At 43.8% G+C, this 115,343-nt stretch carries 109 protein-coding genes, 11 tRNA genes, 1 other RNA gene, 2 pseudogenes and 1 riboswitch (1 of these 124 running past the window's edge); of the genes and pseudogenes, 64 read left to right on the plus strand and 59 right to left on the minus strand.

Features of this window, described 5'->3' with window-relative positions:
* Window positions 1-39: 39 nt before the first annotated feature.
* The 6 genes from BK820_RS04060 to BK820_RS04085 all read left to right on the plus strand — a co-directional run bounded on the left by BK820_RS04060 (window position 40) and on the right by BK820_RS04085 (window position 1,125).
* Window positions 40-115 (plus strand) — tRNA-Val (locus BK820_RS04060).
* 13 nt (window positions 116-128) lie between these two features.
* A tRNA-Asp gene (locus BK820_RS04065) sits at window positions 129-205 on the plus strand.
* A 31-nt stretch (window positions 206-236) separates the two neighbouring features.
* Window positions 237-312: transfer RNA gene (locus tag BK820_RS04070), tRNA-Val, on the plus strand.
* Between the two features lie 23 nt (window positions 313-335).
* Window positions 336-412 (plus strand) — tRNA-Asp (locus BK820_RS04075).
* 102 nt (window positions 413-514) lie between these two features.
* Window positions 515-590: transfer RNA gene (locus BK820_RS04080), tRNA-Val, on the plus strand.
* Window positions 591-663: 73 nt separating this feature from the next.
* Window positions 664-1,125 (plus strand): DUF2750 domain-containing protein, encoded by a 462-nt coding sequence (locus BK820_RS04085; protein WP_071320186.1) that lies wholly within the window; start codon window positions 664-666, stop codon window positions 1,123-1,125.
* Between the two features lie 25 nt (window positions 1,126-1,150).
* On the opposite strand, the gene BK820_RS04090 is transcribed toward BK820_RS04085, so the two are convergent.
* The 4 genes from BK820_RS04090 to yccS form a co-directional block, all read right to left on the minus strand.
* A complete protein-coding gene (locus BK820_RS04090) occupies window positions 1,151-1,933 on the minus strand; it encodes a YdcF family protein (RefSeq protein WP_071320187.1) in 783 nt (260 codons plus the stop codon).
* Between the two features lie 98 nt (window positions 1,934-2,031).
* Complete coding sequence (locus tag BK820_RS04095) at window positions 2,032-4,668, minus strand: PepSY domain-containing protein (protein WP_071320188.1); 2,637 nt, start codon at window positions 4,666-4,668, stop codon at window positions 2,032-2,034.
* 167 nt (window positions 4,669-4,835) lie between these two features.
* Complete coding sequence (locus BK820_RS04100; RefSeq protein ID WP_004814787.1) at window positions 4,836-5,396, minus strand: YcxB family protein; 561 nt, start codon at window positions 5,394-5,396, stop codon at window positions 4,836-4,838.
* An 85-nt stretch (window positions 5,397-5,481) separates the two neighbouring features.
* Window positions 5,482-7,656, minus strand: coding sequence for a YccS family putative transporter (gene yccS / locus BK820_RS04105; protein WP_004891814.1), 2,175 nt, complete (start codon window positions 7,654-7,656; stop codon window positions 5,482-5,484).
* A 150-nt stretch (window positions 7,657-7,806) separates the two neighbouring features.
* On the opposite strand from yccS, the gene BK820_RS04110 reads away from it, so the two are divergent.
* The gene (locus BK820_RS04110; protein WP_071320189.1) at window positions 7,807-9,015 is read left to right on the plus strand and encodes a multidrug effflux MFS transporter; all 1,209 of its coding nucleotides are present in this window, start codon (window positions 7,807-7,809) and stop codon (window positions 9,013-9,015) included.
* A 48-nt stretch (window positions 9,016-9,063) separates the two neighbouring features.
* Here the strand turns inward: BK820_RS04110 and BK820_RS04115 are convergent, their stop codons facing one another.
* Entirely contained in the window at window positions 9,064-9,771 is a 708-nt protein-coding gene (locus tag BK820_RS04115; RefSeq protein WP_071320190.1) for a nitroreductase, read from the minus strand.
* A gap of 889 nt (window positions 9,772-10,660) precedes the next feature.
* Between BK820_RS04115 and gltS the strand changes: the two genes are divergently transcribed.
* Both gltS and BK820_RS04125 read left to right on the plus strand, forming a co-directional pair.
* The gene (gltS, locus tag BK820_RS04120; protein WP_071320191.1) at window positions 10,661-11,899 is read left to right on the plus strand and encodes a sodium/glutamate symporter; all 1,239 of its coding nucleotides are present in this window, start codon (window positions 10,661-10,663) and stop codon (window positions 11,897-11,899) included.
* Between the two features lie 55 nt (window positions 11,900-11,954).
* Window positions 11,955-13,430, plus strand: coding sequence for an alanine/glycine:cation symporter family protein (locus BK820_RS04125; RefSeq protein WP_071320192.1), 1,476 nt, complete (start codon window positions 11,955-11,957; stop codon window positions 13,428-13,430).
* Window positions 13,431-13,482: 52 nt separating this feature from the next.
* Here BK820_RS04125 and chrA read toward each other — a convergent pair whose 3' ends face one another.
* Window positions 13,483-14,691 (minus strand): chromate efflux transporter, encoded by a 1,209-nt coding sequence (gene chrA / locus BK820_RS04130; RefSeq protein WP_071320193.1) that lies wholly within the window; start codon window positions 14,689-14,691, stop codon window positions 13,483-13,485.
* 122 nt (window positions 14,692-14,813) lie between these two features.
* Here chrA and BK820_RS04135 point away from each other — a divergent pair, with 122 nt between their 5' ends.
* The 7 genes and pseudogenes from BK820_RS04135 (at window position 14,814) to BK820_RS04160 (ending at window position 20,705) form a co-directional block, all read left to right on the plus strand.
* Window positions 14,814-15,812, plus strand: coding sequence for a patatin-like phospholipase family protein (locus BK820_RS04135; protein ID WP_071320194.1), 999 nt, complete (start codon window positions 14,814-14,816; stop codon window positions 15,810-15,812).
* A 344-nt stretch (window positions 15,813-16,156) separates the two neighbouring features.
* Window positions 16,157-16,333 carry a hypothetical protein gene (locus BK820_RS15455; protein WP_004814805.1) on the plus strand — a complete coding sequence of 59 codons (177 nt, stop codon included), beginning with the start codon at window positions 16,157-16,159 and terminating at the stop codon, window positions 16,331-16,333.
* Between the two features lie 296 nt (window positions 16,334-16,629).
* Window positions 16,630-17,151, plus strand: a complete 522-nt coding sequence (locus BK820_RS04140) for an acyl-CoA thioesterase (protein WP_004814807.1) — start codon at window positions 16,630-16,632, stop codon at window positions 17,149-17,151.
* Between the two features lie 132 nt (window positions 17,152-17,283).
* Window positions 17,284-17,847, plus strand: coding sequence for a TetR/AcrR family transcriptional regulator (locus BK820_RS04145; RefSeq protein ID WP_171260588.1), 564 nt, complete (start codon window positions 17,284-17,286; stop codon window positions 17,845-17,847).
* A gap of 31 nt (window positions 17,848-17,878) precedes the next feature.
* Window positions 17,879-19,066 carry an MFS transporter gene (locus tag BK820_RS04150; protein WP_071320196.1) on the plus strand — a complete coding sequence of 396 codons (1,188 nt, stop codon included), beginning with the start codon at window positions 17,879-17,881 and terminating at the stop codon, window positions 19,064-19,066.
* A 13-nt stretch (window positions 19,067-19,079) separates the two neighbouring features.
* A pseudogene (locus tag BK820_RS04155) lies at window positions 19,080-19,973 on the plus strand (LysR substrate-binding domain-containing protein).
* Window positions 19,974-20,102: 129 nt separating this feature from the next.
* Window positions 20,103-20,705 (plus strand): glutathione S-transferase family protein, encoded by a 603-nt coding sequence (locus BK820_RS04160; protein WP_081409036.1) that lies wholly within the window; start codon window positions 20,103-20,105, stop codon window positions 20,703-20,705.
* An 89-nt stretch (window positions 20,706-20,794) separates the two neighbouring features.
* Here BK820_RS04160 and BK820_RS04165 read toward each other — a convergent pair.
* Together BK820_RS04165 and BK820_RS04170 are read right to left on the minus strand one after the other, a co-directional pair.
* Window positions 20,795-22,399 (minus strand): annotated as a pseudogene (locus BK820_RS04165) (bifunctional 3-(3-hydroxy-phenyl)propionate/3-hydroxycinnamic acid hydroxylase).
* 366 nt (window positions 22,400-22,765) lie between these two features.
* Window positions 22,766-23,002, minus strand: coding sequence for a hypothetical protein (locus BK820_RS04170; protein ID WP_071320197.1), 237 nt, complete (start codon window positions 23,000-23,002; stop codon window positions 22,766-22,768).
* 398 nt (window positions 23,003-23,400) lie between these two features.
* On the opposite strand from BK820_RS04170, the gene BK820_RS04175 reads away from it, so the two are divergent.
* The 5 genes from BK820_RS04175 (at window position 23,401) to BK820_RS04195 (ending at window position 28,185) form a co-directional block, all read left to right on the plus strand.
* Window positions 23,401-24,423: a CobW family GTP-binding protein gene (locus BK820_RS04175; protein ID WP_071320198.1), complete on the plus strand. Its 1,023-nt coding sequence runs from the start codon at window positions 23,401-23,403 to the stop codon at window positions 24,421-24,423.
* An 81-nt stretch (window positions 24,424-24,504) separates the two neighbouring features.
* Window positions 24,505-25,035, plus strand: a complete 531-nt coding sequence (locus tag BK820_RS04180) for a YaeQ family protein (protein ID WP_071320199.1) — start codon at window positions 24,505-24,507, stop codon at window positions 25,033-25,035.
* Window positions 25,036-25,122: 87 nt separating this feature from the next.
* Window positions 25,123-25,746 (plus strand): MgtC/SapB family protein, encoded by a 624-nt coding sequence (locus BK820_RS04185; protein WP_004814826.1) that lies wholly within the window; start codon window positions 25,123-25,125, stop codon window positions 25,744-25,746.
* Window positions 25,747-25,825: 79 nt separating this feature from the next.
* Entirely contained in the window at window positions 25,826-26,164 is a 339-nt protein-coding gene (locus BK820_RS04190) for an FKBP-type peptidyl-prolyl cis-trans isomerase (protein WP_004814829.1), read from the plus strand.
* A 173-nt stretch (window positions 26,165-26,337) separates the two neighbouring features.
* The gene (locus BK820_RS04195) at window positions 26,338-28,185 is read left to right on the plus strand and encodes a sensor domain-containing diguanylate cyclase (protein ID WP_071320200.1); all 1,848 of its coding nucleotides are present in this window, start codon (window positions 26,338-26,340) and stop codon (window positions 28,183-28,185) included.
* Here the strand turns inward: BK820_RS04195 and BK820_RS04200 are convergent, their stop codons facing one another.
* On the minus strand, window positions 28,186-28,653 hold the full coding sequence (locus BK820_RS04200; protein ID WP_005222973.1) for a GNAT family N-acetyltransferase: 468 nt from the start codon (window positions 28,651-28,653) through the stop codon (window positions 28,186-28,188). It lies immediately after the preceding gene.
* Window positions 28,654-29,062: 409 nt separating this feature from the next.
* On the opposite strand from BK820_RS04200, the gene BK820_RS04205 reads away from it, so the two are divergent.
* The 3 genes from BK820_RS04205 to BK820_RS04215 all read left to right on the plus strand — a co-directional run bounded on the left by BK820_RS04205 (window position 29,063) and on the right by BK820_RS04215 (window position 30,719).
* Complete coding sequence (locus BK820_RS04205) at window positions 29,063-29,554, plus strand: hypothetical protein (RefSeq protein WP_071320201.1); 492 nt, start codon at window positions 29,063-29,065, stop codon at window positions 29,552-29,554.
* Between the two features lie 228 nt (window positions 29,555-29,782).
* Window positions 29,783-30,055, plus strand: coding sequence for a hypothetical protein (locus tag BK820_RS04210; protein ID WP_071320202.1), 273 nt, complete (start codon window positions 29,783-29,785; stop codon window positions 30,053-30,055).
* 166 nt (window positions 30,056-30,221) lie between these two features.
* Window positions 30,222-30,719 (plus strand): DUF2505 family protein, encoded by a 498-nt coding sequence (locus BK820_RS04215; protein ID WP_004814839.1) that lies wholly within the window; start codon window positions 30,222-30,224, stop codon window positions 30,717-30,719.
* A 63-nt stretch (window positions 30,720-30,782) separates the two neighbouring features.
* Here the strand turns inward: BK820_RS04215 and BK820_RS04220 are convergent, their stop codons facing one another.
* On the minus strand, window positions 30,783-32,063 hold the full coding sequence (locus tag BK820_RS04220; protein ID WP_071320203.1) for an MFS transporter: 1,281 nt from the start codon (window positions 32,061-32,063) through the stop codon (window positions 30,783-30,785).
* Window positions 32,064-32,398: 335 nt separating this feature from the next.
* On the opposite strand from BK820_RS04220, the gene def reads away from it, so the two are divergent.
* Window positions 32,399-32,875, plus strand: a complete 477-nt coding sequence (gene def, locus BK820_RS04225) for a peptide deformylase (protein ID WP_048882384.1) — start codon at window positions 32,399-32,401, stop codon at window positions 32,873-32,875.
* 9 nt (window positions 32,876-32,884) lie between these two features.
* On the opposite strand, the gene BK820_RS04230 is transcribed toward def, so the two are convergent.
* The 7 genes from BK820_RS04230 to sdsA form a co-directional block, all read right to left on the minus strand.
* The gene (locus BK820_RS04230) at window positions 32,885-33,322 is read right to left on the minus strand and encodes a YbjQ family protein (RefSeq protein ID WP_005222964.1); all 438 of its coding nucleotides are present in this window, start codon (window positions 33,320-33,322) and stop codon (window positions 32,885-32,887) included.
* Between the two features lie 3 nt (window positions 33,323-33,325).
* Window positions 33,326-33,682: a YbjQ family protein gene (locus BK820_RS04235; protein ID WP_048882385.1), complete on the minus strand. Its 357-nt coding sequence runs from the start codon at window positions 33,680-33,682 to the stop codon at window positions 33,326-33,328.
* Between the two features lie 110 nt (window positions 33,683-33,792).
* Window positions 33,793-35,256, minus strand: coding sequence for a multidrug efflux RND transporter AdeIJK outer membrane channel subunit AdeK (gene adeK / locus BK820_RS04240; RefSeq protein ID WP_071320204.1), 1,464 nt, complete (start codon window positions 35,254-35,256; stop codon window positions 33,793-33,795).
* A complete protein-coding gene (locus BK820_RS04245; RefSeq protein ID WP_071320205.1) occupies window positions 35,256-38,432 on the minus strand; it encodes an efflux RND transporter permease subunit in 3,177 nt (1,058 codons plus the stop codon). The genes adeK and BK820_RS04245 overlap by 1 nt, the downstream gene beginning before the upstream one ends.
* A 12-nt stretch (window positions 38,433-38,444) precedes the next feature.
* Window positions 38,445-39,713 carry an efflux RND transporter periplasmic adaptor subunit gene (locus BK820_RS04250; protein WP_071320206.1) on the minus strand — a complete coding sequence of 423 codons (1,269 nt, stop codon included), beginning with the start codon at window positions 39,711-39,713 and terminating at the stop codon, window positions 38,445-38,447.
* A gap of 744 nt (window positions 39,714-40,457) precedes the next feature.
* A complete protein-coding gene (locus tag BK820_RS04255; RefSeq protein ID WP_071320207.1) occupies window positions 40,458-42,500 on the minus strand; it encodes a site-specific recombinase in 2,043 nt (680 codons plus the stop codon).
* A gap of 15 nt (window positions 42,501-42,515) precedes the next feature.
* On the minus strand, window positions 42,516-43,493 hold the full coding sequence (gene sdsA, locus BK820_RS04260) for an All-trans-nonaprenyl-diphosphate synthase (protein ID WP_004814857.1): 978 nt from the start codon (window positions 43,491-43,493) through the stop codon (window positions 42,516-42,518).
* A 456-nt stretch (window positions 43,494-43,949) separates the two neighbouring features.
* On the opposite strand from sdsA, the gene rplU reads away from it, so the two are divergent.
* From rplU to BK820_RS04300, 8 genes are all read left to right on the plus strand, one after another.
* Window positions 43,950-44,261 (plus strand): 50S ribosomal protein L21, encoded by a 312-nt coding sequence (rplU, locus tag BK820_RS04265; protein ID WP_004814860.1) that lies wholly within the window; start codon window positions 43,950-43,952, stop codon window positions 44,259-44,261.
* A 19-nt stretch (window positions 44,262-44,280) separates the two neighbouring features.
* Entirely contained in the window at window positions 44,281-44,535 is a 255-nt protein-coding gene (rpmA, locus tag BK820_RS04270) for a 50S ribosomal protein L27 (RefSeq protein WP_004814861.1), read from the plus strand.
* 240 nt (window positions 44,536-44,775) lie between these two features.
* Complete coding sequence (gene lolA, locus BK820_RS04275) at window positions 44,776-45,468, plus strand: outer membrane lipoprotein periplasmic chaperone LolA (RefSeq protein WP_005222953.1); 693 nt, start codon at window positions 44,776-44,778, stop codon at window positions 45,466-45,468.
* 168 nt (window positions 45,469-45,636) lie between these two features.
* Window positions 45,637-46,398 (plus strand): DUF3298 domain-containing protein, encoded by a 762-nt coding sequence (locus BK820_RS04280; RefSeq protein ID WP_071320208.1) that lies wholly within the window; start codon window positions 45,637-45,639, stop codon window positions 46,396-46,398.
* A gap of 100 nt (window positions 46,399-46,498) precedes the next feature.
* Window positions 46,499-47,770: a serine--tRNA ligase gene (serS, locus tag BK820_RS04285; protein WP_004891904.1), complete on the plus strand. Its 1,272-nt coding sequence runs from the start codon at window positions 46,499-46,501 to the stop codon at window positions 47,768-47,770.
* A gap of 73 nt (window positions 47,771-47,843) precedes the next feature.
* Window positions 47,844-49,217, plus strand: a complete 1,374-nt coding sequence (gene cysG / locus BK820_RS04290) for a siroheme synthase CysG (RefSeq protein WP_071320209.1) — start codon at window positions 47,844-47,846, stop codon at window positions 49,215-49,217.
* A 35-nt stretch (window positions 49,218-49,252) separates the two neighbouring features.
* Entirely contained in the window at window positions 49,253-49,729 is a 477-nt protein-coding gene (locus tag BK820_RS04295) for a tRNA (cytidine(34)-2'-O)-methyltransferase (protein WP_004814872.1), read from the plus strand.
* Between the two features lie 175 nt (window positions 49,730-49,904).
* Window positions 49,905-50,294 carry a hypothetical protein gene (locus tag BK820_RS04300; RefSeq protein WP_071320210.1) on the plus strand — a complete coding sequence of 130 codons (390 nt, stop codon included), beginning with the start codon at window positions 49,905-49,907 and terminating at the stop codon, window positions 50,292-50,294.
* An 81-nt stretch (window positions 50,295-50,375) separates the two neighbouring features.
* Here the strand turns inward: BK820_RS04300 and BK820_RS04305 are convergent, their stop codons facing one another.
* The 6 genes from BK820_RS04305 to rpoD form a co-directional block, all read right to left on the minus strand.
* Entirely contained in the window at window positions 50,376-51,767 is a 1,392-nt protein-coding gene (locus BK820_RS04305; protein WP_005222946.1) for an APC family permease, read from the minus strand.
* A 268-nt stretch (window positions 51,768-52,035) separates the two neighbouring features.
* A complete protein-coding gene (locus BK820_RS04310; RefSeq protein WP_071320211.1) occupies window positions 52,036-53,220 on the minus strand; it encodes an iron-containing alcohol dehydrogenase in 1,185 nt (394 codons plus the stop codon).
* Between the two features lies 1 nt (window position 53,221).
* The gene (locus BK820_RS04315) at window positions 53,222-53,755 is read right to left on the minus strand and encodes a hypothetical protein (protein WP_004891919.1); all 534 of its coding nucleotides are present in this window, start codon (window positions 53,753-53,755) and stop codon (window positions 53,222-53,224) included.
* Window positions 53,756-53,830: 75 nt separating this feature from the next.
* Entirely contained in the window at window positions 53,831-54,490 is a 660-nt protein-coding gene (lipB, locus tag BK820_RS04320) for a lipoyl(octanoyl) transferase LipB (RefSeq protein WP_071320212.1), read from the minus strand.
* Between the two features lie 155 nt (window positions 54,491-54,645).
* The gene (locus BK820_RS04325) at window positions 54,646-54,933 is read right to left on the minus strand and encodes a YbeD family protein (RefSeq protein ID WP_004814884.1); all 288 of its coding nucleotides are present in this window, start codon (window positions 54,931-54,933) and stop codon (window positions 54,646-54,648) included.
* A gap of 113 nt (window positions 54,934-55,046) precedes the next feature.
* The gene (gene rpoD, locus BK820_RS04330) at window positions 55,047-56,933 is read right to left on the minus strand and encodes an RNA polymerase sigma factor RpoD (protein WP_004891926.1); all 1,887 of its coding nucleotides are present in this window, start codon (window positions 56,931-56,933) and stop codon (window positions 55,047-55,049) included.
* A gap of 397 nt (window positions 56,934-57,330) precedes the next feature.
* On the opposite strand from rpoD, the gene BK820_RS04335 reads away from it, so the two are divergent.
* Together BK820_RS04335 and BK820_RS04340 are read left to right on the plus strand one after the other, a co-directional pair.
* Complete coding sequence (locus tag BK820_RS04335) at window positions 57,331-57,537, plus strand: PA3496 family putative envelope integrity protein (RefSeq protein WP_004814888.1); 207 nt, start codon at window positions 57,331-57,333, stop codon at window positions 57,535-57,537.
* A gap of 72 nt (window positions 57,538-57,609) precedes the next feature.
* Window positions 57,610-58,134 (plus strand): YecA/YgfB family protein, encoded by a 525-nt coding sequence (locus BK820_RS04340; protein ID WP_004814890.1) that lies wholly within the window; start codon window positions 57,610-57,612, stop codon window positions 58,132-58,134.
* Window positions 58,135-58,211: 77 nt separating this feature from the next.
* Here the strand turns inward: BK820_RS04340 and BK820_RS04345 are convergent, their stop codons facing one another.
* From BK820_RS04345 to trhO, 5 genes are all read right to left on the minus strand, one after another.
* A complete protein-coding gene (locus BK820_RS04345; RefSeq protein ID WP_071320213.1) occupies window positions 58,212-58,652 on the minus strand; it encodes an ABZJ_00895 family protein in 441 nt (146 codons plus the stop codon).
* A gap of 188 nt (window positions 58,653-58,840) precedes the next feature.
* Window positions 58,841-59,263 (minus strand): ABZJ_00895 family protein, encoded by a 423-nt coding sequence (locus BK820_RS04350; protein ID WP_071320214.1) that lies wholly within the window; start codon window positions 59,261-59,263, stop codon window positions 58,841-58,843.
* A 30-nt stretch (window positions 59,264-59,293) separates the two neighbouring features.
* The gene (locus BK820_RS04355) at window positions 59,294-59,911 is read right to left on the minus strand and encodes a DedA family protein (protein ID WP_071320215.1); all 618 of its coding nucleotides are present in this window, start codon (window positions 59,909-59,911) and stop codon (window positions 59,294-59,296) included.
* Window positions 59,912-59,995: 84 nt separating this feature from the next.
* The gene (locus BK820_RS04360; RefSeq protein WP_071320216.1) at window positions 59,996-60,274 is read right to left on the minus strand and encodes an FUSC family protein; all 279 of its coding nucleotides are present in this window, start codon (window positions 60,272-60,274) and stop codon (window positions 59,996-59,998) included.
* Between the two features lie 205 nt (window positions 60,275-60,479).
* On the minus strand, window positions 60,480-61,412 hold the full coding sequence (gene trhO / locus BK820_RS04365) for an oxygen-dependent tRNA uridine(34) hydroxylase TrhO (protein WP_071320217.1): 933 nt from the start codon (window positions 61,410-61,412) through the stop codon (window positions 60,480-60,482).
* Window positions 61,413-61,600: 188 nt separating this feature from the next.
* Between trhO and BK820_RS04370 the strand changes: the two genes are divergently transcribed.
* Window positions 61,601-62,089 (plus strand): DUF1289 domain-containing protein, encoded by a 489-nt coding sequence (locus tag BK820_RS04370; protein WP_071320218.1) that lies wholly within the window; start codon window positions 61,601-61,603, stop codon window positions 62,087-62,089.
* A gap of 45 nt (window positions 62,090-62,134) precedes the next feature.
* A complete protein-coding gene (locus tag BK820_RS04375; RefSeq protein ID WP_004814902.1) occupies window positions 62,135-62,746 on the plus strand; it encodes a LysE family translocator in 612 nt (203 codons plus the stop codon).
* Window positions 62,747-62,811: 65 nt separating this feature from the next.
* Here the strand turns inward: BK820_RS04375 and ribB are convergent, their stop codons facing one another.
* Window positions 62,812-63,471, minus strand: a complete 660-nt coding sequence (gene ribB, locus BK820_RS04380) for a 3,4-dihydroxy-2-butanone-4-phosphate synthase (RefSeq protein ID WP_071320219.1) — start codon at window positions 63,469-63,471, stop codon at window positions 62,812-62,814.
* A 106-nt stretch (window positions 63,472-63,577) separates the two neighbouring features.
* Window positions 63,578-63,732: riboswitch (FMN riboswitch) on the minus strand.
* 170 nt (window positions 63,733-63,902) lie between these two features.
* Between ribB and BK820_RS04385 the strand changes: the two genes are divergently transcribed.
* Window positions 63,903-65,708 carry a DUF2157 domain-containing protein gene (locus BK820_RS04385; RefSeq protein ID WP_071320220.1) on the plus strand — a complete coding sequence of 602 codons (1,806 nt, stop codon included), beginning with the start codon at window positions 63,903-63,905 and terminating at the stop codon, window positions 65,706-65,708.
* Window positions 65,705-66,289, plus strand: a complete 585-nt coding sequence (locus BK820_RS04390) for a GDYXXLXY domain-containing protein (RefSeq protein ID WP_071320221.1) — start codon at window positions 65,705-65,707, stop codon at window positions 66,287-66,289. Before BK820_RS04385 ends, BK820_RS04390 begins: the two co-directional genes overlap by 4 nt.
* 72 nt (window positions 66,290-66,361) lie before the next feature.
* Here the strand turns inward: BK820_RS04390 and panD are convergent, their stop codons facing one another.
* The 11 genes from panD to BK820_RS04445 all read right to left on the minus strand — a co-directional run bounded on the left by panD (window position 66,362) and on the right by BK820_RS04445 (window position 72,462).
* Window positions 66,362-66,742 (minus strand): aspartate 1-decarboxylase, encoded by a 381-nt coding sequence (gene panD / locus BK820_RS04395; RefSeq protein ID WP_008307603.1) that lies wholly within the window; start codon window positions 66,740-66,742, stop codon window positions 66,362-66,364.
* A 145-nt stretch (window positions 66,743-66,887) separates the two neighbouring features.
* Entirely contained in the window at window positions 66,888-67,469 is a 582-nt protein-coding gene (gene pth / locus BK820_RS04400; protein WP_071320222.1) for an aminoacyl-tRNA hydrolase, read from the minus strand.
* A gap of 19 nt (window positions 67,470-67,488) precedes the next feature.
* Entirely contained in the window at window positions 67,489-67,785 is a 297-nt protein-coding gene (gene rplY, locus BK820_RS04405) for a 50S ribosomal protein L25 (RefSeq protein ID WP_004814908.1), read from the minus strand.
* Window positions 67,786-67,884: 99 nt separating this feature from the next.
* Window positions 67,885-68,838: a ribose-phosphate pyrophosphokinase gene (locus tag BK820_RS04410; protein ID WP_048882398.1), complete on the minus strand. Its 954-nt coding sequence runs from the start codon at window positions 68,836-68,838 to the stop codon at window positions 67,885-67,887.
* 36 nt (window positions 68,839-68,874) lie between these two features.
* Window positions 68,875-68,949: transfer RNA gene (locus BK820_RS04415), tRNA-Gln, on the minus strand.
* Between the two features lie 91 nt (window positions 68,950-69,040).
* Window positions 69,041-69,115 (minus strand) — tRNA-Gln (locus tag BK820_RS04420).
* Window positions 69,116-69,133: 18 nt separating this feature from the next.
* Window positions 69,134-69,208: transfer RNA gene (locus tag BK820_RS04425), tRNA-Gln, on the minus strand.
* A gap of 26 nt (window positions 69,209-69,234) precedes the next feature.
* Window positions 69,235-69,309, minus strand: a tRNA-Gln gene (locus BK820_RS04430).
* Complete coding sequence (ispE, locus tag BK820_RS04435; protein ID WP_008307607.1) at window positions 69,308-70,138, minus strand: 4-(cytidine 5'-diphospho)-2-C-methyl-D-erythritol kinase; 831 nt, start codon at window positions 70,136-70,138, stop codon at window positions 69,308-69,310. Before ispE ends, BK820_RS04430 begins: the two co-directional genes overlap by 2 nt.
* Window positions 70,139-70,160: 22 nt before the next feature.
* On the minus strand, window positions 70,161-70,742 hold the full coding sequence (gene lolB, locus BK820_RS04440) for a lipoprotein insertase outer membrane protein LolB (protein WP_004891964.1): 582 nt from the start codon (window positions 70,740-70,742) through the stop codon (window positions 70,161-70,163).
* Between the two features lie 7 nt (window positions 70,743-70,749).
* Window positions 70,750-72,462 (minus strand): tetratricopeptide repeat protein, encoded by a 1,713-nt coding sequence (locus BK820_RS04445; protein ID WP_071320223.1) that lies wholly within the window; start codon window positions 72,460-72,462, stop codon window positions 70,750-70,752.
* A 79-nt stretch (window positions 72,463-72,541) separates the two neighbouring features.
* Between BK820_RS04445 and hemA the strand changes: the two genes are divergently transcribed.
* A complete protein-coding gene (hemA, locus tag BK820_RS04450) occupies window positions 72,542-73,825 on the plus strand; it encodes a glutamyl-tRNA reductase (protein ID WP_071320224.1) in 1,284 nt (427 codons plus the stop codon).
* A 66-nt stretch (window positions 73,826-73,891) separates the two neighbouring features.
* Here hemA and BK820_RS04455 read toward each other — a convergent pair whose 3' ends face one another.
* Together BK820_RS04455 and BK820_RS04460 are read right to left on the minus strand one after the other, a co-directional pair.
* Window positions 73,892-75,826 (minus strand): DNA primase, encoded by a 1,935-nt coding sequence (locus tag BK820_RS04455; RefSeq protein WP_071320225.1) that lies wholly within the window; start codon window positions 75,824-75,826, stop codon window positions 73,892-73,894.
* A gap of 190 nt (window positions 75,827-76,016) precedes the next feature.
* A complete protein-coding gene (locus tag BK820_RS04460; protein ID WP_004814916.1) occupies window positions 76,017-77,006 on the minus strand; it encodes an outer membrane protein assembly factor BamD in 990 nt (329 codons plus the stop codon).
* A gap of 71 nt (window positions 77,007-77,077) precedes the next feature.
* On the opposite strand from BK820_RS04460, the gene rluD reads away from it, so the two are divergent.
* Genes rluD through BK820_RS04475 form a run of 3 tightly spaced genes read left to right on the plus strand, consistent with a single transcriptional unit; the run spans window position 77,078 to window position 79,512 of the window.
* Window positions 77,078-78,130, plus strand: a complete 1,053-nt coding sequence (gene rluD, locus BK820_RS04465) for a 23S rRNA pseudouridine(1911/1915/1917) synthase RluD (RefSeq protein ID WP_071320226.1) — start codon at window positions 77,078-77,080, stop codon at window positions 78,128-78,130.
* Window positions 78,131-78,170: 40 nt separating this feature from the next.
* Window positions 78,171-78,911: a peptidoglycan editing factor PgeF gene (pgeF, locus tag BK820_RS04470; protein WP_071320227.1), complete on the plus strand. Its 741-nt coding sequence runs from the start codon at window positions 78,171-78,173 to the stop codon at window positions 78,909-78,911.
* A 40-nt stretch (window positions 78,912-78,951) separates the two neighbouring features.
* Window positions 78,952-79,512, plus strand: coding sequence for a flavodoxin family protein (locus BK820_RS04475; protein WP_004814919.1), 561 nt, complete (start codon window positions 78,952-78,954; stop codon window positions 79,510-79,512).
* Between the two features lie 59 nt (window positions 79,513-79,571).
* Here the strand turns inward: BK820_RS04475 and smpB are convergent, their stop codons facing one another.
* Complete coding sequence (gene smpB, locus BK820_RS04480; protein ID WP_004891982.1) at window positions 79,572-80,051, minus strand: SsrA-binding protein SmpB; 480 nt, start codon at window positions 80,049-80,051, stop codon at window positions 79,572-79,574.
* Between the two features lie 139 nt (window positions 80,052-80,190).
* Between smpB and coaD the strand changes: the two genes are divergently transcribed.
* The 5 genes from coaD to BK820_RS15645 all read left to right on the plus strand — a co-directional run bounded on the left by coaD (window position 80,191) and on the right by BK820_RS15645 (window position 82,407).
* Window positions 80,191-80,682, plus strand: coding sequence for a pantetheine-phosphate adenylyltransferase (gene coaD / locus BK820_RS04485; RefSeq protein WP_004814921.1), 492 nt, complete (start codon window positions 80,191-80,193; stop codon window positions 80,680-80,682).
* A 1-nt stretch (window position 80,683) separates the two neighbouring features.
* On the plus strand, window positions 80,684-80,947 hold the full coding sequence (locus tag BK820_RS04490) for a YfhL family 4Fe-4S dicluster ferredoxin (RefSeq protein ID WP_034424938.1): 264 nt from the start codon (window positions 80,684-80,686) through the stop codon (window positions 80,945-80,947).
* A 26-nt stretch (window positions 80,948-80,973) separates the two neighbouring features.
* Window positions 80,974-81,351, plus strand: an RNA gene (rnpB, locus tag BK820_RS04495) — RNase P RNA component class A.
* Window positions 81,352-81,423: 72 nt separating this feature from the next.
* A tRNA-Met gene (locus BK820_RS04500) sits at window positions 81,424-81,500 on the plus strand.
* Between the two features lie 100 nt (window positions 81,501-81,600).
* On the plus strand, window positions 81,601-82,407 hold the full coding sequence (locus tag BK820_RS15645; RefSeq protein WP_228715850.1) for a hypothetical protein: 807 nt from the start codon (window positions 81,601-81,603) through the stop codon (window positions 82,405-82,407).
* On the opposite strand, the gene BK820_RS04510 is transcribed toward BK820_RS15645, so the two are convergent.
* Together BK820_RS04510 and BK820_RS04515 are read right to left on the minus strand one after the other, a co-directional pair.
* Window positions 82,404-83,018 carry a CatB-related O-acetyltransferase gene (locus BK820_RS04510; RefSeq protein WP_071320228.1) on the minus strand — a complete coding sequence of 205 codons (615 nt, stop codon included), beginning with the start codon at window positions 83,016-83,018 and terminating at the stop codon, window positions 82,404-82,406. The two genes, BK820_RS15645 and BK820_RS04510, sit on opposite strands and share 4 nt — an antisense overlap.
* 105 nt (window positions 83,019-83,123) lie before the next feature.
* Window positions 83,124-83,519, minus strand: a complete 396-nt coding sequence (locus BK820_RS04515) for a RidA family protein (RefSeq protein WP_071320229.1) — start codon at window positions 83,517-83,519, stop codon at window positions 83,124-83,126.
* Between the two features lie 141 nt (window positions 83,520-83,660).
* Here BK820_RS04515 and BK820_RS04520 point away from each other — a divergent pair, with 141 nt between their 5' ends.
* On the plus strand, window positions 83,661-84,242 hold the full coding sequence (locus BK820_RS04520; RefSeq protein ID WP_004814928.1) for a TetR/AcrR family transcriptional regulator: 582 nt from the start codon (window positions 83,661-83,663) through the stop codon (window positions 84,240-84,242).
* Between the two features lie 79 nt (window positions 84,243-84,321).
* On the opposite strand, the gene greA is transcribed toward BK820_RS04520, so the two are convergent.
* The 3 genes from greA to carA form a co-directional block, all read right to left on the minus strand.
* Window positions 84,322-84,798 (minus strand): transcription elongation factor GreA, encoded by a 477-nt coding sequence (gene greA, locus BK820_RS04525; RefSeq protein ID WP_005222895.1) that lies wholly within the window; start codon window positions 84,796-84,798, stop codon window positions 84,322-84,324.
* Window positions 84,799-84,895: 97 nt separating this feature from the next.
* Window positions 84,896-88,126, minus strand: a complete 3,231-nt coding sequence (gene carB / locus BK820_RS04530; RefSeq protein WP_071320230.1) for a carbamoyl-phosphate synthase large subunit — start codon at window positions 88,124-88,126, stop codon at window positions 84,896-84,898.
* Between the two features lie 13 nt (window positions 88,127-88,139).
* Complete coding sequence (carA, locus tag BK820_RS04535) at window positions 88,140-89,282, minus strand: glutamine-hydrolyzing carbamoyl-phosphate synthase small subunit (RefSeq protein WP_004814933.1); 1,143 nt, start codon at window positions 89,280-89,282, stop codon at window positions 88,140-88,142.
* A 308-nt stretch (window positions 89,283-89,590) separates the two neighbouring features.
* On the opposite strand from carA, the gene BK820_RS04540 reads away from it, so the two are divergent.
* Both BK820_RS04540 and BK820_RS04545 read left to right on the plus strand, forming a co-directional pair.
* Window positions 89,591-90,082 (plus strand): hypothetical protein, encoded by a 492-nt coding sequence (locus BK820_RS04540; protein ID WP_004814935.1) that lies wholly within the window; start codon window positions 89,591-89,593, stop codon window positions 90,080-90,082.
* A gap of 100 nt (window positions 90,083-90,182) precedes the next feature.
* A complete protein-coding gene (locus BK820_RS04545) occupies window positions 90,183-90,404 on the plus strand; it encodes a hypothetical protein (protein WP_004892004.1) in 222 nt (73 codons plus the stop codon).
* A 102-nt stretch (window positions 90,405-90,506) separates the two neighbouring features.
* On the opposite strand, the gene BK820_RS04550 is transcribed toward BK820_RS04545, so the two are convergent.
* A complete protein-coding gene (locus BK820_RS04550; protein WP_071320231.1) occupies window positions 90,507-91,046 on the minus strand; it encodes a DOMON-like domain-containing protein in 540 nt (179 codons plus the stop codon).
* 11 nt (window positions 91,047-91,057) lie between these two features.
* Window positions 91,058-91,381 carry a ribosome assembly RNA-binding protein YhbY gene (gene yhbY / locus BK820_RS04555; RefSeq protein ID WP_004814942.1) on the minus strand — a complete coding sequence of 108 codons (324 nt, stop codon included), beginning with the start codon at window positions 91,379-91,381 and terminating at the stop codon, window positions 91,058-91,060.
* Window positions 91,382-91,577: 196 nt separating this feature from the next.
* Here yhbY and rlmE point away from each other — a divergent pair, with 196 nt between their 5' ends.
* From rlmE to BK820_RS04580, 5 genes are all read left to right on the plus strand, one after another.
* A complete protein-coding gene (gene rlmE / locus BK820_RS04560; RefSeq protein ID WP_071320232.1) occupies window positions 91,578-92,228 on the plus strand; it encodes a 23S rRNA (uridine(2552)-2'-O)-methyltransferase RlmE in 651 nt (216 codons plus the stop codon).
* A gap of 129 nt (window positions 92,229-92,357) precedes the next feature.
* Window positions 92,358-94,247 (plus strand): ATP-dependent zinc metalloprotease FtsH, encoded by a 1,890-nt coding sequence (gene ftsH, locus BK820_RS04565; RefSeq protein ID WP_004814946.1) that lies wholly within the window; start codon window positions 92,358-92,360, stop codon window positions 94,245-94,247.
* A 108-nt stretch (window positions 94,248-94,355) separates the two neighbouring features.
* Window positions 94,356-94,970 (plus strand): GNAT family N-acetyltransferase, encoded by a 615-nt coding sequence (locus BK820_RS04570; RefSeq protein ID WP_071320233.1) that lies wholly within the window; start codon window positions 94,356-94,358, stop codon window positions 94,968-94,970.
* A gap of 76 nt (window positions 94,971-95,046) precedes the next feature.
* Complete coding sequence (folP, locus tag BK820_RS04575; RefSeq protein WP_071320234.1) at window positions 95,047-95,901, plus strand: dihydropteroate synthase; 855 nt, start codon at window positions 95,047-95,049, stop codon at window positions 95,899-95,901.
* Between the two features lie 105 nt (window positions 95,902-96,006).
* A complete protein-coding gene (locus BK820_RS04580) occupies window positions 96,007-96,321 on the plus strand; it encodes a DUF5713 family protein (protein ID WP_004892021.1) in 315 nt (104 codons plus the stop codon).
* A 28-nt stretch (window positions 96,322-96,349) separates the two neighbouring features.
* Here BK820_RS04580 and BK820_RS04585 read toward each other — a convergent pair whose 3' ends face one another.
* The 3 genes from BK820_RS04585 to BK820_RS04595 all read right to left on the minus strand — a co-directional run bounded on the left by BK820_RS04585 (window position 96,350) and on the right by BK820_RS04595 (window position 98,092).
* Window positions 96,350-97,039, minus strand: a complete 690-nt coding sequence (locus BK820_RS04585; protein WP_071320252.1) for a hypothetical protein — start codon at window positions 97,037-97,039, stop codon at window positions 96,350-96,352.
* A 92-nt stretch (window positions 97,040-97,131) separates the two neighbouring features.
* Window positions 97,132-97,217 (minus strand) — tRNA-Leu (locus tag BK820_RS04590).
* A gap of 146 nt (window positions 97,218-97,363) precedes the next feature.
* A complete protein-coding gene (locus BK820_RS04595; RefSeq protein WP_071320235.1) occupies window positions 97,364-98,092 on the minus strand; it encodes a hypothetical protein in 729 nt (242 codons plus the stop codon).
* A gap of 174 nt (window positions 98,093-98,266) precedes the next feature.
* Here BK820_RS04595 and BK820_RS04600 point away from each other — a divergent pair, with 174 nt between their 5' ends.
* Complete coding sequence (locus tag BK820_RS04600) at window positions 98,267-98,773, plus strand: hypothetical protein (RefSeq protein ID WP_071320236.1); 507 nt, start codon at window positions 98,267-98,269, stop codon at window positions 98,771-98,773.
* 31 nt (window positions 98,774-98,804) lie between these two features.
* Here the strand turns inward: BK820_RS04600 and BK820_RS04605 are convergent, their stop codons facing one another.
* The 3 genes from BK820_RS04605 to BK820_RS04615 all read right to left on the minus strand — a co-directional run bounded on the left by BK820_RS04605 (window position 98,805) and on the right by BK820_RS04615 (window position 101,569).
* Window positions 98,805-99,083 (minus strand): hypothetical protein, encoded by a 279-nt coding sequence (locus tag BK820_RS04605; RefSeq protein ID WP_005222873.1) that lies wholly within the window; start codon window positions 99,081-99,083, stop codon window positions 98,805-98,807.
* A gap of 43 nt (window positions 99,084-99,126) precedes the next feature.
* On the minus strand, window positions 99,127-100,452 hold the full coding sequence (paeA, locus tag BK820_RS04610; protein WP_071320253.1) for a polyamine export protein PaeA: 1,326 nt from the start codon (window positions 100,450-100,452) through the stop codon (window positions 99,127-99,129).
* A 127-nt stretch (window positions 100,453-100,579) separates the two neighbouring features.
* Window positions 100,580-101,569 carry a LysR family transcriptional regulator gene (locus BK820_RS04615; RefSeq protein ID WP_004814962.1) on the minus strand — a complete coding sequence of 330 codons (990 nt, stop codon included), beginning with the start codon at window positions 101,567-101,569 and terminating at the stop codon, window positions 100,580-100,582.
* Window positions 101,570-102,244: 675 nt separating this feature from the next.
* On the opposite strand from BK820_RS04615, the gene BK820_RS04620 reads away from it, so the two are divergent.
* The 4 genes from BK820_RS04620 (at window position 102,245) to BK820_RS04635 (ending at window position 109,322) form a co-directional block, all read left to right on the plus strand.
* The gene (locus BK820_RS04620; RefSeq protein WP_071320237.1) at window positions 102,245-103,846 is read left to right on the plus strand and encodes an isocitrate lyase; all 1,602 of its coding nucleotides are present in this window, start codon (window positions 102,245-102,247) and stop codon (window positions 103,844-103,846) included.
* 253 nt (window positions 103,847-104,099) lie between these two features.
* Window positions 104,100-107,201 (plus strand): multidrug efflux RND transporter permease subunit, encoded by a 3,102-nt coding sequence (locus BK820_RS04625; protein ID WP_071320238.1) that lies wholly within the window; start codon window positions 104,100-104,102, stop codon window positions 107,199-107,201.
* A 119-nt stretch (window positions 107,202-107,320) separates the two neighbouring features.
* Window positions 107,321-108,649 (plus strand): magnesium transporter, encoded by a 1,329-nt coding sequence (gene mgtE / locus BK820_RS04630; protein WP_071320239.1) that lies wholly within the window; start codon window positions 107,321-107,323, stop codon window positions 108,647-108,649.
* Window positions 108,650-108,728: 79 nt separating this feature from the next.
* Complete coding sequence (locus BK820_RS04635; RefSeq protein ID WP_071320240.1) at window positions 108,729-109,322, plus strand: DUF4112 domain-containing protein; 594 nt, start codon at window positions 108,729-108,731, stop codon at window positions 109,320-109,322.
* Window positions 109,323-109,391: 69 nt separating this feature from the next.
* Here the strand turns inward: BK820_RS04635 and htpX are convergent, their stop codons facing one another.
* Window positions 109,392-110,297: a protease HtpX gene (gene htpX, locus BK820_RS04640; protein WP_004814968.1), complete on the minus strand. Its 906-nt coding sequence runs from the start codon at window positions 110,295-110,297 to the stop codon at window positions 109,392-109,394.
* Between the two features lie 170 nt (window positions 110,298-110,467).
* A complete protein-coding gene (locus BK820_RS04645; RefSeq protein WP_008305700.1) occupies window positions 110,468-111,274 on the minus strand; it encodes a lytic transglycosylase domain-containing protein in 807 nt (268 codons plus the stop codon).
* Window positions 111,275-111,833: 559 nt separating this feature from the next.
* Here BK820_RS04645 and ttcA point away from each other — a divergent pair.
* Together ttcA and BK820_RS04655 are read left to right on the plus strand one after the other, a co-directional pair.
* The gene (gene ttcA, locus BK820_RS04650; RefSeq protein WP_004814970.1) at window positions 111,834-112,760 is read left to right on the plus strand and encodes a tRNA 2-thiocytidine(32) synthetase TtcA; all 927 of its coding nucleotides are present in this window, start codon (window positions 111,834-111,836) and stop codon (window positions 112,758-112,760) included.
* A gap of 226 nt (window positions 112,761-112,986) precedes the next feature.
* Window positions 112,987-113,370, plus strand: coding sequence for an SCP2 sterol-binding domain-containing protein (locus BK820_RS04655; protein WP_004814972.1), 384 nt, complete (start codon window positions 112,987-112,989; stop codon window positions 113,368-113,370).
* A gap of 62 nt (window positions 113,371-113,432) precedes the next feature.
* Here the strand turns inward: BK820_RS04655 and BK820_RS04660 are convergent, their stop codons facing one another.
* Complete coding sequence (locus tag BK820_RS04660; RefSeq protein WP_071320241.1) at window positions 113,433-114,548, minus strand: MltF family protein; 1,116 nt, start codon at window positions 114,546-114,548, stop codon at window positions 113,433-113,435.
* 368 nt (window positions 114,549-114,916) lie between these two features.
* On the opposite strand from BK820_RS04660, the gene greB reads away from it, so the two are divergent.
* Window positions 114,917-115,343 carry the 5' portion of a transcription elongation factor GreB gene (gene greB, locus BK820_RS04665; protein WP_071320242.1) on the plus strand. Its footprint extends 68 nt past the window's final position, so only the first 427 of its 495 coding nucleotides appear in the window; it begins with the start codon at window positions 114,917-114,919; its stop codon lies off the right edge, out of view.

A 115,343-nucleotide genomic window follows, 5' to 3' on the forward strand; every position in this document is an offset into this window, starting at 1 on the left:
GTCCCGTCCGCTGCGCCATTTACATGATAGACCTTTTGAGGGCGCTTAGCTCAGTTGGTAGAGCGTCTGCCTTACAAGCAGAATGTCGGCGGTTCGATCCCGTCAGCGCCCACCAGATTTTTTGTGATGCAGCGGTAGTTCAGTTGGTTAGAATACCGGCCTGTCACGCCGGGGGTCGCGGGTTCGAGTCCCGTCCGCTGCGCCATCCTTAGAATCGAAACAGTTTGACCCTTTAAGGGCGCTTAGCTCAGTTGGTAGAGCGTCTGCCTTACAAGCAGAATGTCGGCGGTTCGATCCCGTCAGCGCCCACCATATCTTTTATAGATATACGACACGCAGCGGTAGTTCAGTTGGTTAGAATACCGGCCTGTCACGCCGGGGGTCGCGGGTTCGAGTCCCGTCCGCTGCGCCATTTTTCATTTCCTGATGTGAAAAATGTGTTATCAAAGTCCAAGACTACGCGCTTCGCTTGTCTTGCATCATAAAAAATAACGATGTTATTTTTTATTCTTCAGGGCGCTTAGCTCAGTTGGTAGAGCGTCTGCCTTACAAGCAGAATGTCGGCGGTTCGATCCCGTCAGCGCCCACCATATTCTCTCTTGCTTAAAATCTCAATTTTTCTTAGAATCCTAAGTCTATAATAATTTATAAGATTTCATGGCTATGAGAAATCCATATCAGCGCAAGGCCGCGGCTAAAACTCAAAATACTCCTTACGATCCTCTACAAGTTTATAAACAGTTCATTGAAACAATTGTGGCACAAGGCTGCATTTACGCCTTATACCAAGATGGCTGGGCGCTCTGTGCAACGCCAACAGGGCAAAAGGCTTTTGCAACCTGGCAGAGTAAAGGCTTGGCAAAACTGCTCATCAAAGATAACTGGGAAAAATACGAAATTCAGGAAATCAGCTTCAAAGACTTTATTGAAAAAGTGATTCCTTTCCTGCGTGAAGAGCATACCGCTTTATCTCTAGATCTGACGCCTGAAGGGCAAAATATTCTGGTTGCACCAGAAAAAATGCTGTTGGATATCAAGAATTATCTGTATCAGATTTATGTGCAGAAGCCGGAGATCTTTAAAAGCGGTCATATTCCATTGCCACGCCAAATCCGATTGCATTGATTTTCATCTTTTAAATAACTCTTTTTTAATATTCATTCAGCAACCAGCCGCTAAGAAAAGCAAAATACTCGCGTAGCCACGAGTTATAGCGAATATATAGTGGTGTTTCTGCGCTAATACTGATGACCTGTGTATAGCCCTGATGTCTGGCTATGGCACGAGCACGAATGCTATGAAAGTCACTGGTGACAATGGTAATTGGATCATTCAAAGTAATCTGATGACGGTTTAAAATCTTTTTGGAGTTGATCAGATTGAGTTCGGTGCTGGTACTTTGATCTTCCATTACAACTGGATTACGAACAGCAGGATATGACTGTTTAAGGTAAGCCTGCATCACTTCAGCTTCAGTATATTTCTCCTGAAAACTCAAGCCACCCGTCATAATGATCAATGCTTCTGGATGCAATTGTGCATAGTCAGCTGCAGTGTCGAGACGTTTTTGCAAGGTTGGCGAGGGTCGGTTGTTTTCTATACCACTACCTAAAACCAGGATTGCCTTGGTTGGCAATTGGGTATTATCACTATTGATATTGCTTTGAATATAGCCAAAGAAGATCAGAACACTGGCGACCCAGGTAAAAAATCCAATCCACATCCATTTCCATACACTGGAACGAAACCTGGAGTGCTGGTGCCATTGCTGGAAATAGGAAAAGAACAGGACGTAAATAATCAGTAACACGCCAATCAATAGTGGTAGCAAGATTCCCAGATGAATCTTGTTCTGTAAGAGTAACCAGAGACTGTCTGCACTCAGTAAAATCCCTGCAATACTACTGATCAGGCGTTTATAAAAATCTGACATGAATAATCCTGTAATTTTCATATTTTATTGTAGGTATTTCAGTTCTATAGGCAAGAAAAAACCGGGCAACATGGCCCGGTTTTTCTATCATTCACTGATTAATACACATCACGGCGATAACGACCGTCCTGACGTAATTGATCAACAGTTGATTCACCTAGAATATCAATCAGTGCCTGATCGACATCACTGGCCATGCCATCAATGCTACCGCAGACATAAATCACAGCACCATTGTTCACCCAGGTTTTCAGCTCATCCGCCTGTTCACGGAGCTTGTGATGTACATAAACTTTTTCAGCCTGATCACGTGAGAATGCCAGATCCAGACGTTTTAGTGTACCTACAGTCAGCCAGGCTTCCAGGGTTTCCTGATAGAAGAAATCGTGTGCACGCTGACGTTCACCGAAGATCAGCCAGTTTTCATTATAGTCCTGACGGTTACGAGTATGCAGTAAACTCATCAGGCCAGCGATCCCGGTACCATTACCAATACAGATAATTGGGCGGTTATCATCCACCAGATGGAAGGAATCATTGCTGCGAATACGCAAGGCAATAGGTGCATTGAGTGCAGCATATTGTGTTAACCAGCCTGAACCTAGACCAAGTTCACCAGAGGTATCCTTTTGCTGACGAACCACCAGACGTAAGATCTGTTGGCTTGGAATACTGGCAATAGAATATTCACGTGTTGGTAACACGGGTAACTGATTCAGTAATTCTTCTGAAGAAATATATGGGAAAATTGGCTGAGTCAGATCACGGTTCCAGAGGATGTCTTCTATACGTTGCTGCATAGAGGCAACTACAGTACCTGCGGGAATTTGGTGTGCTGCCAGGAATTGCGCAATGCGTTCAGCGCTGTTCCCTGGCTGGATTTCTGCAATATCACCCGCTTGCCATTGTGCTTCATGTTCAGGTTTAAATTCCAGGTTAAAGGCTGGAGCTTCCAGACTGCCTGGATTCAACACCTCACGTTTTACAAGGGTCCAATGGTCAAAGGTTTTATCAATATCCATGGCCTGAAGTTCTAGCTGAGTTGACTGAGCGAGTGCGGCATTCCATTGCTGGATATTCTCGTTACTGGCATTGTCGACTTCAATAGTGGCAAATAATTGCTGAGCACCATTATTTTTCAGCCATTGATCAATACGGTGACCAAAACTACAGAAAGTATCCGGATATTCTTTAGAACCCAGCGCCAGTACAGCATAATGAAGATGACTCAGGTCAGCCTGACCGGACATAATTTTCTTCTCAAATGACGAAGCCAGGTCTGGTGCTTCACCGGTACCATAAGTACTTGCAATAAAGAGCACCTGTTCAGCCTGTTGCAGATCAGCCAGCGTCAGCTGTTGTACGGCTTTTACCGTTGCTGGTTGATGTGCTTGTTGCAAGGCAGTTGCGGTACGCCATGCCAGCTGTTCAGAAACACCGGTTTGTGTGGCATAAGCAATCAGCCAAGGCTTGGCATTTGGATCAATATCGACGGCTGTAGCGCCTTGACGTGCGGCAAGGGTTAATTTCTTCTGTTTACGACGCTTCAGATACAGCATCCAGCCGGTCACAAAGAAAAGTGGCATCAGCAGTGAGGCGACCATGGCAAAGAACTGATAAATCGGACCAAAGAAGCTGCCACGGTGCACCGGTAGCATACTGCTCATGATCTTTTCATTCAGCTTTTTGTCTTCATACATTTCTACCGATGTAAATGCTGCATCCTGATAGTTATAAGTAGCATTATTACGGGCACGCTCATGCTGAACTTCAACATCGGTAAAGCTGAGTTTCAGTTCACCATCGGCTTTTTTAGGGATATTAAAAGTAACTGTTGAATATTTGCCATTGAATTCATTCTGGAAACCTGCCCAGCTCTTGTTCAATGCAGTAAGTAGAAGGGTATCATCAACACCTCTCTCGCGACCTTCACCGCGATTTTCGCGCTGACCTTCGCTTCGTGGACCACGTTCGCCTGCACCTTCACCACGTGATTCGCCAGCATTACGACCTTGTTCTGCACCACCACGGCCGCCTTGACCTTGCTGCATTTCAGGTTGTGGACGTTCTACACCCAGAACCTTGAACATACCGTTGCGCCACCAGTCATAAGACCAGTACAGTCCGGTACACGCCAGGATCAGGTAAAAAATCACGACCCAGGTTCCAACAACCGCGTGCAGATCCCAGATAAAGTTACGACCTTTCAGTTGCGGCTTCACAGCTAGCCACTGCTTCACTGAATGGCGTTTTGGCCAGCGTAGGTAAAGACCCGACAAGACAAAGAAAATCAGCATCAGGGCACAGGCACCTGTGATCTGCTTGCCGACAGGCCCCATGGTTAAATAGCGGTGTAGCTGCTGTATGAACTGGAAGAACTCACGGCCTTTGATTTCAGGTAGTACTTCAGCCGTATACGGGTTGACCATCATGTTGTAGCCACGACGAGCACCTTCTTTGGCAATATTAACCGTACTGGATCCTGTTGGACTGGCATCCAGGCTCACGCTGTTGATCTGCATTTCAGGATTTTGCTGCTTAAAGTGCTGATACAGCTCAGCCGGGCTGAGTTTCGGCCCGGATTGTGCCTGTACGGTATAACTGTCCGTATTGATCCATTTCAGGATCTGTTGTTCATAGGAATATATCGCCCCGGTAACGCCCATAATTGACAGGACCAGACCGGCAGTAATTCCAAGAAACCAGTGGATCTGGAAAAAGGTTTTTTTAAACATGGTCGTTGGATGAAAATACGAATATTAGAAAATGGTCTGATTATAAAGGAATATCGCAATAGAATGATGGATTTTGCGGATAATATTTATTCTCATTATCGTTTACAGTTATAAATACAAAAAAACCTCCGTACCCAGGTAGGAGGTTTTTTTAATGAAAGTTCGTATCAGATTTCTTTCGGTTCGCCTACTTCTTCACGTAAATGCTTGCGAATGGTTTCGAATGAGAAATTTTTGCTATCCAGGCGTTTTGGCAGGATATAAGCACCTTGCTGACCTTTAACTTTGAAATTAACCAGCATGAATTCAGGTGTATTGTACCATTCATAGATGTCTTTCCAGCCAATCGCACCTACACCTTCTTGTAGACCCATTTTCTGACGCATCACGATCCCGTGAGGTTGTACACCCAGACGAATACCTTTAATTTCCTGAACTGGAAATTCGTTCATCTTACGCTTTACATACCATTCCAGACCAAAAGTACGGATCAGGTAGTACAGCACCACACACACCAGTGCCACCCAGCAAAAAATCGTAGAATAGTTCTTGAGCATGATAATGCCCAGAATAGAAAGTGCCACAACTGCACCCATGATCAGCCAGGCTTTCATGCCAATTTTATTGGTACTGCGCCAGATCATTAGCTGAGCATGACGTTGTTCCTGTTCTGTCACTTCATAGTTCACAGGCTGTAGGGTATAGGCGTATAAATTTTTCGCGGTCATAGTGAAATTTACAAATTTAAAACTGCAAAAAGTTTAGCATTATTTGTACCAATTCAGTGAGTATATTGTTCCAAAATCAGTCAAATTATAATGAGGCTAATTCGGTTGCCTGCTCATCACGTTCATGGCTTAAACCTTGCTTTAACTGACTGAGTTGATTCAAGATACTGAACATTAAGGACAGTTGCTGCAAAATGATCAGGGATTTCTGGTCTTCATCCTGCTGGTGTGACAGGCGTTGACGAATATTATGGATCATATTCTGTGCACTGAGGTCGGGCACTTCATCGGCCAGCAATGCACCACGAATGTCTTCAAGTGCTTGATCTAGCAGGCTCAAAATTTCCTGATCTTCGATTTTCTCACGATGTGCACCCAGCGCAGCAATATAGCTGATCAGAGTATGATTCAAACACAGGAATTCGAAAGCCTGGCTCTTTTGCAAAGGATCAAAATCGGGCTCAGTCGCCAAGGTCGAAATCAGGGAAGCAACTTCAGCATCGGTATTATGTGCAGCGCGACGCACGATCCGGTAACGCAGACCATTGTTACGCCCAGTTTTATACTGTTCAATCACTTCGCTAAGATAATCGACCTCAGCATTTAAAGAACGTTTGATTGAACGCGGTAGACGGCGGAATTTCCAGTCCGGGAAGATAAAGCTCACCCCGAACCAGGCAATCGCACAGCCAATGAGGGTATCAATCATCCGTGGCAATGCTGCGGAAAAGCCCACACCATCCAGGTTAAAGTTGATCAAAGCCAGAATGGTGATGAAGGCTGTAGCTTGCGCATACTGCTTACTGCGTAATTCAAAGAACAGCACGCCACTCAGAATCAGAAGCAGTAATTGACCTTCGATTGAAGGGACAAAATACAGAACGGCAAAGCCCAGGCTAATCCCAATCAGTGTGCCGACTATCCGCAGGCGTAAACGGCGCTTAGTGGCATTAAAGTTGGGCTGACTCACGAACAGGGCAGTCAGCAGAATCCAGTATCCATATTCGATATTGGTCAGCTGTACAAAGATATAAGAAATCAGCAGTACAATTGACAAACGCACCGCATGACGGAACAGCACGGATTCCGGGGTCAGATGCTGTTTGATCCGGATCCGGATATCTTCCCAGCCTTTTAAGTCGTCATCTTTGAGCTGGTTTTCAATATGTTTGGCACGCTCGAACTTAATATTGCGTTCAGTTTCCAGATTACGTAACTGAGCATCAATCGACTTTAAGTTTTGATACAGGGAAAACAGTGCATTGATCCAGACTTCATCATACTGCTGTTCCTGACGTAACTTATCCAGCGAATAGCGCAGGTTCTTAAAGGCATGTTTAAAACGCGAATTATGCTGGTAGGTTTTGCGCTGAAGGATACTTTCGCTCAGGTCCTTACAGGCTTTGCCCTGAATCGACAAAATGCGCTGAAAGCGGAACAGAATATCACTATGCTCAAAAATCTTTGCCAGTTTCTGATAATCAATATGCGCTGAGTCCGCCCGCTCATGAATGTCTTGGGCAATAAAATAATATTGCAGGCTGCGACGGGTGTCTTTCTGTCCTCGATCTCCCTTGAGTCGGGTCAGTAAAGCAGCTTTCATATCATTAAAAATCGCAATTAATTTGCCATTTTCAAGTGAAAGTTCAATCATGCTTTGCTGATAACTACTCGATGTCATATCAACATCAAATAGATTCGATTTGGCATAAAGAAAGTTACCGAGCGACGAATAGCACTTGGCCAGATTGTCTTGTGCCAGACGGGCAGGGAACAGCAGGAAACTGATTGTAGATAACAGGCCATACCACATGGCACCGATAACCAGCAGACCTGCCTGGGTGTACCAGTTATCAAACAGTTCCACCCCGAGCATGGAATAGACTGAGATCACTAGACAGCCATATGAAATCGTAGCATAACGCCGTCCCAGCGAGCCGAGCAGAATTAAGCCAATACAGGACACGATGAGTGCCAAGGCAAACAGGATCGGGTACGGAAATAACAGATAAACGGCAGAGGCTGTAATAAAGAAGCCAATATAGGTATAGAGGAGATTCAGAATCCGGACCGAGAAGCGGTCGTCAATATCGCTTAAACCTGCTGCCACCACGCCCAAGGTCAGTGGAATGGTCATTAACTGCTGACCCATCAGATAAGGCACAAAGGCAGTTCCTGCAAAGGCAATGATCATCCGGAGATTATACATAAAGGTCGTATTGCCGGTGGTTTGCTTGAAACGAGTGAGCCAGGATTTCAAGGTTTGTCCTTCTATACCACTGTCTTTAGATAAAGACTTAATAAGTGTGTGAAAATTTAGCAATAAAAATAAGTAAATTTGCTTCACAAATCATACTATGCCCTGTGTAAACTTGTCTGCACAGCGCACATTTAAATTCTAAATATTATTATGTCGACAACAACAACCAATAAAAACTATGCCATGTCCTGGATCATATTACTGGCATCCCTCACTGCACTTGGGCCGCTTTCTATTGATATGTATCTGTCGGCATTGCCACAAATGGCTGATGATTTTGGTGTCACTACCCAGCAGGTGGCAAACAGTTTGCCCGCCTATTTTCTGGGGCTAGCGATCGGGCAGCTGGTCTATGGTCCGGTTAGTGATCGTATCGGACGTAAACCGCCATTGTACTTTGGTTTAGCCTTATATGTAGTGGCAAGTCTGCTCTGTGTATTTGCCCAAAATGAATGGAGTCTAATTGCCGCACGGGTGCTGCAAGCCTTAGGCGGATGTGTCGGTGTGGTAATTGCCCGCGCTGCGATCCGTGATCGCCTGGATATGCATTCAGCAGCTCAGGCTTTTGCCAGCATGATGATTGTCAGTACGATTGCTCCAATTCTAGCGCCGAGTATGGGTGCCTGGGTATTGCTGGTATTTGAATGGAATATGATTTTTGTATTGCTGATGCTGTTTGGTCTGGTGATTCTGGCATGCGTACATTTTTTCTTTAAAGAAACCCTAGAGCCAGAACGCCGTTTACAACTGAATTTTACCCAGGTCATGAGCCTATATCAGGCAATTTTTCAGGATGAAAGTTTCAGAAAGCCAATGTTTGCTGGTTGTTTTTCCAGTGCAGTCCTGTTCTGTTATATCACCTCATCTTCAGCGATTCTGATGGATCATTTTCATTTAAGTGAGCAGCAGTTTGCTTATGTCTTTGGTGGTAATGCGGTCGGGATTATGCTGTTTTCCACCTTGAATAAAAAGCTGGCACATCGGTTTGGGATTTTAAGTCGTTTAAGAATTGGAACGACCTTACAACTTGGTGGCGTAATTGCTTTGTTGGTGTTGGGAATAATTGAGACTGAATCTCTAATTCTGGTCATTATGGCCATGTTTATGGTGGTGGCATCCATTGGTTTTACCGGGCCAAATGCTATGGCGATTGCGATGTCTGAGCAGGGTGCACGTGCCGGAACTGCCAGTGCCATTATGGGCAGCATGCAGTTTGCCTGTGGTCTACTTGGCGGGATTCTGCTGAACTTTATGTGGTGGAATGCTTTATTCAATATGGCGCTGGTAATGGCGATCTTTGTTGGGATTGCGGCAGCGACCATTTACCGTCTGCGGCTGCCGTCACCTAAAGGGGATTAAACGTAGGGACGGCATAACTGCTCAAGATAAGCTTACAAGTTCAGACAATTAGTCATTTAAAAAGACAGCGAAGTCCTCAACTAGCACACGTGGCGTAATAAAAGTATTTACAATATCCTCTGGATCCGCATAGCCGAGAGCCATACCGCAAACCAGTTCTTCATCTTCGGGGGCGCCCACCACGTCTAGCACAATAGAATGAAAATGGTTCCAGGCTGCCTGCGGGCAAGTATCTAATCCACGTGCTTTAGCTGCCAGCATCACATTCTGGATCATCATGGAAATATCCATTTTCGAGCCAATGCCTAATGATTTTTGTACAGTAAAAAATAAACCCACTGGAGCATCAAACAGCTGGAAATTACGCAACTGCTGGCGTGCCATTTTCTCTTTTTCGCCTTTCTGAATATTCAGCAAGCCATACAGTCCCCAGCCATTTTCACGGCGACGGTCAATAAAAGGTGAAAGCCATTGTTCAGGATAATAAGAGAAAGTTTCTTTGTATTGCTCAGCCAGTTTTGGATTCTGATAAATTTCCATTTGTGCCTGACATACTTTCTCGACCAGTTCATCGCGTTTTTTACCTGTAAGTACATAGACTTTCCAGGGCTGGGTATTGGTACCGGAAGGTGCGCGGCTGGCAACCGTTAAAATATCTTTCAAGGTATTTTGATCTACAGGCGTATTCAGAAAAGCACGAACTGAATGACGGGATGTGATGGTTTGATCCACAGCATTGACGATTGTTTGATCCATATGAATTGTTATTTCCTTGATGATAAGTTCTGACTATAAACTAAACAAATGATAGTAGCTGATGCGATGAAGTAAGTTCATCCATAAGCAAAGGTTAAACTAAAAATATTGGTTTTTAGGAATTGATCAATACTTCATATCTCTAAAACATGCAGCTGCACCTCTTATTCTCGGCTAAATCCAATATTAGCTATCTATAAATTAATTTTTTCTTAAATATCCTATGATTAAGATAAATAAAACTTTCATAAAAATGCTGTATAAGCAATATAGACTACAATAATCCTAATAAAATAGATCGAAGCTTCAATGAATCTCCATTAAATATGCGGTATTTATAATGAATTGTTAAAACTTTAAAATAAGGAAAGATAGATCAAAAAATTATCTATTTATGAATTATTTTTATGAAAAGTCAAAATATTGTTAATAAAAAACAATAATACAGTGCATTAAGACACCGCATAATGTCCGACTTTTCATCTGAAGGTTCATTCTAAACATTCTGAATAGATCGTAAATATAAAAACTGTGGTTATCGCGGTATTTCTGTAGCGTATCTGTGGGTTTGGAATGAATTTAAAAATATTGTGCTTCGAGATCCTGCAGGATGATGAAGCTTTTATCTCATCTTCCGATGCAGAACCGACTGTTTAACAGCCTCAAGATTTCGCACATTGTATTTTTAAGATGGTCTTAGGGTTATATGTAATCTGCCAGATTGCATTAACGAATTTGAATCAGGTGCTGAATTGTTTTGTTTTTCTAAAAGAGATTACTGTCCGTGTTGACTGATATAGGGTAGGGGGGTGGACATCATCCACTAAACTTAGGTCAAAAGATTACTTTTAGAACAACAAAAATTCAGAATCATCTTGGGCAAATAATTATGGATTTTACTTTTAACGCATTTTATACCTTGATTGCTGCAGTGATTGTCTTATTGCTCGGTCGTTTCCTGGTTAATAAAATCGATTTTTTAAAGCGCTATAACATTCCAGAACCTGTTGCAGGTGGTCTGGTTGCAGCGATTATCTCCCTGATCATCCATAGCTTGTGGGGCTACAGTATTACCACAAGTGCAGAATTGCAGACCAGTTTTATGCTGATCTTCTTCGCATCGATTGGTTTGAGTGCAAACTTTGCCAAGCTGCGTGAAGGTGGTATTGGTCTGGTGATCTTCCTGATCGCAGTTTCAGTGTTTATCATGGTACAGAACACTGTCGGTATGACATTGGCTAGCCTGTTGGGTATTGATCCACTGATCGGTCTGATTGCAGGCTCAATTACACTCACTGGCGGCCACGGTACGGCAGGTGCATGGGGCGAGATTCTGGAAACGCAACATGGTATCCAGGGTGCCTTGGTGATTGGTATGGCCAGTGCAACTTTTGGTCTGATCATTGGCGGTATCATCGGTGGTCCTTTAGCGAAAATGCTGATTAGCCGCCATGAATTAGCCACGTCTCGTACTGCGGCTCAGGTTGAAAAACGTGATAATACTCCACTGGATGTGAATTCAACTGAATACATTCCATTTGAATATCCACACCGCGTACGCCTGATTACCGCAGATAATGCGATTACTACACTAGGTCTGTTTGCAGGCTGTCTGGCATTTGCAGAATTTATGACCGGTTTCAGTAAAGGCACTGCATTTGAACTGCCAACCTTCGTTTGGGCGCTGGCTGGTGGTGTGATCCTGCGTAACGTGCTTGAAGGTGTGTTTAAGGTTAAGGTCTTTGACCGCGCGATTGATGTATTTGGTAATGCCTCATTGTCACTTTATCTGGCAATGGCATTGTTATCTCTGAAATTATGGCAATTAGCCGACCTTGCTGGCCCACTGATGGTGATCCTCGGTGCACAGACTATTACCATGGCACTGTACGCAGCATTCATAACCTTCCGTGTGATGGGCAAAAACTATGATGCGGCTGTCCTGGCAGCAGGTCACTGTGGTTTCGGTATGGGGGCAACACCGACGGCAGTTGCAAACATGCAGGCCATTACCAATATGTACGGTGCATCACATAAGGCCTTCCTGATTGTACCGCTCTGTGGTGCGTTCTTCGTAGACTTGATCAATGCCACTGTGATTCAGGTAATTCTGAAATTCTTTGTATAAGGATAGATATGCAGAGTCATAACAATAAATCTAAGACGGATAGAAAGGATTGAATATGAATGAACAGCTCAATGAAACCCTGCTGGGTTGGGTCAATGCCCTAAATGGTCCACTTTGGGATTTTCTGGTCGTCTTCCTAGTGGCAGTGGGTATTCTGTATACCATCATGACTGGGGCCGTACAGATTCGTCTGTTCTGGCACAGTATGAAAGTCATGAAACGCAGCCGGAATGAAACCAAGGATGAGCATGGGATCACACCATTCCAGGCCTTTGTAACGGGTTTGGCTAGCCGTGTAGGTGTGGGTAACGTTGCTGGTGTTGCGATTGCCATTGCCATTGGTGGTCCAGGTGCCGTGTTCTGGATGTGGTTTACCGCTTTTCTGGGGATGAGTTCGGCATTTGTTGAATCTTCATTGGCACAGCTGTTCAAGATTCGTGATACCCAGAACAAGCAGTTTCGTGGTGGACCAGCGTACTACATTACGCAAGGTTTGAAACAGAAATGGCTGGGTATCCTCTTTGCTATCGCGCTGATTTTGACGTACGGCTTTGTCTTTAATGCGGTGCAGGCCAATGCGATTATTGGTGCAACTTCACATGCCTGGGGCTGGGATCAAGCGAATCTGAACTTGCCATTGGGTGGTTTTGACCTTGAAGTTTCATGGTTAGGTCTATTTCTGGTCTTGATCACTGCGGTGATCATTTTCGGTGGCATCAAGCGGATTGCAAAAGTTGCTGAAAGTTTTGTGCCATTTATGGCACTTCTGTATCTGATTGTGGCGCTTTATATTGCTGTGATCAATTACGATATGCTGCCATCTATCTTCCAGCTGATCTTCACTAAAGCGTTTGAATTTGAAGCTGCTGCAGGTGGTTTCTTCGGGGCCATGATTTCTATGGCGATGATGATGGGTATCAAGCGTGGCCTGTTTTCCAATGAAGCAGGGATGGGTTCTGCACCGAATGCTGCTGCTGCGTCGGATGTAAAACATCCGGTGAATCAGGGCCTGGTACAGATGCTCGGTGTATTTGTAGATACCTTTGTGGTGTGTTCATGTACCGCGATCATTATTCTGGTGTCTGGACTGTATGAAAATGCCGGATTTGAAGGCGTAACCCTGACCCAGATGGCACTAGAAAGCCAGATCGGTGCCTGGGGGGATGACTTCCTGGCATTGATTCTATTCCTGTTTGCATACTCTTCCATTATCGGGAACTATGCCTATGCAGAAGGGAATGTGCAGTTCATCAATAACAATCCAGGTGTGATGATGATCTTCCGTATTCTGGTGCTGTTCATGGTGTATTTCGGTTCGATTGCCAGCGTACCACTGATCTGGAACATGGCAGATCTGTTCATGGGCGTGATGGCAAGTATTAACCTGATTGCGATTCTGTTATTGATGCCATTTATCCTGATGCTTCTGAAAGACTATACCGGTCAGTTAAAGCGTGGGGTGAAAGAGCCAGTGTTTAAACTGGATCAACATCCAGAGTTTAAAGACAAGGTCAAATCCGATATCTGGTAAAACCCTGTTGAAAAAGCCCCGAATTATTCGGGGCTTTTTTATGGCTCCAGTTTTATAAAAAACTGAGATAGCTATAATAGACTGCGAAGCCTGCAATCAGGCTGAACCAGAGTGGAAATTTTGACCGTAGCAGGTAAATCATCACGATTACAAATACCACATCTTCCCAGTCTTTCAGATAACTTTGTCCAAGTTGTAGGACCAGATAAAGTAACAGTCCGACCACTGCTGCATTGATCCCAGCCACTGCATGACGGATCACAGCTTGCTGCATCAGCCAGGACCAGTAAGGTAAGCTTGCAAAAATCAGCAAGAATGAGGGCAGGAAGATAGCAATAGTCGCCAGTAGGGCATTGAGCCAGAGCTGATCCGTCCAGTCCAATAAAGCACCAAGATAACTAGCAAAACTGAACAGCGGACCAGGCATCAACTGGGCAAAAGCATAGCCTAGGTCAAAAGCCTGTGCACTGACCAGCTGGGTGCTGACAAAGTCCTGATGAAGCAGGGGCAAAATGACATGTCCACCACCAAAGACCAGAGAACCTGTTCGATAGAAATCGGCAAAGAAACCGAGTTCAGACCAGTGCAGGTACTGAACCAGAAGGGGGATACTTATGAAGGGCAGCAAAAAGGCGATAAACCAGTAAATTGCATGCTTTTTCTGAATATAAGGGGTGTCTAGAGTGGCATTTTTCACTGGTGTCGATTGTAACAGTGCTTGACTTTGAAACTTGCTCATCGCAATACTGATCAAGCCAGCCAGTAGAATCACCAGGATCTGGTTAAAGCTGAGTGGGACGACAGCCAGAAAGATTGTGGCAGCGATCATTAGACTATATTGCCACCAGGATTTACAGAAGCTACGCAACATTTGCCAGAATGCCCAGCTGACCACTGCAAACACAATAAGCTGGATCACATGAAAGCTATGTGAGTTTAAAATATGAAAGTAGCGCTGTCCGAGCACGGCAACCAAAGTCATTAATAGTGCAGATGGCAAAGTAAAACCTAGCCAGGCCATTAAGGCACCGCTATAACCTCGTTGCATATAGCCGATGCCGATGCCGACCTGACTGCTACTGGGTCCTGGCAGGAGTTGGGCCAATGCCACCAGTTGTTGATATTGGGTATCATTCAACCAGTTCAATTGACCGACCATCTTATGGTGAAAAAATACCAGATGTGCAGCAGGTCCGCCAAATGCGGTACATCCAAGCTTGAAGAAAGTCAGAAAAATCTGATAAAGGGTAGGTGACTGCATGGTAATACAGGTTTAAATAGCTACAAGTTATTCAAACTGTATGACAAATTTACGAAATTCAACAGTTAATTTAACATGGTGTTTATACACTATGCAGCTATTAAAATGAGGATAAGTGCTGTATGCGGAACTATGGGTTGAGCTTCATCATGCTGGGACTGTTTTTAAACGGCTGTCAGAGCATGCCTGATCAGCGAGTGATGGCAGTGAATGCAGGTATTCAATCCAAGCAAATGCAGCACAGCACAGCACAAGCACGTCCGAATCAAATCGATTTTCTGAAGATTAAAACGACCGAGCAGCGTCCTGTGGTTGCGCTGGTTTTAGGCAGTGGTGGTGCTCGTGGTTATGCGCATATTGGCGCGATTGAGGTACTGGAGCAGGCAGGCATTCAGCCGGACATGATTGTGGGAACCAGTGCTGGCAGTATTGTGGGTTCTATTTATGCCAGTGGCAAACCTGCGATTGAGCTGCGCAATATTGCGCTGAGCATGAAAGCCAATGATGTCCGGGATTTCAGAATCGATCTAAAAGGCTTCTTTGATGGCAAAAAAGTCGAAGACTATGTCAACTTGCAGGTAGATAATGTTCCTTTACAGAACCTGAAGATCCCCATGTTTGTGGTGGCGACAGACCTGAAAGAAGGCAAGAAAGTCGTATTTAATTATGGTAATACCGGTCAGGCGGTACGTGCATCGGTCGCGATTCCAAGTATGTTCATTCCCACCATGATTGAAGAAAAGGAATATGTGGATGGTGGTCTGGTTAGTCCGGTACCTGTAGATGTTGCTCGTGAACTGGGTGCAGATATTGTCATCGCCATCGATATTCTGGCGCAGCCGATTCATACCGAAACGACCAATGTCTGGGGCTTGTTTAATCAGAACATCAACATCATGCAGAAGCGGCTTGCCTTTGAAGAATTAAAACATGCGGATGTAGTGATCCAGCCAGACTTGCGTGAGAAAGGACATATTTTTGATGTGCGTGGCAGAACCATGACTATGGAAGCGGGTATTGAAGCGGCACGGAGGAAATTGCTTGAAATTGAACAGGTATATCAGAAATATGATTATGCAAAGGGACATCAGATTCCACAATTACTGGCCCGTGAAAAATAATCTCTAAAGCAGCTATTCAATTAAAACCCTTATTTGTAATAAATGAGGGTTTTTTAATTCATATATTCAAAAAAATAATAAGAATTACTTATAAGAAAATATCAATCTATAGAAAATATGAGCTAAGTGTTATTAAGTATATATTAATAAAAAACAATCAGCCTTAAAAATATAAGTTGCTGAAATTTAAATAAATTACTAGAATTAATATATTATTAAAGTATATATTTTTAGAATTTTATATGGTTATTTATATACTTAAGTTTATCAATTGTTTGAAAATTCAATCAGTCATGTCAGAATGCAATTGATGAAAACAGATAAGATCAAATCTAGGATGACATATGAATAATCTTGAAGTCGGGCAGCAGGTCAAACTGGCTCAGTTTGAGCAATACATCTTTAAAGTAACTGCTACACATCAGGATGGCACTTATACCGTAGAAACACAGCTCGACGGTCAGCAAGTATTGAGTTATCAAAATGTCGCTCAGGAAATGTTAAGACTCAGTGCTGACTAAAGGATGAGTAGAAGAATTTATCTATGAGAGGTAATGAAAACAGTCTGTATAAATTCTTAATTCCATCTATATACAGATTATTCATCATGAAAATAATAAGTGAATAATGATTTTCTGAAATACAGGTTCGATGGAATATCATTCAAGCGGTTTCTATTATATTTATTTCTGTATGAAATCATTTTTCATATAAATAATAATGATGGATTTTTTGCCGAATAGAACATTTAATTAGCAGTAAAAACGATATAATAATGTGCTTATATCATTGTCATTCAAAGAGTTCAAAGAAAGCGATGGCCCCATTAGATCAAATTGCACCAGCTTCAGACGATCAGTCAGAATTAACAATGACTGTTCTTATGACGCCAGACATGGCGAATTTTTCAGGAAATGTCCACGGTGGTACCATTCTGAAATTGCTGGATCAGGTTGCTTATGCCTGTGCGAGCCGCTATTCAGGCAGTTATGTGGTTACGCTGTCCGTGGATAAAGTAAATTTTAAAGAACCTATTCACGTGGGTGAACTGGTGACTTTCCTGGCGAGTGTGAACCATGTGGGCCGTACTTCGATGGAAATCGGGATCCGTGTAGAGGCGCAGAATATCCAAAAACGTACTGTGCGTCATACCAACAGCTGCTACTTTACTATGGTGGCAGTCGATGAAAATGGTAAACCGCAACATATTCCGCCACTGAATCTTGATAATGACTGGAAACGTTGTCGTTTTGAAGCAGCTGAACAGCGTAAGATTGCTCGACTGCAAGAAAATCATCATCCTTCTTGCAGTATTTATAAGAAAACAGCCCACAGCTAATTTCTATAAAGTGAAAAAAGACCTCAAATTTGAGGTCTTTTTTTGGCCTGTACTTTTCATATGGACTGGTCATAACCCTATAAATCATCTAATATGAAACGATACGTATCGTTTCGTTTTTTGATGGATTATATGACACTAGAAGAAAAAGGCTCACGTCGTCAGAAATGTATTTTGCAGGCGGTGGCGGAAGCATTGACTGAATATGAATATCATCAGCTCACCATTGAAGATGTCGCTGCACGGGCGGGGGTGGGTAAGTCCACCATTTATCGCTGGTGGAAACATAAGTCTGAACTGGTTCTGGATACCTTCAGAGCACATACCGCGTCTATTTTTGATCTGGATTTTTCCAGGTCCTTGGAAGATAACCTGGTACAGCAATTAATACGGTTATCTCAGGCACTGGATCATCCGGTAGGACGGGCATTACTGGTGGTGATGGCTAATCATCGTGAACTTGCAGGGGAATTTTTCACCCAGTATCTGCTACCGCGTCGAGAACAAATGCGCGGCTTGATCCAGCAAGCGATTGAGCGTGGAGAAATCTATGGGGACTATAATTTTGAATTGATGCTGGACTGTTTGTACGGGCCGATTCACTACCAGATTATCTTTTTTAACAAAATGCCGGATGAGAATTATATTCGCGCGCTGGTTGCACTGAACCTACAGCCTGCAAGACCTCAGGCCTGATTTTAGAATTTTCTGTATATAGTTGGTTTTTATGTCTAGCACGACAGCTCCCTTATGGAATCGCTCATTTATTTTGTGCGTACTGAATAATTTATTTCTGTTTACCTATTATTTTGCCCTGATCGCGATTTTGCCAATCTACATCACCACGGATCTGGGTGGAACGGTGAAAGAAGCGGGCTTGGCGCTGACCTTATTTTTGGTGTCTTCTATTGCCATTCGTCCTTTTTCAGGTTTGATTATTGAGAAATTGGGTAAGAAACTGGCGATGCGTGGGGCAGGACTCCTATTTGCGCTGTTTGCCTTTAGTTATCTGCTGATTGATAGCATGAGTTCACTACTAATCGTGCGTTTTCTGCATGGCATCTGGTTCAGTATTTTGACTACGGTGACCGTACCGGTAGCCAATGACTTTATTCCGGATCAGCGTAAAGGGGAAGGTATGGGCTATTTCGTCATGTCGACCAATCTGGGCGTAGTATTTGGTCCGCTGATTGCCTTAACTACGATTCAGTTCACCAGCTTTCAGATGCTGTTTGGCATTCTCGCCGTCCTGATCAGTCTGGGATTAATCTTCAGTTTAATCTTGAATATTCGAGAGCTGCCTCAAGCGAAACTAAAAACTGCAGAAAAATCGCGATTAAGCTTGCAGGATATTATTGAAACAAAAGTCCTGGCTGTGAGCTTTGTAGCACTACTTACTGCATTTGCTTATTCCAGTATTACCAGCTTTATTACGGTCTTTGCAGAAACCAAGCAGCTGTTGGCCTATGTCAGCCTGTTCTTTATTGTCTTCGCGTTGTCCATGTTGCTGGTACGTCCTTGGGTCGGTAAGTTTTATGACAATAAAGGTCCGGACGCCGTGATCTATCCATCATTAATCTTTTTTGCCTTAGGTCTGTTGCTGGTGACTTTAGTCAATAATCAATGGATGTTGTGGCTCTCTGCTGTTTTTATTGGGATTGGCTATGGTTCACTTTTCCCATGCCTGCAAACTCTGGCGATTCAGGCGGTGGAGAAACAACGTATGGGGCATGCCATCTCAACCTTCTTTACCTTGTTCGATCTCGGTTTGGCAGTCGGGTCTGTAATGATGGGTATTTTTATAGCGCATTGGGGGTATGAAACCACATATATGTTATGTGCGATGATCGTGATATTGACTCTGCTGGTCTATCGATACACCATATCCAAAAAACGAACAAAAGTAGCGATATAACAGGAATAAGAACATGGAACTTAGACATTTACGTTATTTTTGTATGGTTGCACGCGAACTCAACTTTACTCGTGCTGCGGAAAAGCTAAATACAGTGCAGCCTTCTCTTAGCCAGTAGATCAAAGATCTGGAACAGGAAGTTGGGGTCAAGCTATTAGAACGTTCTAACCGTAAAGTTGAGCTGATCGAAGCAGGAGAGGTATTTCTCAAAGAAGCTTTGCAGAGTCTGGAACATGCTGAACGGGCGATCCAATTGGCTCGCCAAGTCGCAGAAGTGGAAAAAGAGCATCTGGATATTGGCTTTGTACCTGTGGCAGAAATGAAAATTTTCCCTTACATCATGCCGAATATCCGTGCGCATTTTCCGGATTTAAAAGCCCAGTTTCATAGCCTGACCGATGCTGAACAGTTTTCATGGCTTCGCCAGGGGACAATTGATATCGCTTTTACCCGCTATCCAGATCCTTCAGCAGAATTTGAATCGATCAAGATTTTTGATGAGCCATTAACCTTGATCGTACCGCGCGACTCCGATGTAAGAGATATACCTGCCTTAAGTATCAAGAATTTTGCAGGACGTAACTTCGTGATCAGTGATGAACAGGCTTCACCTCAGCTGTTTAATATCATCCATGAATTTTTGAACAAGTCCGGTATTAAGGTCAATGTGGTACAGCATTCCACCAATATTTTGCTGAATGTGAATCTGGTCGGTATGGGAGTAGGCTGGAGTTTAGTACCGGCTTATGTCATTCCGTTATTAGGTGAAAATATTATGGTGAAAAAGACCATCGAGCCGCTCCCGATGATTGGTTTGTATGCGACTTATCGCAAGGATCAGAAACATGAAGTGATTAACCTGATCCTGAAAGTGTTAAAAGAAAAATTCTGCCTGGATTTATTTTAATTTAAGGAGAGGGATCGGCTAGGGAAACCGACACAGATGAGGATGAAATGATTGGTAGCATATCCTCACTCATTACGCTCTAAAATAACGCTATAGTCAGGGAATAAAATAAACCATAGGTCCACGATTATGATGACCTTATATAATAATCCGCAGTCTCGCGGCCTGACTTTGTTGCCCTTGCTGAAAGAGCTGGAAATTGAAAATCAGCTTGAGCAGATTGAAATTGCTTATACTGAGATGCACCAGCCAGCTTATGAGCAGATTAATCCCATGGGCAAGGTTCCATGTCTGGTGGATAACGATATTGTCATTTCAGAAATGGCAGCAATTTATGTCTATCTGGCAGATAAATATCGGGAGAAAGGTCTGGCACCTGCACTAGATGACCCTAAACGCGGGGCTTATCTGAAATGGATGTTCTTCTGCCATGGTCCTTTGACTGAATATATTGATATCAAAAACCTCAAGGTACTTCAGACAGAGATCGAAAAGAATCGTGGAAGCCTGAGCTTTGGTCACGAAGATTCTGTGTTTAGTTTCCTTAAGCAGGGAATACAGAAAGCAAATCCGTATTTACTTGGTGAAAAATGTTCGGCTGCAGATTTATATGTGGCTTATTGTTTAATCTTTGCTATTTCCTCCGAAATATTACCACCTTTTGATGAGTTCAAGCCTTTTCTACAGCAGATGGCGTACCGTGATTCACTCAAAGATATTCCATGGTTTTAGCGATACCGTACTTAGCTGAAACCTTATTTATTGTCATCCATACATAAAAAAACCACGCCGTAGCGTGGTTTTTTAAGTCAGGTCAATTATTATTTAACATGAAGCTTGTTGAACAGCGCCTTGCTTGTGCTTTCCATAGATTGAGGAATGGCAAGAGCTGCTACGAAGCGGTCTGGACGCAGGATGACGATAGAATCTTTGGTCTTGCCAAACCATGTATGGATATCAGTGCCGATATCACCAATGGTAATAACATCTTCATATTGCTTGCGCTGTTGATTAGACAGCTGGACCGCAGGAATGACCTGAATGAACTTCACACCAAGTTTTTTTCATTGCTGCATTGATTCCTTGCTTAAGCCCCATTTCGGATCTACACCCCAGGCAATGATAGCAAAATCATTACCAATGACTTCATCCAGTAATACTGTTTCACCAGATTCCAGTTTGACCTGTGGCTGAATGAACATTTTGCCAACTGGAGAATCTTTCTGAGCATTCGCCAGTAACGCACCATCATGATATTTCGGCATTGGTTTAAAGCGCATTTCCAGCAGGTACTGTTTGATTGGCTTAATATAGTTCAATGCATAGGCAATACCGTCACGCACAAAACCTTGCCATTTTTTCGGTGGCGCAAGCACGTGCCCTGCCATGACTGAAAGATCGATCATCGCTTTGGCATGGTCCTTACGTTCTACCTGATAAGAGTCCAGCAAGTCTGGACCTGCTTTGCCTTGTACCACTAGTGCTACTTTCCAAGCCAGGTTAAAGGCATCACGCATACCGCTGTTATAGCCTTGACCTTGCCATACAGGCATGATGTGCGCAGCATCACCGGCAAGCAGAATACGGTCGGCACGGAATTTGTCCGCAATACGCGCATTATGGGTATAAACACGCTGACGGATCACTTCAATACCATCAGTATTTGGCAGGACTTTAGACAAGAGTTGGGCAATATTTTCTGGCTTGCTCAATTCTTCCTGCGTTTCACCTGGCATGACCATGAATTCGAAACGACGGATACCCTGAGGCAGGGCAGCAGATACATAAGGGCGCACCGGGTCACAGCACAGGTAAATATGCGGGGTTGCCAATGGGTCATTGTCGATATCGATCACAATCCACTGGTTTGGTGCAGTTTCACCCTCAAATGGAATATTTAAAGTACGACGCACATAAGAGTTACCGCCATCACATGCGATCAGGTATTGCGCGCGTACAACTTCCGAACCACCATCTTTGCTCTGAACATTTAGTGTTACGCCGTCAGCATCCTGGCTGAAATGAGTCAGGTGACGAGAGAACAGTACTTCAGTTTTCTTATACTTTTTTAGATCTTGCAGCAGAACATTGTCTACCTGTGGCTGAATAAATGCATTACGGCGAGAGAAGCCAAACTCACGTGTCAGTGGTTGAATATCCGCAAAACAGCGACCTTTTGGAGTCAGGAAACGCATCGCATGGTTGGGTGTAGTATGTGGAAGGACCTGATCCACCAGACCTAATGATTGAATCGTACGCAATGATTCATCATCAATGCCAATTGCACGAGGGTAATCAATCAGGCTGTCCAGCTGTTCAATTACAGTGACCTGTACCCCCTGTTTACTCAGGTAGTTGGCAATCGTCAGACCTATCGGACCTGCACCCAAAATGGCTACTTCAGTTGTGTAATTTGCATTGCTTATCGCAAGGTTCCTTAAATCCGTCCAGAATGAAGTTGATTAAGGGCTAAATCCAAAGTCTAAACAAGCTATGCCATAGTCGGTGCTACATAGTTATAATGCATGGTGAAAAAGCAATTTTAATATTTATATTATTGATAAATATTAAAATTCATTAATATATCTCATAGTCGGGAGTGATTTAATAATCATCATTTATTATGGTGGAAAGCAAAAAGAGCTTAGAAAAACGGCTGAATGCAGAGGTCTGCAATCAGCCATTTAAAGTTCCTGTAGAGTATGGACCATAAATCCACTGGAGAGTTACCCAACAGGAGCTATGAGTACCCGAATGAACGGCTACTCATTATCGGTAAAAGCAAAATTGCCTTATTGAGCAGAGGATGCTTTTGGTGTTTTAGTTGCAGGTTCTACAGCTGCTTCAGACGCTGGTTGTTCTGCAGTCGCCGGAGCAGTTGCAGCTTGAGTTTCAGGAAGCTCCTGAGTGCTCACGACAACTTTTTCTTCTTCAGTTGTTGCTTTGCTATCTGTGGTTTTAGTTGCTGCGAAGCTAGTTGCCGCTGCTGCACTTAGTGTGGTTGCAAGTAGAATTTGAGCATAGTTCATGTTTGGCATCCTTATAGGTTTTATTCACAAGTCATTTATTGTGTTGACCATCACATCAACACAACAGGGACTTATGCTAGGGACTGAAAATTCGTACCGCAATTGATTTAACAGAAGGTACAGAACAATATATACGTCCGATATACAAAACTCAGGGTTATGTTTTATTTTGGTTAAATTTAACCCCAAAAAATCAATTAAAATGTTTTAAAACATTTCATAATTGGTTAAATTTTAAGCTTATGTCAGTGGTTGCCTACGCTGAAAATTGGTAAAAACTGACAGAATTGAAGTTTTGAGGAACTTACTAGTTACATCAGTAAATTAACTCCCTGCAAGCCAAATGGCATTGTTATAATGTATCAATCTCCTCATTTTCATTGCTATGTGAGCTCGCCTTGAAACTCCTTTCTCCTTCATCTGCAGTGCCCGTGCATATTATTTCCGGTTTTTTAGGGGCAGGAAAAACCACACTACTGAAGCATTTGCTCAGTCAAAAGCCGGAAAATGAAGTCTGGGCAGTATTGATGAATGAGTTTGGTCAGATTGGCGTCGACCAGCAATTATTACCTCAGGATCAGGGCTATGCAGTAAAAGAACTGTTGGGTGGCTGTTTATGTTGTAGCAGTCAGTTGCCGATGCAGATTGCTTTATCCCGGCTATTGTCAGAAACCAAACCGGACCGGCTATTTATTGAACCCACAGGACTCGGGCATCCCGGGCAATTGCTGGAGCAGCTCACCGAACCGCATTGGCAGAGTCATTTGAAAATGCAGGCTTTGGTCACGGTAGTCGATGGTTCACGTTTACATGATCAGGATTGGACGCATCAGAACCTGTATGCGGATCAGCTCAAGGCTGCACATATTGTCATTGTGTCGCATACCGATTTAATGACTGCAGAAGATCAGGAAAGTTTGAAACAGCTACAGCAGGAGTACCAGGCTTATAGCCAGGTCTGGTTATTTAGTGCAAATGGCCAGATTGATATTGAACAGCTCAAGCAGGACTATATCGGTTCTGTTCGTCAGATTCAGCCCTTGTTAAAACAGCAGCGTTCCCTTGGCGCAGATGTGGTTGCAGTGAAAATCCAGCAGCTACCTTATCATTATGTGGAATTCGCACAAGGTTATGCAGTGGCTGGCTGGAAGTTGCCAAAACGCTGGCAGTTTGATTTTTATGATCTGCTTGATTTGCTCTGTGAACAGCAGGACTGGCTACGTATCAAAGGGATTTTTAATACCAATCAGGGCTGGAAAAGCTTTAACTTTAATCCGGAGCAGTTTAACTATCAGTCAGCAGAAGAGGGTATTGATAACCGGGTCGAGATTATTTACCAGACTGAACGTGACTGGCTGAATTTTGAAACTGCGCTGATGCAATGTCGGATTGATGCGGAAGCAGGACATTCTGCTGGCTAAATTTTCTGGCATGGCGATAAATCTGTTCAGCAAAATCGATATAAATCTTATATGCTAGGCGCCAAATTTGAGGATTGTGTTATGGCGATTAAAGCAACGATTTACAAGGCTGACCTGAATATTGCCGATATGGATAACCATCGTTATCAAGACTATCAGTTAACGATGGCATTGCATCCTTCGGAAACCATTGAACGTCTAATGGTGCGTGTTTTGGCTTATGCACGTTTTGCTGGTGAAGCGCTTGAATTTACTAAAGACCTGTTTGAAACTGATGAACCTGCTCTCTGGGAGAAAGACCTGACCAGTCAACTGATACAGTGGATCGAAGTCGGCTTGCCCGATGAAGATAAGGTCAAAAAGGCAAGTGCCCGTTGCAAGAAAGTTGCAGTCGTGGCTTATGGTACTTCTGTCGATGAATGGTACAAGCGCAGTTCTAAACTGAAGACCCTATCCAATGTGGAAGTGTGGAAGCTGTCTCCGGCCAGTACCGAAGCGGTACAACAACTGTGTGAACGCACTATGCAGTTGCAGCTAAACATCATGGATAGTGAATGGACTTTGATTGGCGATCAGGCACAGGCTGTAATTGAGTGGGAACAGTTACAATAACAACTCACAAGGATGCAAGTTTCGACTTGTATCCTCGCCCCAATATTTCGTATATCTGGAGAGAATAATAAGTTCCAGGGACGAAGCATGTATCATGAACTTTATGATTTGCTGTTAGCAGTCGTGATTGGTGCGGTTATTGGAGCAGAACGGGAATATCATAGTAAATCTGCCGGACTGCGTACAATGATCATGGTCAGTCTGAGTTCCTGTCTATTTACTATTATTTCCTTAAAAATCGGCGTCGCCAACCCCGACCGTCTGGCAGCCAATGTCTTAACTGGCCTGGGTTTTCTGGGAGCCGGAGTGATTTTAAAAGATGATAACCGGATTTCTGGTATTACCACTGCAACTACGATCTGGATGACAGCTGCACTGGGCATGGCAGTCGGTGCCGGCTATGAACTGTTAAGTGTCTGGGCAACGGTGATCGTGCTGATCGTACTGGTTCTACTGGTCTATGTGCAACGTGGGATTGAGCATCTGAATCAAGAACGTAACTACGAAATTGTCTGTCCTTTTGAGCAGCATGAGCCGGATCATTATGAAAAACTGTTTAAACAATACAAATTAAAAGTCATTCATTCCAGCCAGCAAAAAATTGACCGGCGGATCACAGGCCGCTGGATCCTGATGGGTTCGGCTAAAAATCACCAGAAATTAACCCAGTATTTATTACAGGATAAGAAGATTCAGGAACTCAGCTTTTGATCCATTGCAGTTAAAGTCTGAGGAATTTGGCTCAATCGTGTTTATACTAGGGCTATTTGCAAAATGAAGGATATTGGCGATGACCAAAGAACTAGAAATTATTGACCTGGTGGTGGGTGAAGGTAAAGAAGCGGTAAAAGGTGCACTGATTACCACGCATTACACTGGCTGGCTGGAAGATGGAACCAAGTTTGATTCATCGCTGGATCGTGGTAATTATTTTGAGACGGTCATCGGCACTGGTCGTGTGATTAAAGGCTGGGATCAAGGCATCATCGGCATGAAAGTGGGGGGCAAACGTAAGCTGATCGTACCTGCTCATCTGGCTTATGGTGAACGTAAAATGGGGAACATTATCCCGGCAAATTCCAACCTGATTTTTGAAATCGAACTGTATGACGTTAAAACACGTGACTGATATTATATGACTTTCTGAACAGTACAATATGTCAGGAATTCAGCAGCAGGATAGCTCGTCGGTTATCCTGCTTTTTTATATGAAAAATCATTGGCAATATCCAACATTCCACGTACATTAGAATTAATAACAGTAGCTACAGGATGGCCTTTTTGCTCAGGTTTAGGGGGATTATGCTGATATTGGCATCGTGGTTGATGCTGATATTTTTGATGGGGACTACACGGATCGTGTGGGCTCAATATGACGCTGCTCCAGAATCTTATTTCCTAGCTCATCAGAATGAGGTCACCGAACTAAAATTTGATGAAGATAGTACCACCTTGTTGCAAGGCAAATGGCAGTTCTATCCACGTCAGTTCATTGAGCAACCAGATCCTGAACTCGAATCACAAGTAGTTGAACTTCCAGCTTCATTCAAGAGTCTCACCGGAACCAATGCCACTTATGGCACTTTTATTAGCCATTTTAAAATTCCCAAAAAATTTATCGGACAACGTTTAGCGATTCAGATTCCGAGTCAGTATGGTGCTTATAGCATTTATTTAAATGGGGATATCTTGCTGCGTCTTGGCAAAATCAGTAAAACCCCGACAGGGCAGGTGACTGAAAAGGCTCCTAAGATCGCATCTATTGTGCCACAGAATGAATATTTTACCTTAAGTATTCAGGTTTCCAACTATACTAATTTACATGGCGGACTAGAAAAGCCTCTGAAAATTGGCCCTTCTGCGACCATTAACCGACAGTTTATGTTGCAAATGCTGAGTATTGCTTTGGTCTGTGGCACAGTGCTGGGTGTAGGACTATTTACCATTTTATTTTCCCTGTTTCGCGGATCTGTGGAGCGAAATAGCCGCAGTGTATTTATTTTTGGCTTATTTATTATTTTTTTGGCACTGCATAATCTGTTTTCTGCGCCACATCCATACGCCATTGTAAGTAAAATCAGTTGGTTATGGGGCGCTCGTCTAGAATATCTGTTCACTTTTCTGGCAATCTTATTCTTCCTGAGCTACATGTACCTGTTTAAGCCGCGTTATATCCGACGTTCAATTTATTACGTAGGTGCGGGATTACTAATTTTTAATATCGCAGTAACCTTGTTTAGCACACCAGAAGTTTTTGAGCGTCTGGCTTTGTATAGCGTTATCTATGGTCTGGTGATACTGGGTAATTTTATTTACGGGTTTTATGTGACACTTTCTCAAGGAGATGAATATTCGTTCACTAACCTGTTTGCCATCATCTTTTTGTGTGTGACCTTTCTTAATGATTATCTGGTATTACTGAATGTAATTGAGAGCGTGCATCTGTCATTTATTTCGACCAGCCTGTATGTCTTGATCATTATGTTTCAACAATCTCGTAATTATGCCCATCAAACCTACTATACCGAGCGACTGAATAATAAATTAATGATCTTGAACAGTTCACTGGATCAGAAAGTCAAAGCACGTACCGAGCAACTGCGTGAACTGAATGCCAAACTCGAACATCAGGTGAATATTGATGCTTTGACGGGTGCCTATAACCGGCGTGCCTTAAATGAAGAAATCCAGCGCCTGTTTAATCAGACCATTCAACATCCTGAACAGACCTTGTCCTTTGCAATGATCGATGTGGATTACTTTAAAAAATATAATGATTATTATGGTCACTTAAAAGGTGATGAAGTATTACAACGGCTGGTTCAGGTGATTCAGCAGGTTCTGCCTAAACAGGGATATTTAGCGCGTTACGGAGGGGAAGAATTCGCAATTCTATTACATGATATGCCGATTGCGGAAGCCCGTGAAATTCTTGAAATCGTCCTGCTTGCAGTACGTGCAGAACAGTTAGAGCATGATAACCGCGGGGATGATAAAGATTATGTTACTGTAAGTATAGGGGTTGCCTATATGGATGCTCATCATCCTTATGCGGATATTCATACACTAATGAAAACAGCAGACCAGCATCTGTATGAAGCCAAACTTGCAGGTAGAGACCAAATCAAAAGCAAGGCTGTGGCAGCCTGATCAGAACTGAGGATAGGTGCTGGAAGATAAAGCTTTGAACAGGTGCAACGCAGGTTCATCCTGCATGTGGGGAGAAATATTCTGAAAACCAAGTTTAGTATAGTAGGGCAATGCAGTTCGTGTAGTTTCAATTTCAAGACGGTCAATTTTTTTAGGCGTCATAAAATCCAGCATGTAATAAAATAACTGTGTTCCATATCCCATGCGCTGCATACCGCTACTTACATAATGCATGCGGATTTCTCCCTGATCACTCACCATCAGAAAACCGACCACTCTGTCATGTACGGTATACACCCAGCAATCATTATATAGCATTTCCACAATCAGGGTGGAATGGGTAAATGCTTCAAGCCAGGTTTGTATACGGGTTTCCTCACGTTGATGATCCATGACACAGGAGCGAATACTGTCATGAACAACGTGTACAATTTGAGGAATATCCTGAACCTTTCCTTCACGAATCATAAGGCAAATTTAACTAAACTAAATAATAACGAGTGTTTCATTTAGCAGCATCTAAAGTATGAATGAAAGTCTAGGATTGTTATATTTTTAGGGAATTTTCCGGCAAAAAAACTCTTTATACAGCGTTTCTGTGGCGCATTTGTGTGGCTTGTTTAAATTGTTAGACAGCGTGTATTGATTTTTATTCGCATTTCCATTAGAGCTAAATTCTTTAGTCAGGATAAAAAATATTTTAGAAGTATTTAAAGAAATTATCCTATAGTGGGAAATATAAATTTTTCGAAATATTTTGAAATGACTAAAGTTGGGTATTTTTCAATCAATATGTTATGGTTTGTAAATGAACTGTAATTGAGTAGATCTGTGGTTACAGATTGAAGATAAGAAAAATGAATAAGAGGCTTATCCTATGGTCAAAGTAATGCTTATTATCTGTAGTGTTTTGGTGATGTATGTTGCCTGGATAATCGCCTTCAAAATCTATAAAGCCCGCTATCATGGTCAGCGCTTAAAGCCTGAAGCAGTGCCGCCATCTTCCCAAGATCAAACGTCTATTTCTACTGCACAAAAGCCACATGAACTGGCTATGACGGTAGATGCTTATGAGCTAGAACTGTTCGATGATATCGCTAAAATGTTATTCAAGCAGCCCGCGATTATTACCGAGCGTACTCAGGCTGAAGGGTTACAGCAGAAATGGTTGAATCGAATGCCGCTGCAGACCAATAGTGTGATCCGAAAAATGGACTTGGGAGAGTGGTCTATTTACTGGAATTTTTACGGTCAATCCATCGAGTATTATGTGGGACGTTATGGAGTTTTCTATACGCATGTGGACCGGCATGGAGAAGAACATCGATATGAACATCGTTTCGAGTCAGACCATGCACATTGTGCCTAATAAAGTTTTGAATGAATACGGATAACTGTTCAGGTTGATGCAATCTGTTTGGTCTATAAATTTCTTAACTATTAGTAGCCCTCATTCTTGTTTTTTGTCTATTGATGAAGCCAGTGCATATATTCTATAGGATCGAGGTCCTCAGCCATATGTCACTGTGCAAATATCCCTGTCTGTTATTCGCAAGCAGTCAGCATGCTAAAATCTGCTTTTGTCAGGAGCACGACAATGCTGATTGACTTCCGGCAGGCCCAACTGGGTCTTTTTATCGAATTGGCATGGAAAATTCAGGCACAGCCGCAGCAGTATCTCCAGTTTGATTCGGTATCAGATTTTTATAAGGCTACCTGGCTGAATAATTTTCCGAAAGGTACGACCTGGTATACCTCTGGGCTGGATGATGGTGCAGATGAGTTTGAAGCTGTCATTTGCTATCCCGGAGCCAAGCTGATCATCAGTAGTGGCGTGAAAACTCAAGTGTGGTTAAAGGTGGATGATTGACTGATGTGCCTTAATTTACCTAAACACTGCATAATGACTCTGGATCAGAAATTCAGTTTAATACTTTCGATATACAGCAAAGTTATCTGATTCTGAATTTGGCTTTATAATAAGCTTCCCCAATACAAGCGACATCCACAATTTAAAAAATAAAAAGGAAAACCACATGGCACATCAATTTACTGTAAAGGCAAACATCAATGGTGTTTCTATTGATGAATTTAAACGTCTGGTCAGTGATATCAGCATGCACGAAGCGGTCTGTCGTCGTATTCCGGCGCAGAACATGGAGATTCTGGTTTCTGAGAAACAGGGTGAAATCTATACCTTGAAACGTGCATATAATTTGGACGTGAATATTCCAGATATCGCAAAAAAACTGTTACGTGATGCTTTTCGTCTGCAACGTACCGACATCAGTAATCTGGAACATTTAACTTCTACAGTGGAGCTTGGTGCTAACCTGCCAATCGAAGCGACTTGCCAACGCGCAGTAAAAGGTGATGAACGTCAGATTGAGTTTCAACTGGACTGGACCGTAAAAGTAAAGGTGCCATTGGTCGGCGGCATGCTGGAAAAACATGCGGAAGGCGAAATCCGCAAATTTAGCCAGATTGAAATCAGTATCATTGAAGATGAAATCCGTAAAAGCCTGACTGCCTAAATGGCAAGAAGGTCAAAGAAAGAGCCCATATTTGGGCTCTTTTTTATCACAATATTTTATTGATCAGACTACCGATTTTTCAAATTTACTTCTGTAAATCAGGGCAGTGAACAGGGTCACCAGACATACAGTCCAGACATAGTACATTGCACCAATATTGCTATACAGGCTAAGCCATTGTACGAGTGGCAAGGTAATTCCGCCGGCAATGGCATAGGCCAGATTGTAAGAGAAAGAGATACCGGTAAAGCGGATCTGTGCCGGAAACATTTTCACCATGCTGTAAGACACCATCCCGACTGTACCGGAGCTTAAACCTAACAACATATACAGCATGAACACGGTTGACGGTGCAACATGGCCTAGGCTGTTATAGAAAATGCCCGCCATAGTTGCAACTAGAAGAGAACCAAACAGAATGACACGCCCAGCACCAAAACGATCGGCCAATATACCTGCCAGTACACAGCCCACCATTTGCATCACAATCGCCGCACTTTGCATTTTGAAAGCATCGGCACGTTCAAAACCAAAAGCACCAACCAGCAGGTTTGGCATCGCCAGAATCAGCACCACTACACAGCCCGTCAAGAACCAGGTAAAAAGCATTCCAATCACGACACCGGTTTTATGCTTTGCCAGAACCTGTTTCACCGGCAATTCTTTTGCCAGTTCTTTTTTGGCCTGCATGGCTTTAAATACCGGTGTTTCTTTCAGGTAACTCCGCAGGTACAACGCTACAAAACCAAAAATACCACCGAGGATAAAGGGAATACGCCATGCCCAGTCTTTAATTTCTGCTTCAGAGAACTGTAAGGAAATAAAGAGTGACATCAAGGCTCCCAGCAGAATCCCGAGTGACAAGCCTGCGGTAAGCACACCATTGGCAATCCCGATACGGCGTTCAGGGACATGTTCAGAAACAAAGGTCCAGGCAGCAGGAATTTCACCACCAATGGCAATTCCTTGTAGCACACGCATTAACAGCAACAGAATTGGCGCTGCATAACCAATGCTTTCAAAGGTCGGCATGACCCCGATCATCAGAGTAGGGAGTGCCATTAACAGAATTGACAGGCTAAACAGTCGTTTACGTCCAATTAGATCACCAAAATGTGCCATCACTACACCGCCCAATGGACGGAAGAAATAACCCGTAGCAAAAATGCCGTAAGTATTCAACATGGCCCAGAAAGGACTGAGTGTGCTGGGGAAGAACAGCTCTGAAATGAGCTTGGCATAAAACACATAGATGACAAAATCATAAAACTCGAGCGCGCCGCCCAGTGATGAAAGTCCAAGAGTGCGTTTATCTGCTTGTGACAGGCGCGGAGGTGCATCCATGCTGAAATCCTTAATCCATTACTGAGTATTTGTTTGATTTTAAAAGAAACATTTTTTATTGAATAATCAATCTTTCTTTGCTCAAAATAAACTAAAAGTTATAAAAAAAGATATTTATAAAATGCTTTGGAATAATAAAAGTTGAAATTGAGCAAAGAACTGAACTAAAAAATAGAGATGATTGATTTTTTAGTTCATATTGATGTTCTTTCCTGATCAGGCTATTCGTTTAAACAGTTTTCAGTGATACAGATTACAAAAAAATCTGCTTTGGAACGCGCTAAAACTGGCTTATAAAGAGTAGAGGCATTGCCTTAAATGAAGAGAGATTTGACATGACTGTGTTAACCGTGGCCAGGCAAGGTGAGGCAATTTTAGGACTCGTTGCAACTGCTGTGGCAGATTCGGAATTCGGCAGTGAGTGGCTGTATCAGCTCAATAAAGCCATGATGGATACCATGCTTGACCGTCAGGGGGTAGGTATTGCTGCCCCACAAGTGTATATTTCCAAGCGGATCATTATTGTTGCTTCACGTCCAAACCTGCGTTATCCCGATGCACCGTATATGGAAGCAGTGACAATGCTCAATCCGGAAATTGTACATGTTTCTGAAGCACAAGTTCTGGGTGAAGAAGGCTGTTTGAGTGTGCCGGATCAAAGAGGCAAAGTTGCCCGGGCACAAGATATTCGGGTGCGTTATTACACCATGGAAGGTGTGCAGGTTGATGCTGAATTTAGTGGCTTTGCTGCACGGATTGTGCAGCATGAAATCGATCATCTGAATGGAATATTATTCACTGAGAGACTTTGAATCTTAGACTTAAGGCTTTTTAATGGCAGTGCCATAAGCAAAGACTTCCACCATTCCACCTTGCATGCCCAGTTCTGTAGTACTCAAGCGTAATCCCATAATCTGAGTAGCACCGATTTTCTCAGCTTCACGCTTCAGGCGAACAACAGCTTCCCGGCGTGCACGTTCCACAATACTTTCATAGCTGACCAGACGTCCACCCAAAATGTTCTGAATATTGGCAATCACATATTTAAAATAATCATGGGAAATCACTACATTGGAGCTAATCAGCTGACCTTCAAATTCTGAAGTTGTAAAACGGTGAGTATCCAGCACAATATGAGCAAGCCGTACTTCCTGTTCCGCCAGCTCTTTTAGATGTTTTCGTTCATAATAACGACCAAAGCCAAAACCTACCGAAAACAGCAGGGCAAAAACGACAAACTGAAAAATCAGGTTATCCATAGCTTAACCTGCTGACGGGAAGGGATCTGGAAGCTTTGGAACATTCGGCTCCACTACCACCGCTGTACCATATACAAACAGTTCAGATGCACCTTGGGCGATGTTAGACGTTGAGAAACGAATGCCGACAATTGCATTGGCACCCATCTGACGAGCTTTTTCAATCATCCGGTTCATCGCTTCTTGGCGCGATTCTTCCAGAAGTTCGGTATAGGCAGTCAGCTCACCGCCAACAATATTTTTCAAACCTGCGAGCAAATCACGGCCAACGTGTTTACTACGTACCGTACTGCCATAGACCACATCGATTTGACGGCTAATAACATGTCCCGGGACGGATTCCAGATTACTGAGTAGCATAAGGGATAGAGAACCTGATTCTGTTCCTTTGAAGATAAGAAACTCCAAGATAAAAAGCAATAAAAAAGCCCACCGAAGTGAGCTTTTTCAATAAGATCGAAAACCGAGACTTACTGCTGATTTGCCTGTTTACGTTCAGCTGTAGATGGCGGGTATTGAATCGTATCTGAGGTATTGGTTTTTAAACCACCACCCAGAGATTTGTACAATTCTACCTGGTTGTTCAGGTTCGCCTGTTCCAGCAATAACAAGCCTTGTTCGGCTGCATATGAAGTACGCTGTGCATCTAAGACAGTTAAATAGCTGTCAATCCCAGCACGGAAGCGGGCATTGGACAGACGATATGTCGTATTGGTTGCATCCACCAGACGACGTTGTGCAGCTAAACGGTCGCCAATGTTCTGACGCACTGCTAGTGCATCGTTGACTTCACGGAATGCAGTCTGAATGGATTTTTCATAATCTGACAGCGCAATTTGCTGATCTGTTTCAGAAATACGAATATTGGCCTGACGTGTACCCCAATCGAAAATTGGAATATCCAGACTTGGGCCTATAGACCACGCAAAACTGCCAGATTTGAACAGATCACCCAGATCCGCAGATGCAAAACCTGCAGAACCCGTCAGACTGATCGTTGGGTACAGACGTGCACGGGCAGCCCCAATATTGGCACCTGCCGCAGACAGACGGTATTCAGCTGCACGTACATCCGGACGGTTAATCAGTAGGTCACTTGGTAAGCCAGCACCTAGTGCTGCATTAGAGGTAATGCGGGTAACACGTTGTGCCGGTAACAGGTTAGCCGGTACAGGTTGACCCACAAGCAGGTTTAGCAGGTTTTGTGCCTGAGCCACCTGGGTGCGATAGTTGGCAACATCATTACGCGCAGTTTCAACAGAAATTTGCGCCTGACGTACTGGAAGTTCGCTATCGATCCCAACATCAAAACGTTTCTTGTTCAGGTTGTAAGATTCAAGCTGGGCTTTCAGCGTTTGCTCAGCCAGCGCCAGATTGGCATTGGCAAATGAGTAACTCAGCCATGCTTGGGCCACCTGACCGATCAGAGAAATCTGAGTCGCATCACGCGCACTTTGAGTCGCCAGATAAGTATCCAGTGCATTGTCACGCAAGCTGCGCACACGACCCCAGAAATCCAGCTCAAATGCAGTTACGCCTAGACCGACATTATAAGTCGTTACAGCGCCACGGCTTTGCGGGTTGTTACTGCCAGTATCCTGACGTAACACGCTGCCGCTCGCACCAATGGTTGGCAGGCGGTCATTTTCAGAAATCTGATAAGCCTGTTGGGCACGCTGAATGTTTAATGCGGCAGTACGCAAATCACGGTTATTGGTCAATGCCAAGTCCAGTACCTGTAACAGGCGCTGGTCAGCAAAGAATTCTTTATAACCCTGTTCTGCTACAGAAGTACCTGAAGCATTGGTATAACTGCTTGGGATATTTGCCTCTGCAACGGGCTCTGGGCCACGCATGCTTTGACATGCAGTCAAAGCAAGCGCGAGGGCAGATACCGCAATGCTACGACCTGTAATAGACCATATATTTTGCATTACGACTTGTACTCCTGATTTTGTTGTTTTGGTTTGTATTTAAAGATACTTCGAATCCACACGTAGAATACAGGAATAAAGAAGATACCTAAAAGAGTCGAACTGATTACACCACCAAGGACACCATAACCGACGGAGTGCTGGCTACCCGCACCGGCACCTGAAGCAAGTGCTAGTGGAAGTATACCAAAACCGAAGGCAAGAGTGGTCATGATAATTGGACGTAAACGCATTTTTGCCGCATGCAGGGTCGCATCAAACAACTCTTCGCCCTGTTCCTGCAGCTCTTTGGCGAACTCCACAATCAAGATTGCGTTTTTCGCAGAAAGACCAATTACGGCAATAATCGCTACCTGGAAGTAGATGTTATTCGACAGGTTCGGGTCTTTAAACAGAATCATACCGCCAAAGGTCAATAGTAATGCACCCACGATACCTAGTGGTACAACCAGAAGAACCGAGAATGGAATTGACCAGCTTTCATACAATGCAGCCAGACACAGGAACACGATCAACAGTGAAAGCGCGTACAAGAATGGTGCCTGTGCGCCAGACTCACGTTCTTCCAGAGACAGACCAGTCCATTCATAGTCGAAACCTTGCATGCCCATTTCAGGAAGCTTGGCAATGATTTCTTCCATCGCACGCATTGCATCACCTGAGCTCACGCCCGGTGCCGGTGTACCCTGAATGTTCATCGCAGATACACCATTATAGCGTTCCAGACGAGGCGAACCATAAGTCCATTCACCCGTTGCGAATGCCGAGAACGGAACCATTTCGCCACGGTTGTTACGAACATACCACTGGTTCAGGTCTTCCGGCATCATACGAGAGCTGGCTTCACCCTGAACGTACACTTTTTTCACACGACCACGGTCAAGGAAGTCGTTGATGTACGAACCACCCCACGCCATGCTCATGGTGCTGTTAATTTCAGCAACACTGACACCGAGTGCACCGGCTTGTGCATGATCGACAATGACACGGTACTGTGGAGTATCTTCCTGACCATTTGGACGCACACCAGCGAGACGCGAGTCTTGTGCTGCCAGCCCCAGAATCGTATTACGTGCTGCCAGAAGTTGCTCATGACTTTGACCACTTGCAGCTTTGAGCTGTAAGTTAAAGCCAGCCGATACACCAAGTTCAGGCATCGCAGGAAGCTGCAATGGCATGATATAAGATGCATCTTTGACAATCATGTTCAACGCCATACCACGTTGAATAATGGCACCGACTTGAGCTTCCGGACTGTTACGCTCTGACCAGTCTTTCAGTTTAATAAACGCTAGGCCTGCGTTTTGACCCACACCGGTAAAGGAGAAACCTGCCACACTAAACACGGACTCGACATGCTCTTTCTCGTTTTCCAAGAAATAATTCGTCATGGTGTTAACCACGTTGTCAGTACGTTCCAGTGTTGCATTTGGTGGTAACTGAACCAGCGTCATAACGACACCTTGGTCTTCATCCGGTAAGAACGAAGAAGGCAGTTTCTGGAATAACAGCACAATAATACCCAGTACCACGGCATACACCACGCCTGAGAAAATCTTGCTGTGAGTCATACGGTTGACGCCGCCCTGATATTTCACAGAAACCTTGTCAAAACTGCTATTAAACCAGCGGAAGAAACGCGCAAATATACCATTACTTTGCGGCTTGTTCGGATCATGCTGTTTCAGCAGGGTCGCACATAGGGCAGGGGTAAAGGTTAATGCCACTATCAGCGACAAGACCATTGCTGTGACCAGCGTAATCGAGAACTGACGATAAATAACCCCGGTGGTTCCACCGAAGAAAGCCATTGGAACGAATACTGCCGATAGCACCGAGGTAATACCAATCAGTGCACCAGAAATCTGTTTCATCGACTTTTCAGTTGCAGAAACCGGATCCAGATGCTCTTCCACCATGACCCGTTCGACGTTCTCGACCACAACAATCGCGTCATCGACCAGAAGACCAATCGCCAGTACCATGGCAAACATGGTTAGGGTATTAATCGAGAAGCCAAAAACGTTAATCACCGCAAAGGTACCCAATACCACGACTGGAACTGCCATGGTTGGAATAATGGTAGCACGCCAGTTCTGCAGGAACAGGAACATGACCAGGAACACTAGAATAATTGCTTCGATCAGCGTTTTAACTACACTCTTGATCGACAGTTCAATAAATGGCGTGGTGTCAAAAGCCAGTTGGTCGACCATGCCTTGCGGATAGTTCGGACGTAACTGCTCTAAGCGTTCTTCTACTGCTTGGGCTGTATCAAGTGCGTTAGCACCAGTGGCAAGTTTAATTGCCACACCACCAGCCGGTTTACCGTTAAACTTCGAATCAAACTGGTAGTTGTCTGCACCTAGTTCTACACGTGCGACATCGCCCAGACGGACTTGAGCACCTGAAGTGGTGTTTTTCAGGAAGATATTGCTGAACTGTTCTGGAGTTTGCAGCAGGCTTTGTGCGGTGACAGTCGCATTCAGAACTTGTCCTTCAACAGCTGGTGCACCACCGAGCTGACCCACAGCGACCTGAGCATTCTGGGTACGAATGGCAGTCGCAATATCACTTGGCGTGACTTGCAGGCTCGCCATTTTGGCTGGATCAAGCCAGATTCGCATAGCATAAGAACCACCAAAGACCTGAACTTCACCCACCCCAGCCACACGGCTTAAAGGTTCAGAAATGTTCGAATTTACATAGTCTTTGATATCATCGGCGTTCATGCTGCCATCAGGTGAATAGAAAGCCAATACCTGCAGGAAGCTGGCGCCTGATTTGGTAACACGCACACCCTGACGCTGTACATCTTCAGGAAGAAGTGCAGTCGCAGACTGTAGTTTGTTCTGAACCTGAACCTGTGCGATATCAGGATCGACACCTTGTTCAAAGTTCAAGGAAATAGACGAAGAACCGTTACCCGCACTGTTAGATGAGATATAACGCAGACCATCCAGACCATTCATTTGCTGCTCGATGATCTGAGTTACAGTATTTTCGACCGTTTCAGCAGATGCACCTGGATAAGTCGCAGAAATCGTAACTGTAGGCGGTGCAATGGTTGGATACTGGGCAATCGGCATTTTGGTCAGGGTCAAAATACCTGCCAGCATGATGACCAGTGCAATCACCCAGGCAAAGATAGGACGATGAATAAAAAATTGAGCCATAAACCTTACTCCTTATGCTTTGGCAGCAGGTTTTTGTTCAGATTGTTCTTTTGCATCATCCGCTTTTTGCGCTGCACCAGGTTGTTGGGCAGTGGGTTGTGCAGCACCCTGTGGTGCAGCAGCTTGAGGCTGGTAAGGTTTAGCCACGACCTGTTGTTCCGGTTTTACTTTCGCAATACCATCTACAATCACTTTATCACCCGGCTTCAAACCTTCAGTCACGATCCAGTTGCTGCCTTGAGTACCGACTGTCGTTACTGGACGTGGAGTCACTTTATTATCAGCACCCACCAGCATCGCCATAGCTTGACCGGTAGGCGTACGTGTTAATGCTGCCTGAGGAATCAGGTAAGCATTTGGTACTTCACCCTGAACGATTTGCGCAGTAGCAAACATACCTGGTAGCAACAGGTGATTCTTGTTCGGGAATACTGCACGCAGTGTCACTGTACCAGTTTCTGGATTCACGCTGGCATCAGAGAATGCTAAACGGCCTTCAACCGGATAGATGCTGCCATCTTCCAGTTTTAACTTCACACGTGTGTTATTAGAGCTGTTCAGGTCACCTTTACTCAACTGCTGACGCAGACGCAGCAATTCCGCGCTTGACTGATTAATATCTACATAGATTGGATCCAGACGCTGAATGGTTACCAGCGGCTCTGGCTGGTTTGCAGTTACCAGCGCACCTGCAGTGATTGAAGAACGGTTAGTCTGACCAGAAATTGGCGCACGTACAGTTGAATAGCCTAAGTTAATTTGAGCATTACGCAATGTTGCACGGTTCGCATTCAAATCAGCTTCAGCCAGTTTAACCTGCGCTACAATGTCATCATATTCCTGCTTGGAAATCGCGTTAGTACCAACCAGTTGACGGTAACGACCTTCTTTAACACGTAACACGCCCAGATTTGCCTCAGCACGTGCAATTGCTGCACGAGCATTGTCCACTGTGGCACGGTTAGTACTAGAGTCGATTTCATACAGCGCCTGACCTTCACGGACATAGCTGCCTTCGCTGAATAAGCGTTTTAGCACGACACCAGTCGCCTGTGGACGTACTTCTGAAATCTCAAATGCTGTTGTGCGACCTGAGAGTTCAACAGACTGCTCAACGCTTTGTGGCTGTGCAACCAGCACACCAACTTCAGTCGGTGGCATTTGCTGTTGAGCACCAGCTTGCTGGCCCTCTTTAGGATCTTTGCTACAGCCAACAAGCGCGATACTTGTTGCTAATGCGCAAGCAGTCAGGGCAGGTGCCCAAAGCTTTGCAGACATCATTGTTCCACCTCGATTAGATTTTTATCTAAATTTTTTATTTGTAACTTATTGTATTTAAAAAATTAAATACAATGACAAGATCCAAATAAAACTTATACTCCGGTCGGCGATTACTTCTGGAGGAAACTATATTCACCAAAGGTTTTTTAAAATTCTTATGCCCATCACACCATCAGTTTATGAGGAAGATATTGCTGGCTGATGTAAATCACCAAGCGACATAACTGGAATGGGCAATCTGTATTGTTCAATTTATGAAATATCCAGAAGGCCATACTGAGGCAATGAGAATTTTAAGTCGCCATTTGAGAATAAATCCTCCAAGAATTCCGATACATATAAAATTAAGTTTGCATACTTTTTATACCAAACTGGGGCAATACACCAGCAGATGGTTAAAAGTAATACAAATGGCATGCCATACAGACACCTTATGGCTGCGGTTATTTAATACAGACAGATCTCTGTGTAGTACTTTATTTATTCAGCAATCAGCAAATCAAACTTGCTATAAACTGAATCAAGAAGAACGAACACACTGAAAATTAAATAAAAAAACCGACAAAAAGCAACAAGTAGGGCATGCCAGATATCCTTGTTCTTTCTAACCGACATGATAGCGGTTAACCGTCTGTCCTGAAGTGTACTTGTCAGTACACTTTTTTTCAAGTGTGCGTAATTTATACAAAATCCATATTTTTATTAGGTAATTCTGTTGATAAATCAACAAGAATTGTCTCAGTTTCAACCTTTGCTGATTGTATGATTTTCGTCAATATCAACATCTTGCTTTGGTGGCCAGAAGAAATCGCTCGGTCGAGTCAGGAAGTGGGTCATGACCAGTTTCGCCAGTGGTTTCCATTGTTCGAAACGCACCCGACGTGCACGTAATGCCACAATAATGGTCAGACTAAAACTGACAAACAGGTTAGTCAGACCAATCAGTAGAACACCTAGAAACGACACCACCACCAGGCCAATATCAGGCCCATTAATATTTATCAGTCCTTGAATAAAGTTGGCCGAAGCAAAGGCAATATGACGAATATCCAGCGGCATACCGAGAATAAAACCAATAGTGCCCATACTGCCGAGCATGATCCCGAAAATAAAGTTACCCCCCAAGGCTCCCAAATTACGTTCCATATATTCGGAAAATTTGTTTAAACGCTCTTGTCCCATCAGGTTAGCCAGACGGGCATGGGCTTTCAGACGTGGTCCGACCTTACGATATACCGCCATATTGTCAAAATAACCTGCGAGCAGGCCAGACAGGAAAAGACAAACCCCGGCAATCGCAGCATGTGGAATCGCAAGTGAAGTAAACGGGTTCAGGTCATGTAAGGTCTTGGCCGCTTTGGCATGATTCATTAAAGGTTCATGAAGGGCTGCATCCCACATAAAGGTCAGCAAGGCAGCAACGGGTATGGCAATCGAAATATTCCCGAGGATTGCTACAAACTGGGTCCGGATAATATTTACGATCAACGCGGCCAGTTCAGCAATTTGCGCGGTTTTAGAGCCTTTACGCTGTTGTACGGTAGAAGCCAGTGCAGCTGCGGTCATCGCGGGCTGTTTGGTTGCTACAGTAAAATGCAGCACATGGATGAGCATAAAGCCCAGTGAGTAATTCATGCTGTAGCTAAAAGCTTGCATGAGCGGTGCCATGGTGACACGTGCCATAAGTATCTTCAGGGTAGCCATAGTGGCAATAATGACCCCGGCACCCGCTGCGGCCTTATACATGGCCAGGAAGCCCTGCTTGTCGGTACTTACATAATGTTCACCGGTTTTACTGGCATTTTCAGTCACCTGTAAAGCCAGGAGTTCACTATTGGTAGTCAGTAAGGCACGCACACTGCGTTCACTATAAATTGCTTCGGTAATATCGGCGATAAACAGGCCAATGGATTGATAACGCAGGTTATCATCATCCAGCACCATATTCAGCAGGATTTCAATCCGTTCCAGACACTGTTCCAGTAAGGCCAGCATATAGGTCAGGCTGACACTGACCCCAATCCGTTTGGTAGAGCGGCGAATTTTGGCGACAACATCGTGACACTGCTCCAGCATGACCAGAGCTTGGGAAGCATCTGGCGGCGTAATCGCATCCACCAGTTCTACCGTGTTATAGCGTTTTTTATATTCCTGGATAAATTCAATGATCTCACGGTTTTGCACCAGAAAAGGTGATTCATATTCCATGAGCTCAGGCTGAGCATTAATAAATTCAGGATGCAGGGCAATACCACTGACGCGATATGACAGGATAGTCAGTGCCTTGATCAGTTCATCTTTAATCCGGGTTTTTTCAGGCTGATTAGAATGACCCTGATTCATCACGCTAAACAGTCGCAGCCAGTCTTCATCGGCCAGATAGTCGAGCCAGTAGCGGTCACTGCGTTCATGAAATACCCGACGCATCAGTTCCTGCAGGCTTTTATCATCCGGAATCATGGGCAGAATATGTGCACCAATACGCTGATTGAGCTGATTCCAGAAACCGTCCAGGGATAAAATACCTGTATCAGAAAACAGGCTGGTCTGTTTGTAGCGGTTAATCACGCGCAGCACAAAGGTCTGCAAGGTAGAAACCGCATTGGGAGTGATCAGTAAGGACTGTAAAAATGCCTGAAATTTTTCTTCGATTTCTTCGGTATTCTTGCTGTCTATTGGCCGTATACGATTCACGAGTTCAATTAACAGGTTTTCATCCAGCTTCGCTTGAGGCTGCTCAAGCTGTTGCTGCATGCTTTGGAAAATATCGAGAAACTTAATATGCATAGGCGAGGTGGGTATCTATTGAATGCGATGAAGCGCAAGTTTGGCCAGGTTAATCAGCGCCTGACGGTATTCAGAATCCGGCAGTAGATCCAGTGCAGCGATCGCAGCTTCGGTTTCTTCAGTCGCACGCTGACGGCAGTAATCCAGAGCACCGGATGCATTGACAATATGAATCACCTGTTCAAGGTGGTCAGTACCGCCCGTTGCAATGCTCTTACGCACAATCTCGAAGTCATCCCCAGAGGTATTCTTCAGTGCCGCAATCAATGGCAAGGTCGGTTTACCTTCCATCAGGTCATCCCCGATATTCTTGCCCAGTGTTTCTGCATCTGAGGTGTAATCCAGAATATCGTCAATGATCTGGAATGCATTTCCAAAGTGACCGGCAAAAGTTCGTAGCGGGGCACGGAACTCTTCTTTACCAGTCAGGATGGCAGCACCTTCAGTCGCCAGTTCAAATAGGCGAGAAGTTTTACCATGAATAATATTTAAATACGTTTCTTCAGTTGTTTCAGGCTGATGTTGCGACTGCAACTGCAATACTTCACCCTCGGCAATTTCACAGGTACCAGTTGAGAAGTCCTTGAGTAAGACCATATTGTTCAGATCAACCAGCAGGTCAAAGGCACGTGAGATCAGGAAGTCACCGACCAATACGGCAGTCTGGTTATTCCAGGTCGCATTCGCAGTTGGACGGCCACGGCGCAGGCCAGACTCATCCACGACGTCATCATGTACCAGCGTTGCAGTATGTAGCATTTCAATGATCGCCGCGAGTTTACGATGCTGATCCAGATCATCTGCGCCACAGGCTTTGGCTGCCAGTAAACACATAATCGGGCGCATACGCTTGCCACCGGCTTCAACCACATGTTTGCTCACTGCCATGACTAAGGCAACTTTTGAAGTAATCCCCTCATTAATGAATGTGTCCATCGCAGCAAAGTCATGTGCCACAGGAGCGAGAATATCTTGCTTAAAGTCGATGGTCATGTGAAAGGAAACCTCTAGTTTGGTGAATCTCAAGTCGGTAGTTTAACAATTTATAACATCCATGAAACATAAGAAACGTACAAACTCCACTAAAAATCAGTTTTTTATGATTAATATAATCCATCCAGCCCGATTCTGGTGGCTGACTGTACTCTATCGATTTATCTTTACGGATCATGTGATCCGAAATTTGTGGCTCAGTATACTACTCAAAAATAACCGTCCGGCTCTGTTGATTTTTGTAGCAAAAAATTGCATGAGTGTCTGATTTTACTAAAATTAGTATAATCTCAAAGAGATGGATAAATGCGTTCATCAATATTTCTATAAAATGGCTTGTTGTTTATACGAATATCCCTTAAAATCTTTGCCCTTGTATAACCCCCAGTGGCGTACGTTTTAAGACCGGTATATCCCTTTATCGGCACGACGACACGGGCATATTTGGAGTACATTATGTACGCAGTAATCCAAAGCGGTGGTAAACAGCACCGTGTAGTTGAGGGTGAAACCCTTAAAGTTGAATTATTGAAAGCTGAAACTGGCGCAACTGTTACTTTTGATGACGTGTTGATGCTTGTAAACGGTGAAAGCATTCAAATCGGTGCTCCAGTGGTAGCTGGCGCTAAAGTAACTGCAGAAGTAGTTAGCCATGGTCGTCACGACAAAATCCGCATCATCAAAATGCGTCGTCGTAAGCACTACCGTAAACAACAAGGTCACCGTCAATGGTTTACCGAGTTGAAAATTACTAGCATTTCAGGCTAATTACTAGGAGTAATGAGACATGGCAACTAAAAAAGCCGGTGGTTCGACTAAGAACGGTCGTGATTCGAATCCTAAGATGTTAGGTGTTAAAGTTTACGGTGGTCAAACTGTAACTGCAGGTAACATCATCGTTCGTCAACGTGGTACTGAATTCCACGCTGGTGTTAACGTAGGTATGGGCCGTGACCATACTTTATTTGCTACTGCTGATGGCGTAGTAAAATTCGAAGTGAAAGGCCAGTTCGGTCGTCGCTACGTATCTGTTGAAGCATAATCTGCGACAATAGAGAAAACCCACAGATTCTGTGGGTTTTTTTATGCTTGAAGATTGACGAGTTAGTCTGAAACATATGGCTGAAGAATAAACGTTCATCTTCATCATGATGAACAAAAGCAGGGATTTTGCATTAATAACAATACAAAACTTCTTATTTTCTATCATCTTAGTTTTTGAAATTCGTTTAAGATGAGCCATTAGATACATAGCGATATGCAAATACAAAAAGGTGAGATTATGAATATGCTTCGTAAAACTGTATGTGCCATAACAATCGGTGCGGCAACACTGGCTCCTGTCATGAGCACGACTGTATTTGCCGCAACTGCAGCGACGGAGCAGCAAGCCACTGCCAATCTGGTGAAGCAGCTCAGTAATATCCGTAGCTTAACGGCAAACTTTGAGCAAACCACCAAGATTACCAATCCGAAAGCAACTCAGAAAAAGGGTTTGAGCGCCCAGCACATGAACCAGACCTTTCGTGGTGTGATGAAAGTGCAGCGTCCGGGTAAATTCTATTGGGAAACTACGGCACCTTCGAAACAGACAATTGCTACCACAGGAAAAACTGTCTGGATCTATGACCCAGACTTGCAGCAAGCCGTTCGTCAGAGCCTGGATGAACAAGTCTCCAATACACCAGCATTATTGCTCTCTGGAAATACCAACCAGATCATGCAGTCTTATCGTGTGACACAGCCAAATAAAGGCAAGACTTATTACAAGCTGTATCCAAAGGCAAGTGATGGTGTATTTGAAAGCCTGACGATTAGCTTTGGCGCTAACAAGGCACCGAGTCTGATGATTCTGGAAGATTCATTGGGTCAAACCACTTATATCAACTTTAGCAATGTGAAAGTGAATGCCAGCATTCCGGCATCTACCTTTAATTTCACACCGCCTAAAGGAACGGACATTATTGATCAATAAGCATCAATGTCAGCAAAATAAAAAAAGCAACCTTCGGGTTGCTTTTTATTTGCCAATAATAGAAATGGATTTGGAGATATTACAAGGTTTGTCTATATCTAGAGATTCAGGCGTTTTAGAATAATCAAAATTCAAGTCAATTAAATTATGAAATTTCAGGTGCTTAGGATGAAAATGACTTCATTTAAAACCGGCTGGATCAGCTGTATTTTATGTTTAAATGTGGGGTTGTTTGCCTGTCAGCCTCAAACGTCTTCAGTCAATGCATCTGCGCAAACAGAAGAAGCAGGGCAAATACAATCCAAAACCATTCCAGTGAAAGGTGTTAATCAGGTCGTGTGCGAAGTAGAGAGTTGTGTGCGCTTTGATCTGCAAACTGTAGATACCAATATGGCTTGGATTGACCAGTATTTTCTAGAGCGTATGCAGCGTACCGAACCAGTTGCCTTTAGGAAAGTAAGCAGTGATAAAATCAAAGCAAAGGATCAGCCGAAATTTATTGAGCAGCGTTCCATTCAGGCCAGTTACCTGAATCAGCATGGTCACCTGGCGACTTTTATATTCAAAACTGCTCATCAGCCTAGACGTGCAGCACAGCCACAATCTCATACTGAATACGTCAATCTGGACCTAAAGCAAAAGAAGCGTCTGGCTCTTTATCAAATTATGCTGGGCAATACTGAAGAAAAGTTAAAACAAAGCTTGTATCAAGAAAACAAAGACTGGTTGGATCGTGCCCAAGTAACATCAAAGCAATTGGAATTAAGTGATAATTATTATTTTGACAGTCAAGGCTTGGTACTGATTTATCCAGCAGGTGAGTTGAGCAAGTCCACAAGTGTGATGGTAGAATTAAAAGTACCTTATACGGCATTAAACGGGATCATCCGACCTGAATATTTATCCATTTTGCCAAAAACAACCCCTTAAATATTGTGCTAATAAGGCGCAGCCATTCACCAGGTCACTGTATTTTTTGCCGTTAAGAGCTTACACTATAGCCAGTTTTTTTCTTATCTAAAGATTGGCTATGATCGACCCGAAATTACTCAGAAATAATATTGAGGCTGTAAATTTAGCCTTGGCAAAACGTGGTGTTCAACTGAATGTCGAGGAGTGGGCATCACTTGAAGCTCGCCGTAAAGAAATTCAGTCCAAAACTGAATCGCTACAAGCTGAGCGTAATGCGGGTGCGAAACAAGTTGGCCAAATCAAAAAAGCCGGTGGCGATGCGTCTGAAATCATGGCACGCATGTCTGCAATTGGCGATGAAATTAAAGCAGCAGAAGCAGCACTGGCTGAATTGCAAGCTGAACTGGAAGAAAAATCCCTGTCTATTCCAAACTTGCCAGATGAATCTGTTCCTGAAGGTAAAGATGAGTCTGACAACGTGGAAATCCTGAAATGGGGTACACCACGCGAATTTGATTTTGAAATCAAAGACCATACTGACCTGGGTGAAATGATGGGCGGTCTGGAATTTGAAACAGCAACTAAATTGACTGGTTCACGCTTCAGCGTTCTTAAAGGTCCTTTAGCGCGTCTACAACGCGCGTTGACTCAATTCATGCTGGATACGCACACCACCCAAAATGGTTATACCGAAGCCTATGTACCGTATTTAGTAAATGCTGATTCGCTACGTGGCACAGGTCAGTTACCCAAATTCGAAGAAGACCTGTTTAAGCTGCAAGGCGAAAAAGAATTTTATCTGATTCCAACAGCTGAAGTGCCAGTAACCAACTTCGTACGCGATGAAATTATTGATGCCGACCGTCTGCCACTGAAATATGCTGCACATACACCATGTTTCCGTAGTGAAGCAGGTTCTTATGGTCGTGATACCCGTGGCCTGATCCGTCAGCACCAGTTTGATAAAGTTGAAATGGTTCAGATCGTAAAACCTGAAGATTCTATGCAGGCACTGGAAGACTTAACTGGTCATGCGGAAGGTATCCTACAAGCTTTAGGTCTTCCATATCGTAAGATCATTCTGTGTGGCGGTGACATGGGCTTTGGTTCAACCAAGACTTATGATCTGGAAGTTTGGGTACCAAGCCAAAATACCTATCGTGAAATCTCTTCATGTTCAAATATGGGTGATTTCCAGGCACGTCGTATGAAAGCGCGTTACCGTGCCGACCAGAAGAAAACTGAATTTGTGCATACTTTAAATGGTTCAGGTCTGGCAGTGGGTCGTACCTTACTTGCTGTGATGGAAAACTACCAACGTGCAGATGGTTCAATTGAGATCCCTGAAGTATTGCGTCCGTACATGGGTGGTGCAACTTACATCGACTAAATATCGGTGTATGAACCAAAATGTGCATGAAAATTGCTTAGACAGTCAGATTTAAAACTTTTTGAGGCATTTTGTGGATATCTTTCCAATCTCGTTAAAGTTGCAACAGCAACCTTGTCTGATTGTCGGTGGTGGACATATTGCATACCGTAAAGCGGTATTGCTACAGAAAGCAGGCGCAGTTATCTCGGTAATTGCACCTGAAATTGAAGCAGCTCTGCTTGAGATTATTCAAGCAACTGCTGGCCAATATGTTCAGGCACCTTTCAATCCTGAAATTCCATTACGCTCTTATCGTCTGGTGATTGCAGCGACTGATGATGCTGAAGTCAACCGTCAAGTCTTTAATGCCTGTGAAGCTGAAAATGTTCTGGTGAACAGTGTAGATGATCCACCGCATTGCCGCTTTATGGTTCCGGCGATTATTGACCGTTCACCGCTGGTGATTTCGGTGGCATCAAATGGCACGTCACCAGTGTTATCCCGTCAGATTCGTACCCAGCTAGAAACCACCATTCCACATGGTATGGGTAAACTGGCTGAATTCTCAGGTAAGTGGCGTAGCGCGGTAAAAGCCAAGATTGCTAATCCAGATGAACGCCGTATTTTCTGGGAAGAGCTTTATGCTAGTCCTTTGAAAGAACAGGTGTTTAATGACAATCTGGCTGAAGCTGATCATCTGATTGAACAGGCACTACTGGAATGGCAAAAGCCAAAAGGTGAGGTTTACCTCGTTGGCGCAGGTCCTGGTGATCCAGAACTCTTGACCTTAAAAGCATTGCGTTTAATGCAACAAGCCGATGTGGTGATTTATGATCGTCTGGTCTCTGCATCAATCATGGACTTGTGCCGCCGTGATGCAGAGAAGATCTACGTTGGTAAAGCACGATCTAATCATGCAGTGCCACAAGAAGGGATCAATGCCTTACTGGTAAAATATGCCAGTGAAGGTAAGCGTGTCTGTCGTCTGAAAGGTGGTGATCCGTTTATCTTTGGCCGTGGTGGTGAAGAGATTGAAGAACTGTTCGCTGCGGGTGTGGCTTTCCAGGTGGTGCCAGGTATTACCGCGGCTTCTGGCTGTTCAGCCTATGCCGGTATTCCACTGACTCATCGTGATTATGCGCAAAGTGTACGTTTCCTGACAGGTCACTTAAAAGAAGGTTCACCCGAGCTGCCTTGGAGTGAACTGGTCTATGAAAACCAGACTTTAGTGCTGTATATGGGTTTGGTTGGTCTGGAAAAGATCTGTACGCAACTGATCGCGCATGGCCAGCGCCCGGATATGCCGGTGGCCTTAGTGTCTAAAGGCACTACACCTGAGCAAAAAGTAGTAATTGGAACGCTCCAAGATATTGCATCTAAAGTCTCTGAGCACCATATTCAAGCACCAACTTTGACCATTATCGGTGAAGTGGTGCGTTTACGTGAAAAACTTAAGTGGTCGTAAACGACCACTTAACTCCCCAAAAGTAGAGAAAAGCTGTGATCCATGTTGTTTTATATGAGCCTGAAATTCCTGCCAATACAGGTAATATTATTCGCCTATGCGCAAATACGGGAGCACAGTTGCATTTAGTCAAGCCGCTGGGCTTTGAACTGGATGACAAAAAGCTAAAACGTGCTGGTCTGGATTATCACGAATATGCCAATATGCAAATCTGGGAAAATATTGAAGAATGTTTGGCAGACTTAGCTTCTCAAGGCATTGGTGCAGATGCGGTCTATCCATTGACGACTAAAGGTTCTGAAACCCCACATACTTCAGACTTAAATCGTCCTGTGGCTTTGTTGATGGGGCCGGAAACACGTGGTCTGCCAGAAAATGTGCGTATGATGTTCCCGAAAGAACACTGGATCCGTCTGCCAATGGCTGAAAATTCGCGTAGTCTGAACCTGTCTAATGCGACAGCAGTGATTGTGTACGAAGCCTGGCGTCAGCAGGGGTTTAAAACGCTTTAATTAGTATTCTTTCTTTTAAGAAGCTGCCAATTGGCGGCTTTTTTTGATTTGTGTAACAAGGCTTGTGCAGTGGTTGGTCATTGGGCTTATCTTCGGTATAAATAATTTGAGAACACAAAAAAAGGAAAAAAACTTGAATAAGGGGTGGATCACAGCGAGTTGTGCGGTTTTATTAATGTTTAGTGGAGCAAGCCAGGCACAGCCAGAACCACAACAGCCAGTAGAAGAGGTAAAACCGCTTACTCAGGAGGAAATCAGGCAGGGTATGGCAGAGATGCAGCAGCAACTGAATGAGCGTATTGAAGCTTGGGGTAAAACCCTTAGCAAAGATGATTTTGAATGGAGTTGGCGCGGACGGATTCTGAATCAACCAAAACGTCAGGAAGTGTGTAATATCTTCCAGGGTGTGGTGAATGAAACCTATCATCTGGCTGTACAAAACAAGGCGCGTTTGAGTCCTGAAAGTCAGGAGGTTTTAAAAAATCGTAATCTATTTATCGAACGGCTTGGTTATAAGGATAATATTGTTGATACCTGCATGGGCTTTAACTGTCGTCTAAAATGATTTTGAACTGAACTAAAAAATAAACAAATCAGAACTAAAAAAGGCGCACTAAGCGCCTTTTTTATTTGAATAAGAAGGATATTATTTATCATCAAATTCATTGTGCTGAGGAGCAGGGTGCTTGAAGCCTTTGGTCTTATAACCCAGGTACAAGATACCGCCAAATGCCCAGATCAGACCGTATTTAAGCGAAGCTTCGTCGACTTCTAGCCATAATGCAAACACTGAAATGAAGCCAAGTAAGGGAACGACGACAAAATTCATGATCTCTTTGGCACTCTTCGTGCGGCCATCACGCAGTGCATAACGTGAAATCACCGACAAGTTGACGAAACTGAATGCAGTTAACGCACCAAAGCTGATCAGTGACACGACAAAGTCAAGATCCATGAAACCAGCAGTTAAAGCAACTGCACCAGCGATCAGGATGTTGTATGACGGTGTGTAGTTTTTCGGACTGATGTGACCAAAGATTTTTTTGTTAATTACGCCATCACGACCCATTACGTACATCAGACGAGACACACCCGCATGCGCTGAAATACCAGAAGCCATAACTGTCACAATCGCAAAGTAAAGTACCACTGTCTTAAATGCCACACCACCTACTGCTTGTAAAATATCAGGCTGTGTTGCAGCGATATCTTCAAAGTAGGTTTTTGGATCATTCGGGAAGAAGATCTGCATGAAGTAAGTACTGATGATGAAAATGATACCCGCTATTAATGCAGTCAAGAAAATCGCTTTAGGCAAAGTTTTTTCAGTATCTTTGGTTTCTTCAGCCAGTGAACTTAAAGAGTCAAAACCTGTAAAAGAGAAGCATAGTAAGGTTGCACCGGTAATCAGGGCAGCAACAGAGGTAAACTCATTCCAAAATGGCTCTAAACTCCATAATTGATACTTTGCATCGACTAATGTGCCGTCTGCATTTACACCACCTTCCAGAAGTTGGTAAACCATCCAGGTGAAGTATGCAATGACGCCCAACTGTACAAATACAATCATACTGTTGAAGTTGGCAACAAATTTTGCACCGCGGAGGTTAATCGCAGTCATGAACGCTGTTAAACCAATGACCCAGACCCAATGATTCATATCTGGGAAAAGTGCTTCCAGATAAATCACAGCCAAGATGATATTGACCATCGGTGATAACAGGTAATCTAGTAATGATGACCAACCCACCATGAAACCAACATTCGGGTGGATGGATTTTTGGGCATAGGTATAGGCCGAACCCGAAGATGGGTAGCGACGAATCATATGACCATAGCTCAAAGAGGTTAACAAAATTGCAATCAGTGCAAAAATGTAAGAGGTAGGAACGTGAAAGTTACTTTCTTCAGATACCAGACCAAAAGTATCAAACAAGGTCATGGGTTGAATATAAGCTAAACCGATAATAATGATGTGCCAGAGTCCCAGCGTTTTTTGCAGTTTAGCTGCCGATTGAGTCCCAGAGAAATTTGTCAACGGCGTTATCCTCTTAATCGTTGATCAAGGATCAGTCATATTGAATAAGGATCGTTTGAGACGAACGATCCCCCCTACAGTTTTCTATAAAAGTCCGCCAATCTACTTGAAAAGAACGGCTTTTGCTAGCTATTTTTTTGACTTTTGTCCTGCATAAAATGTGCCATTCAAAAAAAGAAATCGAATTTTTTCTTATGCAAGATAAAAGCCTGATGCTTAAAAAAACATCAGGCTAGAATTTCGGCTATATTGGCTTATTTTTCAGTAATTACCAAGCCTTTTTTAAGATGGTTTTCAAATCTTCCAGGGTGGCTTCTTTCGGGTTATAAATGATGGAACCATCATTTAATGCTTTCTCGGCAACTTCATCCAGTTGTGCCTCAGAAACCTTGCCTGTTTCACTTAATGTACGTGGTAATTTAGTCAGGGCATAAATACGGTCACGCATCGCTTGAATGGTTGCAATCGCTTTATCGGCACGCAAATGCCCAGGGGTCTGTGCATAGATATCCGGGCCAGCCAGTGGCAGAAGCAGCTCTGCAATCTTGCCACCATTCACTTCCTTGTTGTATTCCAGGACATAAGGCAGGAACAGGTTCATACATAGTCCATGCGGCAAGTGAGCCACCGCACCGAGCGCATGACCGAGTGAATGCACCAGACCAACCATCGAGTTCGAGAAAGCGATCCCAGCCATGGTAGAAGCTTGTGCCAGTTCCAGACGACCTTGAGCATCAGAGGGATTATCCAGCACCTTAAACAGATTCTCACTGACTTTCTTCACTGCTGCTGTGGCATAAGCATCTGAAATCGGATTGGCTGCCATACAGGTATAGGCTTCAACCGCATGGGTCATCGCGTCCATTGCAGTCATTGCAGTTAAATGCGGTGGCAAAGTCTGGGTCATACGTGGATCAAGAATCGCAGCATGCGGCATCAGATAATAAGATGCGAACGGCATTTTCAGATTCTTTTCAGTATCCGACACCACTGCAACCATGGTCACTTCAGAGCCTGTTCCAGACGTGGTAGGAATTACGAAAAATGGTTTTAAGGGCTTTGGCAGGTTATGTGCGCCAGAATATTTAAGCAAGTCATCGCCACCTTCAGAAACCAGAATGTTGGTCGCTTTTGAGGTATCGATAACTGAACCGCCACCGATGGCAATAATCGCATCGCAGTTATTGTCACGATATAGTTGTGCAGCACGACGTACTGTACCTAAGCTCGAATCAGGTGGGATATCATCAAAAATCGCTGCAATCTCTGCATCCGTCGATTCAAAAGCAGCTTCAATCGGTGCAAGCAGATTATTGGCACGTACGCCTTTATCGGTAATGATGAGTGGACGTTTGGCACCTAAAGTCGAGAGTTCAAACGGAATATGTTCGAGCGCAGCATGACCGGCAATCACCTTGACTGGACAAAAAAATTCATAATAAGGCTTGGTCATGTTAGGCACTCCGTTTCAAATACGATTGAGCAATTTTTAAATAGATGCTGCTTGCTTCAGTTAATTTTTCTTTCAGGCTGAGATTACTTGGATATTCTTTGACAGCCAGTTGTGCCACCATTTTCGGCAAAATCAAGGCTTCCATTTTATTCAGACAACGCACCAGACGAATAGCATAAGAGATATCACCATCGGCAATCATGCGGTCATGGGCAAAGGCCTGTGAGGTACTTTCCTGGAATGAAAAGACCAAAAAGGCATGATGCAAATGCTTAAAGGTGATCGTAAGGTCAGGCACAGTGTCCATAGATTTCACGAGTTCAAGTTGCTTCTCTTCAGTAACCCGGGCAATAAATGCCGGGCCGTGGGGGAAGACTTTCATGGAAAGACTGAAATTCGCCGGAAACTGGGCAACTTCCTTTTTGATTTCTTCATCGACCTGGCTTGCCATGACTAAGCCTCTGCCAATCACATCCATCATGAGTTTGACATAGGCCTGTTGCAAAGCAGGTTTAACGGATTTAGTTGCAATCACGTGATGATCCCTACCTGGAATATTATTAGTTTAGAGTAATTACTCTAATTTATTTATTATTGAAATGCAAAGGCTTTATCTTTGCTCGACGCTAACGTCCTTAAAGTAACCGCTGCTGGTTAAAGTTTCAATAATTTCGACACACAAGTCAGCAAATTTTGGCGGGTTATTGACCAAGTCGTTAATGCAGACCATTTCCAGTCCTGCATAGCCACATGGATTGATGGTATGGAAACCTGTCAGGTCACAGTCAATATTCAAGGAAAGACCATGATAGCTACGACCTTTACGGATTTTAAAGCCGAGGGAACCAATCTTGCGTTCATTGACATAGACACCGGGTGCATCCGGTTTGGCATAGGCTTCAATATTATGCTTCTTGAGTAGCTCAATCATCAGGTTTTCGGCATAGGACACCAGCGTACGGACATTCCAGCCAAGACGGTTCAGGTCAAACATAAAATACGCCACCAGCTGGCCCGGACCATGCCAAGTAACTTGACCACCACGGTCGGTTTGAATCACGGGAATATCGGTTGGAATCAGAATATGTTCGGGTTTACCTGCCTGACCTTGGGTCAGTACATCATGGTGCTGCAAAATCCACAACTCATCCGGGGTGTTTTCATCACGGTTTTCAGTCAGGGCTTTCATTTCCAGAAAGCGGTCTTCGTAGGGAGTCAGGTCATTATATTGACGAATAATCAGGCAGGGTTTTTGAACCGCATCAGTCACAGTGTGCGTCCTTGGAAAGATTAAAAAATACTGCCAATAATTATAATGATTTCAAGCCGTGATAGGGGAGTGATTCACAGTAATTCTCAATTACCAATTCACAGATATAAAAAAACACGCCCTGAAGCGTGTTTCTTATTACGGCCTGAGCTGTCTTAAAGCGCAGTTTTGATCAAAGGACAAGCAGCCAGATCTGCATAAACAGCATGTACCTGTTCCAGTTCAAGGAAACGGAGCTGTGCAGTGATCGAATGATATTTACCTGTACGTGAAGGCGTAACGGTCATTTTACTGCCATCAAATTCAGGAAAATGCTTTACAAAGATCTCATTTACGGCCTGATGCAACTCAATACCAGCAAGGCCAATCAGTTTGATCGGATAGTCCATCGGGAACACCCAGAGATGTTCCTGTAATTCGCGAGAAGGTGTACGGTCTAACATGGTAGTCCCCTTATTTGAAACGCCTGCAATCATGCAGGCGTTTGGGTCTGTCTTGGCTAGTTAAAATGGAGACCCTGAAACAAATTTCAAGTCTCCAGAACAAGCATCAAATCTTAATCATTCTCAAGGAATGAACGCAGGTGTTCAGAACGGGAAGGATGACGCAGCTTACGTAAGGCTTTCGCTTCAATCTGACGGATACGTTCACGGGTTACGTCGAACTGCTTACCTACTTCTTCCAAGGTATGGTCAGTTGGCATGTCGATACCAAAACGCATTTTCAGGACTTTCGCTTCACGTTCAGTCAGGTTTTCCAGTACTTCACGCGTCGCTTCTTTCAGGCCTTCTGACGTTGCCGCATCCACAGGAGAGGTGATGTTGCTGTCTTCAATGAAGTCACCCAAATGCGAATCTTCATCATCACCGATCGGTGTTTCCATCGAAATCGGTTCTTTGGCGATTTTAAGTACTTTACGAACCTTCACTTCATCCATTTCCAGACGTTCGCCCAGTTCTTCCGGAGTCGGTTCACGGCCCATTTCCTGAAGCAATTGACGAGATACACGGTTGATCTTGTTAATGGTTTCGATCATGTGTACTGGAATACGGATAGTACGTGCCTGATCCGCGATTGAACGGGTAATCGCCTGACGAATCCACCAGGTTGCATAAGTCGAGAACTTGTAACCACGACGGTATTCAAACTTGTCTACGGCTTTCATCAGACCAATGTTACCTTCCTGAATCAGATCCAGGAACTGCAAGCCACGGTTGGTATATTTCTTCGCAATCGAAATGACCAGACGTAAGTTCGCTTCAACCATTTCTTTCTTGGCACGGCGCGCTTTCGCTTCACCCACCGCCATACGTTTGGCGATGTCTTTGATGTCACGAACTTTCAGATCAAGTTCTTTTTCAATGTCTGCAATCTTTTGCTGGAATGCCAGCACGTCAGGGCGTACTTTTTCCAGATAAGCTTTTTGATCGGCAGGTGCTTTCGCAATTTGCTCATCTAACCAGGCTGGATTAGATTCCTGACCCGGGAAAGAAGTACGGAACTGGGTGCGGTCCATGCGGCCACGACGGACTGCATAACGCATTACTTCACGTTCTGCACTACGGATCTGGTCGTGGGTACCACGAATCATTTCAGAAATGATATCGAACAGGCGCGGTGTGAACTTGAACATCATGAACACAGTAGCTAAAGCTTGTAGTGCCTCTTCTGCTTCTTTGCTGTTGCGGCCATGTTTTTCAATGACAGCCTTGGTATTTTTCCATGCATCTGAAAGTTCAGCAAAACGAACTTTAGCGATTTCTGGATCTGGACCTGAGTCACCTTCAGAATCGTCATCACTGTCAGACTCTTCTTCATCTTCCTCATCATCCAGTTTTACATCTTTGGTTGACTTGGTAGTTGCTTCTTCATCTTCTTCGATGTCAGCGACTTCTTCCAGCACTTCTGGAATATCATCATCAGTTTCAGGGTCTAAATAACCTGAAAGAAGGTCGGCTAGGCGACGTTCGCCAGCTTCATAATCTTTGTATTCTTGTAGTACAACTTCTACGGCATTTGGCCAGTAAGCAATGGAGTGAAGAACGTCACGGATCCCTTCTTCAATACGTTTTGCAATGCTGATTTCGCCTTCACGCGTTAAAAGTTCAACGGTACCCATTTCACGCATATACATACGTACTGGGTCAGTTGTACGACCTGGCTCATTTTCTACAGATGCAAGTACTGCTGCAGCTTCTTCTTCTGCAACTTCATCGGCAGCTTCTGCAGTATCCTCAAACATCGCATCATCAGATTCAGGCGCGCGATCATGTACCGGAATGCCGACGTCATTCAACATCTGAATGATATCTTCAATCTGTTCACTTTCTGTGATTGAGTCCGGGAGATGATCGTTAACCTCAGCGAAGGTTAAATAACCTTGTTCTTTGCCTCGGCTAATCAGAGCCGCTACTTGCGAAGTAGGGGAAGTCATATCGCTCATCTTTGCTTACTCTTCGTTGAATCTGTGACAGTAAAAAATCGTACAACTCTGCACGACTTAAGCTCATTAAATTTAGTGAATAGCCTACATATTTCATCAGAGTATTCAGCATTAAGGCTGTCTGACAAAATATTTAAAATGAAATTCAGTAATTTAAGATGGGGATGAATTTGTTATTTTCAAGTCCAGCCCCGGCGTATCTGTATCCGACCAAAAATATATAGTCAAAAAATATAAGGACGCAGGGTGGATTATATCATGCCATACAATTTACTTGGAAAAAAAGCCCTATTTACAAATTTAAGATACTAAAATTTAAATAAAACTTGACAAGTATTTTTAGGCAAGATAAATAGCGCCTAGGACCCTTTACATTTTTCACAATGAGGTAGTTTTAGTGTCTTCTACAGATTTTGAACTAGATGATAACTACGGTGATGATGATGTTAGCTTCGATGAGGCTTCCAGCAAGCTCAGCGCAAAAGAGTCGTTGGAAAAACGTCGTCTGATTGATGACCTGTTGACTCAACGCCGCCTCGAGCGCGAACTCAAAGATTTTGACTACGACTTCGACGATGACGATGACTTCGACGACGAAGATTAAGCAATTCGGATTTAGCATGGCCTGAATAAATGCTATGCTAGGCCTTTCGGAATTTCTAAGTTTGGATATTAGATGAGTGCTTTAGATTTAGACCTGTTGAGTGACTATCTGGATGGCGACCAAAATGAGTATGGTCTGGATTTCGCGGCAACTCACGGTTTCCTGTGTGCAATTGCAGTAGGTCCGCAGTTTGACAGATGGCTGGATGAGCTTTTTGATAACAATCAGAAAAAAGTTCCAGCAGCAATCATCGAACAGGTTAAAGTATGGCTGGAGTCTATCCGTCAAAGCTTGGCCAATGAAGAAGGCATCACTTTCCCGTTTGAAATCGAGGAAGCAGATACCGAATCAAGTCTTGGTGACTGGAGTGTGGGCTTTGTTGATGCCATGTTCCTGAACGAAGAAGCATGGTTTGCAGAAGAATTTGAAGAACAGCTGGTGGATTTAACCCTGCCAATCATGGTCTTCAGTGGGATTGATGAAGAAGACCCACAAATGGAAACTTTCCGTCGTAACGGCCAGTTAATGGACGAGCTTGCGGAAGAAATTCCAGAAAACCTGAATGAATTGTACCTGATGTATCACACACCAGACTAATTTTCCCAAATCAAAAAAGCACCTTCGGGTGCTTTTTTCATATCTGCTTTTCATATCTGTAATTTTAAGCTAAGCAACTATTCTTTAGCCTGTTTTTTGGCTTCCAAACCTTTAAGTGCGTTTTTACTCATCCAGCCGAAACATAAGGCAAGGACAACATATTGAATCGCCAAGCCTAGCAGCAATACGCTTATCCAGATGCCAAAAGATAAAGATTCCAGCATACCGAGGATAATTTCCCGTTGTTCTGCAATACCCAATATTGATAAGGATAAGATCAAGCCAATTAGCACGCTAATGCCTAGACACCCCCAAATTAACTGTTTTTTCTCTATAACACTTGGTAGACGCTGTTGATCCTGAACAAATTTGATCGCTGCCGCTGCCCCTGCACCGAATAATGCTGGGATGGCAGTGCTGCTGCCAGGCAAATCGATAAACATATTTAAACCAGCGATAAGCAGAATCGCGACCAGATAAACTATAGTGAAATAGCCAAAATATTTTTTAATCATCATTTTTATCTCAAATATTGTGTTTTTATTGTTGTTGCTTGTGTGGTTAAAAATGGGAAATACTCTACCAACAAGTTTGTTTATTTTAATAATAAGGTGCTCGAATATTCAGCAAGATAAATTAAAAGAATACGACGAATGTCACGTGAAGCATAAAAGGATCACGTGACATGATTTGAATTACATTGAAATTAAGCGTGTTTCTTTGGCTGTTTAGCCAAGCTATAGCGGCTATAGCCATGATAGGCGACATGAAACAGGGCAGCATGCAAGGCAATCAAGGCAGCGACAATAAATGAATTTGGGCCTCGGCCTGTATAGTTCATTCGGTGTAGAATTTCCTCGGTATAAGGGTGCAGCCAGATCATCACCAAGATAAAAATAAAGCCGAGGCTCATGGCAATAATGGTAGAGCCCCAGACCAAGGTATTTTTTTCCTTGGCGTCAGGTACACGCAGTTCCTTATACACAAAATGCCGGGCACTCAAGAATGCTGCTGCAATTAATGGAGGAATGAAGATAATGGCACCCAAGTTTAACCAATACACAATCATGCCGAACAAAACCAGCAAGGCAAGATAAACGGCTGCAAAATATTTAAGATAATGCGACATCGTTCTGGCCTCCTTAACAGGACTTACTGTTCAGGATGGACGATTTTTGCGTTGATGTCTACGGTACAGAACCCAGCCGATAATAATCGCTACAATTGCAATAATGATGTAACTGACCTTGCTAAAAATCTGATGCATCAAGTTCTGATTTTCGCCGAAATAAAATCCAACACAGGCCAGGAAAGTCGTCCAGATGATGGTTCCCAAGCTGCTATAAAACATGAATTTCCAGAAGGGCATACGACTCATTCCAGCAGGAATACTGATTAGAGAGCGTACTGCGGGAATCATACGTCCAGCAAAAACAATGCGATGACCATACTGCTCGAACCATACTAAAGATTTTTTTACATCATCAGACTTAATAAACAGATATTTACCATAGCGGTCGACAAATCTGAAAATCGATTCATGACTGAATTTATAACCAATCCAGTAAAGTAAGGCAGCAGCCAGCAGGGAGCCGATGCAACCCGCAATGATCACGCCGGCCAGTACTAATTGACCTTGGGACGCGGAATAGCCTGCAGATGGCATAATGATTTCAGAGGGAATAGGCGGGAAGACATTGTCGAGGAACATGAGCAGGGCAATACCCCAATAGCCCAGCTGTTCCATAATAGAAATAATCCAGTCAGTCAGATTCATAAGCAGCAGTTGATTGAAAATACTGCTTTTATCCTACGGAGTATTCCAGAATGGGTAAAGTAGATAAATTGTAGATCGCACAAATTAGCTATGCGTGAGGGTATAGATATAAACTCGACGCAGCAGATAGGCACTGAATATTGGCAATATACTTAAAAGCAAAAATTGCACGATGCCAGTGTTGATGTGATAGCCAATAAATAGCGCTAAGATCGCACCAATAACAGTTCCTAGCACAACAATAAAAAGATGTGATTCATGTTCCAGCTGGTCCATGACTTCAACAGTCCGCTGTACTTTTACCTGATCCTTGCGTTGAAACTGAACAATATTATCTTCATATTTTGCGTAGGATTTTGCCATTTTGTGTTCCTTTTCATATAAAAAATATATTTAGTAATTAAACACTTAGGTGGAAAATGATTACTGCATATAGATTATCAAGACTTTTTCCTTTTAAAGGGGAATCTTGGTAAAAGCGTGTTGAGATTTTTATTTCGATTGTGAAGTTTGTGTAAAAAAAAGCCCTCAAATGAGGGCTTTTATACATCTAGTTACATTCTACACATTATAAACGTTTACGTTTTGCAGCAAGGATTTGTGACTGGCGCATACGGAAGCCTTCTTTTTGCTTCTCAGTTGTTTTGTCAATACAGTACACACAAGATACGCCGTGTTCATAGCTTGGTAATGCTGCCTCCTCAGGAGTGAGTGGCCAGCCACATGCGTGACATTTAGTATTTTGGCCTTCTTCCATACCGTGAGTCACGGCAGTACGGCCATCAAATACGAAACATTCACCTTCCCACAGGCTCTCTTCTGGTGGGGTTTCTTCCAGGTATTTCAAAATACCACCTTTCAGGTGATAAACCTCAGTAAAGCCTTCTTGAAGAAGTAAAGAAGTTGATTTTTCACAGCGGATCCCGCCTGTACAGAACATGGCAATTTTCTTGTCTTTATGCTGTTCCAGATTCTGTTTCACGTATTCTGGGAATTCGCGGAAAGTTTCAGTTTTCGGGTCAATCGCACCCTTAAATGTACCGGCCTTGTATTCGTAGTCATTACGGGTATCGACCAGAATCACGTCATCACGCGCAATCAGCTCATTCCATTCTTTAGGATTAAGATAATGACCGACAAGATCACGTGGCTTAACAGGTACACCTAAAGTCACGATTTCTTTCTTCAGTTTGATCTTCATCTTACGGAATGGCTTGTCAGAGCTATGAGACTCCTTGTATTCCATTTCGTTGAAGCCTTCGTCCAGAAGGAACTGATGTACTTTGTCGATGGCTTCACGGTTACCTGCGACGGTACCGTTGATGCCTTCGCCTGCCACAATTAGAGTACCGCAAAGGTCGATGGTTTTTACCAGGTCAAGGAGGCGTTGTTGAAGACCTGCGGGGTCTTGAACTTCCTTAAATTGATAAAGTGCGGCAACAACCCAACCAGTCGTCGCTTGCTGTTCTACAGGTGCAAGCTGTTCTACAGTAGCGTTCATGGAATACTCCAACGTAGCATGATATTTGAAAGGCGCACATTTTAACGTGATTTGCATGATTATGCGAGTAAAACCCATAGCATTTATAGGGACTTCAATTCATGCAGGAGAGCGTGTATAGTCTTGCCCGACCCGGTATTATTGCAGACCTGCCTGTGCTGAAATGATCAGCAATGTTGGAGTAAGTTTTGAGTTCAGATCGTCGTATTGCATCTTTAACCCCATGTGCAGGGCGTTGCTCGACCGTATTTGGTGATGCGGTATGTCGCGGTTGTCGCCGTTTTAATCATGAAGTGATTCAGTGGAATACCTATACGGCTGAACAGCATAACGCAGTATGGCAACGTCTGGATGCTCAACTTGATCAGATTCTAGTCCCCATGCTACCTCTGGCAGATATGACCCATGTCGAGAAATTTGTATTGTCCAAGCGGGTGCGGTTGCGTGATGATGCCAGTAAAGGGCGTAAGCTCTATCATGCATTAAAATTGTGTGAAAAAAACCGGCATTTGACTGATGAGAGTGGCCTAGGCATTCATTACAAACAGGTACGTCCGATTTGGGATGAATTTGAACGTCGAGTATTGGCATTGGCAAAAGCCAGTTATGATCTGGCATTCTTGCGTGCTGATGGGATGAGTCAGCATTTGATCAAGATGGAAGAAGAGGACGAGTAGGTCCTCTTTTTTTTATACTGACTATATTAGACAAGGAGGAATGGGGTGAATATTACCGAATATCTGCTGTATTGTCTGGCCGTAGTAATCATGATCGCGACACCCGGGCCAGTAATGTTACTGGTCGCTAGTGCCGGGCTCAAAGGCGGCTATAAGCATGCCTTGCAGACTATTTTCGGGACTAACTTTGCCTCACTGGTTCTGATTGGTTTATCCATTCTCAGTCTAAAAGGTCTTCTGGTTGTTAACGAAAATTGGCTGAATGGCATTAAGCTACTTGGCTGTTTTTATATTGCCTGGCTGGGAGTTCAGATTTTCAGGGAAATCTGGCAAGGGCAGGGATCAACTGGACCACAAAGCCTGCAGCCTGTACAGGGCGGCTTTCGTACCGGTTTTCTGGTAGGTATTTCTAATCCCAAGGATATTATTTTCTTTGCCGCCTTTTTTCCGCAATTTATAGGCATTAGCCCAAACCTCGATTTAAGCTTGGTGATTCTGACAATCAGCTGGATTGTTCTGGATTTCCTCACCCTGTCACTGGTGTATCTGGGGTTTCAGCGATTATCTCGGTCTCAGCTTTATCCGCATTTACTGGGGCTATGCGGCTTGATCTTGTTAATGGTTGCACTGTATGGAATTTATTCCATCTTCAGTTAATTCAATCAATATACATGACACAAAAAATCCCGAACCAAATGCCGGGATTTTCTTTTTAAATAGACTTATATATTGTGTTGCTGGCGATACTTTACCAGTTCGTCAATAGTAATTACGATTAGTTGATGCGTCTGTGCATATGACAGAACCTGAATACCAGAAGCCATGCTGCCATCCGGATTAGTCAGTTCACACAACACGCCGGCAGGTTTTAAACCAGCCAGACGCGCAAGGTCAATAGTACCTTCAGTATGACCACGCCGGGTTAAGACACCACCTTCACGGGCGCGTAATGGGAATACATGACCAGGACGATTCAGATCACTGGCAACTGCGCCGTCTTTAATCGCTGTTTTAATTGTAGTCGTGCGGTCTTTGGCAGAAACACCGGTTGTTACACCCTCTGCTGCTTCGATACTTACAGTAAAGGCAGTTTTAAACTGACTAGAGTTATCTTGTACCATTGGTGGCAACTCTAAATGATTTGCCAGCTCATCAGTCAGACATAAGCAAACGATGCCTGAACCATCACGAATCATACGCGCCATGGTTTCTACAGTTAAAGTTTCAGCTGCCACAATCAGATCGGCTTCATTTTCACGGTCAAAATCATTCATGACCAGGACAGGTTTGCCTTGGCGGAGATCTTCGAGTGCCTGAAGGATACGTTGTTCAGCAGGGGCTAAAGCAGAAAAGAAAATTTCGGGTTGAATCAAACTTGACATTGAAATGCTCACCTAAACTAAAAATATGATTGAACATTTCAGGACTGAGTGAAAATAGGCTTATAGCAAAAACAGGTGTATGCACGGCATACAGCCTTGGTGCTGCTTTCGTCTTCTTTCATCCGGACTATACCGTCGGCTCTGGATTTGCACCAGATCTGCAGATCAATCGAAATTGACCGCTCGTGGGCTGATTCAAGCCTGATTATAAAAAGCTGAAATTACCACCGGTGGGGAATCACACCCCGCCCTGAAGCGATGTAAGAGCATTATAGTCCTGATTTTAAAAAAATGGGATGGTTGAAATGGAAAGTAATTTGCAGAATTTTAGATAAACAAAACAGATAATCTGAATTACCCAGGTTTTTAGCAAAATAGCGGAAACATGCTATGGTGTGAGGAAGATTAGAAATCCTTCAATCATTCTAACAATGCATAAAACTGAACTGATTCGAAATAATCTATTTTCGCCCTTGCTGTTCTGCAATGTAGAAGTACTACGTTATTTAAAAATCTTGGGCTTGGCACTCATCACGGTCAGTTTGCTGTATTTAATGGCAGCGAACTGGTGGATGCTACCGGATCCGGTTCAGCTGGCAATCCCGATGCTGATTTTATTCTGTAGTGCAGTAGCAAGTATTTACTTCGACCAGCAGGAATGGGTGAGACAGAGTCTGGATACAGTATCTGGTCTCATGCTGGGTTTAAGTCTGGCAGTGATTGGGCAGATTTATCAAACTGGCGCAGATGGTTATCTGTTATTTCTGCTCTGGTCAGCCTTGCTCTTACCATGGCTCTATCGCTCCAATATTGGCATTTTTGTCATGCTTTGCGTAATGAGCCAGCTGACATTGTATCTGTATTTTAAACAGAGCTTCTGGATGGGAAGAGCAGAAGGGCTGTATTTGCTCGGTCTAAATTTGCTGACCGTACTTAGCTTTGCGTATGCCATGCGCTATTACGCGCTGCTACGTTTTCTGTTTATCGCATGTGTGATCGTGATTTCGATCAGCAGCATGATGCAGTTTATCCATCACTCTAAGCTGATCTATTTAGCTTCTTCAGTTGTTTTGCCGACAGGTGCCGCATTTTATTTTTATAGGAAACATCAGGCGCTAGAAGCCATTCTTCTCATTGCAGGTTTGGCTGCCAGTGTGAGCTTATGGGTATTTGAACTGGTTGAAAATCAACTGACTAATTCAGCTACTGGACTATTTGTGCTAGCTGTGCTGATTTTTGGCTGGTTTGCCTTAATCAGTTTTGCTTTAAATAGAATTTTTCCACAAACCAAATTCTCCGTGATTCCTCTGGCACTCGGTGCCTGGATTTCGGGGATTATTCTTGCAGTCCTGTTACTGACTTACTGGGAAGCCTTTTCGATCTTAATGGGGATCATCTTTATAGGCATCGCCTGGCAACTGCTGGGTCAGCAGGCTTCAGTTTTTATGCGTCAGTTTGCCTATTGCTTGTGGATCTGTGGTCAGGCAGCAGTTTTAATTCATACAGAACTGCTCACCGACAGTAGGGTTGTAGTCTGGCTGTTACAATTACTAATGCTGGGGCTTGCTGTAATCAAACGGATGCACTGGTCTATTCTGACCCTGCAGCTGCTGATTACGCATGCATTAGCAATCGTGGTTCTGATCTTAGAAAATTCTTTTAAACATGATGACACGGTGATCAGTATCATACTCAGCTTGAACTATGTCATTTTCAGCGGGCTATTCCTAGCAGCGCGTTATTGGCAATCTTCACATTATCAGAAAAGTATCTTTCTCTGGATGATCGCCATGCTGACAGGTTCAGCGGTGGTTCAGGCGCTAACTGGATTGGAGCATTGGCAGAGCATCGGACAGATCAGCTTTGAGCAAGTCTTGCTATTTTATATTCTTCCGAGCTTATTGTTGTTCAGTTTTATTTGGCAAAACTGGCAACAATTTTCTGAAAAATGGCTGTGGTTAATTCCGGTTCTGGGTTTATTACTGATCCTGCTGGGCTATTTTGAAATTTTTATCATTATGCTGCTCATGGCTTGGGCTGTAGTCTATCAGCAACGGCTGATGCAAGCCCTGTCGATTTTATTGCTGATCTTTTGGTTATGGATGCTGTATTACAATCTGGGGCTGAGTTTCCTGGTAAAGAGCCTCACGATTTTCATCTCAGGTCTCATGGTTTGGTGCATGGTCTATGGCTTAAAGCAGGTAAGGATTAGATCTGGTCAGGAGGAAACTGCATGAAAAAGTTTCTTCCTCTGATTCTGGCCGGATTCAGTATTCTGCTCTTTGTGGGGCTGACCCTGAAACATGAACATCATTTAGCGAACAGCCAGTCCATCTTTGTTGAGCTTGCTCCGGTCGATCCGCGCTCAATCTTGCAAGGCGATTATATGGCACTGAATTATGAGCTGCATTTCGAGGGTGATGCTGAAGCTGACCGTGGAGAAGAGGGTGGTTTAGCGGATAAGAAAATTGCAGCCTTAGAAAAGCGTATTCAGGATCAGACACATCTTTTAAGCTATGTGCAGCTAGATGATCAGCATCGTGTGATTCAAACCAGCTTGGATGAAAATCTTTTAAAAACTCATCTGGGAACTTCCGCGCGTTTGCTTCTAAAAAATCCTTCCAACCGATTGGCCAATTTATATCCGGCAGCGAATAGCTTTCTGTTTGCAGAAGGATTGGAGCCATGCTATCACAACGCAAAATATGCCGAGATTAAAGTTAAAGATAATGGACAGGCTTTATTGGCGAATCTGGTGGATCAGAATCTACGAGCTTTAAATTGCGAAAGCCAAAAAGACTGGGTACAGGGAAGTTAATTAAGGTCTATTTTTAGAAGTATTTTTCAATAAAAAAGCCCGCATCATTGCGGGCTTTTTAAAATCTTGGACTTAAGCTACTTGCACAGGAATACAGTTCGCTGTGTGGTTCACCGTGTTGTCTGGATTTGCATAGACAAGGCGTGGTTTGTGGGCATTTGCTTCAGCTTCAGTGAAATCACCGAATGTAGCAATAATTACGATATCACCAACATCAGCCTGATGCGCAGCACCACCATTCACTGAAATGATGCCTGAATTGTCTTCGCCACGAATTGCATAAGTTGCAAAACGTTTACCATTGGTCACGTTCCACACATGAATTTCTTCGTATTCACGAATGCCAGCCAAATCCATCAAAACGCCATCAATTGCACATGAACCTTCATAGTGTAGTTCTGCATGTGTAACGTGAGCACGGTGAATTTTGCATTTTAATAAACGAGATAGCATGGCTAGCGTCCCCTGAGTTGACCTAAGAGTTTGATCATTTGGTTAAATCAATCTTGCTTGCTGTATGGTGAACAATCGAGCAAACGCATTTTGCTCTGAAATGCGTAAGATGGCAAGAAAGATTATTCAACAATTTATAGAATGATCAGTTTGGTTTATAGGCATTGATTTGGTTCATGGCCTGTTGTACTTCACCATTGACCAGCATCTTGATGCGATTCATGGCATGTGCAATCGCGTCATCCATTAAAGTCTGCTCACTGCTCGGTGCCTTACTCAGTACATGACTGGACACGCGTTCCTTAGAACCTGGGTGACCAATACCGATACGTAAGCGATGGAAGTTCGGACCGATGTGCGGCACGATATCGCGCAAACCATTGTGACCACCATGACCACCGCCAGTTTTCAGGCGAATGATTCCTGGATTCATATCCAGCTCATCATGTGCGATCAGGATTGACTCAGGAGCGATATTATAGAATTTGGCAAAGGGAACAACACTTTTACCGACAAGATTCATGAATGTTGTTGGAAGAAGTAGACGAACGTCTTGGCCTTCGATATTACCACGACCGCTAAATCCATTGAATTTTGGGTCTTTTTTGAGGGAAATGCCATATTGTTCGGCAAGGCGTTCTACGAACCAGAAGCCTGCATTATGGCGGGTCTGGGCATACTCAGAACCTGGGTTGCCCAAACCTACAATCAGTGAAATATTTGACACTAATTTACACCATCAACACTTATGCGCGTTTGAAGTCAGCGTGCATAGGTGTGTTTTTAGCTGGGTGACGTTGAAGCGCTTGGATTTTAACGCTTTCAGTTTTGCCGTCGATGTTGATTTCAACAACTTCTTCAAAGAAAGCATTGCTTTCTAAAGCTTTAACAAGCTCACGAAGTTCAAGAGTAACAGCTACAGGAGCAGCTTCGCCACCGTAGATGATCGCTGGAACTTTAGCAGCATGACGAAGGCGGCGGCTCGAACCTTTCCCTTGTTGTGCTACTTCACGTGCTTCTGCGTTTAATACGAAGTTTGCCATGATAGACATCCTATTTAAGTTTAAATGAACCGGACCTGCGACCGATCCGGTGATAGAAAGCCCCGCCAAATGGCAGGGCTTTGGAAATTCAGCACACTATTATAGATAAGAATCGAACATTGCGCTAATAGATTCTTCGTTGTTAATACGACGAATTGTTTCAGCAACCATGCTTGCTACTGAAACCTGGCGAATCTTACCAAGAGATAAAGCTTCTTCTGAAAGCGGAATGGTATCAGTTACAACCAATTCGTCGATGACAGAATTTTTAAGATTTTCAATCGCTTTACCAGACAGTACCGGGTGAGTTGCATAAGCCACCACTTTACGAGCACCAAAAGTTTTCAATGCATCAGCTGCTTTGCAAAGCGTACCCGCTGTATCCACCATGTCATCAACAATGACACAGTCACGATCTTTTACATCACCAATCAAATGCATCACTTGTGATTCATTCGCTTTTTGACGACGTTTATCGATGATTGCCAGGTCGATATCACCCATCTGTTTCGCAACAGCACGAGCACGTACTACACCCCCCACGTCAGGAGAAACAACCATCAGGTTATGATGCTGTTGTTGACGTAAGTCAGCAAGCAATGCTGGAGTACCGTAGATGTTGTCTACAGGGATATCGAAGAAGCCTTGGATTTGGTCAGCATGAAGGTCGATCATCACTACACGGTCAATACCCACAGTCGTCAGCATATCTGCAACAACTTTTGCGGTAATTGGTACACGGCTAGAACGAGGACGACGGTCTTGACGGGCATAACCGAAGTAAGGAATAACGGCGGTAATACGACCAGCACTTGCACGACGCAGCGCGTCAGCCATCACGAGGACTTCCATTAGGTTGTCGTTCGTTGGGGCACAAGTAGGTTGTACGATAAATACGTCTTTACCACGTACATTCTCAGTGATTTCTACAGCAATTTCACCATCAGAAAAGGTAGAAACAGATGCAGCACCTAGAGGAATATGTAAGTGACTTACGACTTTTTGAGCGAATTGTGGATGCGCGGTTCCACTAAAAACGACAAGATTGGGCATGAAGCACCCTTGGCGGTTGGTATGTATGGAAGTAGATGGCAGGGGTAGCTGGATTCGAACCAACGAATGCCGGGATCAAAACCCGGTGCCTTACCACTTGGCGATACCCCTAATGCGGCAGAACTTTAATATTTTTGCGGTATTGTGTCAAGGTAAATTAACACTCTTACTGCAAAACCATGTCCTGTCTTTTTTGAGAAAATGGCAGGGGCGGCTGGATTCGAACCAACGGATGGCGAGATCAAAACCCGCTGCCTTACCACTTGGCGACGCCCCTAATTTGATGACTGTAAGATGGCAGGGGCGGCTGGATTCGAACCAACGGATGGCGAGATCAAAACCCGCTGCCTTACCACTTGGCGACGCCCCTACTACAGTACATCTACAGGTGAAAAATGGCAGGGGTAGCTGGATTCGAACCAACGGATGGCGAGATCAAAACCCGCTGCCTTACCACTTGGCGATACCCCTAACAAACCTTAAAATGACGTAATGGTGATTCTTGTAAACTATTCACCAGGTAAGCTTTACATGGTGCATTTTCAAGAATGTTGGTTACATTCATCTTTTCAGTTACTTCGATAAACACGCAGGCACCTGTACCTGTAAGCTTTGCAACACCGAACTGGTCGAGATACTGCATTGCTTCATCGACTTCAGGATATAAGCTTCTTGCCAGTGGCTCAAAGTTATTTCCGAAATCAGATGGCGTTATCTGATAGGCGCAAAATTTAGAGCTCTTCGTGTCTCTTGTCAACGTTTTTTGTGAAAAAAGCAGTTGAGTGCTGATAAAACAGTCAGGTTTGAGCACAATGAACTGTTTTTGATCTAAGTCAATGAATGTTAAGTGTTCACCGATGCCTTCTGCCCATGCATTTCGGCCATAAACAAAGATCGGCACGTCGGCACCAAGCTTGACACCCAGTTCAGCTAACTGCTCAATTGTTAGCCCACAATCCCAAAGCTGGTTCACGACAATTAAAGTGGTGGCAGCATTCGATGAACCACCACCCAGTCCAGCACCCATCGGAATATTTTTTTCCAGACGGATTTTTAGACCCGAATAAGCTTTTGCATAAGGTTTAAGCACCTGAATCGCACGATAGATCAGGTTTTGTTCCAGATCGACAGATGCCAGCCCTTCAATCTGAATCTGTTTATCTGCAGTTTGCTCAAACTCCAGCCAGTCGCACAAATCAATCAGCTGAAAAATACTTTGCAGCTCATGATAACCATCTGGTCGGCAACCCGTAATGTGGAGAAACAAATTCAGTTTAGAAGGCGAGGGAACACGAATCATGGTTAAGTTTCAATCAAATGCATTAACGATTTTGAATCACCATTGTAATACGGTTTTCACCGCCATTCCCAAGTGTCTGTTTTAAAATCAGGCGGTTTGGCAGACGTGCCTGTGCTGCATAACTGAGATCCACGGTCCAGCCATCTTCAATAATCTGGCTGATGCGTTGAGTATCATCTTTTTGCAATTGGGCATTGCTGGTCGCAGGACGAGCCTGTACCCAATCGACCAGATGGGTAATCGGTGCCTGCCAGCCAGTTGCACGTTGCAGTAGCTCTTCTGGTGTAGCAGCTTTAATCAGACCTGTTTTGGCGCTATTTAGCGAAACTTGACCAGGTTGGCCAGTGATCTGGGTTTTGCCTACGCCCAGAATACCCGTTAGTTCAATATCAAATTGTTCCTGCTGCTGTGCCCAGGTGAAGAAGGCACTGCCACTTTGTTGTGGGGTACGCACACCAATCTTGCCTTGGAGCTGGAATTCATTTTCAGCAGTTGGAATTGCCGATGTGGCAGGTTGTTTGGGTTGCGCGATCTGCTGACAACCGGTCAGAATCAAAGTGCCTGATGCAAGGAAGCAACAGGCCAGCTGGCTAAGCTTAGGCATAATAGAATTAACTCGTTTTCATCGGTGGTGATAACAATAACGAATGAAGCTGCTTTAATTCAGGATCATCCGGATAATTTTGTTGTAATTGTTTAAAGACTTGTTGGAATTGTTCAATATCACCGTTCATGTACAGTGAGCGAGCCAGTCGTACGCCAATTTTTGCGCTCGGATTCAGGTTGTAGGCTTTTTCCCAAGCTAGAGCAGCAGTAGCAAAGTCATTTTGCTGATAGCAGATAAAGCCGAAGGTATCTAAAATCGAGGCTTGCTCAGGAGCATATTCCAGTGCTTGCTCGACATAACGACGGGCTTCTTCCAGACGACGGTTCTGCATTGCCAGTGTATAGGCATAGGCATTCAAATAAGCTGGATTATTCGGTTCAATGTTCAATAAGCGTTTCAGCAACTGATCGAGCAGAAGACGATCCTGATGTGGATCTAACAATAGTACTTGAGCATAGACCAGTTCCGGATCATCTGGCAGATTGTTGCTGGCTTCCTCCAGTAGACGCAGGGCAGCTTTCTTGTTGTCCATCTTTTTTAAGATGTCCGCCTGAGCCAGATACAGAAAACTGGCATGTTGTGGATAATTAACTCGTTCCTGGGTCAGGAAGCGCAGGGCATCTGTCAGTTTTTCCTGCTTGCTGAAGATAGAGATCATGTTACGCCTGGAAACGGTATACAGGCTACCATCCACCAAACGGTAATAGGCTTTGGCAGTTTCATAATGCTGCTTACGCTCGGCATTAATCGCCAAATAATAATAAGCTTCATTCTGATACTGATCTGAGTAGCGCAGTTCGACCAGATATTTTTCTGCTTTGTCGTACTCTTCAAGGTCAATACTGGTCAGGCCTGCAATAAATAAGGCCTCTTCATGCGTAGGCCATTTTTTTAGAATAGTTTCCAGTTTTTGCAGGGCTAATCTAGTTTCATTGAGCTTGATCAGGTATTTGACTTCAGCCAGGCGCACTTCGATATTGTTGCGGTTTTTGTTGCTGGCTTTTTCATACCATTTTAAGGTCTGTTCCTGGTTATCTAAGGCCTGTAACAGATTGGCCTTCAGCAGAATATAGCCCGTAGATCTGGGACGCTTCTTTAGAGCACGATTAATGGTCAGCAGTGCCTGTTCAAACTGACCATTCTGGGCTTCCAGTCCTGCGACCAGGACAAGAATAGAGGGGTTATTTTTGGCTTTGCTGGAACTGAGTGCCTGTATCAGATAATTTCGATCGTCAGTATCTGTTGGGACGATTCCTGCAAGGATTTCTTCCAGATCGGCACTGTCATCAATCTGTAGAATTTTATCTAGGGTTTCTGCTGCCAGTTCATATTCGTGGGCTTTTAAGGCGATATGCGCCAGATAGAACATTGCTGGGACATCTTGTGGTTCCTGAACTACCCAATGTGTCGAAATATCAAGGGCTGCACGCAGATCATCATGTTCCAAAGCAACATTCAAGGCACGTTGTTTTACTGTGGTGGAATTGCTCTTGATGGCCAGCACAGTATAGTTATGTAGTGCAGTTGGAATGTCGTTGGAAGCTAAAGCAAACTCGGCGATCATACTCTGTTTTATTGCTTCATAATTTGGGTTGGCATGGTAAACTGTTCCTGCTGCCTGAAGCTGGGCAGTGGAAGCCATGCTACCCACAAGTAAGAATGTGGTAGAATATTGCTTAATTGTATGGCCGTGACCACGGCTGTTGATATATCGCAATTTTATCTTGATCCAAGTAATGCTTTTTATGACACCGATGTTGCACAATAGCATAAATTTAGTGAAATGATGACCTGATATGTCTTTCTTTGCATTGGGTGTCAACCATCAAACTGCCTCTGTAGAACTTCGTGAACAAGTTGCTTTTAATCCTGAAAAATTAAGTGTCTTGCTTGCTGAACAAAGCCAGCACCCTGAGCTGAATGACATGGTGGTGGTGTCTACATGTAATCGAACTGAAATCTACGCGATGTCTGACAATGTCGACATGGTGCTGAACTGGCTCGCCCAAAAAAATGGGGTTGATGTCAAGCAGCTGCAAAACCATGTGTATCGCTATGAAAATGCTCAGGCAGTTACACATCTGATGCGTGTCGCCAGTGGTCTGGATTCACTGATGTTAGGTGAACCGCAGATTCTGGGACAAGTAAAAACCGCTTTATCCTTGGCTAAAGAAGCTCATACCGTTTCGCCAAACCTCAACCGTATATTTGAATATGCCTTCTATGCAGCCAAACGTGTGCGTTCGGAAACTGCAGTGGGGAGTCATGCTGTATCGATGGGGTATGCGGTGGCACAGCTGGCGATTCAGGTTTTTTCCAAGCCAGAAAAACTGACCGTCATGATTGTTGCCGCAGGTGAAATGAATAGCCTGGTGGCCAAGCATCTGGCGGAAATGGGTGTCGGTAAGGTCATTATCTGCAACCGTACCCGCGCACGTGCTGAAAGTCTGGCACAGGAAATCGCGCATCGTGTCGATGTTGAAATTATTGAATTTGATCAGCTGGCAGAGAACCTGCATCGTGCTGATGTCATTTCCAGTTGTACGGGTAGTCTGCATCAGGTGATCCATTTTGCTGATGTCAAAGCGGCATTAAAGAAACGCCGTTACCAGCAAATGCTGTTGGTTGATCTGGCTGTACCGCGGGATATCGATGCCAAGGTTGAAAAGCTGGATGGAGTCTATCTCTATGGTGTCGATGACCTGCAAAGCGTGATTGAGGAAAACCTGGCACAGCGTCGTCAGGCGGCGGTTGAAGCGGAAGTAATGGTCAATCAGCTGGCAACTGAACTGGTTACCCAACAGAAAGTAAATCTGGCAGGTGACACTATTCATGCCTATCGTGACTATGGTGAACAGTTACGTGAAGAAGAACTGGCCCATGCCATGCAACGTATTGCCAAAGGTGATCTAGCTGTAGAGGTACTGGCAGATTTATCACATCGTCTGACTCAAAAGCTGCTGCATCCCACTTCGATCGTACTGCGTGAAGCCGCCAAGGCTGAAGATCCAAGCTGTTTTGAGATGGTACAGCATACCTTGCATGAGGTCATGCTAAAACGCCGTAAACCAAAGCACTAGATATTTTCGATCCAATAAAAAATGGAGATCTACAGATCTCCATTACTCAACTTAAAAATAAGAAAATTATTCTTCAAGCAGTGTCATGGTACGCTTCCGGTCAATCTCAAAAATCTGCAACTTCAGATTCTTCATTTCTTCAATACTGCTAAATTTCTTCGACTTAATCTTGTTTTTTAAACATTGATATTGCAGCTTGGTCGAGAAATCAGCTGCCAGCTTGTCTGCCTGTTCAGGAGAAGAGGTATAGTCGCTGACATTGGCATGTTGCAGGATGTGCTGTAATTCATGGTGATGTGCGGCACAGGCACCGAGTACATAATAAGTCGACAATTCTGGATCATCTGGTAGATCATCAAAAATCACATTCAGAATATTTAAGATCTTATAGAGCAATTGGTCCGGTGAAACCAGAGCACGCAATGGTTCAAAATGAATGTACAAATAGGGATGATTCAGCAAGATTGCAATTACATATTCTTCAGCATCAATCTTGGTACTAAAGCTTAAGCTTGCGTCATTATTAACCTTGGGTTGCCATTTGCGGTTAAAGCCCAGTTTTTCCCGGAAAAACTGTTGCAACAGATAGCGATAAGAACCTTGCTTTGGTAATAGCTCGGTTAGCTGACGCAACTCTGCCATGACCTGGCTTTTACCCTCAGGTGTGGTCACATCATGGTTTTGGGCCAGATGAGCAAATACAAAATCGGATAACAGCGGAGCCTGATCTAATAGACGGCGAAAGTTTTCAATGCCTTCACGACGGATCAATGAATCTGGATCATGGTCATTTGGCAGTACAAAGAACTTCAGCTCACGACCATCATTGAGTAACGGCAGGGCAATCTCAAGTGTACGTCGTGCCGCTTTCTGACCGGCAGCATCACCGTCAAAGGCAATCGTGATACGATGATTCTGCTTGAACAGGATATTCAGATGTTCGGTATTACTGGCAGTCCCCAGTGTCGCCACAGCACCATGAATGCCATATTGCTGCAAGGCAATGACATCCATGTAGCCTTCGACCATCAACCACTCTTGGGCTTTCTGCTTACGGCCCTCATACAGGCCATACAGCAACTGATTCTTATGGAAAACTTCCGAATCCGGCGAGTTGATATATTTCGGCTTGATTTCATCATTGAGCGCACGGCCACCAAAGCCGACCACGCGACCTTTCGCATCCCGAATCGGGAAAATCACCCGGTCACGAAGCAGGTCGAAATCACGACCATTGTCGCTGGTACGAATCAAACCTAAGAGCTTGAGACCTTCAATATCCTGCGGGAAAGCTTTTTCAAGGTGTTGCCAGTCTTCCGGTGCATAGCCTAAGCGCCAATAGGCAATTGTTTCAGCACTGAGGCCACGTTGGCGGAAATACTGCTGTGCACTGGCACTATTCGGTAACTGGCGCTCATAGAATTGTGCGATATTTTCTAATAGGTCAAACAGGTTACCTTCCTGAGGCGCGTCCTGCATTGGCATTTGCTCAAAAGCAGCAAACGGATCGCTATAGTAATCCTGTTCAGGATTCTGAAACTCTGCAAAAGGGTCAAAACTGGTGACCGATGCAGTATCACTGGCAGTTGAAGGTGCCTGATTCTGATTATTGGATGTATTGGTTGCTGCCTTTGGCGCAGACGGTTTTGTTGCAGCTTTAGGCTTCGCTGCTTCACGCTTATATTTAAGCTTGCTGGATTCCTGATTATCTTTAGGTAATTCAATGCCGGTCTGACTGGACAGGTCTTTCATCACTTCAATGAAATTACGGTTGCCAATGTCCATTAAAAAACGGATGGCATTCCCATTGGCCTGACAGCCGAAACAGTGAAAATACTGCTTGTCACGGTAAACGTGGAAAGAAGGCGATTTTTCCTGATGGAAAGGGCAACAGCCCGAATAGGTACGGCCAGTTTTTTTTAATTTCACGAATTGACCAATCACATCGACAATGTCGGTGCGATCGAGAATCTGATCAATCGTATGTTGAGGAATGGCCATAGTCTGCTGAGCTTCTCGTGCTGCGTTTATAAGGTGTAAATCATTGAAAAATTAAGAGTAGGAATTAAGCCGGCTCTATATAAATTCCTTTGTATACCTTTTGCACGATTTGTTCAAGCGCTGCTCAGAAATGGCAAAAGGGCAAGTATGATACCTTGCCCTTTGCAAAATTGCACCTGTAACAGTCGGCTTATTCAGCAGTCGGTTCAGGCTGTTCAGTTTCAGTGTTTTTAGGACGATCTAACAAACCAAATGACATGCGATTGGTCAGGCTGCGTTCCTGTTTTGGTTCCGGAATATTGTCAGAACCTGAGTAGGTACGCGCTTCCTTACCGAAGATCCCTAAGGTTGCACGGTTAAAGAAACTGCCTTCACTGCGTGCTGAACTTAAGTCCACTGTACCATCGGCATTCACCAGATTTGGATAGTTCAGTTTTAGCACTTCGATATATTGCTGTGAAGTCGCTTTATCACCGAGCTTGTCATAGCCGTAGGCAATGGTCGCCAGAGCTTCCGGAGTTTGTGGCACTTGTGGGTAGTGTTCAATCACCCATTGCGCACGTTCAACAGCCGCAAGGTAGGCTTTACGCTTGATATTAAAACGCGCCGCATTCATTTCGTGCTCAGCCAGTTCCTGACCAATAAACTTCATACGTTGAGCAGCATCAACTGCATATTCGCTTGAAGGATAGCGACGAATGAAATCGACGAAGTTCTGATAAGCCACTTTCAGATAGCTGACATCGCGGTGTGACTGTTTCAGTTTGGTATAGCGCAGCAGACCGTTATAGTTCTGCTCCATGTTGGCTACACCACGCACATAGTAGGCATAGTCCACATTTGGATGTTGTGGATTCAGGCGGATGAAGCGTTCAGCCAATGCTACTGCACCTTCAAAATCCTTTTGCTGGAATTTGACATAGATCAGATCCAGTTGCGCCTGAGCTGCATACTGACTGGTAGGGAAATAGGTTTCCAGACCTTCAAGCTGACGTGCAGCATCACTATATTGCTGACGATCAAGCGCTTTTTGTGCTTTTTGAATATAAACCTGTTCGCTGGCTTCAGGGCCTTTATCCACGACGTCTTTTTTTGTTGGATTACTGCTACAGCCTACCATTGCCGATGCAACGCCTAACGTAATTGCAAGCATTGTCATTTTATAATGTGGTAGCGACATAAAAATTCCTCTGTTAATACGGGCAATGAGCTACAATTGCACTATTAAACCACTTTTGTCTGAATGAGCAAATGAGTCAAGCACAATCTTCCAATTCTAATTTCCCTGAAACTGATTTTAATTTACTTGAAGATTCTGAGGATGCAGATAACCATACTTCAGACACAACTGCAACACGTTTAGCGTTGCAATTTCAAGTGGATGAAACCTACCTGGGCCAGCGTATCGATCAGGTTGCCGCGATCGTATGGAGCGATTTTTCCCGCGAAAAGCTGAAACAGTGGATCAAAGACGGTAATTTATTGGTCAATGGCCAGCCTGTAAAGCCTAAATATAAATGTGATGGTTTTGAAACGCTTACATTAAATGTTGAACTTGAAGCACAGACCCGCAGCCTTCCTGAAGATATTCCACTGGATATCGTTTATGAAGATGATGACATTATTGTGGTCAATAAACCAGTTGGCATGGTCGTACATCCGGGTGCAGGCAATAGTTCTGGTACTTTGGTGAATGCCTTACTGCATCATTATCCAAAATCAGCAGAACTGGCGCGTGCCGGTCTGGTACATCGTATCGATAAAGATACCTCGGGTTTACTGGTGGTTGCGAAAAACCTTGAAGCGCAATTCTCTTTAAGCCGTCAGCTTGAGAAAAAATCGGTGTACCGTGTTTATGATCTGGTTGTGTATGGCAACATCATTGCCGGCGGTACCATTGATGAGCCAATCAAACGTCATCCGGTAGATCGTGTCAAAATGACCGTACTTCCAGGTGGCAAAGATGCAGTCACGCATTACAATGTGAAAGAACGCTTCCAGCACTTTACCCGTGTTCAAGCGCGTCTGGAAACTGGTCGTACTCACCAGATCCGTGTGCACTTTAGCTATATCGGTTATGGTCTGGTAGGTGATCAGGTGTATATGCCGCGTGTCCGTATGCCAGCCGGTGCTTCACAGTTGCTTGAAGATACCTTGCGTGGCTTTAAACGTCAGGCACTGCATGCTGCGACTTTAGGTCTGAAACATCCACGGACCAAAGAAGAAATGACCTTTAATGCGCCGTGGCCAGAAGATTTCACCAATCTGGTTGAAGTACTGCGCAGCGAAAACAAGGCTTATTAATTTCTTCATTTCCAGCATTGGTCATTAAAAGGAAAGAGACATGCAATTTGTACAAGGTTTGCCTAAAGGCGTTTATGTAGGGCAGACCCGTGTTCATCATGAACAGGTACAGCCATCGGAGCAGCCAGAATTGGCGGGCTTTAATCTGGCATTGCATGTCAATGACAATCCGGCGCGTGTGCAAAAACATCGCATCCAGTTGCTAAAAGACTTCCAGCCTTTTGGCGTGGATAAAATCACCTGGATGACCCAAACCCATAGCACGATTTGTCATACCATCAATGAGCAGATGCCATTTGAGGCGCTGATCGGTGATGGTCTGGTGACGCAGCGCAAAGCGCACGCCTTGATGATGATGACCGCAGACTGTTTACCTGTGGTACTGGGCAATGCAGATGGCACAGAAGTTGCCAATTTACATGCAGGCTGGCGCGGGCTGGCAGGTGGGATTGTGGAAAATACCATTGCTGCCATGCAGGCCCAGCCGACCTGGGCATGGCTCGGTGCGGCGATTAGTCAGCCGTGTTTTGAAATTGGCGCAGAAGTAAAAGCAGCTTTCTGTTCCAAATATCCTGAACTGGACAGTGCATTTCAGGCAGCAGAGCAGGCAGGCAAGCACTATGCCGATCTGTATGCAATCGCCCGTTATATCCTGAATCAACATGGTATCAAAACCGTGCTGGGTGGTGATCAGTGCTCTTACCGTCAGGCAGATGAATACTTCTCTTATCGCCGTGAAGCCAAGACCGGACGCATGGCAACATTCGTGTTTATGGCTTGAAAATGTTAAACTTGACTGAAATTCTTGGTTTTTAAGTATTATGTCCCTATCTTCCCAATCTGTTGCGATTGTTTATCACAGTCCTTATGGACACACGGCTAAAGTGGCAAATTTCATTGCCGATGGTGCACGGGAAACTGGTGTTCAGGTGCATATGATGAATGTCGAACATATAGATTGGGAGGTGCTGGACGCCGCAGATGCCATTATTTTTGGCTGTCCAACTTATATGGGGAGTCTGACTTCGGCGATGAAGCTGTTTATGGAACAGTCTTCGAAACGCTGGCTGGCGCGTGCATGGCAGGGCAAGCTGGCAGCAGCTTTTACCAATGGCGGCGGTCTCAGTGGCGACAAGCTGGCGGTATTGCAGCAGATTAATCTGTTTGCCATGCAGCACGGCATGTTATGGGCAGGTTTGCCATTAATGCCAACTGGACGTAGCGTAACTGACCTGAATCGTATGTCCAGCTTTTTAGGTTTAATGACTCAATCGGATAATGCACCTGTTGAAGTAACCCCACCTGAAGGGGATTTAAAAACTGCGCTCTGGTTTGGTGAATATATTGCCTTGACGCTGGCCCGTATGAATCTGAAGGCTTAATTGGATTCATAAAAAAACCTCCATTTCATGGAGGTTTTTTTATAGGCATTATGTAACCATTAGCGATGGAAAATTCGCGCTTTGTCACGTTGCCAGTCACGGTCTTTCTCAGTTGCACGCTTGTCATGCAGCTGTTTACCTTTTACCAAGGCAATTTCCAGTTTGGCATTTGGACCTTTCCAGTAACAAGCCAGTGGTACGCATGAATAACCCTTCTGGTTAATTGCACCCAGAAGTTTTTCAATTTCACGGCGATTCAGCAACAGTTTACGGGTACGCGTCGCTTCAGGCACCACATGGGTAGACGCGCTCAATAGCGGCTGAATCTGGGCACCAAACAGGAAAGCTTCACCATTTTTAAAGGTGATATAGCTCTCCACGATGGTCATACGACCAGCACGCAAGGATTTTACTTCCCAGCCTTGTAAGGAAAGTCCAGCTTCAAATTTTTCTTCAATAAAATAATCGTGACGGGCACGTTTGTTTAGCGCAATCGTTCCGCCGTTATTTTTTTTAACTACAATACTTGCTTTCGCCATAATCTGATACTTCCAAACTTGCTGCTATTGTACCGCAACTTTAATTGAGTTGAAGTTTTTAAATTGATGGAGTTTCTTCGCCAAAAAATCAAGATTTTGTTAAAATGGAAAACTTACACAATAAACAGAGTAAAAATGGATGACTAAAACTCGTGTAATTTATCCGGGGACCTTTGATCCGATCACCAATGGCCATATTGACCTGGTGACCCGTGCAGCAAAGATGTTTGATGAAGTGGTGGTTGCAATTGCGATTGGACATCACAAGAACCCGGTATTTAGTCTGGAAGAGCGAGTTGAGCTGGCCCAAGCGTCGTTGAGCCATTTGAACAATGTTGAATTTGTAGGATTTGACGGCCTGCTTGTGAATTTCTTCCGTGAGCAGAATGCTACAGCAGTCCTGCGTGGTCTGCGTGCAGTGTCAGATTTTGAGTATGAATTTCAGTTGGCCAATATGAACCGTCAGCTGGATTCACATTTTGAAGCGGTATTTTTAACCCCTTCAGAACAGTATTCCTTTATTTCATCCACTCTGGTGCGTGAAATTGCCCGCTTGCGAGGGGACGTAACCAAGTTTGTTCCGCCAAACGTGGTTGCTGCCTTCGAGCGTAAACTTCAACAAGGTTGGTAGCGTGTCTTTATATATCACCGATGAATGCATCAACTGTGATGTCTGTGAACCTGTATGCCCGAATGAGGCGATTTTTATGGGGGAACTCATTTACGAGATCAATCCTGATCTGTGTACCGAGTGCGTCGGACATCATGATAAACCACAGTGTCAGTTATTCTGTCCTGTAGACTGTATCCCGCTGGATCCGAACCATGCAGAGACGCAGGAACAACTTCAGGCCAAGTATGAAAAACTGACTGCTCAAAAAACATCAAGCAATTAGTTGCCAGATTTGATACTATGCGGCTCGAAGTGAGCCAGACGATCGCTGCTGTGGAGATCTCCGTGATTGAAGCAGGGGAGGAAAGTCCGGGCTTCATAGGGCAAGGTGCCAGGTAACGCCTGGGCGGCGTGAGCCGACGGAAAGTGCAGCAGAGAGTAGACCGCCTTCATTATGGTTCTGAGCAATCGGAATCGGAGGTAAGGGTGAAAGGGTGCGGTAAGAGCGCACCGCATGACTGGTAACAGTTTATGGCATGGTAAACCCCACCGGAAGCAAGACCAAATAGGGATCCTTTAGGCATGGCCCATGCTGGATCCGGGTAGGTCGCTTGAGCGTATGAGTGATTGTACGCCTAGAGGAATGATCGTTCTCGACAGAACCCGGCTTATCGGCTCACTTCACCAAATTTTGATCAATCAGTGCATTATGGGGTTGACGTTTTTTTTAGAAAAACTCATAATGCGCGCACAGTTTAAGGCTATGTAGCTCAGTTGGTTAGAGCACCGCACTCATAATGCGGGGGTCACAAGTTCAAGTCTCGTCATAGCCACCATATTCTGAAAAAACCCATTCCGATTGAGTGGGTTTTTTTATACCTATAAGAATTACGATGATATGATAATCACGAAATAAGCAACTGAATTTTAAGAACAATGTCTAAAGACTTTTTTAAATGGTTCAAATTAAATATTGGGAGCTGTTTGTCGTGGGCGATAACTTTTGCATGGCTCATTTTTATTTATTTTAAAATTCATAATGGAATTTTGCCTACAAACTTAAATGAATTCGGTGATTTTATTGCTGGAGCTTTTGCACCCTTGGCATTTTTCTGGTTAGTTAGAGGATTTTATCAGCAAGGTAAAGGACTTGAGCAAAACTCTAAAGCTTTAAGATTGCAGGCAGATGAACTTAAAAAAACAACTGAAGCTTTGGATTTGCAAGTTAAAGAAATGAGAGCTTCCGTTGAACAACAATCACGGTTGGCAGAATTTTATGAAAATGAACTTAAGCAAAAACAATTCGCGGCGAAGCCATTTTTAAATTTTAAGAGCGAAAATTTCTTAATCGAAGATCGGCAAAGGGAAATAAGAGATGCTGATGGTGAAGTCATAGATGTAGAGATGAGTTGTGAAGCTAGCTATGATTTAATTATTGAAAATGAAGGCGAAGTTGCAAAAGAAATATCAATTATTAAGGTGGATAGTAAACGTATTATTTGTACTAGACATGAAATACAAAAAAAAGTTAAAAATGAATTTCTTATTTATCTATCTAAGAATGAAATTAATGAGGTTCAAAAAAATAAAAAATTACAGCAACTATTTTTAATTCAATATCATGATTGTTATGGATTGCAATATAATGAAAAGATAGAGATTAACATTTATGAAAATGATGATCCATATATTAATTACTATAGTGTGATGATCAATCGATATAAAAAGAAAGGAAGTTGCTAAAAGATTTCTAATAGATTTTTAACATCATCCATCTGCAAATGTTCACGCATTTTTAGAAACTGCTTTTCATCTAAGTCATAAAGCTTAAGTGACAGCAGTTTTTTTATATCTTCATCAGGGAAACGATACTTAATAATTTTCGCAGGTACACCGCCAACGACTGCATAAGGTGGTACATCTTTCGTCACAACCGCACCTGTTGCCACCACAGCACCTTCGCCTAGCGTCACACCTTGCATAATCATGGCACGAGAGCCAATCCAGCAACCATCGCCAATCACTGTATCGCCAGCAGGGACAAAACTGCGTGTATCAAACGGGAAGGCTGAAATCCAGTCTGTACGATGCAGTTGGTTGCCACCCATCATAATCACGCATTCTGCGCCAAAACAGACGAAATTACCGATATAAAGCTGATCAATCGGCTTCTCAGGCGTTGCAGGCTTGTCATGTAAATAACGTACTACACAGCGCTCAAAACCTTGATCCCAATAGGCTGAATAGTAGGAATAATTCCCTTTAATATGAATATTCGGGTTCTTCACGGTTTTTGAGATGAACTCGAATTCACACCAATGATTCACAGGCGAATTAATTAACTTTTCAGACATAGAGGCAAGAACAATAAGGAATGGGTCATTATACCGAATTGCACTGCAAGCTGAATTAACAATCTCAATCTAGTCCATGAAGAAAATTTTAAGGTAAATGCTGATCTAAGTGCTTTGAGGGATACGTGCAATGACTTTAATTTCAAAATCAAAACCAGCCAGCCAGGTTACGCCCACAGCCGTCCAGTTTGGGTAAGGCTTTTGGGTAAAAATCTGGTTTTTAACTTTCATAATGCTTTCAAACTGCTGTTCAGGAACAGTGTGAAAAGTGGTGACATCGATAATATCATCAAAAGTACAACCAGCCGCTGCCAATGTCGCAGCTAAATTTTGAAAAGCGCGTTCTACCTGTTTTTCAAAATCTGGTTCGGGAGAACCATCTTCACGGCTACCGACCTGACCTGAAACAAAGAGTAAATCTTGCGATTTGATCGCAGCAGAATAACCATGTTGTTCATACAGGGCATGGCGGTCTTGGGGAAATATTGCAGTTCTAGTCATGGCTATTCTCTTTGAAATTATTACTATGAAAATCCTTTCTCAAAGCATCTGGGAGTTTCACATACGCTACGTATGTAAACATAATTGACATACGCTGCGTATGTCAATTAAAATTTTTGTAATGCTGAAGTGAGAATAGAAATGTCTGTTCGTGAATTAAAAATGGCCGAGACCCGTAAAAAACTGATTCAAGTGGCACGCCGTGCATTTGGGGAATATGGCTATGCAGAGACTTCAATGGATAAACTCACAGCAGAAGCAGGGCTGACCCGTGGTGCGCTATATCATCATTTTGGTGACAAAAAGGGTTTATTTGCGGCGGTGGTCGATCAGATTGATTCAGAAATGGCTTCATCTGCCCAGCAACATCTGGAGCAGCCTGATGATCTTTGGGAAGGATTGATGCTAGAAGGGCGGACCTATATTCAAAATGCCCTGAATCCGGAATTCCAGCGCATTGTACTGCGTGACGGGCCGGCTGTGCTGGGTGATCCAGCGCATTGGCCAAGTCAAAATAAATGCCTGCAATCAACACGTGAATGTGTAGAACAGTTACTGGCTGAGGGCCGATTAAAACCAGTCGATGCGCTTGCTGCTGCGGTCTTGCTAAATGGTGCAGCAATGAATGCAGCACTGTGGGTGGCATCCAGCGGTGATCCTGCACAGGTTTTACCTCAGGCTTTACAGGCATTTGAAGCATTGGCTTCTGGTTTCTTAAAATAAAACCGATAGAAATTTTCAGGCTCAATAAAAAACCCCTCAAGCGAGGGGTCTTACAGCCTAAAAATATCTAAATAAAAAATTAGATATATTCAACTTTGGAAATTTCGTATTCCACTTCACCTTGTGGTGTCACGATTTTCACTTCGTCGCCTTCGTTTTTACCTAAAAGTCCACGCGCGATCGGAGAGTTCACAGAGATCTTGTTGATCTTAAAGTCTGCTTCGTCATCACCCACAATTTTGTAAGTTTTTTGTTCTTCAGTGTCCAGATTTTCAATGGTCACTGTCACGCCAAATACAACACGACCGTTTTGTTCCAGTGCTTTAACATCAATCACCTGGCAAGCACCAAGTTTACCTTCGATGTCCTGAATACGACCTTCACAGAAGCCCTGTTGTTCACGTGCAGCATGATACTCTGCATTTTCCTTTAGATCTCCATGTTCACGTGCTTCAGCAATTGCCGCTGTAATACGCGGGCGATCAACAGTTTTTAGCTGATGTAATTCTTTTTCCAAGGCAAGTTTGCCTTCAGGAGTCATAGGATAACGTTGCATAGTTGTCCCTCAAAATTAGGTATGTAAGTAAAATACAAAGTGTATAAATGAAAAAAAGCCCGCCACCGAGAAGGTGGCGGGACTTCTCAGTAACGAATTAACCTACTGTTAAATCTTGCAAACGATATACATCCATCGGCAATTTAATCGCTAAAGCTTGGCATACTGCGTCCGCACCATTCAAGGTAGTTGTGTTATACACTTTACCTTGAAGCGCTGAACGACGGATCGAGAATGAATCTTCCTGCGCTTTTTTACCTTCAGTCGTATTGATTACAAGGTGAATTTCGCCGTTTTTGATACGGTCCACAATGTTTGGACGACCTTCAGTTACTTTGTTTACGCGTTCACATTCAAGACCAGCTTCGCTAATCACTTTAAATGTACCATCAGTTGCAAGAATCTTGAAGCCTAGGTCAATCAATTGTTTCGCAATGCCTGCTGCACGAGGTTTATCTGAGTCACGTACAGAAATGAATGCGTGTTTCACTTCACCTTCTGTCGGAAGACCAGGTAGACGTTCGTTCGCACCTAAAACAGCTTTATAAAATGCTTCACCGAATGTTTTACCAACGCCCATGACTTCGCCTGTAGATTTCATCTCAGGACCAAGGATCGGGTCAACGCCAGGGAATTTGTTGAATGGGAACACTGCTTCTTTGACAGAGAAGTGTTCAGGGATAATCTCTGAAGTAAAGCCTTGTGACTCTAGAGATTGACCCGCCATACAACGTGCAGCCACTTTCGCTAAAGATTCGCCGATACACTTAGAAACGAACGGCACAGTACGTGATGCACGTGGGTTCACTTCCAGGATGTAAACGTCTTCGCCTTTAACCGCAAACTGAACGTTCATTAGACCAATTACGCCAAGTTCTTTTGCCATTGCAATTGTTTGACGACGCATTTCGTCCTGAATCTCTTTAGACAGAGAATAAGGAGGAATCGAACATGCTGAGTCACCTGAGTGAATACCTGCTTGTTCAATATGCTGCATGATGCCGCCAATCACAACGTCTTTACCGTCAGAGACACAGTCTACGTCAACTTCGATTGCATCATCCAGGAAACGGTCAAGCAGAACAGGCGCTTCGTTTGATGCTTGAACTGCATCACGTAGGTAGCGTTTAAGTTCTTCATCGTTATAAACGATTTCCATCGCACGACCACCAAGGACGTAAGAAGGACGTACCACAAGTGGGTAGCCTACTTTAGATGCTTCAGCCATACCTTCTTCAGCAGATTTTACGATGCTGTTGTTTGGTTGACGAAGTTGCAGGCGTTGAATCATTTGCTGGAAGCGTTCACGGTCTTCTGCGCGGTCAATCGCATCAGGCGATGTACCAATGATTGGCGCACCTGCTTCTTCTAAAGCACGAGCCAGTTTCAAAGGTGTTTGACCACCATACTGAACGATAATGCCTTTTGGCTTCTCGATACGTACGATTTCAAGCACATCTTCAAGTGTAATTGGTTCGAAGTACAAACGGTCAGATGTGTCGTAATCCGTAGAAACAGTTTCAGGGTTACAGTTCACCATGATGGTTTCATAGCCGTCTTCACGCATTGCAAGGGCAGCATGTACACAGCAGTAATCGAATTCGATACCTTGACCGATACGGTTAGGGCCGCCACCAATCACCATGATCTTGTCACGAGTCGATGGATTTGCTTCACATTCTTCATCGTAAGTTGAGTACATGTAAGCTGTATCAGATTCGAATTCTGCAGCACATGTATCGACACGTTTGTAAACTGGCGTTACGCCCAGGTTCCAACGGTGTTTACGGAATTGTTTTTGTGAAATGCCCATCAAGTTCGCAATGCGAAGATCTGATAAACCTTTACGTTTGAATGCACGGATGTTATCCGCATTCAAATCACCAAAACCTAAAGTTTTGATTTGGTTTTCAGTTTTTATGATATCTTCGATTTGGATCAAGAACCAACGGTCGATGTTCGTCGCAGCAAATACTTCATCAAGCGTGAAACCGTGACGGAATGCATCGCCCACGTACCAGATACGCTCAGGACCTGGAACTTTAAGCTCTTGTAAGATTTTCTCACGCGCGCCTTCAGTACCCGCTTCGATTTTCTCATCAAAGCCAGATGCACCGACTTCAAGACCACGAAGCGCTTTTTGCATAGACTCCTGGAAGTTACGAGCAATGGCCATCACTTCACCCACAGATTTCATCTGTGTTGTCAAAGTTGCATCAGCTTGTGGGAATTTCTCGAAGTTGAAACGAGGAATCTTAGTAACTACATAGTCAATCGCAGGTTCGAATGATGCAGGTGTTGTACCGCCAGTAATGTCATTTTTCAGTTCATCAAGGGTATAACCTACAGCTAGTTTCGCCGCAATTTTCGCAATTGGGAAACCAGTTGCTTTAGACGCAAGCGCAGATGAACGAGAAACACGCGGGTTCATCTCGATCACAACCATACGGCCATCTTTCGGGTTAATACCGAACTGAACGTTAGAACCGCCTGTTTCTACACCAATTTCACGAAGTACAGCTAGAGAAGCGTTACGTAGTAACTGGAATTCTTTATCTGTAAGGGTTTGCGCAGGCGCAACAGTGATCGAGTCACCTGTGTGCACGCCCATTGGGTCGAAGTTTTCAATGGTACATACAATGATACAATTGTCGTTTTTGTCACGAACAACTTCCATTTCGTATTCTTTCCAGCCAATTAATGATTCATCGATCAATAACTGTTTGGTTGGAGAAAGATCGAAACCGCGTTCACAGATTTCAATGAATTCTTCTTTGTTGTATGCGATACCGCCGCCTGAACCACCCATGGTGAATGATGGACGGATAATCACAGGGAAGCCGAAGCGTGCTTGAATCTCTAAAGCTTCTTCCATTGATTCGGCAATGTCTGCTTTTGGACATTCAAGACCAATTTTACGCATTGCCTGGTCGAACAGTTTACGGTCTTCAGCTTTTTCAATTGCTTCTTTGGTCGCACCGATCAACTCAACATTGTATTTTTCTAAAATGCCGTGCTCATCAAGGGCAAGGGCACAGTTCAATGCAGTTTGACCACCCATTGTAGGAAGAACTGCGTCTGGACGTTCTTTCTCAATGATTGCTGCAACAGTCTGCCAGGTAATCGGTTCGATATACGTTGCATCTGCCATTGCAGGGTCAGTCATAATGGTTGCCGGGTTAGAGTTCACCAAAATAACACGGTAGCCTTCTTCACGAAGCGCTTTACACGCTTGCGCGCCTGAATAGTCAAACTCACACGCCTGACCAATCACAATAGGACCAGCACCGATAATTAAGATGCTTTTAATGTCTGTACGTTTAGCCATGATGCTTCCTTAATTACTTCTTAGATGCTTCGATAAGTTCGATGAAATGATCAAACAATGGTGCGCAGTCATGTGGACCAGGGCTTGCTTCAGGGTGACCCTGGAAGCTGAACGCAGGTTTGTCTGTGCGATGAATACCTTGGTTAGTACCATCAAACAGTGAGCGATGAGTCACACGCAATACCGCAGGCAAGGTGCTTTCATCCACTGCGAAGCCGTGGTTTTGAGAAGTAATCATCACTGTACCAGTTTCAATGTTTTGTACAGGATGGTTGGCACCGTGATGGCCGTGAGGCATTTTCACAGTCTTGGCACCGCTTGCAAGCGCAAGAATCTGATGACCTAGGCAAATCCCGAATACAGGAATATTGCGGGCATCTTCTACAATTGTTTTTACAGCTTCAATTGCGTAGTCACATGCAGCTGGATCGCCAGGGCCGTTCGACAGGAACACGCCATCTGGATTCAGTGCAAGTACATCAGCAGCAGGAGTTTGCGCAGGCACAACGGTCAATTTACAACCGCGATCTGCAAGCATACGTAAGATGTTGGTTTTGACACCGTAATCGTATGCAACAACATGGAATTTAAATTCTGGTTGAGCGAAGCCTTTACCTAAAGTCCATGAACCTTCAGTCCATTCAAAACCTTCAGGATCACAGCATTCTTTTGCAAGGTCTAAACCATTCAGACCACCGAATGCGCGTGCTTTTTCAAGTGCTTCTTCTTCAGTGATGTTTTCGCCTGCAAGGATACAACCGTTTTGTGCACCTTTATCACGCAAAATTCGAGTTAATCGTCGCGTGTCGATGTCAGCAATAGCCACTACATTGTGCTGTTCTAGATATTCACCTAGTGATTGTTCAGCACGGAAGTTACTGTGTAATAAAGGAAGGTCACGGATAATTAAACCGTTTGCCCATACTTTATGAATACGACCTGATTCTGCGTCTTCTTCGTTGCAACCCGTATTACCGATATGTGGGTAAGTTAAAGTTACAAGCTGCTGTGCATAACTTGGATCAGTCAAAATTTCTTGATAGCCAGTCATGGCAGTGTTGAAAACGACTTCACCAGTCGTACAACCCGATGCGCCAATCGAAGTACCTTTAAAGATAGTTCCGTCGGCAAGGGCTAAAATTGCTGGGGTGCTCAAACCAAAGCTCCTGAAATTTAGGCTGTAAAAAAGCGAGTAGACGAAAAAAAAGGAAGGTTAATTTTTAAACCTACCCTCCTATGTCTGCTCGCTTGAACTTAACACGGCATTATACGCAGTAACACCTGCTAAGTCCAATAGCTTTGCTGCAAAAGTATGAGATAAATGGCTTGCTTTTTGCTTGAAAGTCTGTTTCGTGATCAATGTTGAAAAATGTAACCATTTAATAATTGTCAGACAAATCAAGTCTTAAATTTTATCGAATTTACTAATATGAAAGCGTCAAAACAAAACTAAAGGCAAAAGACATGGCTACCACAACTAAAACTACAACATCTAAAAAAAATCTGAATGTCGTTGTCACTGAAACTGCCGAGCAGCTTGAAAAAGCAGCAATAGAGGCGAAAGAGCAGGCAGTGGAAACGCTTGGCGAAAGCAAAGAAAATATTGAAGCTGAAGTAAAAAAACTGAGCAATACTGTAACTGATCAGCTAACCCAGTTTAAACAGGATTTACTGCAGCGCATCGATACCTTGAAAGAGCAGTTGTTTGGCTCACAAAAAGAGTTGAATGAACTGACCAGCTTTATCAAAACCGAATTTAATGCGGTCATTGATGATCTATCAAAACTCGGTAAAGAATTAAAAGAAGATGTCACCCAGATTTCGACCAAGCATAAGGATCATCTGGCAGATACCCTAAAACGCTCTAAAGACAGTACGATTGAAGTTTTGAAAAAAGTTAAACCCGTCGTTGTAAAAGGAGAAACCGAAGAAAAAGAAACTGATCTAAAAAGTTAAACAAGCAACAAAACAAAAAAAGCAGCCGAAGGGGAGCATCTATGTTCTCCTTTCGTATTAGACGCAACACTGACTCATAAAACAAAAATAGGGGGTCATGATGCAACATCATCTTATAGCGGCAATATTGCTACTTGCCTTGATCATGGTTTTAAATCTTGAAACCTGGAAAAGCCGTCTAGCCTATCTTGCCATGGTAATACTGAGTTTTAGCTATTTCAGTGTTTTACAGGCCGCAGTTTCCATTATTGCGATTACTATGATTCTGATTTTTTACGCTGCTGTGACAGCAGTACAGAGAAATGCAAGACTACATCACTAATCCACTTACCCTGAACTTCAGGCAAAATAAAAAACGTGAGACCGATGAGCCTCACGTTTTTATATTTTTATCATTTGTGTATTACAGGAGAGTATTTACATCCTAGAACACATGTAACCAGTCACGCTTGTTATGAAAGTCTGCTTGTGGACTGCTGTGCTGCATGGCATAGTATTGATCGCCTTGAGGGGTTTTCAATACAGCAGACAAGCCAAGGAACAGATCAGCCCATTTTAGCTTGTTCAGGGCCATGAAATCGGTTAGATCCAAGCTGACATTGAGTCCATAATGGGTACGCTTGAGCTGGTTCAGGTCGATATCATAAGCCGCTTGTGGCGGCATTTCTTCTGGATAACGGTATTCTTCAAACTGATAGGCTTGCCAGGCCTGAGAAGGAGAGAGATTGATTTCGCGATAAAAATCTTCGTCCTTTACCCCAATAAAAATTTCAAAACACGTCTGTTCCCAGAGAAAGTCCTGACGGGGGTGTGCTGCGACCAGTTCTGGCCAAAGCACATACTGGTTCGGATCGCGTAGCCAAAAACCCACATTCAATGTGGATGGGCCTTGCTGTTCAATCGCGCCGACCAGCGAGATCGCCTGAAAACGACGATCGAATGCATTCAGTTCGTAACTAGCCATAGATCCTGAACTTAGTTAGACAAGTGCGCAAAGCGAACAAGGTTAGACAGTTTTTGGTTCTGTTTCGGCGCTTTTTTGTAAAGCAACGCGATTTTACCAATGGTTTGTACGATTTCAGCACCTGTTGCTTCAACAATCTCAGTAATGAGAACAGCACGTGCTTCACGATCTTCAGCCACAACTTTCACTTTAATCAGTTCGTGGTCATTCAGCGCACGCTCAAGTTCTTCGATCACATTTTCAGTCAGGCCTTTGTCACCAAGCATTACCACCGGGTTTAATGCATGTCCGATTTGACGTAAACGTTTACGTTCCTGAATAGATAAAGACGCCATGAGAGATAACCTGATTTTTAAAACGGCTTAGTATAGCAAAAGCAAAAAACAAACGCTTTATATTCTCAGGAAATAATCGGTGCCATCACATAAAAAATCCAACCAACTGTCTTAGATTTAGATACAGATCAATACTGCAAATCATGTGTTTTTCACGTACAATTAATAATTGGAAGTTTTTTTTATTTAGAGAGTTATGGCAACACGCATTACCAACCAGAAGTTATCCAAAAGTAGTCGTGCGTGGATGAGAGAGCATCTCGATGACTTTTATGTGAAGAAAGCGCAAAAAGAAGGTTATCGGGCACGTGCAGCGTATAAACTTCTTGAGATTCAAGAAAAATACGGCATTATCAAACCAGGTATGACGGTTGTCGATCTGGGCGCAGCGCCAGGAAGCTGGTCGCAAATTGCTGGTAAACTGGTCGGTTCTAAAGGTCTGGTGATCGCATCGGATATCCTGGAAATGGATGCACTGCCAGATGTGACCTTCCTGCAAGGTGACTTCCGTGAGCAGGAAGTGTTCGATAAATTGTTAAATATTTTAGATGGACGTACGGTAGACGTTGTAATTTCCGATATGGCCCCCAATACATCAGGTAATAAGGCTGTAGATCAACCGCGTCAGATCTATCTCTGTGAACTGGCCCTCGACTTTGCCAACAAGGTTTTAGGTCCTAAAGGTCAGTTTATTGTTAAAGTCTTCCAGGGTACTGGCTTTGATGAATTCCGTAAGGAAGTTGTTAATAGTTTTGATATTCTGAAAACGGTAAAACCTGCTGCATCGCGTGCTCGCTCGAAAGAAGTCTTTCTGGTGGGGCAGGGGCGCAAGAAGGCTTCTAAATAAAGTCTACTTGCCAACACGCTAAAAATTGTGCATTTTGTACGTTTTTAATAATTGCAAGTTGAACAAACTTGGAAATTCAGGTCACCCGCGAGGGCATGATCAAATTAGATTGGAAATGGGAATAAAGCTTTGAGCGATCTTTTTAAGAATGCCGTATTGTGGCTCGTGATACTGGGTGTGCTGGTGCTCATCTTCAGCAACGTCAGTGATCGCAATCAGCCGACAACAATGAACTATTCAGAGTTTGTTGCAGCGGTGAATGACGGCCAGATTAAGCAAGTGACAATAGATGGCGAAAGAATTCGTGGTGAGAAATCAAACGGTTCCGAGTTCGAAAGTATTCGTCCGGCAGTTCAGGATCCTGAACTGATGCCAAATCTCATCAAGAACAATGTGGTTGTTGAAGGTACTGCACCACAACGCCAAGGCTTGTTGATGCAGTTGCTGATCGCAAGTTTCCCTGTACTCTTAATCATTTTGTTATTCATGTTCTTTATGCGCAACATGGGTGGCGGTGCAGGCGGTAAGAACGGTCCGATGAGCTTCGGTAAGTCGAAGGCGAAAATGCTGTCTGAAGACCAGATTAAAGTTACCTTTACTGATGTTGCGGGTTGTGATGAAGCAAAACAGGAAGTCGTGGAAATCGTTGACTTCCTAAAAGATCCTGCAAAATTCAAACGTCTGGGTGCCACTATTCCTAAGGGCGTCCTGATGGTGGGTCCTCCGGGTACGGGTAAAACCTTGCTTGCAAAAGCGATTGCAGGTGAAGCGAAAGTTCCATTTTTCAGTATTTCCGGTTCTGACTTCGTAGAAATGTTCGTGGGTGTCGGTGCATCTCGTGTACGTGATATGTTCGAACAGGCGAAACGCCATGCGCCATGTATCATCTTCATCGATGAGATTGATGCTGTTGGTCGTCACCGTGGTTCAGGTACAGGTGGTGGTCACGATGAACGTGAACAGACACTGAACCAGATGCTGGTTGAAATGGACGGTTTCGAAGGCAATGAAGGGATTATCGTCATCGCGGCAACTAACCGTGCTGATGTACTGGATAAAGCCTTACTTCGTCCAGGTCGTTTTGACCGTCAAGTGATGGTTGGCTTGCCAGACATTAAAGGCCGTGAGCAAATCCTGAATGTTCATTTGAAGAAACTGCCGTCTACAACGGGTGTGGATGTGAAAGTCCTGGCTCGTGGTACTCCTGGTTTCTCTGGTGCGCAGTTGGCAAACCTTGTAAACGAAGCAGCATTATTCGCAGCACGTCGCAACAAGAATACTGTCGACATGCATGACTTTGAAGATGCTAAAGACAAGCTGTATATGGGGCCTGAACGTAAATCGATGGTACTTCGTGAAGAAGAGCGTCGTGCTACGGCTTACCATGAAGCAGGGCATGCAATTGTTGCGGAAATGCTGCCAGGTACTGACCCTGTGCATAAAGTAACGATCATGCCGCGTGGCTGGGCATTAGGTGTAACCTGGCAGTTGCCTGAGTTTGACCAGACCAGCCATTACAAAGATAAAATGCTAAATGATATTTCGATCTTGTTCGGTGGTCGTATTGCAGAAGAAGTCTTTATTAACCAGATGTCGACTGGTGCCTCAAATGACTTTGAACGTGCAACCAAAGTTGCGCGTGCGATGGTGACCAAATACGGTATGTCTGACAAGTTAGGCGTAATGGTCTATGAAGATGACTCGCAACAGTCGTTTATGGGCAGCATTGGTAGCCGTACAATTTCTGAAGCGACTCAACAGCAGGTTGATGCTGAAGTACGCCGTATCATCGATGAGCAATATAAAGTGGCTCGTGATATTCTGGAAAATAACAAAGATATCGCGCATGCCATGGTGAAAGCGTTGATGGAATGGGAAACAATTGATCGCGAGCAAATCCGTGACATCATGGAAGGTCGTGAGCCTAAGCCACCTAAGGTCTATGTTTCAGACAATCCTGTGATTGATGTAACACCGAAGGATGGTCCGTTGACTCCTCCGCCATTACCAGCCAATTAAGCAGAAAATAAAAAAACCACCTTCGGGTGGTTTTTTTATGGCAATGATTTGGATTGTTTTGGCGTGATGCTATATTCAGCTATAAAAAACTAATGAGCAAAAATAAAAATGACAATACCTGTTTTGGAATCCCGTATTTATCAGCTACGTTTAGAACCATTAACTTGGGAGCATTTTACAGATTTAGAAGCAGCTTGTGCTGAAGGGGATTTGGGCGAAGTGCCTTATAATTCTGTACCTTATTTAAGCGAATTAAAACAATATATACAGCAAGCTTTGGCTCAACAAGCTCAGGGTACAAGGATGGCTTTTGCTGTGATTGATTTAACAGCGGGTCAAGCGATTGGAACCACCAGTTATCATGATATCAAGCCTGAAATTCCACGTGTGGATATTGGTTATACCTGGTATGCACAGCGTTATCAGCGTACCTATGTGAATCGGGTTTGTAAATATCTTCTTTTAAGTCATGCCTTTGAAGAGCTTAATGCTCGGGTAGTAGGCTTTCGTACGGATCATCTGAATCTAAAAAGTCAAAAAGCCATTGAAGCTCTAGGAGCTAAACGGGATGGTATCATTCGATGTCATATGTTGCGTAAAGATGGTCAGACAGTGCGGGATAGCTATATCTATAGTATTTTAAGAAGTGAATGGGTAGAGGTAAAATCACAGTTACAATCTAAGCTTATGCAATGCTCAAATAAACCGCAGTTTGAAATTTAATTCTGGCTTGTTTCAGCTTTGCTTTATATCGCTATCCATACGACAATACGCTAGTTATTGGATTTAGGATGAAAACATGCAGCTGATGCCGTTATTACCACGCGTATGGACATTTGAACACTTAACACTGGATCTGTCCCAGCCGCATGTGATGGGAATTCTGAATGTTACACCGGATTCATTTAGTGATGGGGGCAAACATAATTCTCAAGATGCTGCAGTAGCGCGTGCATTAGAAATGATGGCAGAAGGTGCAACAGTTATTGATGTGGGTGGCGAGTCGACCCGTCCGGGTGCATCGGCGGTTGAAGTAAAAGAAGAAATTCGCCGTGTAGTGCCTGTGGTTGAAGAACTGGCCAAGCACAATGTCGTGATTTCAATTGATACTTCCCAGCCAGAAGTGATTAAGGCTGCAGTGAAAGCTGGAGCACATATCTGGAATGATGTTCGTGCACTGACACGACCGAATGCCTTGCTAACTGCTGCTGAGTTGGATATTCCGGTCATTATTATGCATATGCGTGGTGAACCTACTACGATGAATAATCTGGATCAGTATCAAGATGTCACGCTTGATGTCATTGCGGAATTAAAACAGCGCGTGCAGGATGCTTTAGATGCCGGGGTGAAAGCTGAGCACATTATGATTGATCCCGGTTTTGGATTTGCCAAAAATGCTGAACAGAACCTGAAACTACTGAATGAATTGTACAAACTAACTCAACTTGGTTATCCAATATTGTCGGCGTTGTCACGTAAACGCTTTATTGGACAGGTGCTGGGTGGAGCAGAAGCCGTAGAACGCGCAGTGGGATCAGTAGCAGCACACTTGCTAAGTATTCAACAAGGTGCCTGCATGGTACGTGTACATGATGTCAAAGCGACAGCAGATGCAATTAAGGTCTGGAAGGCAATGCAAGCCGCGGTTTAATTGTTGGCTAGATTGCATGTTAGGCGGCGTGCTGTTTGGCTTTTAAGCGGCAATATGGTATATAGGGCACGCTTAATTTTTAGTTATAGTTTTAGAGTGCCTGTAATGTTTGCAGATTTACTTCTCCCAATGTTCGATGATGAATATTATCCCGATATTCTGGTTGCTGAAGTAAAGCAGCACATCGAACGTTTTGCCAAAAAGGTGACAAAATCTGGTTTATCTGAATATGAGATTTATCAGTTTGCCAATGCGACTGTGGCAGAAATCAATGAAATGAAGCCGCAGTTCGAAGACCTGGATTCCTCTTTAGATGATACCGCAGCAGATTATATTGCTGAAGCCATGATGATGGTAGTACAGGAACAGGGATACTTCGAAGTTGAAATGGAAGAGCTGGTCGCTACCCGCGAATGGTGAAAAAAGCCCTGTTTTCACAGGGCTTTTTTTAATGATCTAAAAATGCTTCTTTAAAATTTTTATAATGAATTTCATTTAGGAGTTTCTGTTCTTCCTGCATGCAGCGTTGATGTAATTCTAGATAATATTTTTTTAAATCCTTTTGCAGTGGCACAGGTTCCGGCTCTTTGCTTTGCGACTGTTGATAAGACCAGTAAGCCAATTGACGGATGTGCTGCAAACGTACCAGCAGGGTGCTGCGGGTAGAACTTCTAAAGCCGGGCTCAATTAACACCGCTACAAAACTGCTGAAGGCAAGTAGACCCAGGCAAGGTAAAGCAATGAACGCTGAATGAAAATACTGGTAATTGATCAGTGACAGAACAACAATCAGGGTTTGAATATATAAACAGGATTGCAGGCGCTTTGCGTAGCGTACAGAACTGTACTTGGCCTGAAACTGGGCACGCCAGATATAAGGATAGAGCATACTAATAAGTACGATCGTACCTGCACTAATGGCCTGATTCTTTGAATCCATAAAGTCTGGATAAAAAGGCAGGGAAAAGCACAGACCACAAAATGCTGTAATCAGCATCAAAATCCCGATACGCAAATATAAATACGGATCAATGGTTTGATTCAAATATTTATAGCGGCTATAGCTAAGTCTGCAAAAGAATGCATCAGGATGGCGTAACTGTAATCTGGCTAGATCGAAAGAGCGGGGTGCGGACATGAGGAGGCACACTCTATTTATAAATTTCAGGCACAAAAAAACCAGCTCATTGCTGGGTTTCTGCATTTGCACCATTTTAAACTGAATCAAAATGGTGCCCGAGGCCAGACTCGAACTGGCACGCTTTGTGGGCGGGGGATTTTAAATCCCCTGTGTCTACCGATTTCACCACTCGGGCATGCGCGCCATCATAGATGAGCAGCGAGAACTTGGCAAGATGATTTCTTATTATTTGTTTTATTTTCAGGCAATTTAGCCATTAAAATTTAAAAGAAAGCAAAGCTGATGTTATTCAAAGCTTTAAATTTCAATAAATTAATCGATTTACAGCATTTCATCCAGATAACTGTCCACATCAATATGTTTAATGCTTTTACAGTACTGGTGTTCAGATTTGAATAACTGGCTATATAGGTCGGCATAGCGGTTTAGCTGACGCTTGAGTACTTCATATTCAGGACTTTGAGCCGAAGTCATATAGAGTTTTAATCGGGTTCTCAGGCTTTGTTTGTATGCCCAGAAACACACACGACGCAGTTGATGCAGCTGATAATATTCACTGTCCTGACTGTTTTGACGAAACAGATTTTCCTTATAAAAACGCACAAAGCCAAAACTGACACCAAAGGACAGGAGCGCCCACATCACAAACTGACTTTGTAAGAATTGAATATTCAGGGCAGACAGAATGACGATTACAGCAAGCTTGACAGGACTATGTCGTAATAGTTGATAAAGTGAATGCGAAGAATGTCGAATCTGTTTAATGACCAAAGGGACAATCACCATCAAGAATAAAAGAATTGCCAGAATGGCATAGGCTTGTGCCTGAAAGTTACTCAGCTCAGTAAAATTACTCAGGAAAATATCTTTCAGTACGAAACTGATTGGCACAAAAATCATGCTCGCCAATAGCCAAGGAATAAATTCACGACGGTCATCCAGTACACCTCTGGTCTTGATCTGACTATAAAACAGGTAATTGTGCTTAAAAGCCGCTGGATAGAGCCGCTGAAGTTGCTGAAGCGACACATTGACTTGTTGGTTTTGCATGTATGAAGTCGGGCAGGAGATGGATGAGTAAGATTACTATAAAGTAAATTGCTGAATTTTTCCGAAAAATTGCAATGCGCAATTAAATCATCTCACTTGCAGCAGGATTTTGTCTTTTTGTCCGGGAATTATGCGAAAATAGCCTATTGTAAATATTATTTGTAAGGGCAGTTCATGACTGATCAATCTCCTGAGACTTTAAGCGACATCGAAATTCTGGATCTGTTACAGGCAATGAAAAACGATGAATTAGATACCGAAGCGAAAGAAGCTATTCGTCAGGGTGGTAAAGCGGGTCGTCAGGAAGCGCATAAACAGGCGCTGGTTAAATTGCATCAGTCATTTGAAGAAAAATTTGTTGAAGCAGTGTCTATCGCGCTTCACTTGAATGAAGCTCAGATCAAAAAGATTCGTTACAAGAAAGACCGTATCCGTATTTTAAAGGCGCGTGGTATTGATTACCTGGCGATTGATGGTGCGGAAACTGCATTTGTATTGGCACAGATCGCTCAGGCTATTGTGCGTGAAGATGCAATCGTGACGCATGACCTGCATAATATTTTCCCATTCTGGAAAGAAGGCTGGCCTATGGTGCAGTTCGATAATGCCTATAAAATTCTGGAAGATGATATTCGTATTCACTACCAGGCAGTATTAGATGTATTGATCAGCAAATACTGATTCAAATGAAAAAGCACCTTAGGGTGCTTTTTTAATCTCTATAGATCAGGGCAATCAGCCAGCTGACCGGTAGAATAAACACTCTCCACCAGCTAATAAGTGGCCAGTAAAAATATTCACCCCACGTCAGGGTGGAATCAAAGCCACGTCGTCTGCGTTCATGCGGATAAGGAATTAAAATTACAGTAAAAACCAGCAGGCCAATTCCTGCCAGTATTAAAATCGGATTCTTTTCCTGCATAAAAAAGAAATACAGCAGATAAATTCCGGAATAAAAACTGAGACAGGCCAACAAGGCAGACAGATTCATCCAAGTTCCTTTTTATTATTGATTTTAAAAGAGAAGAATCAGATTAATCTGATTCTTCCTCAATATTATTTTTATTGGGTTCCAGTAAGCGAGTCACCAGCAACTGGTCAATTTTGAAATGATCGACATCGACGACTTCAAATTTATAACCTGCATGAATCACGATATCAGCCGGACGTGGAATCTTGCGCAGCTTGTACATCATAAAGCCAGCCAGCGTTTCATAATTCTCTTCATCTGGCATTTCATCAATGCCTAAGGCATGTTTCATGTCTTCAATTGGCGTACTGCCTTCAATCAGCCATGAATCAGCATCACGTTTAAAGATCTGCTGATCTTCTTCCATTGGTGTTACCCAGTCACCCATTACGGTAATCATGATGTCAGACAGGGTAATCACACCCACGACCAGTGCATATTCATTAATGACCACTGCAAACTTTTCTTTGCTCGAACGGAAGCGGTCCAGAAGTTCGGATAAGGTCAGGGTGTCCGGAATCATCAACACATTACGAATTGTGGATTCATTCAGCTGATTGATTTTCTGGTTGTTGAGAATACGGACCAGAATGTCTTTGGCATCGACATAGCCAATTACCTGGTCGATATTTTCATTACAGACCAGAAATTTGGAATAAGGATATTGCGCCAGCTTTTGACGAATACTGTCTTCAGCTTCAGTCAGGGTAAAGAACACCACATTTTCACGTGTGGTCATACTGGAAGGAACATTACGTTCTTCAAGTTCAAATACGTTTTCAATAAAGTGGTGTTCCTGTTTTTGTAGTACGCCAGCCTGAGCACCGGCATCCATCACGGCAGAAATATCTGCAAAAGTAATATTGTCATCCCGGATCGTATTGACTTTGAATAACCGGAATAACAGATTGGCAATGGCATTAATTATCCAGGCCAATGGCTTGCAGATTTTAATAAAAATTTGAATCGGGTTGATAACTGCGACTGAAATTTTTTCCGGTGCAATCATTGCCAGGCGTTTTGGCATCAGATCAGCAAACAGAATGAATAATGAAGTCACCAGAGTGAAAGATAAGGCGAAGCTAATGTTCTCGGTCCAAGGACCATCATATATACGCGAGACAAATTCGGCGATATAAGGACGGAAAGCCCCTTCACCCAGAATACCGCCGAGAATGGCGACAGCATTTAAGCCAATTTGGGAGGCAGCAAAGAAGTCTGCTGAGTTTTCCTGCAAATCCAGCACTTTCTGGGCACGGACGTCGCCTGATTCGGCCAAAATTTTAAGTTTGACCTTACGGGCACCTGCGAGTGCGATTTCAGTCAGTGATAAAAAACCAGCCCCCGCGATGAGTATTAAGATAATCACGATGTTTTGAAAGAGGCTCACGTAATCCACCTGTGGATTGATATTATCTTGGAATATTTTTAACACAAAAAAGGACTTGAGGTGTAAAAACAGATCTCAAGTCCTTACAGTATAAGCTTAAAAAATAATAATTTATGTGAAATTCATTTTAATAAGGTGAAAATTGCGAATTATTCTGCATAAATTCACGATTCTCTTCTTCAATCATCTGGCGCGCTACATATAGAATCAGCTGACGCAACCAGCGATGTGCCGGATGATGATGCAGTAATGGACACCATGCCATCTTCAGTTCAAATTCAGGAATATAGAAAGGGGGATCTTTAAGTAGCAAATTATGGTTCTTGGCTTGCAGGCGGGCAATACGCGTTGGTAGCGTTGCTACCAGATCTACATTTGACGCCAAAAGTCCCGGCATCTGATAGTGACGGGTAAATACTGAAATCTTACGTTTTTGCCCAATACGTTCCAGCGCCTGATCAATCCAGCCAAGTCCGGCCTGCTTTTCAGGATTAACCCCGAATCCCACGCCCATGCCGGTTTTAGATACCCAGATATGCTGTGCATCTAAATAGCTTTTCAGATTCAGGTTACCAGCAGCAGGATGTTTATTATTTAACAGACAAGAAAAGCTGTCACGCCACACCAGTACCTGATGGAAACTTTGCGGAATTTCATTAAACCGGTTAATCGCCAGATCAACCTTACCTTGTTCCATGTCACGATAAGACACATCACTTGGTGTCAGGAAGTCTAGAACAACATTGGGTGCTTCAGAGCGTAAAGCTTTGACCAGGCGCGGTACCAGCGTCGCTTCAGCATAATCTGAAGTCATGATACGAAATACACGATTTGAGGTATAAGGGCGGAACTCGGTACGGGGTTCCAGAATCATGGACAGATCAGACAGGGCATCGCGAATACGTGGCTGCAGTTCGAGTGCCCGTTCAGTCGGTGTCATCCCTTCAGAAGAACGGATCAGGAGGGGATCATTAAATAAATTGCGCAGGCGACGCAAAATGTTACTCATGGCAGGCTGGGTCACGCCAAGTTGCTCAGCTGCACGTGTGACATTTTTTTCGCGAAGAAGTACATCAAGATAAATTAATAGATTGAGATCGACCCGCTCCAGATTCATAAAAAAAATACCGAAAATAAAATCATGAAATTATAGTGATTATGCCATAAGTACCGCGGCTTGTGTACGTGACCGATGAAAAAAAAGCCACCGAATTTATAGCAGTTTTTATTCATTTTCAAGCAAGAGGAGTCTATTAATCAAGTCTGGGTTTTTTCTGTCAATTTGGTCAATTACCGGATCAAACTGGATACCTATTTTTAGTTAAAACAGGGTAAGTGAAAATGATTTCAAGACAAGAAATGAGTCAATGATTAATAGTAGATAAATTATGTGAAATATGTAGTTTTGCATTAATTCAGTTTGTAGGAAATATAAAGCAAGACTGGCAAAAAAGACCAAAAAAATCAGGTCATCAAGCGAGTCAAGACTTAAGTCTAATGAATATTTTATATTCCATAAGCTGAAATTTTAGACAAAAATAAAATTCAAAAATTCAAAAATAAATTATTAAATACAATAACTTATATAAAATTTATCAATATATAATTAGACTTTCATCTACATATTTTTTAAATAAATAGTGATAATTCTTGCAGAATATTGGATTAATTTTTTTATTGCATCTAATCTCTAAACATCGCAACGAGCTGACTAAAATCTAAACAAAGTTTTGAGGGTCTGATTTTAGAACAACGTTGCAGAAAAATCCTAATATTATTACAGGAATATATCATGACTACATATCAAACAGCGATTGATGCAATCCGCGAATTAAAAGCGAAATTCGGCAATACTTGGGCAGACATCAGTCCTGAAGATGCTGCGCGTATGCAACTTCAGAACCGTTTCAAAACAGGTTTAGACATTGCAAAATACACAGCAGCAATTATGCGTCGTGATATGGCTGCTTATGATGCTGACTCTAGCAAATACACTCAATCTCTGGGTTGCTGGCACGGTTTCATCGCACAACAAAAAATGATTGCGAACAAAAAATACTTCGGTACAACTGAACGTCGCTACATCTACCTTTCTGGTTGGATGGTTGCAGCACTTCGTTCAGAGTTCGGTCCACTTCCTGACCAATCTATGCACGAAAAAACTTCTGTTCCTGCATTGATTGAAGAAATCTACACATTCTTACGTCAAGCTGACGCGAAAGAATTGAACGACCTGTTCCGTTCACTTAAAAAAGCTCAAGAAGCTGGTGACACTGCTAAAGCTGCTGAAATCACTTCTCAAATCGACAACTTCCAAACTCACGTTGTGCCAATCATTGCGGACATCGACGCTGGTTTCGGTAACGAAGAAGCAACTTACTTACTAGCGAAGAAAATGATCGAAGCGGGTGCTTGTGCACTTCAAATCGAAAACCAGGTGTCTGACGCGAAACAATGTGGTCACCAAGCGGGTAAAGTAACTGTTCCACACGAAGACTTCATCGCGAAAATCCACGCGCTTCGCTATGCATTCCTGGAAATGGGTCTAGACGACGGTATCATCGTTGCACGTACTGACTCTGAAGGCGCTGACTTGACTCAAAAAATCCCAGTGGTTAAAGAGCCAGGCGACATCGCTTCTCAATACATCAGCTACTTAGATACAACTGAAATCGACATTTCAGAAGCGCAAGAAGACGAAATCCTGATCAAGCGTGATGGTAAACTTCACCGTCCTAAACGTCTTGCTTCTGGCTTGTACCAGTTCCGTGAAGGCACTCAAATCGACCGCGTTGTACTTGACTGTGTAACTAGTCTTCAAAACGGTGCTGACCTGCTTTGGATCGAAACTGCGACGCCTAACGTAGCTGAAATCGCTCACATGGTGAATCGTGTACGTGAAACAGTTCCAAATGCGAAACTTGTTTATAACAACTCTCCATCGTTCAACTGGACTTTAAACTTCCGTCAACAAGCGTACGACCGTTGGGTTGCTGAAGGTAAAGACGTATCTGCATACGACCGCGCTAAATTAATGAGCGCTGAGTACGACAACACTGAATTGGCTGCTGAAGCTGACGAAAAAGTTCGTACATTCCAAGCAGATGCTTCTCGCGAAGCAGGTGTATTCCACCACTTGATCACTCTTCCGACTTACCACACAGCTGCGCTTTCTACGCATGAGCTTGCTCAAGGTTACTTCGGTTCTGAAGGTATGTTGGCTTATGTTGCTGGCGTACAGCGTAAAGAAATCCGTGGTGGTATCGCTTGTGTGAAACACCAAGCAATGGCGGGTTCTGACATCGGTGACGACCACAAAGAAATCTTCGCTGGTGACAACGCGCTTAAAGCGGGTGACGATGCGAAAAACACAATGAACCAATTCTCTGCATAAGCACTGAACTGATTCAAAGAAGACCCTGCACAAGCAGGGTTTTTTTTATTGGAACAATAAAAAAATAATGACATAAATAACTGTAACAGCAGCCTGAAGGCAGTATCTTCATAATTGCTTCATGATTTAATTTTATACATGTTTTTCTGTGATCAAGCCTTGCAATCTCAATGCCACTGCTTGAATATCCATATAGCTGATTCAGTTGTCCAACTCATCCTAAAATTCATCAAATTCAAAGTGATTCAGACCTATGCTGTCTAAGTTTTTTATTCATCGACCTATTTTTGCAGGCGTGCTGGCCATCGTCGTGATGGCGATCGGATTATTTGCGGTCATGAATTTACCTGTGGAACGTTATCCAGATATTGCGCCACCGCGAGTGACCGTATCGGCAACCTATTCCGGCGCATCTGCGGAAACGGTGGAGGAGAGCGTGACCCAAGTACTGGAACAGCAGATTAAAGGCATTGATCACTTACTGTATTTTAGTTCCAGCAGCGATTCCTCCGGGCGTAGCCGGATCAATATCAGCTTTGAAAACGGGACTGATCCAGACACGGCTCAGGTACAGGTACAAAATGCGATTAATGGGGTGCTGAACCGCCTGCCTGAAGATGTACAACGGCAGGGTGTGAATGTGTTCAAGTCGCTGGGCGATACGCATATGGTGATCAGCCTGTATGATGAATCCGGGCGCAGTAACAATATTGCCTTGTCGGACTACCTGATGACACATCTGGAACAGGACATTTCCCGGATTGAAGGCATTGGTGAGGTGGATGTTTTTGGCTCGCAATATGCCATGCGGATCTGGCTGAATCCACTCAAGCTGAAACAGTATAACCTGATGCCTAGCGATGTGCGTGCTGCGATTGAATCACAGAATACCCAGGTCGCAGCCGGTGCTGTGGGCGATCTGCCTACGGTCGAGGATCAGTATCTGAATGCCAAGGTAACTTCGGGCACGCGACTCAGAACTGTAGAAGAATTTGAAAATATTATTGTAAAGTCTGCCCGGGATGGCAGCTTTATCTATTTAAAAGATGTAGCACGTGTTGAGCTCGGTGCAGAAAATTATCAATCCTATAGTACCAATAATGGTTATGCATCCGCAGGTCTGGCGATCTCGCTGGCTTCCGGTGCCAATGCCATCGCGACCTCAGAACGAATCAAGGCGGAAATTGCCCGTCTGTCTAATCAGTTGCCGGAAGGCTATAAGATTGCCTATCCACGGGATAACACGCCATTCGTTCAGGAATCCATTAAGGAAGTCCTTAAAACACTGGTTGAAGCCATCATCCTGGTGATTGTGGTGATGTTTATCTTCCTGCAAAACTGGCGCGCTACCCTGATTCCAGCAGTCACTGTACCAGTGGTTTTACTCGGTACTATGGCAATCCTGTATGCCCTTGGATTCAGTATCAATACCCTGACTTTATTTGCCCTGGTTCTGGCAATCGGCCTGCTGGTGGATGATGCCATTGTCGTGGTGGAAAACGTTGAACGTCTAATGCATGAGAAGCAGTTGACCGCCAAGGAAGCAGCACTAGAATCCATGCAGGAAATCAGTGGGGCTCTGGTCGGTATTACTTTGGTATTGACGGCAGTATTTATTCCCATGGCGTTCTTTGGTGGTTCTACCGGGGTTATTTATCGTCAGTTTTCCATTACGCTGGTTGCTGCCATGTCATTGTCACTGATGGTGGCTCTGATTCTGACACCAGCCCTGTGTGCGCTGATTCTCAAACCAAATCCGAATCCGGCACGTTGGGCGCAATGGTTTAACCATAAACTGGAAAGTGTTAAGCAGCGTTATCTGAAACTTTCTAATGTCACCCTACAACATAAGGCCATCTGTTTAATTTTATTTGCCGGTTTGGTTGCTGTATTTGGTCTGTTCTATAAGGCTTTGCCAACCAGCTTCCTGCCAAGTGAAGATCAGGGAACGCTTAGCATTCAGGTGCGCCTGCAAGAAGGTGCGCCGCTAAAGAATACGGTGGCTACCGGAGAAAAGATTCGTGAATATTTCCTGGAACAGGAAAAAGACAATATCAATCTGGTGATGATGCGTTATGGCCGTAACTTCTCGGGTACCGGTCAGAACCTGGCAACCGGTTTTGTGGCACTGAAACACTGGGATGATCGTCCTGGCGAGGAAAATACTGCGCAAGCTATTCGTGAACGTGCCTTAAAACATTTCCGTGGTTTTAAGGATGCACAGGTCAATATCAATATGCCAGCTTCAGTCAGCGGTCTGGGACAAACCGATGGACTGGAATTCTGGATTCGGGATATAGAGGGAAATGGCCGTCAATATCTGGAACAGCAATTTAAAGAATTGGAAGAAAAAACCAAACAATATTCAACGTTTGAAAATCTGGGTAAGCGCTCCAATCCGGAGAAGGCTGAATTAAAGGTTAATATTGACCAGAAACAGGCCATGGCCAATGGTCTGACCCAATCCGCAATCAACAGTACACTTTCTGCTGCTTGGGGGGGTAACTATGTCAATGACTTCATCGACCGAGGCCGGATTAAACGGGTAATGATGCAGGGTGATGCAGAATTCCGTTCCAAACCTGAAGATCTGGCGATGTGGCATGTGCGCAATGACCAGAATCAGATGGTGCCGTTCAGTAATTTTGCCACGGTAGACTGGAGCGGTGGTCCGGAAGTGGTAAATCGTTTTATGGGTTATACCGCTTTGCAGATGGAAGCAGATGTCACCAAAGATACCAGTACCGGTGAAGCAATGCGGGATGTAGAAGCATTAGTGGCCGATCAAAAAGGTATTGATGTGACCTGGAGTGGATTGTCCTTCGAAGAAAAACAATCCAGCAATCAGGCCATCTGGCTGTATGCGATTTCGATTGGCTTTATCTTCCTGTGTCTGGCTGCACTCTATGAAAGCTGGAGTATTCCAACTGCGGTAATGTCAGCAATTCCGCTGGGTATTGGTGGGAATATTATTTTCAGTTATTTTGCAGGCTTTCCGAATGATATCTATTTCCAGATTGCCTTGCTGACCACGATTGGTTTGTCCTGTAAGAACGCCATTCTAATTGTGGAATTTGCTGCCTTGGCAGAGCAGCATGGCAAATCCGTTGTCGCGGCAGCGCTGGAAGGTGCAAGCTTGCGTCTACGTCCAATTTTAATGACGTCGTTGGCCTTTGGTGCCGGGATTCTGCCACTGGTTTTTGCCTTTGGTGCCGGGGCGGTCAGCCGTCAGGAAATCGGAGTCAGTGTTCTGGGTGGGGTAATCTTTGGAACTGTGTTGGTGCTAATCTTTATTCCATTTATGTATGTGATGATCCGTAGCGTGTTTCAGAAGAAAAAGCAGGCACTGAATTAAGATCATCTACCTTCAGCTATAAAGATCAATGAAGTAACACCATGCTTCACTCAGCTGAGGCATAGTGAATGAAACTAGAATATAAAAATATATGATAACAAGAGGGCAGCAGCGCGCAGATGGATCAGCAAGTTGAACAGGTACGGGAATTATTAAAATTGCATCAGACAGGTGCAGACCAGCAGCTGGCACAATTGAATATCGCCGATCAGGCAAGGCTATTAGCCGAGCTGAAACCAGCTGAACGGCAGCATCACTTTGAGCAGCTGCAACGCCCGGTAGAAGTCTTTGAATACTTGCCTCTGCATCAGCAGCTTCAGCTTACGGCATCATTATCTCTCGAAGAACTGGTGACCTTACTGGATGCAATGCATTCGGATGACTTTATTGACCTGTATAAACAGCTGCCTCTTTCGGTACAGCAGCAATTGCTGGGCAAGCTTTCAGCACAGTCATGTCAGGTACTAAAAGTACTCCATGCCTATCCGGAGGAAACTGCCGGTGCATTGATGAGTTCGGATTATTTGACGCTGCCTCCTGAACTCAGCATGAACGAGGCAATTGAAACGCTACGTGATATTGCTGGAAATCATGACACGCTGTATCTGATCTATATTGTAGATTCACAGCAACATCTGCTGGGGGTAATTTCATTACGTCAGATTATTCAGGCACTGCCTACCGCGACTATTGCCGAGGTTATGACGAAAGAAGTGATTTATGGCACAGTGGATGAAGATCAGGAAAAGATTGCACGCACGCTGGCCTATTACGACTTTATTGCCTTGCCGATTGTTGATACTTCCAAAAAACTGGTCGGGATTGTGACTTATGACGATGCCATGGATATTGCCGAGGCCGAGAGCACAGAGGATTTCCAAAAAGCAGGTGCGGTGTCACCGCTAGATCAACACAGCATCAAAACTGTGCCGATTTTATCGCTGTATAAAAAGCGGGTATTCTGGCTGGTACTGCTGGTGTTTGGCAGTTTGCTATCCAGTTTTGGTATTGCCAAATATGAGGACATCATTGCGGAACATATCGTATTGGTATTTTTCCTGCCACTGCTGGTGGGAAGTGGCGGGAATGCGGGTTCTCAGTCTGCTACATTGATGGTTCGGGCATTGGCAACTGGCGATGTACAGTTTACAGACTGGTTCCGTCTGGTTGGACGGGAGTCTCTGGTCGCGCTGTGTCTTGGTCTAACTATGGCCTGTGCAGTATCGATTCTGGGTTATATCCGGGGCGATCTGATGGTTGCTGTAGTACTTGCCATCAGTATGACCGGGATTGTTTTGCTTGGCTGTCTGATCGGCATGAGTCTGCCATTTATCTTGAATAAGCTGAAACTGGATCCTGCCAGTGCTTCAGCGCCACTGGTGACATCGATCTGCGATGCCAGTGGGGTTGTGGTGTATTTGTTCGTGGCATCCAGACTTTTGTTTTAAGTTAATAAAATTACGCTATATTTTTAATATCTAATTAGGTTAGGCTGAATCATTACACAATGATAAACGGGTTGTTCCGATGATTGAGACAGACAACAGCAACTCACCAAAACTGACACAACAGGAAGTCATTCGCCTGGAACGGGATTTGGCCAAGTTTGCCAATATGATGGACTCCGTAGTCCGGATTCCGTTTACCAAGCAGGGTGTTGGTGCTGATGCTGCACTCAGTACCGTACCTGTGGCGGGAGATCTGGCTGGTTTTGCCTTGACCTGTTATGCCATTTATAAGGCACGTCAGATCGGCGTGCCACAGTCCAAACTGAATCCGGTCATTAAATTGGCAACCATGGACGCCGTGGTCGGTTTTATTCCCGTGGCTGGAACCATCTTCGACATTTTTATCCGTCCTAGCCGTAAGGCCTTGGATATCGTGCATGATCATATCCGTGAGGAATACCAGATCCACACGGATCGGCATGTGGTACATCCTTTTCTGCATGAAAAACTGGAACAGAAACAGCAGCAGTCTGCATTCTGGCGCAATCCAGTAGTTGCCTGGGTCTGGATTCATATTCCTGATATTCTGGGTACCATTTTCCTGATTCTGTTTGTACTGGCAATTGGCTGGGGTGGGATGGCCCTGTATCAATGGATCAGTCAAGCTGCTTAAACACAAAAGTATAAATAAAAGAAAAGCCTCCGTCAGGAGGCTTTTCGGTATAGCGTTGTGCTCAGTAGATTAAGGACAATCAAGCTGATGCAAAGCGGCTACACGTTGTTCAATCGTTGGATGCGTCTGGAACAATGCAGCCAAGCTGAAACCTTGTTCTTGACCTGCTGAAATTGCAAAAGCTTTCATTTCTTTCGGCATGGCATCTGGCATTTCAGATTCGGCCTGTAAGCGTAATAGCGCAGAAATCATGGCCTGTTTACCTGCTAAACGTGCACCGGCTTCATCGGCACGGTATTCACGATGACGTGAGAACCACATCACGATAGCGGATGCCAGGATACCAAATACGATATCAAGCACAATGGTAATCACGAAGAAAGCAATTCCTGGTGCTTCACCATCTTCACGGCCAAATACGTTACGGTCGATAAAATCACCAGCAACCCGCGCAAAGAACATGACGAAGGCGTTGACCACACCTTGAATCAGAGCAAGTGTTACCATGTCACCATTGGCAACGTGACCAATTTCATGGGCAAGTACTGCACGTAACTCATCTTTGTTCATGCGTTCTAGCAAGCCTGTAGAAACAGACACCAGTGCATCGTTTTTGTTCCAGCCGGTCGCAAAAGCGTTTGACTGGTAAGATGGGAAAATACCCACTTCTGGCATTTTAATACCAGCGCGCTGAGATAGCTGTGCTACTTCCTGTAATAACCATGCTTCTGCCTGGTTACGAGGAGCATTCGGATCAATCAGTTCAGTACCAGTAGTCTTCTTCGCCATCCATTTAGACATGAATAGTGAGATTAAAGAACCCACCATACCGAACACAAAACAGATCACTAGCAGGTTGCCTAGATTCAAGCCACCCGCGCCATGGTAACTACCGACACCGAAGAGTGACAAGATAATGCCAGCTACAACCAGTACCGCGAGGTTGGTTAGCAAAAACAAACCAATCCGCATCATTGAGAAATCCTCTTATTATAGAAAAATAATCTGATTAGCAAATTACAATCATTACCCTCAATATGAGGTGAAATGACTCAAATTTCAAGAAAAAAAATAGTAAATTACCCAGAATTTACCTCATCACCATGATCAACCAAAACTTAGGATGAATGATGAAGAGGAAGGGCTTAATCGTTGATATATATTCTGGCGGATGCAGTGGCATGTGCGGTGGCATAAGAACCGGCAGGCGCATCAGTGAAGCTGCCATCTGCATTGGCAATGATCTGACGCTGATAATTGCTGGCTTTAATGGTAGGCGCTGCCGACGTTTTATAATTGGCAGAGCTGGCCAGAATCTTGGCGGTTTCAACCGGTGCCGCAGCGGCGGTCAGATTAACACCACTGGAATATAGATTGTGATACCGGCTGGTCACACGGCGTACATAGTCTTGCGTCTCGCGGAAGGGCGGGATACCGCCATATTTGCTGACATTGCCTTCACCAGCGTTATAGCCTGCCAATGCTAAAGCGGTATTGCCATTAAAACGTTTCATTAGCCAGGCCAGATATTTGGCACCTGCCATAATATTCTGATGCGGATCATAAGCATTAGATACATTAAAGCGGCGTGCGGTAGCAGGCATGAGCTGCATTAGTCCCTGAGCACCGACTGGAGAACGGGCATGGACATTAAAGCCGGATTCAGTATGCATCACAGCCTTGATCAGACCTTCAGAAATACCGTGCTTTTGTGCAGCCTCACGGATAATTGAATCAAAGGCATTTTTATTTTTGCTATAGCTCGGCAATACCGAAGCCTCACTTGAGCCCCAGTTGCTATAGCTATGAATGTTACTGTCCGGGTAATAGGTCTTTTTTTCTACTTTTAGATTACTGTAGCGACCTTTATTATTCGTCAGCAGGGTAACACCATTGCTATCTTTCATTTGATAGATCGTCTGACCTGCATGCGAAAAAGCAGCAGTTCCCATCAAAATATAAAGACAACTTAGTATAGAAGTCCCCTTAAACCACAAATTTTTATTCATTGTAAGTATATGTATTGAACATTTGTCCCCAAAACTTACTACAGAGTTTAACAAAATTTGCTGTAATGAAAAGTGATGAGCGACGCATTTATAAACAAGTTTGTAAATGCAAGTCCCTAATGTTGAAGAACTAACCAAAAAAAATATTTATTTTTTTTTAATATGGCTTTCTTGACACGGTTAAGCAATTGATTTTAAATATAAAATAAATTGGTTAAAAAATGATCAATTTAAATAGAACCCTTATTTTTGGGGCCGATAAAGCTGTCAAGTCGTTTTAAATCCACAAAGTTATCCACAGGTTTTGTGGAAAACTGTGGAAAAGTCTAAAACATAAGCATCCTGGATAAAAAATGAACTGTTTCGTTCAATTTATCAATCTAAATAAAACATGAAGTTTAGAGTATTACTTCAATAACAGGAAAATAAATTCTTTTGATGCGAGAAGCACCCGAATCGGATAAAATTGCGCGGTATTTTTTTTTATGGGTTATTCTCGTCTATGTACTCGCCAGTTGAATCCGAGCAAGGATTTAATTTCAAACCAGAATTGCCAACAAGCTCTGCCTATTACCGTTTGTTGAAAAAGCTTCGCCGTCAGGTCGGACACGCTATTCGTGACTTTAAAATGATCGAAGATGGCGATAAGGTCATGGTATGTATTTCTGGTGGTAAAGACAGCTATACCTTGTTAGATATCATGCTGCAGTTCAAGCGTATCGCACCTATCAACTTTGATGTGGTTGCAGTAAACCTGGACCAGAAACAGCCGGGCTTCCCTGAAGATGTATTACCACGTTATCTTGAAGAAAATAACATTCCGTATTACATCCTGGAAAAAGACACTTACAGCATTACCAAGAAGCTGACGCCTGAAGGCAAGACTTACTGTGCCGTATGTTCTCGTCTGCGCCGTGGCTCGCTGTATGGTTTCGCGCAAGAAATTGGTGCGACCAAAGTTGCGCTCGGTCATCACCGTGATGACATCCTGGCGACGTTCTTCCTGAACCTGTTCCATGGCGGCAGCTTAAAAGCGATGCCACCAAAACTGTTGTCTTCAGACAAGAAGAACATCCTGATCCGTCCACTGGCTTATGTGGAAGAGAAGGACATCATCAAATATGCCGAGATGCGTCAGTTCCCGATCATTCCATGTAACCTGTGTGGTTCTCAGGAAAACCTGCAACGTGCCATTATTAATGACATGCTGCGTGACTGGGATAAAGCTCATCCGAAACGTCTGCACAGCATTTTCGGTGCACTGCAAAATGTTTCACCGTCACAACTGGCTGACCGTGAACTGTTTGACTTCGAGGCACTCGATAGCCAACGTGAATTCGACTTTAAAGATTCTTGCTCAACTGAAGAAGCAGTAGAAGGTGAGAGTAAGCGAATTAATATGGTCAACCTCGGTTTTGCTGCGGATTAAGACCTTTTTGACGGGTATTCATTCAAGTTGAATGCCCGTCAAGCCTCATCAATCAAGGCTATGTACATAAAAACAGAAAGATAATGACAAAAATTGAACGCTGCGTACAAAATTCGTTAGCCATTCGACAAATGATCATGTTATAACAATCTGCAAGCGCAATAGCGTCAACAAAGATGTTGTCTGGATAGACGACACACACGAACTAATAAATTGAGGAAAGATCATGCCTGCTTTTTTAACTGATGATTGGTTTTCAACTGTAGAAACTCTGACTGCTCAAGCAGGTGACCTAAACCTGGCGCCAGCGCTTGCGAATCTTGCAATCAATCTGGTGGTTGCGGACGCTACAGGTAATACTGAATTATCTTTAGATGGTGGAGCGATCAAAAAAGGTCTGTCTTCAAATGCGAAGACTACGCTGAACATGGATGCAGAAACTCTGCGTAAAGTATTCCTTGAGTTTGACATGGCTGCTGCAATGCAAGCATTCATGACCGGTAAGATCAAGGTCCAGGGGGATATGTCTCAGCTAATGGCGTTGCAAACTGCAAAACCAAGCCAAGAGCAAAAAGATCTGTTCAAGAAAGTGCTTGAACAAACAACCTGATCAGTCCTATCTGCATAAAAAAAGCTTACCCTGGGGTAAGCTTTTTTTATGGCTTGAATAAATTAGATATTCACAAGCTCTGAACTTTTAATCTGTTCCAGATAAGAACGGATACGGGTTACATATTGCAACGCCTGACGATAACGGCCATTACTGGCTTTGTTATGCTCCAGATAGCTATACAGATTCACCCAGTTATCCGGATCCTTACCCTGGTTACGGATACTGTTCTGAATTTTCTGAACTGCACCCGGACCCATGTTATAGGCTACTAAGGCATACCAGTTACGGTCCGGCATAGGAATATGCTCAAAGCGTGACAGCATCTTGTCATAGTATTTCGCACCGCCCTCAATACTTTGAACAGGATCGGTACGGTTATTTACACCCATTGCCTTTGCGGTTGAGCTTGTCAGCATCATCAGACCACGGACACCGGTCGGGGACACGGAGTTTGGCTTGAGATAGGATTCCTGGTAGCCGATCGCGGCGAGCAGATGCCAGTCCAGGCCGTACTGCTGTGCAGATCGCTGGAAGCTGGCCTTGTAAATGGGGAGGCGCTGGCTAAGATCCTGATGGATATTATCCCTGAAATGCTCCTCGACTACATTCTGATTGTAAAAGGAAGCGAGCTGATTGATTGCGCCGCTTTGCTTGCTGTTACATACGAAATTACTTGCAGTCTGGCTCAATGGATCATTGGCTGATTTGAAAACCCAGTTCAGGTTGGCATTCAGGCCTTTAGACGACAGAGAACTGCCATCACCACAAGTTGCAGAGAATGACGTCAGTTTACGCGCTTCAATGCTGCTGATACTGCTTGTAGTCATTGCCATGTTGGCTTTGCCTTGAGCAACCATTTTCAATGCAGTGGCATCATCGCTGACTGTTTTGAAATCCAGTTTTACATTCATGTTTTTGGCATAGTTACGAACCAGATCATAACCAAAACCATGCAGGTGACCGCCTTCTTCAAACACTGTGGTCGGGCTCTTCACAGCAACGACAGTAAGCTTATTGCTGTTGACGACACTATCAAACTGATGTGCCGGTGTTTTACTTGCATTGATGGCGTGGAATGGAACAAGCGCAGTGCTCAATACAAGAATTTTTACAGGGAGAGAGGAAAATAAAGATCTTAGGCAAAGCCTCGACCCAGAAGATGAACTACTGTGCATGTTGTCTCCGCTACAAGTAATTTATGCCCTCGAAAGTTTTAGGCAAAAGACACCACAGAACTTTCTTAAAGTTGATAAATTCAATTAGGGTTGGGCAGTCATGACGTCATTCAAAATGACTTGGGATTAAACGGCAATGTGTAGAAAAACTACACAGAGTAAAAAATAAACAAAGTTAATCAGATGTGCGCATGGTAATGATCAAAAAATAGATTGTCAAATTTTGTACGCAAAAATGTTTAAAAATGTAATTTAAGTATTTAAAATCATTAGAAAATTTTTTTAGTATTATGTTTGCTTGTTAAAATAGCCAATAAAATAGGGCAGTTAGCAAGGAAAATAGATGTCATGAGTGGTGTAAGAAAACGATGAAATCCAATTTGATTACCCGTGGTGGGCATGACAAATTAGTGGCAGAACTTAAATATCTGTGGCATGAAGAACGACCGGAAATCACTAAAAAAGTGAACTGGGCCGCCAGCCTCGGCGACCGTTCTGAAAACGCTGATTACCAGTACAACAAGCAGCTGTTACGCAAGATCGACCGTCGTGTCCGTTATCTGGGCAAACGTCTGGAAGAGCTACGGATCATTGACTTTTCACCTGAGCAGGAAGGGAAGGTTTATTTTGGTGCTTGGGTCGAAATTGAAAATGAAGCCGGAGAACAAAAGACTTTACGCATAGTGGGAGTCGATGAAATTTATGACCACCATCCACAGCATATTTCGATTGATTCGCCAATGGCACGTGCGCTGCTTGGCAAACAGGTTGATGATGAAGCAGAAGTAATAACAC

It is taken from the genome of Acinetobacter sp. LCT-H3 (assembly GCF_001866125.1).
GTDB lineage: Bacteria > Pseudomonadota > Gammaproteobacteria > Pseudomonadales > Moraxellaceae > Acinetobacter > Acinetobacter schindleri.

Coding starts and splice junctions, on each gene's coding strand:
- BK820_RS04545 (WP_004892004.1), top strand. CDS start 90,183: ATGCAACATCATCTTATAGCGGCAATATTGCTACTTGCCTTGATCATG.
- BK820_RS04310 (WP_071320211.1), bottom strand. CDS start 53,220: ATGACCAAGCCTTATTATGAATTTTTTTGTCCAGTCAAGGTGATTGCC.
- ttcA (WP_004814970.1), top strand. CDS start 111,834: ATGTACTCGCCAGTTGAATCCGAGCAAGGATTTAATTTCAAACCAGAA.
- BK820_RS04195 (WP_071320200.1), top strand. CDS start 26,338: ATGCTGATATTGGCATCGTGGTTGATGCTGATATTTTTGATGGGGACT.
- BK820_RS04325 (WP_004814884.1), bottom strand. CDS start 54,933: ATGTTAGACCGTACACCTTCTCGCGAATTACAGGAACATCTCTGGGTG.
- rplU (WP_004814860.1), top strand. CDS start 43,950: ATGTACGCAGTAATCCAAAGCGGTGGTAAACAGCACCGTGTAGTTGAG.
- BK820_RS04090 (WP_071320187.1), bottom strand. CDS start 1,933: ATGTCAGATTTTTATAAACGCCTGATCAGTAGTATTGCAGGGATTTTA.
- BK820_RS04085 (WP_071320186.1), top strand. CDS start 664: ATGAGAAATCCATATCAGCGCAAGGCCGCGGCTAAAACTCAAAATACT.
- BK820_RS04570 (WP_071320233.1), top strand. CDS start 94,356: ATGACAATACCTGTTTTGGAATCCCGTATTTATCAGCTACGTTTAGAA.
- BK820_RS04185 (WP_004814826.1), top strand. CDS start 25,123: ATGTATCATGAACTTTATGATTTGCTGTTAGCAGTCGTGATTGGTGCG.
- BK820_RS04620 (WP_071320237.1), top strand. CDS start 102,245: ATGACTACATATCAAACAGCGATTGATGCAATCCGCGAATTAAAAGCG.
- BK820_RS04135 (WP_071320194.1), top strand. CDS start 14,814: ATGCGGAACTATGGGTTGAGCTTCATCATGCTGGGACTGTTTTTAAAC.
- BK820_RS04635 (WP_071320240.1), top strand. CDS start 108,729: ATGATTGAGACAGACAACAGCAACTCACCAAAACTGACACAACAGGAA.
- rlmE (WP_071320232.1), top strand. CDS start 91,578: ATGGCAACACGCATTACCAACCAGAAGTTATCCAAAAGTAGTCGTGCG.
- BK820_RS04660 (WP_071320241.1), bottom strand. CDS start 114,548: ATGCACAGTAGTTCATCTTCTGGGTCGAGGCTTTGCCTAAGATCTTTA.
- BK820_RS04540 (WP_004814935.1), top strand. CDS start 89,591: ATGGCTACCACAACTAAAACTACAACATCTAAAAAAAATCTGAATGTC.
- BK820_RS04250 (WP_071320206.1), bottom strand. CDS start 39,713: ATGATGTCTGCAAAGCTTTGGGCACCTGCCCTGACTGCTTGCGCATTA.
- pgeF (WP_071320227.1), top strand. CDS start 78,171: ATGCAATTTGTACAAGGTTTGCCTAAAGGCGTTTATGTAGGGCAGACC.
- ispE (WP_008307607.1), bottom strand. CDS start 70,138: ATGATTCGTGTTCCCTCGCCTTCTAAACTGAATTTGTTTCTCCACATT.
- BK820_RS04355 (WP_071320215.1), bottom strand. CDS start 59,911: ATGAATCTGACTGACTGGATTATTTCTATTATGGAACAGCTGGGCTAT.
- BK820_RS04170 (WP_071320197.1), bottom strand. CDS start 23,002: ATGAACTATGCTCAAATTCTACTTGCAACCACACTAAGTGCAGCAGCG.
- BK820_RS04255 (WP_071320207.1), bottom strand. CDS start 42,500: ATGCATATTAAGTTTCTCGATATTTTCCAAAGCATGCAGCAACAGCTT.
- greA (WP_005222895.1), bottom strand. CDS start 84,798: ATGCAACGTTATCCTATGACTCCTGAAGGCAAACTTGCCTTGGAAAAA.
- chrA (WP_071320193.1), bottom strand. CDS start 14,691: ATGCAGTCACCTACCCTTTATCAGATTTTTCTGACTTTCTTCAAGCTT.
- BK820_RS04625 (WP_071320238.1), top strand. CDS start 104,100: ATGCTGTCTAAGTTTTTTATTCATCGACCTATTTTTGCAGGCGTGCTG.
- BK820_RS04340 (WP_004814890.1), top strand. CDS start 57,610: ATGAGTGCTTTAGATTTAGACCTGTTGAGTGACTATCTGGATGGCGAC.
- BK820_RS04475 (WP_004814919.1), top strand. CDS start 78,952: ATGTCCCTATCTTCCCAATCTGTTGCGATTGTTTATCACAGTCCTTAT.
- BK820_RS04645 (WP_008305700.1), bottom strand. CDS start 111,274: ATGGGAACTGCTGCTTTTTCGCATGCAGGTCAGACGATCTATCAAATG.
- rpmA (WP_004814861.1), top strand. CDS start 44,281: ATGGCAACTAAAAAAGCCGGTGGTTCGACTAAGAACGGTCGTGATTCG.
- rpoD (WP_004891926.1), bottom strand. CDS start 56,933: ATGAGCGATATGACTTCCCCTACTTCGCAAGTAGCGGCTCTGATTAGC.
- BK820_RS15645 (WP_228715850.1), top strand. CDS start 81,601: ATGTCTAAAGACTTTTTTAAATGGTTCAAATTAAATATTGGGAGCTGT.
- BK820_RS04245 (WP_071320205.1), bottom strand. CDS start 38,432: ATGGCTCAATTTTTTATTCATCGTCCTATCTTTGCCTGGGTGATTGCA.
- BK820_RS04410 (WP_048882398.1), bottom strand. CDS start 68,838: ATGCCCAATCTTGTCGTTTTTAGTGGAACCGCGCATCCACAATTCGCT.
- BK820_RS04300 (WP_071320210.1), top strand. CDS start 49,905: ATGTTTAGTGGAGCAAGCCAGGCACAGCCAGAACCACAACAGCCAGTA.
- BK820_RS04160 (WP_081409036.1), top strand. CDS start 20,103: ATGATGACCTTATATAATAATCCGCAGTCTCGCGGCCTGACTTTGTTG.
- ribB (WP_071320219.1), bottom strand. CDS start 63,471: ATGTCAAGTTTGATTCAACCCGAAATTTTCTTTTCTGCTTTAGCCCCT.
- serS (WP_004891904.1), top strand. CDS start 46,499: ATGATCGACCCGAAATTACTCAGAAATAATATTGAGGCTGTAAATTTA.
- BK820_RS15455 (WP_004814805.1), top strand. CDS start 16,157: ATGAATAATCTTGAAGTCGGGCAGCAGGTCAAACTGGCTCAGTTTGAG.
- BK820_RS04125 (WP_071320192.1), top strand. CDS start 11,955: ATGAATGAACAGCTCAATGAAACCCTGCTGGGTTGGGTCAATGCCCTA.
- hemA (WP_071320224.1), top strand. CDS start 72,542: ATGTCTTTCTTTGCATTGGGTGTCAACCATCAAACTGCCTCTGTAGAA.
- BK820_RS04585 (WP_071320252.1), bottom strand. CDS start 97,039: ATGTCCGCACCCCGCTCTTTCGATCTAGCCAGATTACAGTTACGCCAT.
- smpB (WP_004891982.1), bottom strand. CDS start 80,051: ATGGCGAAAGCAAGTATTGTAGTTAAAAAAAATAACGGCGGAACGATT.
- BK820_RS04350 (WP_071320214.1), bottom strand. CDS start 59,263: ATGTCGCATTATCTTAAATATTTTGCAGCCGTTTATCTTGCCTTGCTG.
- BK820_RS04345 (WP_071320213.1), bottom strand. CDS start 58,652: ATGATGATTAAAAAATATTTTGGCTATTTCACTATAGTTTATCTGGTC.
- gltS (WP_071320191.1), top strand. CDS start 10,661: ATGGATTTTACTTTTAACGCATTTTATACCTTGATTGCTGCAGTGATT.
- trhO (WP_071320217.1), bottom strand. CDS start 61,412: ATGAACGCTACTGTAGAACAGCTTGCACCTGTAGAACAGCAAGCGACG.
- rplY (WP_004814908.1), bottom strand. CDS start 67,785: ATGGCAAACTTCGTATTAAACGCAGAAGCACGTGAAGTAGCACAACAA.
- BK820_RS04385 (WP_071320220.1), top strand. CDS start 63,903: ATGCATAAAACTGAACTGATTCGAAATAATCTATTTTCGCCCTTGCTG.
- BK820_RS04580 (WP_004892021.1), top strand. CDS start 96,007: ATGTTTGCAGATTTACTTCTCCCAATGTTCGATGATGAATATTATCCC.
- BK820_RS04095 (WP_071320188.1), bottom strand. CDS start 4,668: ATGTTTAAAAAAACCTTTTTCCAGATCCACTGGTTTCTTGGAATTACT.
- lolA (WP_005222953.1), top strand. CDS start 44,776: ATGAATATGCTTCGTAAAACTGTATGTGCCATAACAATCGGTGCGGCA.
- BK820_RS04190 (WP_004814829.1), top strand. CDS start 25,826: ATGACCAAAGAACTAGAAATTATTGACCTGGTGGTGGGTGAAGGTAAA.
- BK820_RS04140 (WP_004814807.1), top strand. CDS start 16,630: ATGGCCCCATTAGATCAAATTGCACCAGCTTCAGACGATCAGTCAGAA.
- lolB (WP_004891964.1), bottom strand. CDS start 70,742: ATGCCTAAGCTTAGCCAGCTGGCCTGTTGCTTCCTTGCATCAGGCACT.
- BK820_RS04180 (WP_071320199.1), top strand. CDS start 24,505: ATGGCGATTAAAGCAACGATTTACAAGGCTGACCTGAATATTGCCGAT.
- BK820_RS04520 (WP_004814928.1), top strand. CDS start 83,661: ATGTCTGTTCGTGAATTAAAAATGGCCGAGACCCGTAAAAAACTGATT.
- BK820_RS04235 (WP_048882385.1), bottom strand. CDS start 33,682: ATGCTACTCAGTAATCTGGAATCCGTCCCGGGACATGTTATTAGCCGT.
- rluD (WP_071320226.1), top strand. CDS start 77,078: ATGAGTCAAGCACAATCTTCCAATTCTAATTTCCCTGAAACTGATTTT.
- BK820_RS04615 (WP_004814962.1), bottom strand. CDS start 101,569: ATGAATCTGGAGCGGGTCGATCTCAATCTATTAATTTATCTTGATGTA.
- folP (WP_071320234.1), top strand. CDS start 95,047: ATGCAGCTGATGCCGTTATTACCACGCGTATGGACATTTGAACACTTA.
- BK820_RS04205 (WP_071320201.1), top strand. CDS start 29,063: ATGGTCAAAGTAATGCTTATTATCTGTAGTGTTTTGGTGATGTATGTT.
- BK820_RS04655 (WP_004814972.1), top strand. CDS start 112,987: ATGCCTGCTTTTTTAACTGATGATTGGTTTTCAACTGTAGAAACTCTG.
- mgtE (WP_071320239.1), top strand. CDS start 107,321: ATGGATCAGCAAGTTGAACAGGTACGGGAATTATTAAAATTGCATCAG.
- BK820_RS04390 (WP_071320221.1), top strand. CDS start 65,705: ATGAAAAAGTTTCTTCCTCTGATTCTGGCCGGATTCAGTATTCTGCTC.
- BK820_RS04280 (WP_071320208.1), top strand. CDS start 45,637: ATGAAAATGACTTCATTTAAAACCGGCTGGATCAGCTGTATTTTATGT.
- BK820_RS04110 (WP_071320189.1), top strand. CDS start 7,807: ATGTCGACAACAACAACCAATAAAAACTATGCCATGTCCTGGATCATA.
- panD (WP_008307603.1), bottom strand. CDS start 66,742: ATGCTATCTCGTTTATTAAAATGCAAAATTCACCGTGCTCACGTTACA.
- BK820_RS04600 (WP_071320236.1), top strand. CDS start 98,267: ATGACTGATCAATCTCCTGAGACTTTAAGCGACATCGAAATTCTGGAT.
- BK820_RS04455 (WP_071320225.1), bottom strand. CDS start 75,826: ATGGCCATTCCTCAACATACGATTGATCAGATTCTCGATCGCACCGAC.
- yhbY (WP_004814942.1), bottom strand. CDS start 91,381: ATGGCGTCTTTATCTATTCAGGAACGTAAACGTTTACGTCAAATCGGA.
- coaD (WP_004814921.1), top strand. CDS start 80,191: ATGACTAAAACTCGTGTAATTTATCCGGGGACCTTTGATCCGATCACC.
- BK820_RS04360 (WP_071320216.1), bottom strand. CDS start 60,274: ATGGCAAAATCCTACGCAAAATATGAAGATAATATTGTTCAGTTTCAA.
- BK820_RS04100 (WP_004814787.1), bottom strand. CDS start 5,396: ATGACCGCGAAAAATTTATACGCCTATACCCTACAGCCTGTGAACTAT.
- sdsA (WP_004814857.1), bottom strand. CDS start 43,493: ATGACCATCGACTTTAAGCAAGATATTCTCGCTCCTGTGGCACATGAC.
- BK820_RS04220 (WP_071320203.1), bottom strand. CDS start 32,063: ATGGATGCACCTCCGCGCCTGTCACAAGCAGATAAACGCACTCTTGGA.
- htpX (WP_004814968.1), bottom strand. CDS start 110,297: ATGATGCGGATTGGTTTGTTTTTGCTAACCAACCTCGCGGTACTGGTT.
- BK820_RS04115 (WP_071320190.1), bottom strand. CDS start 9,771: ATGGATCAAACAATCGTCAATGCTGTGGATCAAACCATCACATCCCGT.
- BK820_RS04605 (WP_005222873.1), bottom strand. CDS start 99,083: ATGAATCTGTCTGCCTTGTTGGCCTGTCTCAGTTTTTATTCCGGAATT.
- BK820_RS04150 (WP_071320196.1), top strand. CDS start 17,879: ATGTCTAGCACGACAGCTCCCTTATGGAATCGCTCATTTATTTTGTGC.
- BK820_RS04200 (WP_005222973.1), bottom strand. CDS start 28,653: ATGATTCGTGAAGGAAAGGTTCAGGATATTCCTCAAATTGTACACGTT.
- def (WP_048882384.1), top strand. CDS start 32,399: ATGACTGTGTTAACCGTGGCCAGGCAAGGTGAGGCAATTTTAGGACTC.
- BK820_RS04210 (WP_071320202.1), top strand. CDS start 29,783: ATGCTGATTGACTTCCGGCAGGCCCAACTGGGTCTTTTTATCGAATTG.
- BK820_RS04230 (WP_005222964.1), bottom strand. CDS start 33,322: ATGGATAACCTGATTTTTCAGTTTGTCGTTTTTGCCCTGCTGTTTTCG.
- BK820_RS04595 (WP_071320235.1), bottom strand. CDS start 98,092: ATGCAAAACCAACAAGTCAATGTGTCGCTTCAGCAACTTCAGCGGCTC.
- BK820_RS04215 (WP_004814839.1), top strand. CDS start 30,222: ATGGCACATCAATTTACTGTAAAGGCAAACATCAATGGTGTTTCTATT.
- BK820_RS04460 (WP_004814916.1), bottom strand. CDS start 77,006: ATGTCGCTACCACATTATAAAATGACAATGCTTGCAATTACGTTAGGC.
- BK820_RS04550 (WP_071320231.1), bottom strand. CDS start 91,046: ATGGCTAGTTACGAACTGAATGCATTCGATCGTCGTTTTCAGGCGATC.
- BK820_RS04510 (WP_071320228.1), bottom strand. CDS start 83,018: ATGTCTGAAAAGTTAATTAATTCGCCTGTGAATCATTGGTGTGAATTC.
- adeK (WP_071320204.1), bottom strand. CDS start 35,256: ATGCAAAATATATGGTCTATTACAGGTCGTAGCATTGCGGTATCTGCC.
- BK820_RS04515 (WP_071320229.1), bottom strand. CDS start 83,519: ATGACTAGAACTGCAATATTTCCCCAAGACCGCCATGCCCTGTATGAA.
- carB (WP_071320230.1), bottom strand. CDS start 88,126: ATGGCTAAACGTACAGACATTAAAAGCATCTTAATTATCGGTGCTGGT.
- BK820_RS04145 (WP_171260588.1), top strand. CDS start 17,284: ATGACACTAGAAGAAAAAGGCTCACGTCGTCAGAAATGTATTTTGCAG.